Source organism: Ruegeria sp. CH11, from assembly GCF_056537105.1.
The window spans coordinates 1-82214 of record NZ_JBQFQX010000017.1 but is presented as its reverse complement, the minus strand read 5'-3'; the positions used below and the strand labels follow the sequence as shown (position 1 = coordinate 82214).

66 protein-coding genes and 2 pseudogenes are annotated in these 82214 nt (G+C 57.8%); 40 read left to right on the top strand and 28 right to left on the bottom strand.

Going from position 1 to position 82214, the window contains the following annotated elements; all coding sequences use genetic code 11:
- The 3 genes and pseudogenes from ACR0LX_RS19450 to iolB form a co-directional block, all read left to right on the top strand.
- Nucleotides 1-674: pseudogene (locus ACR0LX_RS19450) on the top strand (glycine dehydrogenase (aminomethyl-transferring)); the annotation flags it as partial.
- A 99-nt stretch (nucleotides 675-773) separates the two neighbouring features.
- Nucleotides 774-1766, top strand: coding sequence for a helix-turn-helix domain-containing protein (locus tag ACR0LX_RS19445; protein WP_480785143.1), 993 nt, complete (start codon nucleotides 774-776; stop codon nucleotides 1764-1766).
- 214 nt (nucleotides 1767-1980) lie between these two features.
- Nucleotides 1981-2787 carry a 5-deoxy-glucuronate isomerase gene (gene iolB / locus ACR0LX_RS19440; protein WP_480785142.1) on the top strand — a complete coding sequence of 269 codons (807 nt, stop codon included), beginning with the start codon at nucleotides 1981-1983 and terminating at the stop codon, nucleotides 2785-2787.
- 38 nt (nucleotides 2788-2825) lie between these two features.
- On the opposite strand, the gene ACR0LX_RS19435 is transcribed toward iolB, so the two are convergent.
- Entirely contained in the window at nucleotides 2826-4199 is a 1374-nt protein-coding gene (locus tag ACR0LX_RS19435) for a S8 family serine peptidase (RefSeq protein ID WP_480573380.1), read from the bottom strand.
- Between the two features lie 191 nt (nucleotides 4200-4390).
- Here ACR0LX_RS19435 and ACR0LX_RS19430 point away from each other — a divergent pair, with 191 nt between their 5' ends.
- A complete protein-coding gene (locus ACR0LX_RS19430; protein WP_480785141.1) occupies nucleotides 4391-6280 on the top strand; it encodes a tetratricopeptide repeat protein in 1890 nt (629 codons plus the stop codon).
- A gap of 22 nt (nucleotides 6281-6302) precedes the next feature.
- The gene (locus ACR0LX_RS19425; RefSeq protein WP_480785140.1) at nucleotides 6303-7421 is read left to right on the top strand and encodes a phosphatase PAP2 family protein; all 1119 of its coding nucleotides are present in this window, start codon (nucleotides 6303-6305) and stop codon (nucleotides 7419-7421) included.
- 273 nt (nucleotides 7422-7694) lie between these two features.
- On the opposite strand, the gene ACR0LX_RS19420 is transcribed toward ACR0LX_RS19425, so the two are convergent.
- Nucleotides 7695-8672, bottom strand: a complete 978-nt coding sequence (locus ACR0LX_RS19420) for a homocysteine S-methyltransferase family protein (RefSeq protein WP_480785139.1) — start codon at nucleotides 8670-8672, stop codon at nucleotides 7695-7697.
- A gap of 147 nt (nucleotides 8673-8819) precedes the next feature.
- On the opposite strand from ACR0LX_RS19420, the gene ACR0LX_RS19415 reads away from it, so the two are divergent.
- From ACR0LX_RS19415 to ACR0LX_RS19405, 3 genes are all read left to right on the top strand, one after another.
- Nucleotides 8820-10379: a winged helix-turn-helix domain-containing tetratricopeptide repeat protein gene (locus ACR0LX_RS19415; protein ID WP_480785138.1), complete on the top strand. Its 1560-nt coding sequence runs from the start codon at nucleotides 8820-8822 to the stop codon at nucleotides 10377-10379.
- A gap of 106 nt (nucleotides 10380-10485) precedes the next feature.
- On the top strand, nucleotides 10486-12855 hold the full coding sequence (locus tag ACR0LX_RS19410; RefSeq protein ID WP_480785137.1) for a hypothetical protein: 2370 nt from the start codon (nucleotides 10486-10488) through the stop codon (nucleotides 12853-12855).
- Entirely contained in the window at nucleotides 12852-13874 is a 1023-nt protein-coding gene (locus tag ACR0LX_RS19405) for an NAD(P)/FAD-dependent oxidoreductase (RefSeq protein ID WP_480785136.1), read from the top strand. Before ACR0LX_RS19410 ends, ACR0LX_RS19405 begins: the two co-directional genes overlap by 4 nt.
- Here the strand turns inward: ACR0LX_RS19405 and ACR0LX_RS19400 are convergent.
- The 6 genes from ACR0LX_RS19400 to ACR0LX_RS19375 all read right to left on the bottom strand — a co-directional run bounded on the left by ACR0LX_RS19400 (nucleotide 13859) and on the right by ACR0LX_RS19375 (nucleotide 19516).
- Nucleotides 13859-15121 (bottom strand): TRAP transporter large permease, encoded by a 1263-nt coding sequence (locus ACR0LX_RS19400; RefSeq protein WP_480785135.1) that lies wholly within the window; start codon nucleotides 15119-15121, stop codon nucleotides 13859-13861. The genes ACR0LX_RS19405 and ACR0LX_RS19400 overlap by 16 nt on opposite strands.
- Nucleotides 15118-15642 (bottom strand): TRAP transporter small permease, encoded by a 525-nt coding sequence (locus ACR0LX_RS19395; protein WP_480785134.1) that lies wholly within the window; start codon nucleotides 15640-15642, stop codon nucleotides 15118-15120. Before ACR0LX_RS19395 ends, ACR0LX_RS19400 begins: the two co-directional genes overlap by 4 nt.
- 7 nt (nucleotides 15643-15649) lie before the next feature.
- The gene (locus tag ACR0LX_RS19390; RefSeq protein ID WP_480785133.1) at nucleotides 15650-16837 is read right to left on the bottom strand and encodes a cytochrome P450; all 1188 of its coding nucleotides are present in this window, start codon (nucleotides 16835-16837) and stop codon (nucleotides 15650-15652) included.
- Nucleotides 16838-16918: 81 nt separating this feature from the next.
- Entirely contained in the window at nucleotides 16919-17896 is a 978-nt protein-coding gene (locus ACR0LX_RS19385; RefSeq protein ID WP_480785132.1) for a TRAP transporter substrate-binding protein, read from the bottom strand.
- A gap of 27 nt (nucleotides 17897-17923) precedes the next feature.
- Complete coding sequence (locus tag ACR0LX_RS19380) at nucleotides 17924-18466, bottom strand: 3-hydroxyanthranilate 3,4-dioxygenase (RefSeq protein ID WP_480785131.1); 543 nt, start codon at nucleotides 18464-18466, stop codon at nucleotides 17924-17926.
- A 96-nt stretch (nucleotides 18467-18562) separates the two neighbouring features.
- Nucleotides 18563-19516 (bottom strand): dihydrodipicolinate synthase family protein, encoded by a 954-nt coding sequence (locus ACR0LX_RS19375; RefSeq protein WP_480785130.1) that lies wholly within the window; start codon nucleotides 19514-19516, stop codon nucleotides 18563-18565.
- 149 nt (nucleotides 19517-19665) lie between these two features.
- Here ACR0LX_RS19375 and ACR0LX_RS19370 point away from each other — a divergent pair, with 149 nt between their 5' ends.
- From ACR0LX_RS19370 to ACR0LX_RS19325, 10 genes are all read left to right on the top strand, one after another.
- Nucleotides 19666-20439: an aspartate dehydrogenase gene (locus ACR0LX_RS19370; RefSeq protein WP_480785129.1), complete on the top strand. Its 774-nt coding sequence runs from the start codon at nucleotides 19666-19668 to the stop codon at nucleotides 20437-20439.
- Nucleotides 20436-21392, top strand: a complete 957-nt coding sequence (locus ACR0LX_RS19365; RefSeq protein WP_480785128.1) for a LysR substrate-binding domain-containing protein — start codon at nucleotides 20436-20438, stop codon at nucleotides 21390-21392. The genes ACR0LX_RS19370 and ACR0LX_RS19365 overlap by 4 nt, the downstream gene beginning before the upstream one ends.
- An 82-nt stretch (nucleotides 21393-21474) precedes the next feature.
- Nucleotides 21475-22905: an NAD-dependent succinate-semialdehyde dehydrogenase gene (locus tag ACR0LX_RS19360; RefSeq protein ID WP_480785127.1), complete on the top strand. Its 1431-nt coding sequence runs from the start codon at nucleotides 21475-21477 to the stop codon at nucleotides 22903-22905.
- Between the two features lie 65 nt (nucleotides 22906-22970).
- Entirely contained in the window at nucleotides 22971-23387 is a 417-nt protein-coding gene (locus ACR0LX_RS19355) for an antitoxin Xre-like helix-turn-helix domain-containing protein (protein ID WP_480785126.1), read from the top strand.
- Nucleotides 23384-24088, top strand: coding sequence for an RES family NAD+ phosphorylase (locus tag ACR0LX_RS19350; RefSeq protein WP_480785125.1), 705 nt, complete (start codon nucleotides 23384-23386; stop codon nucleotides 24086-24088). The genes ACR0LX_RS19355 and ACR0LX_RS19350 overlap by 4 nt, the downstream gene beginning before the upstream one ends.
- Nucleotides 24089-24230: 142 nt before the next feature.
- A complete protein-coding gene (locus ACR0LX_RS19345; protein WP_480785124.1) occupies nucleotides 24231-24944 on the top strand; it encodes a sugar phosphate isomerase/epimerase family protein in 714 nt (237 codons plus the stop codon).
- Nucleotides 24944-25990: a LacI family DNA-binding transcriptional regulator gene (locus ACR0LX_RS19340; protein WP_480785123.1), complete on the top strand. Its 1047-nt coding sequence runs from the start codon at nucleotides 24944-24946 to the stop codon at nucleotides 25988-25990. Before ACR0LX_RS19345 ends, ACR0LX_RS19340 begins: the two co-directional genes overlap by 1 nt.
- A gap of 23 nt (nucleotides 25991-26013) precedes the next feature.
- Nucleotides 26014-26763: a basic amino acid ABC transporter substrate-binding protein gene (locus ACR0LX_RS19335; RefSeq protein ID WP_480573439.1), complete on the top strand. Its 750-nt coding sequence runs from the start codon at nucleotides 26014-26016 to the stop codon at nucleotides 26761-26763.
- A gap of 64 nt (nucleotides 26764-26827) precedes the next feature.
- On the top strand, nucleotides 26828-28474 hold the full coding sequence (locus ACR0LX_RS19330) for an amino acid ABC transporter permease (protein ID WP_480785122.1): 1647 nt from the start codon (nucleotides 26828-26830) through the stop codon (nucleotides 28472-28474).
- A complete protein-coding gene (locus ACR0LX_RS19325; RefSeq protein ID WP_480785121.1) occupies nucleotides 28471-30438 on the top strand; it encodes a beta-galactosidase in 1968 nt (655 codons plus the stop codon). Before ACR0LX_RS19330 ends, ACR0LX_RS19325 begins: the two co-directional genes overlap by 4 nt.
- On the opposite strand, the gene dld is transcribed toward ACR0LX_RS19325, so the two are convergent.
- The 4 genes from dld to ACR0LX_RS19305 all read right to left on the bottom strand — a co-directional run bounded on the left by dld (nucleotide 30435) and on the right by ACR0LX_RS19305 (nucleotide 36536).
- Nucleotides 30435-32144, bottom strand: coding sequence for a D-lactate dehydrogenase (dld, locus tag ACR0LX_RS19320; protein WP_480785120.1), 1710 nt, complete (start codon nucleotides 32142-32144; stop codon nucleotides 30435-30437). The genes ACR0LX_RS19325 and dld overlap by 4 nt on opposite strands.
- Nucleotides 32141-33295 carry an alpha-hydroxy acid oxidase gene (locus ACR0LX_RS19315; RefSeq protein WP_480785119.1) on the bottom strand — a complete coding sequence of 385 codons (1155 nt, stop codon included), beginning with the start codon at nucleotides 33293-33295 and terminating at the stop codon, nucleotides 32141-32143. The genes dld and ACR0LX_RS19315 overlap by 4 nt, the downstream gene beginning before the upstream one ends.
- A 12-nt stretch (nucleotides 33296-33307) precedes the next feature.
- Complete coding sequence (locus ACR0LX_RS19310; RefSeq protein ID WP_480785118.1) at nucleotides 33308-35371, bottom strand: TRAP transporter large permease subunit; 2064 nt, start codon at nucleotides 35369-35371, stop codon at nucleotides 33308-33310.
- Nucleotides 35372-35486: 115 nt separating this feature from the next.
- On the bottom strand, nucleotides 35487-36536 hold the full coding sequence (locus ACR0LX_RS19305) for a TRAP transporter substrate-binding protein (RefSeq protein WP_480573457.1): 1050 nt from the start codon (nucleotides 36534-36536) through the stop codon (nucleotides 35487-35489).
- Between the two features lie 324 nt (nucleotides 36537-36860).
- On the opposite strand from ACR0LX_RS19305, the gene ACR0LX_RS19300 reads away from it, so the two are divergent.
- Nucleotides 36861-37664: a FadR/GntR family transcriptional regulator gene (locus tag ACR0LX_RS19300; protein WP_480785117.1), complete on the top strand. Its 804-nt coding sequence runs from the start codon at nucleotides 36861-36863 to the stop codon at nucleotides 37662-37664.
- Here the strand turns inward: ACR0LX_RS19300 and ACR0LX_RS19295 are convergent.
- Nucleotides 37661-38407: a 4'-phosphopantetheinyl transferase family protein gene (locus tag ACR0LX_RS19295; protein ID WP_480785116.1), complete on the bottom strand. Its 747-nt coding sequence runs from the start codon at nucleotides 38405-38407 to the stop codon at nucleotides 37661-37663. The two genes, ACR0LX_RS19300 and ACR0LX_RS19295, sit on opposite strands and share 4 nt — an antisense overlap.
- A gap of 76 nt (nucleotides 38408-38483) precedes the next feature.
- On the bottom strand, nucleotides 38484-40919 hold the full coding sequence (locus tag ACR0LX_RS19290; RefSeq protein WP_480785115.1) for a GcvT family protein: 2436 nt from the start codon (nucleotides 40917-40919) through the stop codon (nucleotides 38484-38486).
- 189 nt (nucleotides 40920-41108) lie between these two features.
- On the opposite strand from ACR0LX_RS19290, the gene ACR0LX_RS19285 reads away from it, so the two are divergent.
- Nucleotides 41109-42632 carry a trimethylamine methyltransferase family protein gene (locus tag ACR0LX_RS19285; RefSeq protein WP_480785114.1) on the top strand — a complete coding sequence of 508 codons (1524 nt, stop codon included), beginning with the start codon at nucleotides 41109-41111 and terminating at the stop codon, nucleotides 42630-42632.
- Nucleotides 42633-42651: 19 nt separating this feature from the next.
- Here ACR0LX_RS19285 and ACR0LX_RS19280 read toward each other — a convergent pair whose 3' ends face one another.
- On the bottom strand, nucleotides 42652-43626 hold the full coding sequence (locus ACR0LX_RS19280; RefSeq protein WP_480785113.1) for a LysR family transcriptional regulator: 975 nt from the start codon (nucleotides 43624-43626) through the stop codon (nucleotides 42652-42654).
- A gap of 192 nt (nucleotides 43627-43818) precedes the next feature.
- Between ACR0LX_RS19280 and ACR0LX_RS19275 the strand changes: the two genes are divergently transcribed.
- From ACR0LX_RS19275 to ACR0LX_RS19255, 5 genes are all read left to right on the top strand, one after another.
- Nucleotides 43819-46365: a vWA domain-containing protein gene (locus ACR0LX_RS19275; protein ID WP_480785112.1), complete on the top strand. Its 2547-nt coding sequence runs from the start codon at nucleotides 43819-43821 to the stop codon at nucleotides 46363-46365.
- Between the two features lie 133 nt (nucleotides 46366-46498).
- Entirely contained in the window at nucleotides 46499-46783 is a 285-nt protein-coding gene (locus tag ACR0LX_RS19270; protein WP_480573477.1) for a hypothetical protein, read from the top strand.
- 97 nt (nucleotides 46784-46880) lie between these two features.
- Nucleotides 46881-47207, top strand: coding sequence for a hypothetical protein (locus tag ACR0LX_RS19265; protein WP_480785111.1), 327 nt, complete (start codon nucleotides 46881-46883; stop codon nucleotides 47205-47207).
- A gap of 260 nt (nucleotides 47208-47467) precedes the next feature.
- The gene (locus ACR0LX_RS19260) at nucleotides 47468-48532 is read left to right on the top strand and encodes a phosphatase PAP2 family protein (protein ID WP_480785110.1); all 1065 of its coding nucleotides are present in this window, start codon (nucleotides 47468-47470) and stop codon (nucleotides 48530-48532) included.
- A 77-nt stretch (nucleotides 48533-48609) separates the two neighbouring features.
- On the top strand, nucleotides 48610-50295 hold the full coding sequence (locus ACR0LX_RS19255; protein WP_480785109.1) for a hypothetical protein: 1686 nt from the start codon (nucleotides 48610-48612) through the stop codon (nucleotides 50293-50295).
- A 7-nt stretch (nucleotides 50296-50302) separates the two neighbouring features.
- On the opposite strand, the gene ACR0LX_RS19250 is transcribed toward ACR0LX_RS19255, so the two are convergent.
- A complete protein-coding gene (locus ACR0LX_RS19250) occupies nucleotides 50303-51913 on the bottom strand; it encodes a tetratricopeptide repeat protein (protein WP_480785108.1) in 1611 nt (536 codons plus the stop codon).
- Nucleotides 51914-52305: 392 nt separating this feature from the next.
- Between ACR0LX_RS19250 and ACR0LX_RS19245 the strand changes: the two genes are divergently transcribed.
- Nucleotides 52306-55098 (top strand): bifunctional aconitate hydratase 2/2-methylisocitrate dehydratase, encoded by a 2793-nt coding sequence (locus ACR0LX_RS19245; protein WP_480785107.1) that lies wholly within the window; start codon nucleotides 52306-52308, stop codon nucleotides 55096-55098.
- Between the two features lie 48 nt (nucleotides 55099-55146).
- Here ACR0LX_RS19245 and ACR0LX_RS19240 read toward each other — a convergent pair whose 3' ends face one another.
- From ACR0LX_RS19240 to cyoA, 5 genes are read right to left on the bottom strand one after another with little or no spacing between them, the layout of a single operon-like run.
- Nucleotides 55147-55857 (bottom strand): SURF1 family protein, encoded by a 711-nt coding sequence (locus tag ACR0LX_RS19240; RefSeq protein ID WP_480785106.1) that lies wholly within the window; start codon nucleotides 55855-55857, stop codon nucleotides 55147-55149.
- Nucleotides 55854-56210, bottom strand: a complete 357-nt coding sequence (cyoD, locus tag ACR0LX_RS19235) for a cytochrome o ubiquinol oxidase subunit IV (protein ID WP_480785105.1) — start codon at nucleotides 56208-56210, stop codon at nucleotides 55854-55856. The genes ACR0LX_RS19240 and cyoD overlap by 4 nt, the downstream gene beginning before the upstream one ends.
- A complete protein-coding gene (cyoC, locus tag ACR0LX_RS19230) occupies nucleotides 56207-56848 on the bottom strand; it encodes a cytochrome o ubiquinol oxidase subunit III (protein WP_480785104.1) in 642 nt (213 codons plus the stop codon). Before cyoC ends, cyoD begins: the two co-directional genes overlap by 4 nt.
- Nucleotides 56848-58881, bottom strand: coding sequence for a cytochrome o ubiquinol oxidase subunit I (gene cyoB / locus ACR0LX_RS19225; RefSeq protein ID WP_480785103.1), 2034 nt, complete (start codon nucleotides 58879-58881; stop codon nucleotides 56848-56850). Before cyoB ends, cyoC begins: the two co-directional genes overlap by 1 nt.
- Before the next feature lie 33 nt (nucleotides 58882-58914).
- Complete coding sequence (gene cyoA / locus ACR0LX_RS19220; RefSeq protein ID WP_480785102.1) at nucleotides 58915-59976, bottom strand: ubiquinol oxidase subunit II; 1062 nt, start codon at nucleotides 59974-59976, stop codon at nucleotides 58915-58917.
- Between the two features lie 186 nt (nucleotides 59977-60162).
- Here cyoA and ACR0LX_RS19215 point away from each other — a divergent pair, with 186 nt between their 5' ends.
- Nucleotides 60163-61431 (top strand): MFS transporter, encoded by a 1269-nt coding sequence (locus ACR0LX_RS19215; protein WP_480785101.1) that lies wholly within the window; start codon nucleotides 60163-60165, stop codon nucleotides 61429-61431.
- A 14-nt stretch (nucleotides 61432-61445) separates the two neighbouring features.
- Here ACR0LX_RS19215 and ACR0LX_RS19210 read toward each other — a convergent pair whose 3' ends face one another.
- The 7 genes from ACR0LX_RS19210 to ACR0LX_RS19180 form a co-directional block, all read right to left on the bottom strand.
- Nucleotides 61446-62435 (bottom strand): sterol desaturase family protein, encoded by a 990-nt coding sequence (locus tag ACR0LX_RS19210; RefSeq protein ID WP_480785100.1) that lies wholly within the window; start codon nucleotides 62433-62435, stop codon nucleotides 61446-61448.
- 66 nt (nucleotides 62436-62501) lie between these two features.
- A complete protein-coding gene (locus tag ACR0LX_RS19205) occupies nucleotides 62502-63902 on the bottom strand; it encodes a DUF4856 domain-containing protein (protein WP_480785099.1) in 1401 nt (466 codons plus the stop codon).
- A gap of 291 nt (nucleotides 63903-64193) precedes the next feature.
- Nucleotides 64194-65570: a DUF4384 domain-containing protein gene (locus ACR0LX_RS19200; RefSeq protein ID WP_480785098.1), complete on the bottom strand. Its 1377-nt coding sequence runs from the start codon at nucleotides 65568-65570 to the stop codon at nucleotides 64194-64196.
- Complete coding sequence (locus ACR0LX_RS19195) at nucleotides 65567-65977, bottom strand: ExbD/TolR family protein (RefSeq protein ID WP_480785097.1); 411 nt, start codon at nucleotides 65975-65977, stop codon at nucleotides 65567-65569. Before ACR0LX_RS19195 ends, ACR0LX_RS19200 begins: the two co-directional genes overlap by 4 nt.
- On the bottom strand, nucleotides 65974-66408 hold the full coding sequence (locus tag ACR0LX_RS19190) for an ExbD/TolR family protein (RefSeq protein WP_480785096.1): 435 nt from the start codon (nucleotides 66406-66408) through the stop codon (nucleotides 65974-65976). Before ACR0LX_RS19190 ends, ACR0LX_RS19195 begins: the two co-directional genes overlap by 4 nt.
- Nucleotides 66409-66418: 10 nt before the next feature.
- Nucleotides 66419-67039 (bottom strand): MotA/TolQ/ExbB proton channel family protein, encoded by a 621-nt coding sequence (locus ACR0LX_RS19185; RefSeq protein WP_480785095.1) that lies wholly within the window; start codon nucleotides 67037-67039, stop codon nucleotides 66419-66421.
- A gap of 3 nt (nucleotides 67040-67042) precedes the next feature.
- Nucleotides 67043-67459: a hypothetical protein gene (locus ACR0LX_RS19180; protein WP_480573530.1), complete on the bottom strand. Its 417-nt coding sequence runs from the start codon at nucleotides 67457-67459 to the stop codon at nucleotides 67043-67045.
- A gap of 70 nt (nucleotides 67460-67529) precedes the next feature.
- On the opposite strand from ACR0LX_RS19180, the gene ACR0LX_RS19175 reads away from it, so the two are divergent.
- From ACR0LX_RS19175 to tssB (ACR0LX_RS19115), 13 genes and pseudogenes are all read left to right on the top strand, one after another.
- Nucleotides 67530-67736, top strand: a complete 207-nt coding sequence (locus ACR0LX_RS19175; RefSeq protein WP_480573533.1) for a hypothetical protein — start codon at nucleotides 67530-67532, stop codon at nucleotides 67734-67736.
- 148 nt (nucleotides 67737-67884) lie between these two features.
- Nucleotides 67885-68919: a type VI secretion system protein TssA gene (tssA, locus tag ACR0LX_RS19170; protein WP_480785094.1), complete on the top strand. Its 1035-nt coding sequence runs from the start codon at nucleotides 67885-67887 to the stop codon at nucleotides 68917-68919.
- Nucleotides 68920-68986: 67 nt separating this feature from the next.
- On the top strand, nucleotides 68987-69502 hold the full coding sequence (gene tssB / locus ACR0LX_RS19165; RefSeq protein ID WP_039526464.1) for a type VI secretion system contractile sheath small subunit: 516 nt from the start codon (nucleotides 68987-68989) through the stop codon (nucleotides 69500-69502).
- A 3-nt stretch (nucleotides 69503-69505) separates the two neighbouring features.
- Nucleotides 69506-71002 (top strand): type VI secretion system contractile sheath large subunit, encoded by a 1497-nt coding sequence (gene tssC, locus ACR0LX_RS19160; RefSeq protein ID WP_480573539.1) that lies wholly within the window; start codon nucleotides 69506-69508, stop codon nucleotides 71000-71002.
- A gap of 92 nt (nucleotides 71003-71094) precedes the next feature.
- A complete protein-coding gene (locus ACR0LX_RS19155; protein ID WP_480573542.1) occupies nucleotides 71095-71589 on the top strand; it encodes an Hcp family type VI secretion system effector in 495 nt (164 codons plus the stop codon).
- Between the two features lie 82 nt (nucleotides 71590-71671).
- Entirely contained in the window at nucleotides 71672-72493 is an 822-nt protein-coding gene (locus tag ACR0LX_RS19150) for a type VI secretion system accessory protein TagJ (protein ID WP_480573545.1), read from the top strand.
- Nucleotides 72486-72980, top strand: coding sequence for a type VI secretion system baseplate subunit TssE (tssE, locus tag ACR0LX_RS19145; protein WP_480573548.1), 495 nt, complete (start codon nucleotides 72486-72488; stop codon nucleotides 72978-72980). Before ACR0LX_RS19150 ends, tssE begins: the two co-directional genes overlap by 8 nt.
- A gap of 5 nt (nucleotides 72981-72985) precedes the next feature.
- Nucleotides 72986-74863, top strand: coding sequence for a type VI secretion system baseplate subunit TssF (tssF, locus tag ACR0LX_RS19140; protein ID WP_480785093.1), 1878 nt, complete (start codon nucleotides 72986-72988; stop codon nucleotides 74861-74863).
- Entirely contained in the window at nucleotides 74827-75897 is a 1071-nt protein-coding gene (tssG, locus tag ACR0LX_RS19135) for a type VI secretion system baseplate subunit TssG (protein WP_480785092.1), read from the top strand. Before tssF ends, tssG begins: the two co-directional genes overlap by 37 nt.
- 2 nt (nucleotides 75898-75899) lie before the next feature.
- Nucleotides 75900-78617 carry a type VI secretion system ATPase TssH gene (gene tssH, locus ACR0LX_RS19130; RefSeq protein ID WP_480785091.1) on the top strand — a complete coding sequence of 906 codons (2718 nt, stop codon included), beginning with the start codon at nucleotides 75900-75902 and terminating at the stop codon, nucleotides 78615-78617.
- Between the two features lie 48 nt (nucleotides 78618-78665).
- Nucleotides 78666-79817 (top strand): hypothetical protein, encoded by a 1152-nt coding sequence (locus tag ACR0LX_RS19125; RefSeq protein ID WP_480573560.1) that lies wholly within the window; start codon nucleotides 78666-78668, stop codon nucleotides 79815-79817.
- A 68-nt stretch (nucleotides 79818-79885) separates the two neighbouring features.
- A complete protein-coding gene (locus ACR0LX_RS19120) occupies nucleotides 79886-80740 on the top strand; it encodes an ion transporter (protein WP_480573563.1) in 855 nt (284 codons plus the stop codon).
- Nucleotides 80733-81215: pseudogene (gene tssB / locus ACR0LX_RS19115) on the top strand (type VI secretion system contractile sheath small subunit); the annotation flags it as partial. The gene ACR0LX_RS19120 and the pseudogene tssB (ACR0LX_RS19115), both read left to right, overlap by 8 nt.
- Nucleotides 81216-82214: the final 999 nt, after the last annotated feature.

The following is an 82214-nucleotide window of genomic DNA, read 5'->3' as shown; positions in this document are numbered from 1 at the left end:
CCGGCCACCCGGAATACGGCACTGCCGTGGGTCCGGTCTCGGCGGCACCCTTCGGCTCGCCGTCGATCCTGCCGGTCTCATGGGCCTATGTGCTGCTGATGGGCGGCGCGGGTCTGACGCAGGCCACGAAAGTGGCGATACTGAACGCCAACTACATCGCGGCGCGTCTGAGCGAGGCCTATCCGATCCTCTACACCTCGGAAACGGGTCGGGTGGCGCATGAATGCATCCTCGACACCCGCCCGCTGGACGAGGCGGCACATGTCAGTGTCGACGACATCGCAAAACGCCTGGTCGATAGCGGCTTCCACGCGCCCACCATGTCCTGGCCGGTGGCCGGCACCCTGATGGTCGAGCCCACGGAATCGGAACCCATGGCCGAGCTCGACCGCTTCTGCGAGGCCATGCTCTCGATCCGCTCGGAGGCGCAGGACATCATCGACAGCAGGATTGATGCGGAAAACAACCCGCTGAAAAACGCCCCCCACACGGTGCGCGACCTCGTCGGCGACTGGGATCGACCCTACACCCGCGAACAGGCCTGCTTCCCCCCGGGCTCCATGGGCGTCGACAAATACTGGTCCCCCGTCAACCGCGTCGACAACGCATACGGAGACCGAAACCTCATCTGCACATGCCCACCAATGTCAGATTACGAAGACGCAGCAGAATAAAACACAACCAACATAACCCCGCCAAACTATCGGCGGGGTTCAACTGAAAACGGTCGGCCCCTCTCTGGGGTCGATCAAACCCAGCCCGACCAAGGTGCCATGAAACACTACGTCGTCAGCAAAGATCACGCGCATTGCGCAAAACCCACGAGCCTTGCTTCGGAACGCGTGCAGCAGATTGATGTCATTCTGCGATGCGAGGCTGACAGAGCGTCGGCGGAACCAATTGTGGAATTCTACCGCGCACTCAACGCGCTGGTCGACACCCACAACTATGTCGTCAATTTACGTGTGTTGTGCGAGGAGCCCGTGGGCGGTCCGCTCTACTGGGCCGGGCGTACAGCACTCTTTTGGGGCGATTTCGAGTTCGCCTGGGCGCCAGTTGGCGCAGAGAGATCCTGGGTGGCGCAGGTGTTGAACCTGGCACCCAGATCGCTTCTTGTTGGCGGGGCTGTAATGCTGTTGGCGCAAATCGGCGGATCGGGTCGAATGGTCGCTGCGATCCATCCCAGTTTTGACGCTGCGGCGCGTGAAAGCGGAATAACCAATAGCGGGACCGCGACCCATTTGTCAGCGGAAGGACGCACGCATAGTGCCAACACGCGTCTGAGTGCGCTGCGGCTGATGGCGAACTTGGTGTCATTGGATCATGGCGAGCATCTCGCCGATACGTTGCGCAGATATGTGGGGCTGGCAGAGCCAGATCGAAAGATCGAAAGTCAGGTCGCAAACCAGCTTATCCGCCGCGCCAGCGCGGATAAGTTGGTTGTGCAGACAATGGACATAATGCTGGAGAACATCGAAGATCCGCTGCGGATTTCCGAGCTGTCCGATCTGGTTGGCACATCCGTGCGTCAGCTTCAACGACGGTTCCTGCTAAAAACAGGTGCGAAACTGCTCGCGACCTATCAGGCGCTGCGATTGGAGCGTGCGGGTGGCCTGCTGGCCTATTCGGACATGCAATTGATTGAAATTGCATCCGCGACAGGGTTTTCGTCTCGATCCGCGATGTCGCGCGCGTTTGTGAGACACTATGGCTTGCGGCCGGAACGCGTTAGAGAACAAAGGTTTCTTGGAAAGGCACCTGTTTAAGAAGCGTCGGAAGTGATCGTCAAACTTCAACGCGTCGCCGACCTGTGGCCGACCAAAACAGCAACAGCCACCTGATCGCAAAAGTGCCCGATCGGGCACCGGCTCGCCCTGATAAACTTTGCCCGTTGATTATGCGGTGTTATTGCCTGATTTTCGAGATTTGCAGCGAGCCCTGAAATCGGATTAAAACAGCACAGAAACCCGGAGCATCAATATGTCAGACCTTCTCAGAAAACCTGTCGGCACAGATGGAAAAGTGCATGATATCACTCCGGATAGCGCCGGGTGGCAGTATGTCGGGTTTGGTCTGTATCATCTGCGGGCTGGTCAACGGGTGGCCGAAGAGACTGGCACGACCGAAGTGATCCTGGTCATGGTTGAAGGCAAGGCAAAGATTACCGGCGCGGGGCAAGATTGGGGCGTGCTGGGTGACCGAATGAACGTGTTTGAAAAAACACCTCCGCATTGCCTCTATCTGCCTGACGGAAGTGACTGGGTTGCTGTGGCCGAAACCGATTGCGTGATAGCGATCTGTTCCGCGCCCGGCAAAGGCGGCCACGAGGCGCGTCGTATTGGGCCAGAAGGTATTACCCTGACTGAACGCGGCAAGGGTGCAAATACCCGGTACATCAATAATATCGCGATGGAGGCGGAAGACTATTGCGACAGCCTTCTGGTCACCGAGGTTTTCACGCCCGCAGGCCATTGGTCATCCTTTCCAAGCCATCGTCATGACGAGAACGACTATCCCCGGATCACCTATCTGGAAGAAACCTATTACCACCGTCTGAACCCCGCCAACGGGTTCGGTATTCAGCGGGTCTATACGGATGACGGCGAGATGGACGAAACCATGGCTGTCTCGGACGGCGATGTTGTTTTGGTCCCGCGCGGGCACCATCCCTGTGGCGCCCCCTATGGGTTCGAGATGTATTATTTGAATGTCATGGCGGGTCCGCTGCGAAAATGGCGGTTTGTTCCGGCGCCCGAGGTAGAATGGATTCTGGAACGCGACGGCTGAGGCGCGCCTATCTGGACGCAAGCCGGGGATTATGCAGATCAGGTCAGAATGGGCGGGCCGTGTCGCTCTGTCAGTAGCTCTATGGCGGCTTCGAGATCAAGGATTCCGGCGCCGGTTCTGGCATTCCATGCGCCTTTGTCCACTTTGCGCGCGCTGTCCGTCAGCGCCACGCGCATCTCGTTGGGCGAGACCTTGTTGGGCTTCCAGCCATGGCGCAATGCCGCGATCGCCCCGGCAACAACCGCCGAGGCCGCCGATGTGCCGCCGCTGCGCAACGAAGCATCATGTGGCTCAGCAAACCAACTAGGGGCGCACAGATCAGGCTTGTGGTCACGCGCGTCACCAAAATCGAAGATTCCGGGCCCTTGTGAGGACATGCCAACCCACTGCCCGTCCGGGCGTACCGCCCCGACCGAGGTCACGTCTGGCAAAGAGTTGGCCCCGAAAATTGACTGCCCCGGCATCCGGTCATATCCCGGCGCGCGCGGGTCTGCGCAGAACTGCCCGTTGTTGCCTGCGGCAAATACGATGTCGCCGTCTTTCCCCAGATCGGAAACGATCTTATTCAACGGATGCGAGGGGTTGCTGGTATAGTCCCCGCGGATCGACTCGCCAAACCGGTTGACAATTCCCCAGGCGTTAAGAAACACCCAGGCCTCGCCCGGTTTTATGTACTTGTTCTTGAACGCGAACTTGGCGGATGACGCATAGCTGGCAAACTTCAACACATCATCGATGCGCTTGGGCAATAGCGGCAGGTCGAAAACCTTGGCTTCGGGGGCTGCATTGACGATCGAGCGCAACAGCATCGAACCGTGCCGTTTGCGCAGGTTTACGTAAGGGTGTTTGCCTTCACCCGGGAGTTTGGTCTGGCCGTCCGCGTCGGCTTGCATGCCGCCACCATAAGTACCGCCAATCGACGTCACATAGTCTTCGTTTATTCCCTGATCGACCACAACAATATTGACCCCGCGCCCAGTAAGGCCCGCGTCTTTGAGGGCAGAAAGGTTGATCAGAGCCTCGGCCTGATCCCTGGTGCTGAACTGATAGCCTTTGCCGGTACCGCCGCACCAATGTTGCCCTCTGAGCGCAAGATCCAGCCTGCTGGGAAATATCTCAATTCCGATGGTCTCGGGCGCCATCAGGGCCGGAGCGCGCAGCTTTTCGAACACCTCCTGATTCAAAGATTTGTCCAGGCCGCGTAGAGAAACGCTGTACCCGTTGTCCCCTTCCGGATCAGGGTCGGGAAATGCCTTGCCGTTCTCGTCGACCAGCGTCCAGGGGTTGTTGCTTTGCTCTGGATCAATCAATTCCCGTTCAGTCAGGATTTGCAGCGGGTCGATCTCGGCGCGAATTAGAAGCTGAACGAGCGCGTTCTTGTTCGGGGCAAAAAGAAACAGATCAAGGTCCATGCGCAAACTCCGATTTGTGTCCGAAGGGTCTGGGGCACGCGCCCAGACAATCCGTTCGAATACCAAAATTGCGTCTGATGCGGGTTTGAAAATATTGGCCCGTATTTGGAAATAATGCAGACGCAGCCTACCATATGCTTAGACTTTATCGCGAATCGACGCATAATGCACCTTTTGAGGTGGTTGGTTTAATGAGTCATTGGGGGACTGCCGACATTTCAATCGGCCCGGCCGACACGGCGATGGGGCAGGAGACAGGTTTGAGTGCTGTATTGTTTCACTCACCTGAACAATCCATTTCCGCCCCGGGAGCGCGTGGACCCATCGGTGTTCAGGGCGCACAGGTCGACAAGACTGAACGGCGTATGCTGTGCGTGTCATTCATCGACGTCGTTGGTTTCTCGGCCCAAATGCGTGCGGATGAAGTTGGAACATTTCACCGCTGGGTCGATATGCGTGACGATGTGGTTCTGCCGTTGCTACAGCAATTCAGCGGCCAATTGGTCAAACTGACCGGTGACGGGATCATGGCGACGTTCGACAACGCCGTTTCCGCCGTCAAATGGAGCGCCGAGCTACAGATGAAGGCACGGCAACGTCGACAAGGGCTGTCGTTGAGGGTGTCGCTGCATTATTGCTCGGTCCTGCGCGACGGGGATGACCTGTTGGGTGACGGCATCAACGTTGCGGCCCGGTTGCAGGAACATGCGCCGGTCGGAGGTGTCATCCTGACCGACGCGGTGGCCGAACAACTCTCGGGTCTGCCGGAATTGGCGACGCGGCCGATTGGTATGCTGAATCTTCGTAAGATGCAGGGCCGCGTCGGCGCGCATGAGTTGATCACCGATGGGCGGCCATCTTCGGACATTCAGAAGATCGAACAGGCGTTGCCGACCATCGCGGTGATCCCGCTGGCCAATATCGGCGGCAAAGAGGAAGACGGTTACCTGTGTGCCGGCATTGTCGAGGACATCGTGGTCTCACTTTCCGGTCAGCGCGACCTGATGGTCATTTCGCGGTCATCGACGCTGTCTTTGGCGCGGCAGGCGGTCGACCCGCGCGTGGTTGGTCAGGTACTTGGCGTCCGCTATGTGATCACTGGTACTCTGCGCCGATCCGGTGATCGAATTCGCATTTCGACCGAGCTGCTGGATACGGCATCGGGACAGCAACTGGCTAGCCTGCGCAGGGATTTTGACTCGGTCGACGTTTTTGCCGTTCAGGACGAGATTGTGGAATCGACGCTTGTGCATCTTCTGCCCGGGATGCACTCGGCCGAGCGTCGCAGGACACTGCGCAAATGGCCGGGATCGTATACGGCGTATGACGACTATCTCAAAGCGCTGGATCAGATCGGCAGTCTTGAACGCCAGCCTTTCGACGAAGCGCGTATCCATCTGTCGCGTGCGATGTTGGGCGATCCCGGGTTTTCGTCCGCTTTCGCGTGGGCGGCGCGCTGGCACAGCCTTCGGGTCGGGCAGGGGTGGTCCGATGATCCGCAACGCGACGCCAACGAAGCGCTGAACCTTGCCCAACAGGCGATTGGTCTGGACGAACAGAACGCGCTGGCACTGGCAACTTACGGCCATGTTCAAGGGTATATGTTTGGGGATTACGAAACCGCGATCATCTATCTTGACCGGGCGCGTGAAACCAACCCCAACAGTTCGATTGCGTGGCTTTTGTCCAGCGTGACCCTGTCGAGCCTGGGCCGTACCGATGAGGCGATACAGGCTGCCGAACGTGCATTGCGCCTGTCCCCGCTCGATCAGCGCCTTTTCATCTATTACGTTTTCCTGGGCATCGCCTGTTATGACGCGGGGGATTTTGACCGCGCTGTCATGTGGCTGTCGCGTGGGTTGGCGGAAAACCCACGCTATACTTCGGCCTTACGGACGCTTGCAGTGTCCCATGTAGCTCTTGGCCAAATCAGCGAGGCCCGCAATGCGGTCGCGCGCTTGATGGAGCTCGAGCCCGGTTTTCGCATGTCGAGCTTCAAAGGCACCCGTCGATTGTACAGCGACCCAGCACGCGCCGATCTTTTTCGCGCCCGTCTGACGGAGGCGGGCGCACCGGAATGATATTGAGTGAAAGGAGATTGTTATGACCGGATCATCAGGATCATTTGGACCATTTGACGCCCGCGATGCGCGAGACGCCCGCGACGCGAGAGATGCGCGGGATGCCCGCGACGCCCGCGGCTCGGCGGGATATGGCGGCAGTCCCAGCTACCTTAGCCTGGGTATTTCGCCACATACCGAGGCGCAGGGCGGTTCGGCGGTGGAAGACCAATGGTGGCCCGGCAACCAATGGCCACCAACCCATCCTGTCGGATACGACAGCGGGGGCGAGCCGGTGCCTTTACACGCCATCTACGACTCATTTGTTAAGGACAGATTTTGGAACTGGTCCCCCGGCAACCACGCGATCGCCTTTCTTTCGGAATTTGCGGCATTTTCCAGCGCGGCCGACAAAATACCCGACTGGACCAAGATCGTCCTGCCGGTTCCGGCGGTAAAACAAGTGTTCCCCGGAGGTTTCAACGAAGAAGGTACCAGGTTTACCCAAGTTGCCTCACCTCCAGGATTAGAGACAATGCCCAGGGCCAACTTCAAGCTTGCGGATGAGTTGAAGGAACTGATCGGTCTGATCGAATACCGAGACGGTGCCATGGCCGAAGCGGTTCAGCAGCGCGGTACGATCATCGGCTATTTTCAGGGTATTGTGCCATTTACCTATCTCTCACACCGCTACACCGTACGACTGTGCCATATGGCGCTTGTCGTGGCTCAGTTTCTTGCCTTCAGGTACAAAAAAAGCTTTGACCGTCCGCGCCCGTCCCAGCTGCATCCTGGCCTGGCACCGCCCATCGATGTGCCTCAGCATGCGTCTTATCCCAGCGCCCATGCGACAGAGGCGTGGTGTGTCGCCTATTGCCTCAACGAAGTGATGGTGGACAAAGACGGGAAAAAGTTAATGGAGACCAAGCACAAGAAAGCGCCGACTGGTAACCAAGAAGTTGTACGAAACCCGCTCTACGACATGGCGACACGAATATCGCGCAATCGCGAGGTTCTGGGCGTGCACTACCCCTCGGACAGTGAAGCCGGGAGGAGGCTGGCCAATTTCGCCGTCCCAATCATGAAGCAATGCCAGACGATTGGACACCCAGACGAAGGGCTGCTGGCCCGAGCCAAAAACGAATGGAAGGAACTGGCCTGATGGCCAGCCCTTTCAAATCTTCAAGCTCAGAAGCAGGGACGCGCGGGACTTTGGCGGGAGACCCAGATCAAGCCTGTCTCGGTCTCTGAGCTTGGATACGTCCGTCAGGCGAAGTGGCGGTCCTGTGCCTATCAGGCGGCGCCAGAATGAGGCGCAAAGGTTGGTCATAATACTCTCCGTAAAATCTATCTGTAGTATTGTATCTGGTCAGCCACCCCGCAAATTTCTAGGCAGGGTGGCATGTAGTTTTTTGCAAGGCTCTGAAATACCTCATTATTGTGCGGCGACGGCGCGCGCGTGCGCGCAAGCGTGACCCATTTCATCGATATGGCGGTGATCGGTGCCGCAGCATCCTCCGACGACACGCAGGTTCGGCAACAGGGTCATGAGCCTGCGATAGTCTTCGCCCAGTTCCGCCGGGTTGCCATCATCCAGAACCTCGCTCTCGTCCAGTTCCGCATGCGACATGCGCGATGCGTTGGCACGGATGCCGCCAATGCGGCTTATCCAGCTGTCGTCCTTGCGCAGCACGTGTTCAAAGTGATCGGGATGCGCGCAGTTGATCATGTAGTAGCTTGGGTAGCCGTTGCTGATCTCATCGACCTCGCGGATCGCGTCGGACAGAGCCTGTCCGGTTGCAAGCTTGCCGTCGGTTTCGACGGTGAACGCGATTATCGCCGGGACGGATTGCGCCTTTGCAGCAAGGGCAATTCCCGACGCCTCGGGCGAATTGTTCATCGTGATCGCAGTGACCATGTCAGCGCCGGCCTTGGTCATCGCGGCGACCTGCGGCGCGTGATAGTCCCGGGCCTGAGATGCGGTCATGAGTTCACCGGGGACGTAACCGTCACCGCGGGGACCGACACAGCCACTGATGACCAATGGCGATACGCTGTCCTTGTGCAAATTGCGCAGGGTGCGCATCAGATAGATCGCCTCGGCGTTGATCCGATTAAGGTCGCGGTCGCTGTAGCCAAGTTTGTGACCCCAATCACGGCTTGACCTCCAGGTCGGGCTTTCCAGTACGAAACCAAGGCCATGCGCCCGGGCCACGGCGATGTGACGTTCGAAATACCGCGTCAATGCAGCGCGACCTTCTTCCGTCTCAAGCAGAACAAACGCCGCGAACTGCGGCAGTTCGAGCCCGTCGTGAAAGATCAGCGTCGTTTCGATGCCGCCATCGGTCAGATAAAAGCCATCGCCCGGCAACGGATGAGCGGGTTGGCGCGAGGTTGTTTCGGAAATGGGCATATCCGCCTCCTTCAGTGTTTCAATGCAATTTTTCTAGTCCAGAGGTGCCGTCCTTGCTGGGAGATTGCTGGGAGATTTGCGGGATATTGCGGGGAATCCTGATCTGACTATGCTGAATGCAGGGTTTTCGGAAAGTGGACTGCCGAGGTGATTTATTCGTTCGAACCCTTTCGGCTGGACGGCGAATGCCGCGAACTCAGCCGCGACGGACAGCCGGTGCATTTGCAACCGCAGGTCTTTGATCTGCTGTGTCTGCTTGTCGAAAATGCGCATCGCGTGGTCAGCCGCGACGAGATTGTCGAAAAAGTCTGGCAGGGGCGGATTGTGTCCGAAGACGCGATCTCAAGCCGTGTTCGGGATCTGAGGCGGGTGTTGGCGGCGTCGGGACAGGACGCGGGGCTTGTTCATACAGTGCGCGGTCATGGGTTCCGTTTCACGGGGCAGGTCACGCTGCGCGCCCAGGCCGGTGCTGGTGCTGACTTGCAAATGTCGCGGGACGTCGATCTGACCCAAGCGTTTGGCCAGCAGCCTTCGATCGCGGTTTTGCCGTTTCAAAGAAACGGTGAGATGGACAAGTTCGAGGCTCTGGAGGAGGCGATTCCACGCGAGTTGATCATGACATTGGCCAGTCTGCGGTGGATCAGGGTGGTCTCGCATGGGTCGGCGTTCAAATTTCGCGGACATCAGATCGATCTGAATCAGGTCCGTCAAATCCTGAAGGCGCGGTATTGCCTGACCGGTGTTGTGGATCTGACCGGCAACAGGGTGACCATCGATACCGAATTGTCGGATACCCGAAGCTCACAGGTTGTCTGGGCCTTGCGAAAGACGGCGAATATTGACGACATTCACGCCTTGCGTGCCGAAATTGCCGCCAACGTCATCATGGTCGCCGAGCTTGAAATCCCACAGCACGAAAGCGCAACGCTGGGACCGGTTGACGCGGAAAATCTGGACGCCTGGTCTGCCATGCATCTGGGGTTCAATCACATGAGCCAGTTCAGCCGCTCCGGTAACGACAATGCCCGGCAGATGTTTGAGCGGGCGATAGACCTGGACCCGACACTGGCCCGCGCACATGCAGGGATGGCATTTGTCCGGTTTCAAAACGCCTTCATGCGGTATGCGCCGGACATCGCGACCGAAGCAGATCACGCGCGTCGTTTCGCTGAACAGAGCTTGTCGCTGCAGCCACGCGATCCGTTTGCGAACTTCATGATGGGCCGGTGCCATTGGCTCGACCACGATCCCGAAGGCAGTAAACCGTGGTTCTCTCAGGCGACGATGGCCTGCCCAAACTATACTTGGGGCTACTACGGCGCCAGTTGGGCGGATGTCTTTACGGGTGATTTCGACACCGCATTCGACAATGCAAATCGCGCCATAGACCTGAGCCCGATCGACCCGTTTCGCCCCGGCATGACGGGTAACAAAATGTGGGTTCATATCGCGCGTCAGGATTATGCCTCGGCGGTGAAATGGGCCGAGATCGCGGCAAAAACGCCGTGGTCGCACGCAGGAATGGCCTTTTTTGCCGGGATGAGCCAATGGCTGAACGACAACCCGGAACGGGCGCGGTGGTGGGTCGCAGAGGCGCGCCGCCGCAACCCTAACCTTGGCAAAGACCACGTTTTGGCCCTGGTACCGGCATCAAGTACCCGATTCAGGCAGCTGTTATCCGAGGCGGCCAACGCGCTGGAGCTGTAAAGGCTTCGACCGGGAACGAACCCCACGGCCTTGGCATTCTCAAATCCAGTGTTTTCTGGCATATTGTACAAGCATTTTTCTGTTCAATTTTTGGAGGGTTTTTGTTGTGGCGGTTCTTGATGATCTGAAATCCGTTTTGGCTCGGTTGGCCGGTGGTGGCTGGACCCCCTTATTCGATCTAATGGGCGTGAGCCCGACAGATTCGGGTTTGCAAACGGCCCTGACATCTCCGGCCCCCAATCTTTCGGCATTGCGCGCTGTTGCAGGGTTCGAAGAGGTGTCCAGCGCAGCGATCCGGCCAATTGACCCCGGTCGCCCTGCGCAAAGCCTGCTGTTTCACGCCTTGTCCTCGCCAGCTGTTCAGGCTGCGCCCGATGGTACGGCGCTGCAGCGCTTTCCAACCCCGGCGGAACTGGAAGCAGTAGAGAATTTTGTCTATGCCAGCACATCGCGGGCTCTGAACGATCTGCGTGCCCAATTTCCGAACGAGAATATGGCGGTTGGTGTATTTGCTCGTGAATACCGCCAGACCAGAGGAACCGTGCATGGCGCGCATGCGGATATGGTTTACGCGCGGACGGGCGTGGCGCGGGTCGGAACCGAAGCCACCTTGTGGGATGGCGCGTCCCGGTCTTACCTGCCGCGCGGAACTCAGGACAATCCGCATGTGTTCCGGGCAATGCCGTGCAGATACGCGGTTTACATCGCTGTGCAACGCCGGGGAAACACCAACGATTTCGGGCCGTTCCGCGCCAACCGCAGTCTGCGGGCGCAGCAGCAGTTCAACGTAACACCGCAATCCGACAGGCTGGACCAGAATCGGGATTTCTGGGTACCGGTCCACAAGCTGTTTTCAGGCGATGAATGCCTTCGGGGCAGGGTCCTTTCCGTCGATTTCGACGCTCGGCACGTAAATGAAAAGCTGCGGCGCGTTCATTTGTCGAATATGGGCGTTCGCCCCAACCTGTTGACCGGAAACTCGTTCGACTCGGGTTTTGGATTGCCCGAGGTCGATCAGCCACCCTTTACCGTCACAAGCGGGCTGGCTGAGATGTTGCCCGAAGATGACCATGGCCCCGGTGCTGTATGCCCTGTGGTGCGTCCGAGACTGATTGAGCCAACAACGATCAACGGTCGCCGAATTGGAACAAAAGTGCCGGACCAAAGTTCCAACTGGGGCAGTTTCAACATCAGCGTGCAGCGGAACAACGCGCATAAAGCACCCGAGTGGATGCATGTACGATCGCGCCTTAAACCCGATAACGAGGTGCAGTCGCTCAACACATTCGAAGATGTTGCCGATATTGTCTTCGAAGCGCGGGTCGGCAACGTCAGCCCTTACGAGGCGCTGCACTATACCGATTTCACCGGAGACGGGTGGGTAGCGCCCGTAGTCTCGGGCCTGTCTGCCGTGATCAGCCGGCGCATTCCGTCCTACTCGATTCTGGCAGCTCCGGATTTCTATCCCTACGTCAGTCAATCTGCGTTGATGGATTGGTGGTTGAATGATCTGCCATCCTCTCTGGGCAGGGGCATCTGGCGGGTTCCGCCGCTGACATTGTGCGATCAACGAACGGCCCCAAATCTCGACCTGCGCCGTCACGGCGCTCCGTTTGTGCCCGAAGATGAAACCGTATCAGCCATCGTTGGCTCCGCCAGATCGGTTGGCAGTAGTGCGACAGGATCATCCGCGCCCGTCAACTGCACCTCCTATCTGCCCGACAATGCCGCCGGGTTCTATGCGCCAGGATGGGATACCAGCATTGATTTCGACGATGTCGCCGGTGTCAATTTCCTAGCGGCGCATGGATTAGGCAGCCCATTTCCCGAGGACGCCAAGCTGTGTGCTGCGATCTCGGCCTTTTGGCCGTCGGTTGCGCCGGACACTTCGCGCTCGTACGGGCAGCACCCGCAAACGAATTGGCGGCTTGTGGCCCCGATGACAGACAGCGAGGTTGGGCTGGAGGGTCCGCCTGCTTGGGATGGCGTGCCCGGCCCGCGCGAGGTTCTCGTCAATGGTCGTCCGCATATCGAAGATGACGATTTTGCGCATGTGGACTACATAAATACGGCACTGAACAACCAGTTCTCGATGGCCGAAACCATGAAAGTGGATCAAGAGGAGTATCAGGCGCGGATCGTGGCCGTGCGGCGGATGTTGAACGCGACGGTTGAAGGGGGCGGGGCGCAGGGTCTGAGGACACACCGCATGCTGTCGTTCCGCGCGGTTGCTGCCAACGACGCGGATGTGACCGCTGCGGCAGCGGCGACGGGTCTGAGTTTTGCTGGGCTCCTTTATCGGTTCGTGATGGTTGAAACCGGGGCCAGCCGCCGTTTGGCCCGGCATCCGACAAATCCCGAACGGTGGCTCAGGCGCAAGCAGATAACGGCCAGGCTGACCCTGATTGTGGATGAGGTCGGGCGGATCGCGTTCTCGGCCGATCAGGGGCCCTGGAAAGCAGCGAGCGGCGTTTGAGCGCGCGCGCGGAAATAGTTGTCATTGGTGCGGGCGTGGCCGGATTGGCCGCAGCCATAGCCGCCCGGATGGCAGGTCTGAGCGTCACGGTGATCGAACGAGAGACCGCCCCTCCTGTCCGCCCCGGTGAAACCCTGCACCCGGGTGCAGGTCCCGTTTTCGAACGTCTGGGGCTGCTGACAGATATCGAGGGGATAGCGACCTCGCGCCCGCTTGGTATTGAAGTCGTGGGGCCGAGTGTCACGCGCTTGCCTTTCGGCGGGCCTGTAGATGGACCTTGGACGGGCTACCAGATCAGCCGCGAGCGTTTGAGTCAGGCAATGGTCAAACGCGCTCGGGCTTTGGGCGCTCGGTTCCGGTTTGGTAGCGCGGTGCGAGGTGTCCATTTTCAAAGCGACCAAGTAACGATCGACCTGCCCGAAAGGTCAGCCACGGCCGACTGGTGTTTCGACGCCACCGGTTTTGCCAATCTGAGCCATCGCAAATTGTCGGGCCGAATGCAGCAATTGGGTCCACAGATGACCGTCAGGTATCGCTATCGGTGCGATGGGTCGGTCAGCGAGAATTGGCCTCGTATCACGTTGCGGCCAGATGGATGGCGCTGGTTGGCCCGGTTGACACCGGATCGGATTGCCGAGGTTGAATTGATACGTGGCCGTCGGTTCGAAACGGTCCAGCAGGATGCTGGGTGGGCGTATGCCGATGGAACCTGGAGGGTCAGCGAAAGCCCGGCTCAGCACCGATTGTTTCGCATCGGCGATGCGGGCGGGCGCCTCGATCCAGCGGCAGGAAAAGGCGTTTTACGCGCCGCCATGTCGGCAATGATGGCGGTACACCTTGTCGCGGGTGTCCAAAACCGACGCGTCAGCGCCGCCGAGGTGAGCACCTATTATTCCCGCTGGTTCAGCGAGTGGGTGGTTCAGGATTGCCAGGAACTTGCGCCGTTGGTTTCAGGTCCGGGAAGCCGGCACCCAGAAGCCCAACCCGGCAGGTCGTCGGCGCGTTACTCAATCAGGTAGGTGGACAGGATCGGTGCATAGCTGAGCAGAACGAGCACGGCTGCCACGGCAATCAGAAACGGCCAGAGTGATCTGAGGATGGATCCAGGGGTTGCACCGCTCATCGACGACGCAATGTATAGCCCGATCCCGACCGGTGGGGTCAGCAGGCCCAGAACGAGGTTCAAGCAGGCCACGACGCCGAACTGATAGGGGCTGATGTCGTAGGATCCGGTGGCAATAGGCAGCAATATCGGCGTGATCAAAATGATTGCGGCGATACCGTCGATGATCGTGCCGACCAGTAACAGCGCCGCATTGACGATCAGCAGGAACAGGAAGGGGTCTGACGTTACGGTCGTAATCAGCCCTGCGAGTTTCTGCGGCAGTTCTTCGTAAATAATGACCCAGCCGAACACGCTGGCCGCCGCGATCATGAACAAGATCATCGAAGCGTTTGCAGCTGTTCGTCGGAACATCTGACCCAAATGGCGCGGGTCGAGCTCACCATAGATCAGCCAACCCACGATGAACGCGACGAAGGAGGCAACCGCTGCGGACTCGGTTGGTGTTGCGATGCCGAACAGGATACCGCCGATGATGGCAACCGGAATGAGCATGGCCGGGACCGCCGCTGCAAAGGCACGCAGCGCCTCTTGCCGTGTCATCCATTTGCCTTTGGGAAATTGCTGTTTCCAACCGATCATTGCAATCACCAGGGCAAAGCCCGCTGCAAGAAGCAATCCGGGTAAGATGCCAGCAATGAACATCTCGCCAATCGGGATTTGGGCCAGCACCCCAAAGATCACAAACATCATGGATGGCGGGATTACCGGGGCCAGCAACCCTCCGGCGGCAGTGGTGGCGGTTGCAAAGCCCTTTTCATATCCTTCTTCCTCCATCGCGGGGACCATGGCACGCGACATGACCGCTATCTGGGCGGTGGCCGAGCCGATAATGGCGGCCATGAACATATTGGCCAGAAGGTTGATATAGGCCAGCCCACCCCGGAACCCGCCGACGAATACCCGCGCAAGCGCGATCAGGCGGCGGGTCATTCCGCCTTCGTTCATCAATTCACCGGTGAGCATGAATAGCGGGATGGCCAACAGGCCATAGTTCTCAAGCCCGCCAAACATCTTCTGGGCGAAGCTGTCGAACAAAACCGTATTGCCACTTTGCCAAATGTACCAGATCGCGGTTACCGCCAGAACGATGGCCACAGGCACCGACAGTAGCAATGTGACAATAAAGACGGCCGCGCTCATATCTGAGGTTCCGGCGTAAACAGGTGCATTGCGGAATGCAGGGTCGCCCCGAGCGAAAACAGCCACAACACCCCCCAGAAGAGAAACTTTGGCACACCTAACGTGGTCGTCGGTTCCGCGTAGATAAAGTTGAACGTGGCCCCCTGAAATGCCTGCGCGTCAAAGCCCGCCCGCGCGATGTCGAGCGGAAGGAACCAACGCCAGCAGAACCAGACCATCGACAGCGCAAAGCAAAATACGATGACATCAACGCATTTCAACAGCACGCGCCTGACTTGCTTTGGCACCGCGTCTGTCACGAGCGTGATTGATATTGCGCTTCGGTGGTGGAGGGCCGCTGACGCCCCCAGAAACGTCATCCAGACCATAGTGTATATCGCAAGCTCATCGACCCAGAACAACGCAGCGCCAAAATAGCGGGTCACGATGTTCAGAAGGATAAGCAATGTGACGCAAACGGCCAGCAGCGCAGCCAGCCAGAGCTCGAACCAAGCCAGTCGGGCGGAAAGACGTCTTAGCATTGTGTGATCACGCGGCGAACACCCTCATGGGCAAAGTATCAAAACCCCGGAGGGTGTTGTTCATGGTAACGGTAGGCGTGTCGGTTTCAAAGTAGTCAATCTTGTCCAGCATCGCTTCGAGCAACGCGGTCATTTCCAACCGTGCAAGATGCATACCACCGCAAGTATGCAAGCCATAACCAAAGGCCAGTTGGTCGCGGTTGTTCCGGGTAACGTCAAAGCGGTCCGGCTCATCGTAATGCCGCTCATCCCGGTTGGCGGACCCATAGAGCACAATCAAGCGTTCATTTGCGTTCAGTCGCACATCGCCCAGCATCGTCTCTTCGCGTACCAGCCGGGTGAAAGATCGGATCGGCGCATCCATGCGCAAAGCTTCGTTTATCGCATTTGGCACCAGCGCGCGGTCGGCCTTGAGCATGTCCCACTGGTTTCGATCCAACGACAGGTAGCGAAGCAGGTGGCCGATGCCAAATATCGTCGTATCAAGCGCCGGACCTATGTATTCGCGCATCATGCCGGGGCACTGGCTGCGCTCGACCTTGCCTTCGTCTGCCGCCTGATAAAGCCTGTCGGCCCAGCCATCCGGCTTCAGTTTCGGTGGCACGGCTTCATTGATGCAGTACTGGTGCAATTCTTGAATGTTCGGAATCGCCGCTTTGCCCAGTTCGTTCATCGGGCCCATTGCGTCGAACGTCGCGGCGGCCCATTTCAACATGTTTTCTTTGCCGGTTGCAGGCAGTCCTACAAATTCCCTCACAAGGTTCATTGGCAGAACCTGCGCGACATCTTCCATGCCATCGACATCCTTGCGGGCACAGATGTCATCCACAAGCGCACGGGCGGCATCGGCAACTTGGTCTTGGATTTCGCGCAGGCCGCGTGGCCGCAAGGGAACGCCCGTTACATTGCGAATTTCGTCATGCAGCGGCGGGTCGCTTGTCAAAGAGTTTGCCCGGCCCGGGCCCGAGGTGGCGACGTTTACCTGATCATCCATCGCGACGCCATGTGCGGTCGTATAGACTTCCCAATTCCCTAGCACCGCCTTGACGTCCTCATACCGCGCTACGGCCCACATATCGTAACGGGTCATCCAGACCGCAGGCGCGATATCCCGGAGCTCTTTCCAGACGGCATAAGGCGTTTGGATGGCTTCATCCGAAAACAGGTCGAGGTCAGAGCTTGGGCGGTCCGTCATGGCAAAAGTTACCTTCGGAATCATTGCAAAAGCAAGAACGGGCAGTCCATTTCCGGTCTGCCCGCAATGGTTTAGGTCCGATCACTGGGCAGTCTGGGCTGCAACCTCACGAAGGCCTTCGAGCGCGGCAGATTTGTCAGACCATTTTGCATTCCAGGTGTCGGCCACATCCCCAAAGAAGCTGGGATCGACCTTGATGTACGTCTTGCCAGTACCCTTGATCTGATCAATCCATGCTGGTTCTTTCTCGACATACGATGCGACTACCGTGCCCAGGTGCTTGTTCATCAAATCCGAAATCATGGCACGATCCTCTTCGGAAAGCCCAGCCCAAACCTTGGCGGATACCAGCCCCACCATCGGGAACATCATGTGATTGGATTCGATGATGGTGTCGGCGTGCTCATAGTACTTCAGCACCCAGATCAACTCTCCGTCCATGTCAATCGCGTCGACCTGCCCATTGGCAAGCGCTTCGTACACGGCAGGCAGCGGCATGGGTGTCGGGGCAGCGCCCAGAGCGGAGTAGAAGTCGAGGATCGGTTCAAACGGGGTGATGCGCAGCTTTTTCCCCGCCAGATCGTCAGCCGAGGAGACATCCCCGCGCGCAACGATCTGCCGCAGGCCCGCCATGCCGTAGCCAAGGCCGACAACGCCCACTTTGCCCGGCAGCTGATCCAGCATTTCACGCGCATAATCGGATTGGATAATGCGCGCTGCGTGGCCAATGTCATTGGCGAGGAATGGTGCATAGAAGGCGCCAAAATCAGGTGCACGGTTCGAGACTTCGGCGACGGTCATGAAGGCCATGTCCAAAGCACCGGTCTGCAATTGCTGCAACATCTCGGCTTCGTTGCCCAACTGCCGTGCAGGAAAAACCGACACGCTGTGCGCGCCGTCACTTGCTTCGGAGAGTTCAGACCCAAAGGCTTCGGCAGCTTTGGTCCAGATATGTGGCGGTGGCGTGATTAGGCCCAGCCGAAATTCTTCGGCCTGAGCGGCAACAGCCGTCACGGTCAGAACGGCGGCGGTCGCGATCATTTTCTTGAAATGTTTCATGGCTTTCCCTGTTGTTATTTTGTTTGCCTACAGTTGAACCCAACCCTCGGGTGGTTCTTTTCCGGGATGAACAGCGTTGCAGTTCGGACAGGTGCGGGCTTTTTCCGAGGCATAGAATTTCTCGTACACCGGGGGCAGGTCGTCAACGATGGACTTGAGCTGCATTTCGGCCCGGTGCACCCGCGTTCCGCATTCGAAACAATACCATTCGATGGCGTCCAGCTGACCTTCCTGTCGTTTGGGTTCGATCACGAGGCCGACAGAACCCTCTTGCGGGCGCTGCGGCGAGTGACGGACATGCGGCGGCAGCAGAAAGATTTCGCCCTCGCGAATGGGGACGTCGTAGAACTGCTGCCCGTCAAACAGCTTGAGCAGCATGTCGCCTTCCAACTGGTAAAAGAACTCTTCCACCGGATCGTCGTGATAGTCAGTCCGCTTGTTCGGCCCGCCGACAACGGTGACCATCAGATCCGAGTCCTCGAACACCATCTTGTTTCCCACCGGAGGCTTCAGCAGATGACGATGCTCGTCAATCCAGGCTTTGAAGTTGAACGCTCTTAGCTTCGACATGCGCATCTCCCCTCTGAGAAAATTGTTGGCGACATTGCCCATTACGGCAAAGAATTTGTCCGCATGTAGATATCGGAATAAGTTATATCACAAGGCTCAGAGTTTCAGGCCGCATTCATCAAAAGCCTTGCGAATGATCTCTTTTTCCGGCTGGGTCAGTTCCAGCATTGGCGCGCGAACACGGCCGCCGGTCTGGCCCAGCAGTTCTTGCCAGTACTTTCCGAAAGCGGTCGGTTTGCCTGCGGGTTTTGTCCGTTTCATGGCGTCACGCACGGGGTTCAGGCTATCGAACACCCGACGCGCCTCATCCGCCTTTCCGGCAAAAGCCAGACGGGTGTATTCGTTCATCCGTTGATCCTTGGCCGTCTGCAATTGGTAGGGTGGCGACGAGCAGAGGTAGAGTTTCCAGTCCAACTCCAGGATATTGTCCAGCCATTCATGCTCGGCTGAGGTCGAGACATGGATCCTGTCGCCAACCATGTGCGTAAGCCTCACATACATTTCGCGAGGGACCGAATATTTGATCGCTACGATATTTGGCAGATCTGCGATACGTGCGCATTCCTCGGGTTGCATCAGGTAACCGCTGTCCGGGTGGCTCCACATGGCGATGCCGATATCAAGCTCATCGCAAAAGCGTTTGTAATACTGATAGAGCAGTTCGCCCCGGTCCTGACAGAAGCTGAGCATTGGGGCATGCACCACCACATAGTCCGCGCCACAGTTCTGCGCATGACGCCCCAGTTCAAGTGCGGTGTCCATATTCTGATCCGAGATCGACATGATTGTCCCGGCCTTGCCAGCGCATTCCTCGACGGCGATGGTCATGTTGCGCTTGCGTTCCTCAAGCGACATCGCCCAGAACTCGCCCTGTTTGCCGGCGATGAACAGGCCCTGAATGCCCAGATCGTCAATCCAGTGTCGTATGTTGGCGCGCAGCCCGGCTTCGTTCAGTGACAGATCGTCATCGAACGGGTTCAACGCCGCAGCCCAGATGCCCGTCATGTTCTCGCGGGCATAGGCCTTGGCGTCATGCTTTGCATATTCCATCCGACAGGGGCCTTTCATTTGAGATGCAGCCAGAAAAGCTTAGATCGGGTAACATGGCCAAGGTGAAAGCCTGTAATTGGATATCAGAAAATCCGATAGCAGGTGCTTTCCAATTCAGTTTCTCGCAGATCTGGCATAGCTTTGAGCTTATGAAACTTGCAATGATCGGGAAAGGCGCCATCGCGCGCTATGTTGCGTCGGGCCTTGCTGCGCGCGGATACGCGCTGGAGGCCGTATTGGTCAGATCGGGCGGGGCCGCCCCCAGTGCGTTGGCGGCCAACTCGGCCGAAGACCTGCCCGAGGGCATCGAACTGGTTATCGATTGTGCGGGGCATCAGGCCCTCGCTGATCACGGCCCCGCCATTCTGGCGCGTGGCACCGACATCGTCACGGTTTCCATCGGGGCCCTGGCGAATCCGCATACGTCCCAAGCACTGGAAGATGCTGCCAAGGCGGGCGGGTCAAAGCTGCATCTTGCCAGCGGGGCAATCGGCGCTTTGGACTGCCTGGCAGCCGCGCGGGCGGGACGATTGACCTCGGTCACCTATACCGGGCGCAAACCGCCGCAGGGCTGGAAGGGGTCGCCTGCGGAACAGAAACTGGATCTGGACAATATGAGCGGCGGTGCCGAAACGCACTTCGAAGGTACTGCGCGGGCGGCGGCGCTTGACTATCCCAAGAACGCCAATGTGTCGGCAGCGGTCGCTTTGGCGGGGCTGGGCTTTGACGATACGCGCGTTCGGCTGATTGCGGATACGACCATCGCTCAAAATGTTCACGAGGTTGTCGCATCAGGTGAGTTCGGTGAGTTTCACTTTCAGATCTGCGGCAACGCTTTGCCGGACAATCCACGCTCGTCTGCACTGGCAGCCATGAGCATTCTTGCCAAACTGGACCAGATCGCAGCACGGGTGTCGCTGTGACCGGTCGGCATTCTCGCATCGTCGATCGGGCGCTGACCCGGCTAAAACTGCGGCAGTTGCGGCTTTTGGTGGCGGTCGGGGCGCATGGTAACATCCAGAACGCCGCCCGCGCGCTTGGCATTTCGCAACCTGCGGCCACCAAGATGATCCAGGACCTTGAACTGGATTTCGAGGTCAAGCTGTTCAATCGCACCAATCGCGGCGTCGTGCCCACCGTGTTCGGAGAGACACTGATCCGCCACGGCAAATTGATTTTCACGCAGGTCTCGAACGCGGCGCAAGAGCTGGACGATCTGAATGAGGGCAACGCGGGCCGGGTTGTTGTCGGTACGCTGCTGGCTGCCTCAACCAGCCTGTTGCCCACGGCAATCGAGATTCTGCTGGCCGACCGACCGAATGTGGCGGTCAAAATCACCGAAGGTACCAACGAAGTTTTGATGCCGGGGCTTCTTTCTGGCGAGATTGACATGGTTGTCGGGCGGCTTCCTGCGCACCGTCATCGTGACAAAATTAAGCAGGAAAAACTGTTCGAGGACCGGATCGTCGCCGTCGTCGGTGCGCAGCATCCGCTGGCGGGATTACAGGATCTTTCTTTTGCTCAGACCAAACCTTTCGGCTGGATTCTGCCGCCATTGGAAACCACCCTGCGCAGGCAGGCAGACCACTTCTTTGTCGGGCAACAGCAATATGTTCCGCCGGTGACGATTGAAAGCGTATCCTACCTGGCCAATCGCGCCTTGCTGCAAACGCGCGACCTGATCGGCCTCATGCCCGCCGAGGTCGTCTCGCAGGACATCCGGAACGGGCATCTGTCGAAATTGGATTGGGCGGTGCCTTTTGGCACGGGGCCAGTTGGGATATCGCTGCGCGCCGATGATGATCTTTCGCCCGCTGGTCGTGCGTTCAAGGGCGCGTTGCATCGGGCGGCGCAGGATAGGTATTCGCCAAACTGATATCAGTATTCCGTCAATTCACTTGAAGTGATGGCGGCGGATGCCTGATCTGAAATGGCATTAATTCGGAGGCGTCCAAGTCATGTACCCAGAGCTTAAACTCTTTATCGGGGGTCAATGGCGTAAGACCGGTGCAGACATGCCCGTGGTCAACCCGGCCACCGAGGAAGAAATCGGTCGGTTGCCCAAAGCCACGGCCCGCGATCTGGATGACGCGCTCGAGGCGGCAGATCAGGGGTTCCGTATCTGGAGGCGCACCGCACCGCGCGAGCGCGCTGATATCATCCTGCGCGCGGCAGCGTTGATGCGCAAAAGACAGGACGAGATCGCGCAGGCGATCACTCTGGAACACGGCAAGCCGCTTGCCCAAGCCCGGCTAGAGGTCATACGCGGGGCCGAGTTCTTTGAATGGGACGCAGGCGAAGCGATGCGGACCTATGGCCGCGTCATTCCGGCGGCGCAGGGGCACAAGTTCACAGTCCATCACCAGCCGGTCGGCATCGTCGCGGCCTTTTCGCCCTGGAATTTTCCGATGAGCCAGCCGGCCCGCAAAATCGCCGGAGCGTTGGCCTCGGGCTGCTCGGTGATCCTCAAGGCGGCTGAGGAAACCCCGGCTGGCGCGTTCCACATCGCACGCGCCTTTGAAGATGCGGGCCTGCCCGCAGGCGTTCTGAACCTTGTATTTGGCGTTCCAGCCGAAATTTCGGGGCATCTGATCCCTCAGCCTGAGGTGCGGCTAGTGGCTTTTACCGGGTCAACCACGGTCGGGCGGCAGCTGACCACGCTTGCGGCGCAGCACGATACGCGGGTGTTGATGGAACTCGGCGGCCATGCTCCGGTCATCGTTTGCGAAGACACCGACTTGCGTGCAGCGGCAGTTTCCGGCGCGGTGCGCAAAATGCGCAACGCAGGGCAGGTCTGCACGTCACCAACGCGGTTCTTTGTCCACGAAACTGTGTTCACGGACTATGCGGCCCAGTTTGTTGATCGGGCGCGGGCGACGGTTGTGGGCAATGGTATGGATTCAGGTGTCGAAATGGGGCCGACCGCCAATGCCCGTCGCATACCCGCGTTGACGGCGCTGGTCGACGATGCCGTCGCCAAAGGCGCAACACTGGCGACCGGAGGCGCACGGTCAGGGGACAGGGGGTACTTTTTTCAACCAACCGTGCTTTTGAACGTGCCCGAGACTGCGCGGATCATGCAGGAAGAACCATTTGGTCCGGTTGCCGTTATCAACCCTGTGCAATCGCTGGATCACGCCATCACCTGTGCAAATTCGGTGCCCTATGGCCTTGCGGGCTATGCCTTCACCAATCGAGCGGATTATGTCGACCGTTTGGTTGACGAAGTAGAAGTCGGCAACCTGTCCATCAACACATTGGAGGCATCCATGCCCGAAACTCCCTTTGGTGGCGTAAAATCAAGCGGTTACGGGCGCGAGGGCGGCACCGAAGGGCTGGACAATTACATGACTGTCAAGAATGTCTGGCACGCGGCTCATATTCATTGAACATCTATCCAACTTGACAAAGCTGCATCATATGATCATATAAATCTCATCATATGGAGAGTCTTATGTTCGAGCCAGCCCAACTCACATCTGAACGCGGTGTCGTGCATTCTGTGGCCGAGGCAGAGAAAATCGCCGCGATTGTCAAAGCCGTTGTTCGGGCCACTGATGCCTGGCAGTTGTCAAACGCCGAAGCGGCCGCTCTGTTTGACGTGCCAAGCGCGACCTGGAGTCGGATGAAAGCAGGCACATACAAGGGCGTTCTGGATCAGGACAAAGTCACCCGTGCGAGTCTGCTGATCGGCCTTTTCAAAGGGCTTCGGCTGCTCTTCAATGGTCCGCTGACCTATGGCTGGCCCAAAGCCGCGAATGTAGGTCCCGGGTTCTACGGTAAAACTCCGGTTCAAGTCATGTGCGATGGCGGGATTCCGGCCATGATGAAAGTTCGACAGCACATTGACGCCCTGAGGGGCGGCGTGTGATCCGCGCATCGGACCTTGATGAGGTAGACTTTACAGACCCCAAGACAGTTCGTCTGATCTCGGCGGCTTACATCGAGGAACCGGCGATGGCTCCGCTGGCCGATGATGAGGATGACCTGGCGATTCTTGAAGAGATCGAGGGGCTTACATCCGCACGGCGTTCGGCCAGCTTTCCGATCCCAGGTGGGTTGAACCCCGCAGAACTGATGACCGAGGCGGCAGGGTATGGCTGGACCTACGTCAACGCCGCGTTTTGCTACACGAGGACAACTGGAAACCGCTTCAACGGGGCAGAACGCGGGGCCTGGTATGCCTGCCACGGCGCAAATGCCGTGGACGCGGCGCAGGCAGAAGTCGCCTGGCATCTTACGCGCGAACTGGAGGCAACCGGCATCTACGAGAACATCACCGCCTATCGCGAGTTATTGGCCGGCTTCACAACACGTCTTCACGATCTTTGCGACAGAGCGGATGCAGATGTTCTGGATCAAGACCCCACCGTGGCGTACCCAGTCGGGCAGGCGTTAGCGCGCGATGTGTTCGCGGTGGGTGGAAACGGATTGCTGTACCCGTCTGTGCGCCACCCCGTGGGGCAATGCCTGGTCGCATTGCGCCCGCACATGGTCCAGAACGTTCGTCAGGGTGATGGCTGGGTTTTCGAATGGGCGGGAACGCCGAACCCGAGCATTTCACGCGCTTGAAAGTAAAAACCTCGCAGTTCGTACAAAATTCAGCCTGACCGCGCCCTGCTTGACAAGGACCACACCCCTGAGTCACCGTAACTGAAACGTTTCAAAATGGTGTCTGATGCGAGTCGCAGCGCAGCTCTACACGGCTAGACATATGAGCCATCTGCCAGAAATTCTGCAGATGGTGACGGCCTGCGGGTACAGCGATGTCGAAACCGTCGGCTTCCATGGGCTTAGCCCGGCAGAGCTGGCCGCCGACCTAAAGCAAGCAGGTGTTCGCGTCAGATCTGCCCATTTCGACTGGGACGAATTCGAGACGCGCTTTGATGACATTCTGTCAGCGTTGAATGCCATGGAGTGCCCCCTGGCCGTCATGCCCTGGCTCGAGCCAAGAGACCGGCCAAATGACCTTGCAGGCTGGATTGGTGTTGCCGAACGTCTGCACGAATGGGCGCAGATTCTGGATCAGAATGGCAAACGTCTGGCCTATCACAACCATGATTTTGATCTGGTTGAGGTTCAGGGGCGCATTCCGTTGGATCTGATCCTAGAGCGCGAAGTCCATTGGCAACCCGATATTGGCTGGCTGGTTGCGTCTGTTCCAAACCCGGTCGAAACCTTGCAACGCTGGCAAGGCAAGATCGTTTCGGCTCATGTCAAGGACGTCGACCCGGTGGCAGGTCAGGGTGATGACCGTTGGCGGGATCTGGGGCAGGGGGTCGTCGATTGGGCCTCTGTTCTGGAGGTTTTGCAAGCCAGCCCGTGTTCGGATCTGTTTGTGGAACATGACGATCCGCCAGACGCGCGCGCGACGTTGGAAACCGGATTTCGATTCCTGCGCAACCACACCCTCGTCGGAGCATCATGATGGCGCGGCCGACGATCAAATCCATCGCAAAGCGTACCGGCCTATCTGTCGGCACCGTGTCCAACGCGTTGCGGGGTTCAGAGTCGGTCAAAGCCAAAACCCGGCAAAAGGTTCAGGCCGCCGCGGACGAGCTTGGGTACCGGGTGAATTTGGATGGTTTGAAACTGAAGACGCGAAAATCGTTTCAGATCGCGGTGTTGGTTAATATGTCGGCGAACCAGCCGGAAGAGTGGGAAGGCGTTGAATTTACCCGCATTCTTGCCGGTATCTCTGCCGCTTTGGACGGCTCGCCTTATCGGCTGAATGTTGTGACCGTCCGGGACATGGCGGATGCCCTGCGTGCACTGCAACAAATGATAATGGACAACGCGGCGGATGGGGTCATCCTGTCCGGCACCTGCTTGTCCGATCCGCGCATTGCTTTCTTGCAGGACAACAATATCCCCTTTGTCACCTATGGTATGAGCGACAGCAAGCGCCCTCACGCTTATGTTGATTTCGACAGTCAGACGGCGGCTTTTGATGCCACAAAACGACTGATCGATCTTGGGCACCAGCGCATCGCGTTGGTGAACCCCCCGCAAGAGCTGATTTACGCCAGGCAACGTGTGCAGGGGCTGACTCAAGCATTGCAACAAGCCGGGTTGCCAGCTGACCCGGCCTTGGTTTTCAGCGGGCCAACAACTGCAAAGACCGGGTCCGATGCGTTTGCGAAAATGTGGTCGCTGCCGAACAGACCCAGCGCCTGCATTTGCGCCAACGAGGCGATGACTTTGGGCGTTCTGTCGGCTGCCGCACAAGCCGGTGCGTGCGTGGGGCAGGACTTCGTCGTCATTTCGACCGATGATCTGCAACTCAGCCGGTATTTTGTGCCTCCACCCAGCGCCTATTACGTTCCTATCGAAGAAACCAGCAAGCTGTTGGGCGAATTTATCCTCAAGCGTCTGGAAGGGGCCGATTTGGCCGAGACTCAAAAAAAGATCAGGGCCACCTTTATCGAGCGGCAACCTGACACCATTCCGCCAACCTTGGCGGGCGCCACTTGATCCAACATAAGGGAGAAAACAACATGTTCAGAAAATCTTTGTTCGCCGCGGCTGCGGTTGCGATATCAGCAACGGCTCTTTCTGCAGCCGATCTGGAGGGCCGCGTTCTGAAGATCGGGACCGACGCAACCTATCCACCAATGGAAACCGTCGACGAGGCAACCGGCAATATTGTTGGCTTCGACGTGGATGTCATGAACGCCATTTGTGAAAAGGTGAACTGTGTTACGAATTTTGTGAACACCGCCTGGGACGGGATTTTCGCCGCGTTGCAACAAGGAGAGTTCGATCTGGTGATCTCGGGTGTCTCAATCACGGATGAGCGCGAGGAAACCATGGATTTCTCAGAGCCCTATATTGTGGTCAGCCAGGCCATCCTGCTGCGCGTGAACGATTCCGATATCACGCTTGATGATTTCAAGGCTGGCGGCAAAAAGTTGTCGGCGCAAACCGGAACGACGAACGCACAACTGGCCGAAGACCTTGTCGGGCGCGAGAATACTCAGCTTTATGACAACTTCTCGGCGGCGATCCTTGCGCTGCAAAACGCGGATGTGGATGGAGTTATCATTGATGGAACTTCGGCCACCGCATACGAGCAGGAATTCGCGGGCGAACTGACCGTTGGCATAACGGGATTGCAAACCGACCCGTTGGGTATCGTCTTCCAAGAGGGCGACGGAACCGTGGACGCCATCAACGAAGGTCTTGCCGCAATCAAAAAAGACGGCACGATGGAAGCGTTGATCAACAAATATTGGGGCACCGAATAAACCCGACCCTCATCCGGCCCGGCAAGACAACTTGCCGGGCCCTTTTCCAAGAGCAGAGGCCCGGATGTCCTATCTGAAGTCCATTCGCCCCAGCAATCTGGTTCTGTTCGCTGCGGCACCGTTCATCATCTACCTTTTCGCAAGCTCTCCGAAATACTACCGCTCGCTAACGGCGATACTTGGCATCGGCCAGAACGCGACACTGATATTCCAGGGGTTTCTGATCCTGCTGCTGGTGGCGGCTCTTGGGTATCTCAGCGCCCGTTACGCCCGTTTCCAGTCGACGGCCCCAGGCTGGCTGCGGACCAGCGCCTATGCGGCTCTGCCGGTTGCGGCTTTGGTGACGATGTTGGCCTTTGTTGCGCCGCAACTTCTGATGCCGTTTGCGCAATCGGTGTTTTTCAACGCATTGAGTGAAAACACCTCGGATTTGATCGACCGTTCGGCGCAGAACTGGGTTTTGTTCCCGTGGGTGATCGAACGGGCGCAGGTGGCCCTGCAAATTTCGCTCGTTGTCTACAGCGTTGCACTGGTTCTGGTGCTGTTGCTTTCACGCCGTGAAGTGCGGAACCAAGGTTATTTGCTGATCGGGCTCGAGGTCCTGACAGGTGCGGTTCTGTTCTATCTGATGTTCGTGGCCCACTGGGAATTCGCAACCGGAGTTGCGATCACCTTTCGGGCCGCCATTTTCGCCTATGTTCTGTCCGCTATTCTGGGATTGGTCTGGGTCGGCCTTCAGTCCCTGAACCCCAAGCAGATGACAACGACGATTTACGGGGCCATCAGCCTGACCGCGATTGCGATTGCGGCCTATTTCTTCATGCAGCCCAAGGAAAACTATGCACTTGTGGGGGGTATCGAGGGACGCATTGCCATTGTGCAAGGAACGCCGCAGGATCAGGCCGACATCATCCGATATGGTGAGTTCGATGGTGGCGAGGGGCAGAGGTTCAGAATCCGCAGCGCCCCTGATGTCGCCACGGCGCTGGATCAGATCGAAAGCATCGACAGCGTCTCGGGCGCGTACATTCCGGTTGAGGCGAACACGCAAGGCTACAAGGTTATCTGGCAGAACAGTTTCCTGCCGAACCGGTACCGGACACCTGCACTGACCTTTTCGGTCCTTGGCTTTCTTCTGCTGACGCTGACGGTTGCCGGGGCGCAGCACAAGCTGCACCCGCTGGCCGTCGGGGCCGAGTTCTTTGTCGATACGATCCGCGGCATTCCCATGCTGGTGATCATTCTCTATATCGGTCTGCCGCTTGCTGGCGCGGTCAAAGACGCCACGGGTGGCGGCATCGATATGACCAACATGACACGCGGTATCATTGCAATCTCGGTCGGCTATTCCGCTTACATGGCCGAGATTTTCCGATCCGGCATCGAGGCCATTCCAAAGGGGCAGATCGAGGCCGGAGGATCGCTTGGCCTGTCGCGCTGGCAGACGGCACGGTTGATCGTTCTGCCACAGGCCCTGCGCATTGTGACACCGCCTTTGGGCAACGAATTCATCGCGATGATCAAGGATACGTCGCTACTGTCGATCCTGTCGGTGCGCGACATGACCCAGCGGATGCGCGAGTTTCAGGCGGCGAGTTTTCTGCCCTTCGCCCCGTTCAACACCGCCGCGATCCTTTATGTGGTCATTACGTTGTGCTGTGCCAGCTTCCTGAAATGGGTCGAAAGACGAACCGCCAGGGAAAACAGATGAGCAAGCTGGAACTTGGGGTTTGCTATTACCCGGAACAATGGGACCCAGAACTTTGGCGCGACGATGCCGCCCGGATGGTCGAGATGGGTCTCGACTGGGTTCGCATCGCGGAATTTACCTGGGGGATCGTGGAACCTGAACCCGGCCGATTTGAATGGGGCTGGCTAGACGATGTGATTGGCATTCTTGGGCAGGCGGGCCTGAAGGTGATGATGTGCACGCCGACCGCCGCGCCGCCGAAATGGCTGGTTGATGCGCATCCTGAGATACTGCCCGTTGGACCAGATGGGCGGGTGCGCGGTTTTGGCTCGCGGCGGCATTATTGCTTTTCCAGCGAGGTTTATCTGGTCGAAGCACGCAGGATCGCACGGGAATACGCAAGCAGATACGGACAGAACCCGCATGTCCACGCCTGGCAGATCGACAACGAATACAATGACCATGATACGGTGCTCAGCTATTCCGATGCGGCGCGCGATGGCTATCGCAAATGGTTGCAGGCCCGCTATGGCGACATCGAAGCGCTGAACCGTATCTGGGGCACCGCGTTCTGGGGCGCGATCTATTCCGACTTTGATCAGATCGAATTGCCAACAGGTCTGGTCGCTGCGCCAAACCCGACGCAGGCCCTTGATTTCGCGCGCTACTCTTCGGACCGGGTGCAGATTTTCAATCGGGTTCAGGTGGAAATTCTGCGCGAACTCTCGCCGGGGCGGGACGTGACCCATAACTTTATGGCCGGCAGTTTCGAGTTTGACCATCACGCGGTGGCGCGCGATCTGGATGTGGTGGGTTTCGACAGCTATCCGCTGGGAAACCTTCTGGGCTCGTTTCTGCCTGAGGCGGAAAAGCGACGCTATTTGCGTACGGGTGAGCCGGACTATCAGGGTTTTCACTGCGATCTCTACCGGTCGCAGGGCCGGGGCCGCATGTGGGTGCTGGAACAGCAACCGGGGCCTGTGGATTGGGCCGACAAGAATCCGGCCCCCGCTGACGGGATGGTGCGGTTGTGGACCTGGGCCGCATATGCCCATGGGGCGCAGGCGGTCATGTTCTTTCGCTGGCGTCAGTCGGACAAAGCACAGGAACAGGACCACACCGGCTTGTTCCGACCAGATGGCAGCCCGGATCAGGCTGCTATCGAATTGGCCGAGATCGCCCGCGACAGACAGGCCCTGCCTCCGGCAACCCGTCAGCGGGCCAAGGTGGCGATGCTGCTCGACTACCCCTCGATCTGGGCGGGGCAGATATTGCCGAACGACAAGGACTATCGAAACGACTGGATCATCCGCGAATGGTATGCCGGGCTAAGGTCCTTGGGGATCGATATAGATTTCATCGGCCCGGAGTCTGATCTTGACGGCTATCGGCTGATTGTCCTGCCGCAGGCGATGATCGTGACGCGTGAATTGGAACAAAGGCTTGAGGCATCCGATGCGAAACTGCTGATCGGTGCCCGCGCGGGTAGCCGAACGGCAGACATGCACAGCCCGCCCAACCTCGCTCCGGGTGCCCTTGCAGGAATGTCCGGCGTGCAGGTTACGCGCGTTGAATCGCTGCCGGATTATGCCCCGCAATCCATCCGGTTCAGCGATGGCACCGCGTTCGGGGTCATCGGCTGGCGCGAAGATATCGAGACAACCGAAGCGGTGCTTGCCACATTCGAAGAAGAGCATCACAGGGGTAGCCCTGCGATCACCCGATCCGAAAAGGCGACTTACCTGGCGATGTCACCAACCGGAGAGGCCCTGAGAAAGATCCTGCGTGATACGCTCGGTTGGGCGGGGCTTGACCATCTCGACTGCCCGCACGACCTGCGCCTGACCCGGCGAGGAGATTTGAGGTTCGCGTTCAATTTTGCGGATCGCCCCGTGCCAATTCCGTGCTCTGGACCAAAGCGTTTCCTGGTCGGTAACGAATTGGTCGCGCCTCATGGCGTGTCCATCTGGCACGATCCTGACTAGCTGTTGCTCAACCTCTTTGCGTCCTGCGCAGCATAGTTGCGCAGCCGGGACATTTTCCCGATCCCCGGATTGAAACTGTTGGTTGGATCGCAGCACTGGTAATGCGCCGCCAGATCGGGTTTCGCCTTGTAGAGATGCCCGACATTGTGCTCGGCCGGGTATTCCGCGCCGCGTTCGTCAAAAAGCCGCAGCATCGCGGCTTTCAACGCTTTTGGGTCCGCGCCTTTTCGCACGACGTAATCCTGATGCATGACGTGGCACATGAAGTGGCCGTAATAGAGCTTGTGGACCAGTTGGTCATCAATCTCGGGCGGTAGCGTCTCAAGCCAGGTTCGGTCGTTGCGGCGCAGGGCGACGTCCAGCGCGATGATATCCTCGACCTCGTTGGCGTGGATCGCCATATACCGCACGGCGGCCCCGGCTGCAGCGAAACGATGCAGCCCCGCAATTTTTGCCTCGCGCGGGGTGCACTCGAAAAATCCCGCGTCGCGCCCGTTCAGAAATCCGGGCAGCCAATCGCGGATTTCTTCTATGCCCGCATCCTTCATTTTCAGGATCAGGTGGTGTTCATAGGCGTTCCGGAATTCGATCATCCGTTTGGGTAGGATTTGCGGCAGAACGCGCACCGCCATCTGCATGAAACGGTCGGTAAAGTTGCGTAAGAAGGGGATACGACGCAGCCGCGCGTCCACCGCACCTTTCAGCGCAAAGAACATCGGAAGACGGTCGGTGCCCAGCTTGTCGATCATCCAGACAGTGTCTTTGCCATATATCCGGGAAATGTCGAAAACCTCACGCTGCATATATTCGGCGGAAACCGGCAAGGACGAGAATTGGGATAGGATATGTCGGCGCAGATCGGTCAGGTCATCCGGGTTGTTGGTGCCGATGTAAAAGACCTGCTCGGCCTTGTTTTTCGCGAATGTGTCCAGTCGCACTGCGAAGACGGCCATTTTTCCCGCAGATCCCGCGGACTCGTACAGCTTTGTCTTGTCAGCGTTGAACCGTGCGGGTGTTTTTGCGTCCACATCGCGCACGATCTGCGCATAGTCGCTGGCCGACGCCCGCTTGTTGGTGGGGTCTGGGTTCCGGTCGAAAGTCCCCGAGTCGAGATTGGCCAGGATCTTTTCGGGCGTTTCGCCCAGATCAATACCCAGGTGATTGACCAACTCGAGCCCGCCATCTTCGCCGATGCGGGCATAGACCGAGAGTTCGGTGTAAACCGGGCCGCGTTCCACCAAAGACCCACCAGAATTGTTGCAGACCCCGCCAATGATCGAAGCGCCGATGCAGGACGAACCAATGACCGAATGGGGCTCGCGTTCGATGGGTTCCAGCAGCTTTTCTAGCGCGAACAGCGTCGCCCCGGGAAAGCTGATGATCTGTTCGCCGCCATTCAGTGAAATCAGGGTATCCATCCGGCGCGTGTTGATCAGCACAACGTCGCGATCATAGGTGCCCGAAGGGGTCGAGCCTTCGGTCAGGCCGGTATTGGCCGCTTGCATGATGACGATCTTGTCCGCCGCGACGCAGGCTTGCAGCACTTTCCATTGTTCAAGCAAAGTGCCGGGTTGAACCACGCACAGTGCCTCGCCCTCACCAGATCGGAACCCTCGGCGAAAGCGTTCGGTTGCACGTGCGCCCGTTCGTACGTGGCGTGATCCGACTATTGCGCGGAAGGTGGATATGAGCGCGACATTGGTCATGCCGCATCGCGAAAGCGCACGTTCTCGGGTTTCAATTGGTCCACCCGAGTGACGCCCATCAGCTTCATGTCCCGCTCGATCTCGGCCCGCATCAGCCCAAGCGCACGTTCGACGCCCGCCTGACCGGCTGCGGCCAGCGGATACAGATAGTGCCGTCCAACTCCCACCGCCTTTGCGCCCAGCGACAGCGCCTTGAGGACATGCGTGCCGCGTTGGATGCCGCTGTCCATCATTACGTCCACACGGTCACCAACCGCTTCGACGATCTCGGCTAACTGGTCAAACGGCGTGCGCGACCCATCAAGTTGGCGACCACCATGGTTGGACAGCACGATGCCGGTGCATCCGATTTCGGCAGCGCGACGAGCATCTTCTACGGTCATGATGCCTTTGAGACAGAACTGCCCGTCCCAATCGCGAACCATCTGCGCCACGTCATCCCAGTTCATGGAAGGATCCAGCATTTCGGTAAAATATCCGCCGATCGAACTTGCGCCGCCACCCATATCGACATGGTCTTCCAACTGCGGCAGGCGGAACCTTTCGTGGGTGACATAGTTGATGCCCCACATCGGTTTGATCGCAAACTGGATCATCCCGCCAAGAGTCAGCCGGAAGGGGATCGAAAATCCGGTTCGCAAATCGCGCTCGCGGTTGCCGCCGGTGATGCTGTCGACAGTCAGCATCATCACCTCGACCCCGGCCTCTTTGGCACGCTGCATCATGGCAGTGTTCAGGCCGCGATCCTTGTGAAAGTAGAACTGATAGACCTGCGGGTTCTTGTGCTTGGCCCGTAAATCCTCGATCGACACGGTTCCAAGGGACGAAACCCCGAACATGGTACCGTATTTTTCCGCCGCCGCCGCGACGGCGCGTTCACCCTGATGGTGAAACAGTCGCTGCAGCGCGGTTGGCGAGCAATAGACCGGCATCTCCAGCTTTTGCCCCATGACGGTGACCGACATGTCCACATCCGACACCCCGCGCAAGACCGAGGGCAACAGATCGCAGCGGTCGAACGCATGGGTATTCTCCCGGTACGTCACCTCGTCATCTGCACCACCATCGATGTAGTTGAAGATCGGTCCCGGCAGGCGACGTTTTGCCAGCAGGCGAAAGTCGTGGAAGTTATGGCATTGGTTCAGACGCATGGCGAGACCTCCTCAATAGGCAACCGAGGGCAGCCAGGTGGCGAGGGTGGGCCAAAGGAAGACCAACGCGAGACCCGTCAGTTGCAGCAGCACGAAGGGGATAATGCCCTTGTAGATGTGCATCAGCTTGATCTCGGGCGGGCAGACGCCTTTCAGATAGAACAGGGCGAAGCCCACAGGCGGTGTCAGGAAGCTGGTTTGCAGCGTCACCGCGACCAGAATCACGAACCAGACCAGAGCGGGCTCATCCAGTACGCCAAAGCCGGGAATGTCGATGCCCAGCCCGTTCACGATGGGGCGCATCAGGGGAAGCACGATCAGCGTGATCTCGATCCAGTCCAACACGAAACCCAGCAGGAAGACGATGAACAGGATGAACAGGACTGTCCCGTTGGCTCCGAGCCCGGTGGACTGCACAACATGTTCGATCAGTTCATCGCCGCCAAGCTCGCGCAGAACATAGGAAAACACGGTTGCACCCAGGAAGATCGCGAAAATATAGGCGGTCGTGTTGAAGGTTGAAACCAGAACGTTCCACAATTTCGCGAAGGTCAGCTTGCGATACCCCAGGGCCAGAAGCGTTGCCCCCAATGCACCGATGCCCGAGGCTTCGGTCGGCGTGGTCAGACCCGCAAAGATCGAACCCAGCACCGCAAGGATCAGCATCAGCGTCGGGATAACGGCAATCAGCACGTCCTTGACGGCGGCCCAGTCGGGGGCTTTCGCACCCTCAGGGACAGGGGCAGCATCGCGTTTCACCAGCGCAAGGATGAAGATGTAGGTCAGGTACAGGCCGCCAATGATCACGCCCGGGAACACCGCGGCCATGAACAGGTCACCGACTGACAGCGCCATCTGGTCGGCCATGATCACGAGCATGATCGAGGGTGGGATCAGGATGCCCAGTGTGCCCGAGGCCGAAACGACTCCTGCGGCCAGTGTCGGCTGATACTTCTGTTGCATCATCGAGGGCAGCGACAGCACGCCCAGCAATACGACCGAGGCTCCGATAATCCCGGTAGAGGCGGCGAGGATGATGCCGATCAGGGTCACGGTGATCGCCAGACCGCCCCGCACTGTGCCGAACAGGCGCTGCATTGAGCTCATCAGACGTTCGGCAACACCGGATTCGTCCAGCATCAGGCCCATGAAGATGAACATCGGCAGGGCGACCAGAACCGCGTTCGACATGGTGGCGTAGACCCGGTTCACAACGGCGCCCAACGTCAGATAATCAAGTCCGGTAAAGGTGCTTTCCAACCCGGTCCACAACATCAGGTCGTTGTCGAACAGATAGGCCAGCCCGCAATAAGCTACGCCGACACCTGCCAGAACCCAGGCCACCGGATAGCCGGTGAAAAGCAGCGCGATGAAGGTCAGGAACATCGCAATGACCAGTTTCTCTTCGGTGGTTTCGACCAGGAAGGTCAGGCCAACACAAACCGCCGCAAAGACCGCCAAGACCAGCAGAATGCGGCGCAGGGGGGCGCCTTCACGCTCGGAGGCTGGGCCAAACATCAGCGCGTGACCATCATGGATCAGGCGCGCCAATGCGGCCAACCCAAGCAATACAAAGCTGATCGGGATGACGGCTTTGAAGGCCCAACGCGCAGGCAGGCCAGTGGGGCTGTCCGAACGTTCGTTGACGCGGAAACTTTCGTAGAAATAATCATAACCCTGATCGACCATCAGATAGATGAACGGGGTCAACAGGGTAAGGATTCCGATCACCTCGATGACCCGTTGCGCGCGGCGCGAAAGTTGCATGTGCAGAACATCGACGCGCACATGGCTGTCGGTGATCAGCGCATAGGAAATGCCGATCATCGTGACGATGCCGTAGAAATGCCACTGGATCTCGTCCAGCTTGGGATAGTTCTGGCTGAACAGGTAGCGCAACGAAACCTGCGAGAAGATCGCTGCCATCAGCAGGACATTTGCCCACATCACCACATGACCGATTGCTTTGACGCCCGTGTCGATAGCTACGGCGATTTGCTGACGGTCGGTTTCGGGATGTTCCAGGATGCCCTCATAGGCTTCGACCGGATCGTTGAGTTTCTTTTGGGTAGCCATGTTCAGTCCTCGCTCAGCAGCCCGGAGCGCGGGCAATCAAGGTGTTGAATCTGGGTAATCAGAGAAATGTGCCAGGGGCGACACGTCGGGCCGCCCCGGCAACGTCAGCTTTCAGTTACTGACGTGGGAGGAACGCGTTGGTCTTCCACAGGTCATAACCTTCGCGGAACTCGGTCATGTCGGACAGAACTTTGGCGAAGAAAGCGTCATTTGCGGCTTCTTCGGCAGCAACTTCTTCCCAGGTTGTGCGGAAGGTATCCAGCATCTCGGGTGTCCACTGTTTGATGGTCACGCCGTTGTTTTCGACATTGTCGATCAGGGCAGCGTGCTGAATGGCCTCGCCTTCAGCAAAGCTGTCAGCCATCGACGCCTTGCAAGCGCTTTCGATGATCGCCTTGTGCTGCTCGCTGGTTTCTGCCCAGACATCCTTGTTGATCATCAGTTCAAAAACGGTTGCCTGCTGGTGCCAGCCGGGGAAGTAGTTGAACTTGACCAGCTTATGAAAGCCAAGGCGCGAGTCGATGGCGGGCATCGAGAACTCGGTCGCGTCGATGGCGCCTTTTTCCAGCGCGGGGAAGATTTCGCCGCCCGGTAGCAGCGACGTCGCAACGCCCAGCTTTTGCATCACCTTGCCGCCCAAGCCGAAGAAACGCATCTTCAGGCCGTCAAGGTCTTCGGGCGAATTGATTTCCGAGGCAAACCAACCAGAGGTCTCCGGTGCGATAATCGCGCAGGGCAGGACCTTCACGTTGTACCCGGCCTGATCGTACATTTCCTGATACAAGCTCAGGCCGTTTCCATAATAGAGCCACGCCATGTATTCGCCGGCCTCGGGTCCGAACGGAACGGCTGAAAACAGCGGCGCTGCAGGGATCTTGCCCGCCCAGTAACCGGCAGTGGTGTAGCCCGAGTTGATCTTTCCCGTGGATACAGCATCCAGAATTTCGAAGGGCGGAACCAATTTGCCTGGTTCGTAGACCTTCATTTTCAATGTACCGCCCGACATCAACTCAAGCTGTTCGGCAACGCGCGGGATGGGTGAGCCCAGGCCTGGCAATTCGGTCGAAAACGCGATTGGGGTTTTCAGCAGCAACTTGTCTGCGGCGACCGCAGGTGCGGCCAGAAGGCTCGCTGCTACGGCAACACTGGTCAGAGTCTTTTTCATCAATTCTCCTCCGGGGTTTGTCGGGCTTTGGCCCAAACATCGGCGCGGGATAATCCAACGCCATTCTGGTGGCAAACTAAATTTACCACTGCGGATCAGTCAACAACTTTATTTACCACTGGTCCGGAATCGTGTTTGATCTATAGCTGCGGTAGCTACGATCTTTGTGCTTACTTCTTTAATATCGATTTTGGTAAAATAGAATAAAACCAATGTTGTAAGTGATATTCGGCGATCTAATGCCACATCTTGAGTTTTTCACAGAAATGGTTATTATTATTTACCAGTATTGCGAAAATCCGATATCAGACAGGGCGGCACTTCATGAGCACCACGGCGATTTTTGAACCTGTTGGACACGAATCGCTGTCCGAGGCGGTGGTCGCGCAGATCGAGGATCTGATCGCGTCGGGCATTCTGAAACAGGGCCGTAAGCTGCCCTCGGAACGTGATCTTGCCGAAATGCTGCGCGTGTCGCGCCCCAAATTGCGTGAGGCGCTTTCCGTTCTGGAAGAACGCGGGTTGGTTACGACGCAACATGGCGAAGGCACTTTTGTCGCGGCGCTAACCGGTCAGGCCATGATGCCTGCGCTTCTGGCGCTTTATGAACGGCACGAGCCCGCGTTTTTTGATTATCTGGAATACCGCCGCGAGCAGGAGGGCTTCGCCGCGCGGCTTGCCGCACGCCGGGCGACAACCGCCGACAAGGAACGCATCGCGGAAATCCTGTCGGAAAATGAACGCGCATGGGAAGAGAATGACGTCGCCGCCTCGCAAGAGGCGGATTTTGCGCTGCATTCGGCAATTGTTGACGCCAGCCAGAACGCCACGCTGATCCATATCATGGCATCAATCTATGACCTGACGCGACGGGGTGTTTTCTACAATCGGGACTTTCTGAAAACCATCGACGGAACCGGAGAGGCTCTGTTACAGCAACATCTGGAACTTGGGCGCGCCGTAGTTGAAGGCGATGAAGAGCGTGCCGAGAATGCAGCAACGGATCATATCGACTTTGTCGAAAAATCTTTCAGGCTTGGGCTTGAGCGCAGGCGCCGGGAATCGATGGCGCAAAAGCGCCGGATCTTGTCAGACCAATACGGCACCAAGTTGCAAAAACCGCGCTAGCGGACAGGGTCCGGCAAAACCAGCCATGTAAGGACGGTGCCCCCGGCAAGCTCAAAGGCGATGTCGAAACAATCACCTGCGGGAAATGTGGCACTCAGAGTCTTCACCAGGCGCAACCGCAGCACATTGTTTTTCGGCGTGGCCGCAAGCTCTGCATGGTTAAAGCCAAAGAACTTGCGAACGTTTGCAAACAGCGCCTTATACAACGTTTCTTTGGCTGAAAACACCAGCGTGGCCAGAGTTTCCGGTGGCATACTCTCTTGTTTACGGACCATTGCAGCCTCTTGTGGCAGCAAAGCGACATGAAAAATCGACTCCAGTGCTGATCCGCTGGCAACGTCTTCGGTGTCGATGCCGATCAGCAGCGACGGGTTGTCGGACAGAGCCACGGCGCAATGGCCCTTGGAATGGGTGATTGATCCTACAACGCCCTGCGGCCAGACGGGCTCGCGGTTTGGCCCGGTCAGAACCGGTTCGGGCTGTCGCCCAAGAACTGAAAGCGCTGTCTGCGCCAGCACCCGCCCCGCCAGATATTCGGCGCGTCTTTTTGTGACTGCTGAATCAAGCCGTTCGGGCCTGTGGATGCCGAGCGCGGCGAACAGCGCGTCATCATAACGTTGCATGTCATATTTGCCGATCAAAGCGGCGGTTGCGGGCGCGCCGATCTGCAGCGTACGCGTATCGCGCAGGAACCCACGGGATTGCGACTGGGAAAAGCGGAGTATCTGGTCAACGGGCTTCATTCTGCGTTCGGAATCCCGCGTCCTGCGCTTGCCGTCAATCCCGTTTTTGCAGACTTCGGGCAAAACCCGGCAGTCGTCAGCTCCGCATGCGTTGGTGTTGCGGGTCATAAGGTGAGGATGCAATGACCTCGGCCCCGACCAGTTCGCCACACATATCCAGATGCATTTTGCTTCCGATTGCTGCCAGATTGGGTTCGATAAAGGCATAGGCCAAATTCATATTTGTGCGATGGCCCCAATCACCCGAGGTCACAGTGCCAACGACCGCATCGCCCTTCATCAGCGATGCCCCGCCATGGGCCGGCGCGTGAGTCGCATCAATCTTGAGCGTCACCAGTTGTTTTCGCACACCGTCAGCCTGACGCTTTACCAGCGCCTGTTTGCCAGCAAAGTCTTCTTTGCCGAGGTTCACAAATCGACCAAGCCCGGTTTCAAATGGGTCGAATTCGGTGAGGATGTCCGCCTTCCAGTGCAAGAAACCCTTTTCCATGCGCATCGACTCGACGGCGCGGGCACCGAACAGACGCAGCCCGTGCACCTCACCTGCCTTTCGCAACGCCAGATACGCGGCATATAGCGACGCGTTGGGTACGTGGATTTCATAGGCCAGTTCGCCCGAAAAGCTGACACCCATCACGGTGGCGGGTGCAAAGCCGACAAAGCATTCACGGACCGACAGCCATGGGAAGGCCTCTTTCGACCAGTCGCCGCGCGCGCAGTCCGACAAGACATCGCGCGCCTTCGGTCCGGCAAGAACCAGGATGGTCTGATCGTTGGTCAGACTGCGGATCTGCACATCCTCATCGTCGCGGATATGCAGGGACAGCCAGTCCATGTCGTGGTACTCGCTGGCGGCAGCCGACCCATACCAGATGCGGTCCGGTCCACGGTCCGAAGCGGGCAGGTTTGCCACGGTCGCCTCGGCCTTGATCATGCCGTGATGGTTCAGCAGATAGCCCAACCCAAGCCGACCGTCGCGTTTGGTGACTGTGCCGCAGAACATCCGGTCAAGAAAGCTGTAGCGGTCAGAGCCGGTGATCTCGAAGCGGTTGAACCCGTTGACTTCGCAAAGGCCGACGTTTTCCTGCACATTTTTTACATCGGCAGCGATGACGTCCAACGCTTCGTCGAAGTTGAAGCTGAGCGTGGGATGGAAATCGGGCGAGGGCTTGATGTAATCCATCCGCTCCCATCCATTGACCACAGTGAACTCAGCGCCTTCGGCGGCCAGGATTGGAGTCAAAGGTGTAGTCTTGGCCGGACGGCCAGCGGGTCGGTGTTCATGGGGAAAATGAAACCGGAACTCGTTCTGATAGTCCTCGATCGCTTTCAGCGAGGTCAGTTCCACATTCGTGTGTCCGGTGAACCGGCGCGGGTCCAGACACCAGGTGTCATAGCAGGCCTCGCCATGGACGATTTGTTGCGCCAACAACCAGCCATGACCGCCACCCTCGCCAAGTCCCGCACGCAGGCCGATGATGCAGAACGCATTGCGCTTGCCCGGGATTGGGCCGACCAAAGGCGCGCCGTCGATCGTATAGGTGATCGGGCCATTCACGATGGACCGGATACCGGTCTCTTCCAGTGCAGGCATCCGTTCGAAAGCCCCGGCCAAAACACCCATGACTCGGTCCAGATCGTCGGGGCACAGCGCGTTGACAAAGTCCGGGTCAATCCCATCCATGCCCCAGGGTTTGCAGTCTTGTTCATAGAACCCGACCAACAACCCGCCCTTTTCCTGTCGACTGTAATAGTCACTGATCGGGCAGCGCAGCAGGGGCATTCGGTGACCGGCCTCGGCAATGCCCGGAATATCCTCGGTCAGAAAATACTGATGCTCCATCGAGGCGACCGGATGGTGGACGCCCATCATCGCGCCGACTTCGTTCACCCGGTAGCCGCAAGCATTGACGACAATGTCGCAGTCGATATCGCCATGTTCGGTGTGAACTGTCCACGTTTCGTCCTTGTGTTGGGTCAAAGCCGTGACAGGTGTGTTCCGATAGACCTCGGCCCCAGCCTTGCGCGCGTGATAGGCCAGCGCTTGACAAAGCTGCGCCGGGTCGATGTCGCCGTCCAGCGGGTCCCACAGCCCGCCAAGCAGGTTTGTCGTCGAAATCAGGGGGTGACGTCGGGCGCATTCCTCGGCATCGATGACTTCGAACTCGACCCCCATACCGCGCGCCATCGCGGCGAAATGGCGGTAGCCCTGCATCTGCTGTTCGGTATTGGCCAAACGAATACCGCCATCTGCATGGTGGTAGTTTATCGGGTATTCCGGGTTTTCGGACAGAGTCTTGTACAAGTTGATCGAATGGGTTTTCAGCCCGACCATGGTTTGGTTCATGCCGAAATTCGTCACCTGCGCGGCCGAGTGCCATGTGGTGCCACTGGTCAACTCATTGCGTTCGACAAGAACCACATCGCTCCAGCCTTCCTGGGTCAGGTGGTAGAGTGTCGAGCAACCGGCGATGCCGCCGCCGATAACAACCACTTTGGTGCGGGTTTTCATGACAAGCGCCCTTTGGAGATCGTTTTCCGAGAAAGGTTCGCAAATTTGGTTTCGCCGCAAGTGAACGGAGAATAATCCGATAGAATAAGAATAGATATTCGAGAAAATGAGAATATAGAAGCAATGCTTGCGTTTGAAGGGGTTGGCCCGCTTGATTTTCCTACAGATCAAGGTTGCAAAAGGGCCAAAATGGCGGGACAGCGTGGAAAACGAGGCGGGCGCAAGGAGCGGTTGGCACAGCGCGCGGCGAAGCCGGTCATAGACCCTTGCCCACCAGGCCAGATTGGTGGGGCGTACACACCTCTCAGCGAACATGATCTGAGGCGCATCTACGACACCGCGCTGGATCTGCTTGAAAAACTTGGTGTCGGAGATGTGCCGGATCGGCTGCTTGCAGATTTGCTGGCGATTGGCGCAACGGACAACGGGCAGGGGCGCGTTCTGTTTCCTCCGGCGTTGGTGGAACAGGCCATCGATCAGGCCGCCAGGACATTCACTTTGCATGGTCGTGATCCGGAACGCTCAATCGAAGTGGGTGGAAACACGGTGCATTTCGGGACCGGTGGCGCTGCAGTGCAGACGCTGGACATGGACAGCGCGCTTTATCGACCGTCAACTTTGCACGACCTGCATGATTTCACCCGGCTTCAGGATACGCTGGCCAATGTCAGTTGGTTCACGCGCTGTTGCGTCGCCACGGACGTTCCCGACAATTTCGACCTGGACGTGAACACGGTTTTCGCCCTGTTGAAAAACACCACAAAGCCGACGGCGACGTCGTTCACTCTGGCCGAACATGTCGCTCCGATCGTCGAGATGCTGGACATTGCGGCGGGTGGTCCGGGCGCGTTTTCCAAACGTCCATTCATGAAGGCCCATATAAGCCCCATGATATCGCCGATGCGCTACGGCGAAGATGCGGTCGATGTGGTTTACGAATGCATCAGACACAACATCCCGATTTCGTGCATCACGGCGGCGCAGGCCGGGGCAACGGCCCCAGCAACGCTTGCAGGATTTCTGGCGCAATCGCTGGCAGAAACGCTGGCCAGTCTTTTGATGATGCACGCCATCCAACCCGGATTTCCCATGGTCTTCTCGAACTGGCCATTGGTGATTGACCTGCGGACCGGTGCATTTTCCGGCGGCAGCGGTGAAACGGCTGTGTTGAACGCGGCATCGGCACAGCTGTCGAACTGGCTGAGTCTGCCCTCGGGCGTGGCGTGTTCAATGACCGATGCCAAAGCAATCGACGCTCAATACGGAATGGAAAAGGGTATCACTTCGATGGCCGCAGCGCTGGCGGGTGGTAACCTGATCTACGAAAGTTCGGGCATGACCGCGTCTTTGCTTGGGGCCAGTTTTGAAGCCTTCGTGTTGGATGATGAGATGCATTCCAACACCTATCGCGCCTTGCGCGGCATCGAAGTGACCGAGGAAAACCTGGGCTTTCAGGCCATTTGTGATGCGGTTTTGGGGGATGGTCATTTCCTGGGCGGGCAACATACCTATTCCGCGATGGAACGGGACTATTTCTATCCTACCCTTGCGGATCGTGATGAGCCGCGCACATGGGCGGAAAACGGGGCCAAAGACGCTTGGTCACGTGCCCGAGAGAGGGCCCGCGAGGTTCTGCGCAATCACAACCCGGCCTATCTGACCCCCGAGCAGGAAACACAGATACGGTCTCGTTTCAACATTCTGCACCCCTAATCCGAAGCTGCGGCGAGATTCAGTCTGCAAGCCGAAAACTGTCTGCCAACCACGGATAAGCCTTATGCTGTGACGACAGGGCGTGATCTTTGATCAAGGCTCGCATTTTGCCATCGACCAGATCCAGCAGCGATCTGGAGCAATCCGGCGTCGCGACGATGGCTAGCGTGCGCGCAAAGCTCTTGCCGGGAAAGCGATGCATGCGCAGCCTGGGTTGAAACCGCTTTGCCCGAGCAAACAGCAGCGGCGTGGTAATCGTCCACCCGGCACCGGCGGCGACCATGGCCATCAGCGTCTGATTGTTGCTGCATTCGAAATTCGAGGACGGCGTTAGCCCGAGGCGACGCATCTGCGACTCAATTTGCCGGGCAATAATCAGGGAACTGGAAAACCGCAGAAAGGGCAGCTTGCTGCGTCCTTCAACAACATCTGACAGCGATTGTTCGTTCATGTCGGGCAGAACCATGACAAATGGATCGCGCAGCAAAGGTCGGTCAATAAGGTCGCGCATGGTGTTCTCGGGCGTCGTGGTGATGGCCAGATCCAGATGCCGGTTACGCAGCATCTCTAATATCGCGTGACTGGAGTCCGTGTGGTACATGAAATTACAAGAGGGCATGTTTTTGGACAGATACACCGCCAGTTCCGGGATGATGTCACTGTCGAAATCCTCAATACTGCCGATCCTGAGGTAGCTGGCATCGGCGATTGAGCCGGCCGAGGCTTCGGCCTTGGCTTTGCGAATGGCGTATAGCGCATCGTCGATATTGCGAAGAAAGGCGCGTCCTTTTGGGGTCAGCACCATGGGACGGCGCGCATGGTTGAACAGCTCGACCCCAAGGTGATCTTCTAGGTTGCGCAGATGATGTGACACCGTGCTGATCGTCAATCCGGTTTCTTCGGACGCCGCCTGAAGCGAGCCGTTATGGGCGCAGATCTGGAACAGTTCGAGCCATTTGAGGCTCAGGTCTTTTGGGGCCGAGTTGCGCGACATCAATCGATATTCCCTGCATATAAATTAGAATTTCTAGGAAAAAGAATAACAGGATTTCGGAAAACTTGCAGTTTCTTGTCCACTGAATTGCTATCAATTGGATCCAAGCACGCCTGCGGTCCGGATATTGGCGCAACGTCATTTGTGTGTTTCAATTCGCTCGATTGATCAAAAGAGTTTCAGGAGTCTCCCATGCGCCGCAGGGTCTATTGCAGCATCGCGCTGACCACCGCATTACTGACTGCCTCGGCAAGTGCCGCAGATGAAAACGTGATGGTGGTGTTTGACGGATCAAATTCGATGTGGGGCCAGATTGACGGGGTCGCCAAGGTCGAGATTGCGCGCGGCGTCATGGAGAACCTGCTGGGTGACTGGGCCGAAAGCCGCAATGTCGGGCTTATGGCCTATGGCCACCGTCGCCGGGGCGATTGTGGGGACATCGAGGTTCTGGTGCCCCCAGGTCAACAGTCGCGGCAGGCTATTCTGGACAGGATCAACGCGATCACACCAACCGGAAAGACCCCGCTGACCGACGCGGTCGAGGCGGCTGCAAAAGCACTGTCCTACACAGACCAGCCTGCGACTGTGGTGCTGATTTCCGATGGTCTGGAAAGCTGTGAGCGCGATCCCTGCGCGCTGGCGCAGGCATTGGAAAAAGGTGGCGTCGGGTTCACCGCGCATGTGGTGGGCTTTGGTTTGGGCGCGGACGAAGACGCAAGCTCGTTGGCGTGTATCGCCGAGAACACCGGCGGTGAATACATCACCGCCAGCAGCGCCGAGGAACTGGGCGCCGCGTTCAGCACCGTCGCAAGCGCAGTGGCGCAGCCTTTACCCGAACCTGAGCCCGAGCCTGAACCAGAGCCTGCAACGCAGCAGGTGAACGTCGACGGCCCCGATACGGCCGTCGGGGGTGCGGATATTCAGGTCACATGGGATCCGACGATTGCGGAAGGCGATTACATCAACATTGTTCCCGTCGGCACCGATCCTGGAACCTTCGGAAATTATGTTCGCGTTGGTAAGGCCACCGAGGTCAGATTGCCCGCCCCCGGCAGCGAAGGGCTTTATGAAATCCAGTATCTCAACAATCAAAGCAAGGACGTTCTGGGCACAGAAACGCTCGAGGTGCTCAAACCTGTTGTCGAGTTGACGGCGGATGACACTGTGGCAACCGGTGCCCGCTTTGCGGTTGCATGGTCACCAACGATCAACAAGCGCGACTATGTGGCGATTGTCCCAGCGGGTTCGGATCCCGGAACGTTTGGTAACTATCAGGCGGTCGGCAGCAACACCAAAACATCGCTGGTCGCGCCAGCCGATCCCGGGCTTTACGAGCTGCGTTATATCCTGAACGTCGACAAACGCACTGTTGCGACGCACCCGATTGAGGTTGCGTCGGCAACAGTGGTTTTGCAAGTGCCGCAGGCCGCCGTGACCGGGGCTGCGTTCGATGTCGGTTGGTCGGCGGCTGTCAGTTCTCAGGACTATATCAACATAGTCCCGGTCGGTACTGATGAAGGCAAGTTCGGCAACTACATTACCGTGCGAGATACGACCAAGGGCACATTGAAAGCCCCTGCGGAACCCGGCATGTATGAGGTCCGCTATGTTTTGCGCGAAGGCAACCGCACGCTGGCTGCAGAAATGATCGAGATTACAGCGCCGCAGGTGACCGTATCCGGTCCTGATCAGGTTGTGACAGGCGCCAAGTTTGAGGTGAGCTGGACGGGTGGCGTGCATGTTCAGGATTATGTCGCCATCGTTCCGGCGGATTCGGATGAAGGGGTCTATGGCAATTATTCCGTTGTGCGCGACGGCAGCAGCGCGGTGCTGACCGCACCTGCCGATCCGGGCCTCTATGAGTTGCGCTATATCCTGCGCGAAGGCGCTAAAACGCTGGCTTCGGCACCGATTGAGGTCACTGTGCCCGAGGTGACCATAACCGCGCCGGAAAAGGTTCTGGCGGGCGGAAAATTCGAGGTTTCCTGGACGGGTACCGTGAGCGCTCAGGACTATATCAACATCGTGCCGGTCGGGACAGATGAAGGCGTATTCGGAAATTACATCACCGTTCGCAATGCCAATCAGGGCGATCTGCAGGCCCCCTCCGAAACAGGCCTGTACGAAATCCGATACGTTCTGCGTGAAGGGTCGAAGACCATCGCATCCATCATGACCGAAATTGTCGAACCAGAGGTGACGATCAAGGCACCGTTGGAAGTGCGTGCAGGCGACAAACTGCGGGTGTCTTGGACCGGAACAGTTAGCACCAGTGACTACATCAATCTGGTGCCAATGGGCACGGAGGATGGCGACTTCGGAACCTATTCTCAGGTCAGAAACAACACGGAACTTGACCTGAATGCGCCTGTGGAAACAGGTCTTTACGAGCTGCGGTATCAATTGCGGGAAGGCAACCGGGTAATGGCGCGACAGCCAGTTGAGGTTCTTAGTGCGGACGCCGCACTGGATACAGGCGCAACCCTTGATGCGCCGGATACAGCCGCGCCCGGTGCCAGCATTTCGGTTGGCTGGAAAACCGATAGTCAGAGCGCCGACCAGCGCATCACGCTGGCGCGGGGCGAACAGCCGATCTTTACCTGGATTTCCGCAGAGAAGATCAAAGGTGACGCGCCGCTGGAGCTGACCTTGCCCGACGAACCCGGTGTGTACGAGATCAGATTACTGGATCTTACCAACAAACAGGTTCTGTCGCGAAAGGTGATCAAGGTCGAATAGGCCTTTGATCTTTTGAAAACCAAGGGCGCGGCGGGCTTCCTGACCGTGCCCGATCCCTTCCGATCACGCAAAAATCACGCTGGCTTGTTACCTGATACCAAGCGGAATTTGGCTTGGAGGAAGGATAGCAGCCATGGGCAGCCAAAGTTACAACGCAATCAAAGCCGCGTTGTTTGATCATCTGGAGCAGGCCAGCGGGAAAAGGGTCGTCGACAACCACAAAGTGGAAACGCATATCGGCGCGGATGCGGTCGATCTCGACGCGTTTCTGAACGACATCAACAACCTGCCGCGTTACCGGTCAGATGGTTTGTTTCTGACCTCGGCCAAAGTGCCCCCCGCAGCCAATGTAGATCAGCTTTTGACCGCCGTGGTGCAGAACTACCGTGACCGCGGCTGGTTGGTCACTCTGCCCTGAGCGCGCCCGATGACCTTTGCTTCCGACATATCCCCCGAATTGAACCGCGCATTTGAACCCCGTTCTTGCGCGTCAGAGAAATGAAAAGGAGAAGACGATGTTCAACCCTCCAAAATTGCGATCCTTCGTCAGCTGGATCAATCTTGAAAACCCCGGGCAATCCAAACTGATTGTCAGCGGAGAAGGCGAAATGCCCAGCGATACCGAGCGTCCGCATCTGTGCGTCAACATGGATCCGCGTACGCCACCGTCAACGTTGGAACTGGATCTGACAATCCGGAACAAGGGCGGTGCCGGCAATGCCAAGGACGAATATCAGCGCGTGCGGTTTGAAGCCCCGGCAGAGCAGGGGCAGTACGACAAGGTGCTGATCCTTTGGCAAAGTTCGGTCCTGCTGGATCTGGATGTGCGTGAGACGCACTGAACTGTTTAAAGCCATGTTCGGGGTTCAACGAGTAAACAAACCAGTCTGACAACTGTTGTTTGCTGAACAAATCCCGGGCAATCTTTCGATACCGGCCACCAGGGCTCGGAAAAAAAACAAGTACCGATTAACCAGTAACGAGTTTTCATGTCATTCAACGCCAGTCCCATGCACGTCGCCACGGACCGGCTTGTTGAGCACCAGCAAAACTCCCGCAAGCAATACACCTTTGTCTCGAACCTGCCAAAACGGAGAGTCCCATGCCCTTTGCTCAGTCTCAACAGTCCCAGCAATCCCAGCAGTCGCAACAATCCCAACAGTCTCAGCAGTCGCAACAATCCCAATCGGTTCCGTCGCTGAACCACGCAGGTGGGGCAAGCTCATCGCATCTGAGCCATGCTTTGAACTCGGTGGGGCAAACGCTGCCGGTTGATCGCCCGGGTGATATGTCGTCTTCGGCATTGGACGCAGACAAGGAAAGCCTTCGTCGGCTGCAACCCATGCACCGACATATCCTGTTGACCTCTGCTTTGTCTCGCGGACTTGGAATTGACGAAGCAAGAACCGCGTCGGATGGCGTGATGGTTCAGCTTGATGGCCAGAACATTGGACCGGATGCCCTGACCAGACCGGATCTTACGGCCTCGGTTCTGGACGCAATCAACAATCGCCGCTGGCTTAGGGCGGAACGTATCGGCGAGATAATCGAACAGCAGACAGATATTCTGAGCTTTCTGGCGCTGGCCTATCCAATGACCCGCGACACGCACCCGTTCACCATGGCGCTGCTTGATGCGGTGCTTGCTTCGGCGGGCAAGGTCGTGGTTCAGGCCAAATACAAGCTGAATGTTCCCCGTCCCGCGGACTGGTCGGCGGGCATGTCTCCGGTCATTCGTACGCCAGCCCATGGTGCCACACCCAGCGGCCACGCGACTGAATCCTGGGCTATGGCATACGCCATGGAGTCGCTGATTTTTGGGTGCGCCTCGCAAGAGTTGCGGTTGATTGCAGCCCGGATCGAGGAAAACCGTATTGTGGCTGGGGTGCATTATGAACATGACGGCTATATGGGGCGGCGTCTGGCCACCTATCTCGCCAAGATTTTTGCGGACCGGCTTGGTGTTTCGAATGCCGAACTGGACGAAACCCGTGACCCGGTATGGTCCGAGGCAGGGCAGGCGGGTCTGCTGGCCCAACCTGCGCGCCAGGTCGGGGCGCCGCATGCACAACCCAATGCGCCCGCATTTACCAACCCGGGCGGCGTGCTTGGGGCCGCGATGGAACTGTCGCGCACCGAACTTGGCTTTCTTACAAGTCAGGAGTAAGCCCGGTGCTGCATTTTGAACCACTGAAAACGCCCGATCCCGCCCCTCGTAATCTATTGCCAGCCGGGTTGCCGTGCATGATTCCGGGGCTCGCCAAACCTGATACCGTCTCAAGCGTGTTTTTTCGCACCAAGTCAGGCGAATTGTTTATCGAAGAGTTTGATCCGCACCCATCGGGAATGGACCCGTTTTGTGATTTGTGGCCCAGCATCGATGCTGCCCATGGCCAAGCGGACCGCAATGCGCCCATATCTCTTGGACCACGGGTGCCGCGGTGCGCGGGCAGTGGGCAAGCTCTGACTGCCGATGCTCTGACCAAAGCCGACCCGCCGGAGTCGGATGATGTCGAGATCGGAATCATCGATGCTGGGATCGCGTTTTGGAACCCGGCATTCAGGGCCGAGGGTTCGGATGGCTCCTGCCGGTTCGCTTCGTATGGGGCATTGAAGCTGAAGGATAAGCAATTCGTCGGCGCAGCGCTTTCTTCGGCGGAGATTCAGCAATTCTGCGCGCGTGCCGACACCGCCAACCGCGCGGCGCTGGCGGTGAAATACCCCGAAAGCGTGTTCGGGGACACCGCGCGCTGGCCGCTGGTACGTCCGCAGGGACTGGCGCATGGCACTGCGATGACCGAAATGGTCCTGTCGACCGCGCCAAAAACCGCGCATCTGCATGGGCTTGAACTTCCGGTGTCGGTTCTGCGCGATCTGACCGGCGGCCAGATGATTGCGTTGATGGAGATCGCCGTCCAGGCGCTTGCCGAGCAGGTTCGAAACGCCAGAAGACAAAGCGGTATACCGGACAAAAAAGGGTGCCGACTGGTCGTCCTGATGGCCTTTGGCTTCATGGGCGGGCCGTTGGACGGTACAGCCTGGGGTCTCAAGGGGTTGGAAAAGGTCGTATCGCGATACAACGACTATGGTTTTCAGCTCGAACTGGTTTTGCCGATTGGCAACCAACTTCAGGACCAGCTGCACGCGCGATTGTCCAAGGGCGAAACCGTTGGCTGGCGCGTATTGCCGGACGATCATTCCGCCAATACGGTTGAGATCATTCGCGCCAAAGGTCCCGCAAATATGCGGATCTCGCCTCCGGGCGGAGTTTTTGTTGATATCCCGGACATGCGGGGCCTGTGCCGGATCGTGGTGAACGGTTTGCCCGTCGGTGGCGCATGGACCGAGGACATTGACGGGGGCCGTGTTCGCACGCGAATTGCTCTGGTTCCGACGGCGTCGAGATACCCGCAGGTTCCGATCACGCCATTTGGAAAGTGGCAACTTGCCTGCGACGACGCAAAGGCCGATTTGTGGATTCTGCGCGACGAAACCGGGTTCGAGGCGGATCCTTTTCAGCCGTCGCGTCCTTCGTGGTTCGAAGATCAGCGATACAACCGGTTCGACAAATACGGCATGCCTGCCCTGACGGATGCTTCCCACCGACCCGGAGATCCGCTGTCTGTGGTTCGTCGTGACGGCAGCGCATCTCTGCTTGCGTCTTCCTCGCATGACCGGATTTCCGTCGTCACAGCGCTGCTGGGGGATGGGACATCTGCGCCCTATGCGAGCGTGTTGCCCGCAGGCGGATCTGCTGATCATAGTATGTCGCTTGCGGATACGGCACCGGCTGGGATGGATTACGATCTGCAACCGATTGGTCCATTCCTGGGCCGGGCCGTGCTGGGCAATGGCGGCAAAGACAGGTTTCGTGCGGCAGGGACATCTCTGGCTTCAGCGCGGATGGCGGGAAAGATTGCCGGGACGTAGTCCCGGTTCAGTTTTCTTCCAAGGCGTCAATCAGACCGAGATTGCGAAGGGTCATGACCGGATAATCGGGCTTGCTGAGGTCTGATAGCTCAAAGCCCGGCTCAAGCGCCGCCAATTTGGCGGCGGCCTTTTCGGCAACGGCCATATCTTTCATCAACAGACTGGTCGCGATCAGGTATCTGAGCGATGCGCGATGCTGCGGGTTGTTGCTGTGCGCTTGGCGCACGGCCTCTTGAGCGGCAGCAAAATCACCTTGCGCAAGCGCGGTCAAACACAGTTCGAAGTCCCAGGCAAAAACATGGGACAACCCCTCGGCCGCCAACCGCGCGCGGCTGGTCAACGCTTGCGCGTCCTCGATCCGGCCCTGCAATAACGAGATGCGTGCCGCAGCTTGCAGGGCATAAGGGTTGCCGTCGTCGTTGTTCATGGCGTCGCGTGCCAGAGACTCTGCCCGGTCAAAATCACCGGTCACATCCATGGCGACGCGCGCGGCCAAGGCCGAGATCAACGCATTTCCGGGTCTTCGTGACAGGGCCTCTTGCACCAGAACCTGAGCTTCTTTGGCCGCCTCCTGATCTCCGAATTCCAGCACGCGGGCGAGTTTGGCAAAGCCCAGCCATGCCAGAGCCACTGGCGCGCCTTCGCCGTCGACAAGACCCTTCAGATCGCGTTCTGCAGCGTGCACACGTTCGATGCTGGGATCATATAGCCGGGCCGAGGCACGGGACATGATCATCAAGGGCGAGTGGCTTATCTTGCGAAAAGACTGATATCGCAGAAGAATTTGCGCGATCGCGCGCGTCGCAAACGCGTCCAGTTCCACCCCGGCGGTAAATTCTCCGGCTTCGATCGGCAGTCTGATACGACCAGACCACAGAAAGCGCCGCTCCTTGTCCGCCAGCGCGCGCAGGTGAACCGCCCAATGACCAGCCTCGACCATCGAAACCAGTTCAATGTGAACGATTGTCGCCGCGCTTTCGATCCGTCCCGGCTCTGGCTCGACCTGAGTATAGATCTTCTCGGCACCTTCGGCCTCGAACCGCATCGATAGGGTATCCAGCAGAACCGTTTCAAAAAACCGCGCCATGCCGTCGGATTGATCCGCAGTGGCGCGGATTATGACAATGGTTCCTCCGGTTGCACCTGCGGGCTGCGTTGCAGTATCCGGGTTTTGCAACTCGCGCGCCCGTGCCGCGTCCTGCGCACGATAGTCCCGCAGCCAGTCCTCGAACGCGGGGTCGGGCGCGTTCACCAGTTCCAGAAGATTTTCTTTGCCCAGCATCGATGGCCTGTCGTCGATCTTTACCGCATCGCACAACCAAACTTCGTGCTTGTTCGACTCGATCACCGGCCCGTAATCGGCAAGCCGAGCGCGAATATTCGCGAGTGCCCGCCGCAAACTGCCGGATGCTTTGCTGGGCTCGCTTTCGGACCACAACATCGACTGCAGCCACTGCCGGGACCGGCGCTTGTCGCGGCTGACCGCAAGCAGAGCGATGACCGCACGTTCCTTGCGATTGGAGGGGGTCATGTCGCGATCGTGTGAACACAGGACCGTAAATCGACCACGTGTGACGATTGTCACAGGTGAAACCGTTTTCTCCGCGTCGTCGATCATTCACCTACCTCGTACCACAAGTTACCACAATTGCAGAATAATCGCGTCGAGAAAATCGAGCATACAGTCGCAATGAGGTCAGCAGTTGGCCGAGCGGTAACATTGTTGTGATGATAAGCACGTGACATTATCACAGGCAGTGTCAATTATGTCTGCATTCGACTTAGAGTAGAGCGGCCCGGCTGCCCTTCGAAAATGCCTGCTATGGCCCGATCTTGGCGCGCAAGCTGCAATTCGCTTGGAATCGGAAACTAGGACAAGTTGCCGCTCTTGCGCATATTGCATTCGCGGCACAAATGGTATACCGCCGCATACAAATGGTGTTTCAGGGTCTGTCATCGCGTCAGATCCGGCGCCCAAGCCCAATCTAACGCTGATACGTCGGGATAGCCATGAGCCTTTATCAAGATTACCTAACTGAGATCGAAACGCGCAAGGAACAGGGGCTGCACCCCAAGCCAATCGAAGATGGCGCGCTGACGCAGGAAATCATTGGTCAGATCAAGGATAGTGACAACCAGCATCGCGCAGAGTCGTTGAACTTCTTGATTTACAACACGCTGCCAGGCACCACCAGCGCTGCGGGGGCCAAAGCGGCCTTTCTGAAAGAGGTTATTCTGGGCGAAACGATTGTCGAAGAAATCTCGCCGACATTTGCATTTGAGCTGTTGTCGCATATGAAGGGTGGTCCTTCGGTTGAGGTGTTGCTTGATCTGGCTCTGGGTGATGATGGGGCCACCGCTGAGCAGGCGGCCGAAGTCCTCAAGACTCAAGTGTTTCTCTATGAGGCAGATACCGACCGGTTGAAGACAGCGTTTGCCGATGGAAACTCGATCGCGCGGGATATTCTGGAAAGCTATTCAAAGGCCGAGTTCTTTACCAACCTGCCGGAGATTGACGACGAGATCAAAGTTGTCACCTATATCGCGGCCGAAGGCGATATCTCGACCGACCTGCTGTCGCCAGGCAATCAGGCGCATTCCCGTTCCGACCGCGAATTGCACGGCAAATGCATGATTTCGCCGCAGGCGCAGGGTGAAATTCAGCAGTTGCAGCAGCAGCATCCTGATAAACGCGTGATGCTGATTGCGGAAAAAGGCACCATGGGCGTCGGATCATCGCGGATGTCGGGCGTCAACAACGTGGCTCTGTGGACCGGAAAACAGGCCAGCCCCTATGTGCCGTTCGTCAATATCGCGCCGGTTGTGGCCGGGACCAATGGTATTTCTCCGATCTTTCTGACGACTGTAGGCGTGACCGGCGGCATCGGGATCGATCTGAAGAACTGGGTCAAAAAGCTGGACGAGGACGGCAATCCTATCCTGAACAACGACGGCGAGCCGATCCTGGAGCAAGCGTTCTCGGTCGAAACCGGAACCGTTCTGACCATCAACTCCAAGGACAAAAAGCTGTACAATGATGCGGGCGACCAGGAGTTGGTCGATGTGTCGTCGTCCTTCACGCCGCAGAAGGTCGAGTTCATGAAGGCTGGCGGATCTTATGCTGTTGTTTTCGGAAAGAAACTCCAGACATTTGCCTCGGAAACACTTGGGATCGAGTTGAAATCAGCCTTCGCACCGTCCCGGGAAATCTCGCATGACGATCAGGGTCTGACGGCGGTCGAAAAGATTTTCAACAACAACGCCCGTGGCGTTGCCCCGGGTAAGGTTCTGCATGCGGGCTCGGATGTGCGGGTCAAGGTCAATATCGTTGGTTCGCAGGACACGACGGGCCTTATGACCTCGCAAGAGCTTGAGGCGATGGCGGCGACGATCATTTCACCTTCGGTCGATGGTGCGTATCAGTCGGGCTGTCACACCGCCTCGGTCTGGGACGCAAAAGCGCAGGCCAACATTCCGAAACTCATGAGCTTCATGAACAGGTTCGGCCTGATCACCGGGCGCGATCCGAAGGGCGAATATCACGCGATGACCGACGTGATCCACAAGGTGCTGAATGACATCACCGTCGATGACTGGGATATCATCATTGGTGGCGACAGCCATACCCGGATGTCCAAAGGCGTGGCCTTCGGTGCGGATTCGGGAACTGTTGCGCTGGCCCTGGCGACGGGTGAGGCGACCATGCCCATCCCTGAATCGGTGAAAGTGACCTTTAAGGGTACGATGGCCGATCACATGGATTTCCGCGATGTGGTCCATGCCACGCAGGCGCAGATGTTGAAACAGTTCGGCGACAACGTCTTTCAGGGGCGCGTCATCGAGGTTCATATCGGAACCCTGCTGGCGGATCAGGCGTTTACCTTCACCGACTGGACGGCCGAGATGAAGGCCAAGGCGTCGATCTGCATCTCGCAGGATGACACCTTGATCGGATCTCTGGAACTGGCCAAGGGTCGCATTCAGATCATGATCGACAAAGGCATGGATAACGCAGCGGGCACGCTGCAAGGCCTGATTGACAAAGCGGATGCGCGCATTGCCGAAATTCGATCGGGTGCAAAGCCCGCGCTGACGCCCGATGCCAACGCCGAGTATTTTGCCGAAGTCGTCGTCGATCTTGATGAAATCGTCGAGCCGATGATCGCGGACCCGGATGTGAACAACATCGACGTCTCCAAGCGCTATACCCACGACACGATCCGCCCGGTTTCCTATTATGGCGGCGACAAAAAGGTCGATCTGGGCTTTGTCGGGTCCTGCATGGTGCATAAGGGCGACATGAAGATCGTTGCCCAGATGCTCAGGAACCTTGAAAAGTCCTCGGGCAAGGTCGAATTCAACGCGCCACTGGTTGTGGCAGCGCCGACTTATAACATCGTCGATGAGTTGAAGGCGGAAGGCGATTGGGAAATCCTACAGCGCTATTCGGGCTTTGAGTTCGACGATCTGTTCCCCAAGAACGAGGCGCGTAAGGAATACGAAAACATCCTTTATCTTGAACGTCCCGGCTGCAACCTTTGCATGGGAAATCAGGAAAAGGCGGCAAAGGGTGATACGGTTCTGGCCACCTCAACGCGTCTGTTCCAGGGCCGCGTGGTCGAGGATTCAGAAGACAAGAAGGGTGAGTCTCTGCTGGCCTCAACCCCGGTTGTCGTCCTGTCCGCCATCCTTGGCCGCACTCCAAGCGTCGAGGAATACAAAGCTGCGGTTGACGGTATCGACCTGACCAAGTTTGCGCCTCCGATCGAAAAACCGGCTGGAGCCAGATCGGTTCACTTCTAGGTCTCTACTCCCGTCCGTTCCTTTGGGTCGGACGGGAGCCTGCGGGTCTCAGGACCTTTCGCGCCGAACGGTGCGAATGACATACACCAGCGCGGCTGCGAACAGCGCGGCCATGGCGTACCAGGTCAAAGCATAGGACAGGTGCGGGTTGCTGAACTGGATGACGGTCAGCCCGCCGCGCGGCCAGGATTGCGTCACGCCTTGGTGATCAGCGTCCAGAAAAAAGGGTAGGGTCGCGCCCAGTTTCTGGGTTTCGGACATCGCCTGAGTGTCGCGCGATACCCAGCGGTTTGAATTTGGGTCATTCCGCTCGAGCAATGTACCGCCAGCAACAGAAGGGCGTAGCAGTCCTGTGACAGGTGTTGTTGGTGCGCTCCACTGGTCGGGTTTCTTCTGGTCCGGGGGGACAAACCCGCGATTGATCCAGAGAATGCCGCGATCCGTTTGCAGCGGCATCATCACCCAGTAGCCCGCGCCGATCTCGGTCACGGCCTTGACCAGAATAGTGGCTTCGGTTTTGAAACGCCCATCGACCGAGACGCGCTGATAGGCGTGTTGCTCTGGGTCGAACCGCGCAGGCAGGCTGGCCGGATCCGCAAACGCGCGCGTGTCAACGGCTTCGATCAAATCCAGCTTCCAGGCCAAACGGCGCATCTGCCAGTTGCCCAACAGGATGAACACGCCGATCATCACCACCGACAGCCCCAGCAACAGCGCCGTAACCCATCCGGGCCGTCGGACGGTGGATCGGTTGGTCATGGCAGGTTGCGCACCCGCTCGATCTGCTCATGGGCGGGCATCATGTTTTCATCGAGGTTAAACATGACCCAGATCGAGCCTGCCATCACGATGACCAACAACAAGACCGTCAGCCCTAGCGACATGGCCTGCCAGCCCGCCTCGACCTTTAGCGAAACATGCAAGAAGTAGTGGATATGCACCAGCATCTGCGTGGCGCCCATAGTGAAGATGACTGCGATCGCCCAGCCGGTGCTATCCATGACATCGCCCAGCACCACCCAGAACGGGATCAGCGTCAGAACGACGGACAACGCAAAGCCGATCATGTATGATTTAAAGGTGCCGTGGCCCCCGTTTGCCTGATCGCTCATAGCAGGACCCCCGTGAGGTAGACCAAGGAAAAGACGCCGATCCAGATCAGATCAAGGAAGTGCCAGAACAGGCTCAGGCACATGACGCGGCGCTTGTTTTCATGGGTCAGACCGTGCTGCCCCAGTTGGATCAACAGGACGATCAACCAGATGCTGCCCCCCAGAACGTGCAGACCGTGGGTGCCGACCAGCACAAAGAAGGACGACAGGAATGCGCTGGCCTGCGGTGTTGCTCCGATATGGATCAGGTGGCTGAATTCTTTGAGCTCCAGATACAGAAAACACGCACCAAAGAAACCGGTGACGATCAGCCAAAGGACCGTTCCGCGCAGATCATCCATGTCCATCCTCAGCACTGCGAACCCGTAGGTGATCGAGGAAAACAGCAGCGCAAAAGTGGCGACCAGGATCATCTCGATCTCGAACAGATCCACGGGGGCGGGACCGGCGGCATAGTTCTGACCCAGCACCGCGTAGGTCGCGAAGAGGATGCCAAAGATCAGGCAATCGCTCATCAGGTAAATCCAGAACCCCAGCATGGTTCCGGTTTCGTGGCGATGTTCGCCGTGATCATCCGCGTGGTGCGGGTCTTCCATCACGAAGAACTCTTTTGGCGTGTCGGTCGATGTGTCCGTCATTACTCCGCAGCTCCCGCCAGCTGTTGTGTCCGCTGGTTTTCGATATCGCGCACCTCATCCGCTGGGACGTAATAGTCGCGGTTATAGTTAAAGGTGTGCCCGATGCCGTAAAGCAGGGTGGCCGCAAAGCCGAGCACGGCCAGCCACCACATATGCCAGACCAGGGCAAAGCCCATGACCGTCAAGAACCCGGCCATGACGATGCCTGTCGCAGTATATCGCGGCATGTGGATCGGCAGGAAACCGTCGGTTGGACGCACGAAACCTTCTCGCTTCATCTGGGCGAAAGCGTCCAGTTCGTGGACACGCGGCGAAAAGGCAAAATTGTAGTATGGCGGCGGCGAAGAGGTCGACCATTCAAGCGTCCGCCCGTTCCACGGATCGCCCGTGGTATCGCGTAACTCGTCACGTTTCAGGATAGAGACGATGATCTGGACGATGAAAGCGCCGATCCCGGCGGCTATGAACAACGCGCCCACAAGGGCAACGATGAAGTAAATGGAATAGAACGTATCTTCGAATTGGCTAAGGCGGCGGGTAACACCCATCAGGCCAAGCACATAAAGCGGCATGAAGGCCAGGTAGAACCCGATCAGCCAGCACCAGAAGCTGACCTTGCCCCAAAACGGCGCAAGCTGAAAACCGAAGGCTTTGGGCCACCAATAGATGATGCCCGCGAAAATACCGAATACCACCCCTCCGATGATCACGTTGTGGAAATGCGCGATCAGGAACAGTGAGTTGTGCAGGACGTAATCCGCAGGCGGTACGGCCAGCAGAACTCCGGTCATACCTCCGATCACGAAGGTTAGCATGAACCCCATGACCCACAGCATCGGCGTTTCGAACCGGATGCGGCCCTTGTACATCGTGAACAGCCAGTTGAAAATCTTGGCCCCGGTCGGGATCGAGATGATCATGGTGGTAATGCCAAAGAAGGCGTTCACGTTCGCGCCCGCGCCCATGGTGAAGAAATGGTGCAGCCAGACCAGATAGCTGAGGATCATGATCACGCAAGTCGCATAGACCATTGAAGTATAACCAAACAGGCGTTTGCCGGTGAAGGTCGGAACGATCTCGGAAAAGATGCCAAAGATCGGCAGGATCAGAATGTACACCTCGGGGTGACCCCAGATCCAGATGAGGTTCACATACATCATCGGATTGCCGCCCAGATCGTTGGTGAAGAAATGCGTGCCCAGGTACCGGTCAGCAGTCAACAGGGCCAGCGTGGCAGCCAGAACCGGGAAGGTCACGACGATCAGGATATTGGTACACAGCGTCGTCCAGACGAAAACCGGCATCTTCATGAATGTCATGCCCGGCGCGCGCATCTTTACGATGGTCACCACCAGATTGATGCCGGACAATGTTGTCCCGATCCCGGCGATGTTCAGAGACCACAGATAATAATCCATTCCCACGCTCGGGCTGTATTCCAACCCCGAAAACGGTGCATAGGCCAGCCAACCAGCAGTCGAGAACTCTCCGACAAACAGGGAAATCATGATCAGGACCGCGCCGGATACGGTCAGCCAAAAGCTCAGATTGTTCAGGAAGGGGAAGGCCACGTCCCGCGCCCCGATCTGCAGAGGCATGACATAGTTCATGAACCCGGTGACAAAGGGCATCGCCACGAAGAAGATCATGATCACGCCGTGTGCGGTGAAAATCTGGTCATAGTGATGGGCGTTCAGGTACCCTTCGCCGCCACTGGCCGCGAGGGCCTGTTGCAATCGCATGAGCAGCGCATCGGCAAAGCCGCGCAGCAGCATGACCAGCCCCAGAACCATATACATGATGCCGATTTTCTTGTGGTCGATACTGGTGAACCATTCTTTCCACAAATATCCCCAGAGGCGGAAATAGGTCAGAGCACCTACAACGGCCACGCCGCCCAGCGCGACGACGATGAAGGTGTATAGGATTACCGGCTCATAGAAGGGGAAAACGCCCCATGACAGTTTGCCCCAGAACGGATCAACCCCGGAAACATGGGCGATGCTGTCAGCGGCTCCGTGAGATAGCGACATTGCGTTATCTTTCCGTTTCTTATTCGTTACAGGTCAGTCAGCGGCCGCCGGAGGAACCAGCGTCATCGCAGTAGTGATTTCGTCCTCGCGGATACGCATGTCCGGCCGGATCATCGCCATCAGCGCACCCGAATTGTCGGCCGAGCAGATGCCGCGGAACATTTCGCGGTTCCAAAGCCCTTCAAGCCCGCCGCCGCCCAAGGCATCAACCATCATCATGTCGTTCAGACACAGGGCGTCGTCGTAGATGCAGAGATTGACGATCTTGTCCCACAATCCATCCTCGACCGAGTCGTAGTAGGTCACCGGGTGCGAAATGCTGGGCTGGTTCAGCTGCGCAATCGTCTCACGATCCAACGCAGAGCCTTGCGCGCGCACCTGTTCCACCCAGGCATCGAAATCGGCCTGATCCTTGCCGTGGAACTTGAACCGCATTTGCGAAAAGCCTTCGCCGCTATAATTGGCCGAGAACCCGTCATAGACGCCCGGCTTGTTGATCACGGCGTTCAGCTCGGTCTGCATGCCCGACATGGCATAGATTTGACCGGCCAGTGCCGGTACGAAGAACGAATTCATCACTGTGGTCGACGTTATCTCGAACTTAATCGGTCGATCCACGATGGCGGCAACCTCGTTTACGGTCGCGATCCCCTCTTCGGGGTAGATGAACAGCCATTTCCAGTCCATCGCCGAGACCTGAATCACCATCGGATCAATATTCGGGTCAATCTCTTGCCCGTCGGAAAGACGTGTCAGCGGTTGATACGGGTCCAGCCGGTGCGTTGCCACATAGGTTAGACCGGCAAGGCAGATGATGATCGCAAGCGGCACCGACCAGATGATGATCTCGAGGCTGGTGGAATGATCCCAGTCGGGCTCATACGTGGCTTTCTTGTTCGAGGCGCGGTATTTCCAGGCAAAGAATACTGTCAAAGCCATGACAGGTACGATGATGATCAGCATCAGGACTGTCGAATACAATATCAGATCGGCCTGCTGCATCGCCACGTCACCCGAGGGGTTCAGAACAACCATATCGCACCCTGCCAGAGTGATGATCGTTAGAAGGAGTGCGACGGAAACTGCGCGCTTCATTTCTTTCGACTCATGGATCGGTTTTGGGATGAGGAATTGCTAAGCTGGCGAGACATTTGACGAACCTCTGCTTGCGTTACCTCTTGTGCAAGTTTTGCAGTCATGCTGCAATGCGACAAAAGATGACCCGCACAATTACCTTTGGCGTGACGCTCCGGAAACTTTGGGTCTGTACGGGAGTATAGCATGACCAGCGTTGACAACACAAAACGTTACACAGCCACAATCGACGAGGTGATCACCACCGTTGTCATGGCGCGTGTCACTGATTTCTTTGGGTTTTTTGTCTACGCCATCGCGTCGGCCCTGGTTTTCCCCAGGCTGTTTTTCCCCATGCTCGACCCTCTGGCGGGTACGCTGGCGTCATTTGCTATCTTCTCGCTTGCATTTCTGGCGCGACCCATTGCCAGCCTCGCGGGACGCACGCTGCAATATAAGATCGGGCGAGTCGGGAAGGTCACGCTGGCCCTGTTTTTGCTGGGAACGTCGACGGTCGCCATCGGTTTGTTGCCCGGATACGAGAAAATCGGCTGGCTTGCGCCGGTTTTTCTGGCTGTTTTGCGGATTTTGCAGGGGCTGGGACTTGGCGGCGCCTGGGACGGGTTAACCTTGCAATTGCAAAATGCCGCACCCGCCCATCGCAAGGGTGTCTATGCGATGGTTCCGCAACTGGGCGGACCAATTGGTTTTGTTGTCGCCGCGTCGATCTTTTATGTGCTCCACGGCTTTCTGACCGAGGAGGAGTTCCTCAAATGGGGCTGGCGCTTTGCGTTCTTTGCTGTGATGGCGGTCAACGTGGTCTCGTTATATGCCCGCGTTCGGCTGCTGAATTCGGATTTGGGTGTCGAGCCCGAGGTCACTGAGTCAGCTCCGTTGAAGGAACTGGTTCAGAACCAAGGCCGGACGATATTGCTGTCTGCGTTCCTGCCGCTCGCCAGCTATGCCCTGTTCCACATGGTCACCGTTTTCCCACTGGCGTTTGCCGCGATTTACGAGCGGTTTGAAATCACCGAAGTCCTGACCGTGCAGTTGATCGGTGGAGCGCTGGCGATCCTGACAGTGATCGCATCCGGATTGTTGGCGGATCGGTACGACCGGCATTTTGTGATCAAACTCAGCTCGATCCTGATTGTTGTGCTCAGCCTGATGATCGGCACCCTGGCACATTATCCCTATGCCTATATCATCTTCGGTTTTCTGGTCCTGGGCTTGGCCTATGGTCAGGCAAGCGCGATCGTGCCCAAGCAGTTTCCGAGGCGTTACCGGTATTCAGGTTCTGCCATGGCGACGAACCTGTCCTGGATATTCGGAGCCGCCTTCGCCCCGCTGATCGGGATCGGACTGACGGCGGCGTTTGGTCTTTGGGCGGCAGGCCTTTATCTGCTATCAGGCGCGGTTGTCACATTTATGGCGCTGCATCTCATGAACAAGCGCGGCGTGCCCGAGGGCGACTGACGCTATTTTCGATCTCAGCGGCTGCGAATGAACTGTCGTTTCCGACGGTCGCGCAACCTGTCGTATCGACGGTGCAAAATCTGTGCGATATCGGCGAAGGGGCGCAGATAGATATCCAACACGCGGGACGGGTGCGCCTCTGACGCGTGCAGGCCAAACTTCAGATCAGTGTCCGGTTCGGACAGGTGCAGCGAGCCGAACAGCCAGTCCCAAACCGCAAAAGCGACGCCAAAGTTCTTGTCGTGGTGCTTTCGGGCAATCGAATGATGCACTTGATGTTGCGCTGGAGAGATCAGGATGTGCTCCAGCCAGGGCCAATAGTGGATCGAAACATGCGAATGCCGCAGGTTTGACCCGGTTACATGAAATACGAATGACAGCGCGTTGACCCCCAACACAGTATAAAGGTCTACCGCGCTGCCGAAGAAGAATAGGAACAGCGCCATCGTTGTCCCCTGAGCAACCGCGCTGCGCAACGCATAGAGGATGCCTTCAAGCGGGTGGGTCCGATAGACTGTGATAGGCGTTAAGGTTTCGGCGGAATGATGGGTCTTATGAATCGCCCAAAGCACTGGCCAATGGTGCATCCAGCGATGCACCAGATATTTGGTGAAATCGTCGACGATAAAGATTGTCGCCGTAAACAGGGCCACGATCAGCGCGGCTGGGGTTTCGGACAACACCCCGCGTTGCAGAAAGGGAACGTCGTGCAGCGCGTAATATAGCAGGGTCCCGATTGCCAGCTGCGACACCAGCAACGGCGATACGAACATCATGAAAACGCGATTGATGACGAAGATCTTGTAGTCTGCTCTGGCCGAGGGGGAAAACAGGATCTTGCGGTCGAAAACCTGCTGTAATGCGCGCTTGACGGATGACCGGCGGGCTGCGACCAGCCACAGAACTGCGATCAACACCGTCAAAAACAGGTACCCGAAAAAGACGCGCTTCTTCGGGTTCGAAAAATCGGCAAGGACCGAGGTTATGGGCTCGAAAATATCCAATACACGCGTCTCGGCTGTAACCCCGGCGGCGATTACAAACCGCCGCCGGGTTGGGTCAAGTCACCCTTAGTCGTTCTCGGCCGAGACGTTTTCACCCAGCTTTTCAGCCAACGCAGCCAGATCAGCTGTCGCATCATTGGCGCGGCTTTCGATCCCGAAAGTATCGATAAGCAGTTTCTGAACTTTCAGCATGTTGACCTGATAATCCTCCAGCGTCATCTCGCGGCCACGGACAAAATTGCCCTCTGCGTCGATGTCCGAGACCATCAGACCATCCGGCATCGCCGGACCAAAGCCGATCAGCCAGTTCAGGTCGATCGCAGTTGCGCCGAGATTGTTCTTGCCTGATTGCAGCGCCATCGAGAAGCCCTTCAGCTCACCCCAGTGCTTGGCATAGTCGCGCAGCGCCTTGTCAGTGTCCTCACCGGATTTGATCTTGTCGATATCCTGGTAGACCGAACCGGCGTATTTGAACGTGGCCTCGGCCAGTGTCTTTTCCCAGTTGGTTTCGATGATGTCAGCATAGTTCTTCAACTGCGCGCGTTGCTCATCGGTCAGGGCCTCACCATTTGCCGAAGCGATCAGAGCACGGCCATCGCGGAAGGCGTTGAAGATAGTGGTCATGTACTGGGTGTTCTTGTTGCCACCTTTGTCAGCACCTGCGGCGTAATAGGCCGGACCAAATACCATCTCGGTCTTCAGGTCGATAACGCCATCGCCATTGGCATCCGCAGCGGCCAGGTCTTTCTGCTTGGAAACGCCATAGTTCTGCTCGGGCGATAGGGTCACCGAATGCGCTGCGGCACCAAAGTAACCGAATGCTTCGTCCCAGCTGTGCTCTTTGCCTGTGTAATGCGCGCCCTCTGAATAGGGCTCGTTGTTGGGCTTGTTGTCGGCTTCCAGTTTTTCGTCGAGATAGTTGTCGACCGCCTGGTTATAGGCCATTGCGCCCAGCGTGAATTTCGAGATCAGCTGACCCCAATCCATGCCGTTGACCGGGTCATAACCCTGTTCGGACGCGGCGGCCATCTTGATCATCTGTAACGCCACATCGACGCCGGACTGGTTGCCTGGCCATGCTGGCATCGCGCCCTTGTAGAACTTGCCCGAGATGTTCTTGCCTTTGGAAATTTCATTCACGGTCGACTGCTTGACCGGGAAGCCGTCCTTGGACACCGGTGCGATGATCGCCAGATCTTCGTCGGATCCGTTGAAATAGGCCAGCATCAGGGCCTCGACTTCGGCCGCGTTGTTGCCGCCATCACCTTTGGCCGCTGCCTTCTTCAGGCTGTCATGCAGCACGTGGCGCGCGATCTGACCAGAATAGGACACCGAGTCGGTCTTGTCGCCCTCATAGCCTTTCACGGTCACAGGAAACGGGCCATAGGCTTGATCCGCCAGCGCCGCTCCGCCAATCAGCGTTGCAGCAACAAGCGCCGACGTAAGTTTCAGGTTTGATTTGAACATAGGGGTCCCTCAGTATTGTCCGACAAAAGGAGTCGGAAATTAATCTTGATTGTTTTAGTCAATCAATTGGGTGCAATGTCAAGGTAATTTCGAGTGAATGCGGAACATCGTTCTGAAAACACCCAATCGGCGCGCACTACAAACCAGGGATATGTGAACAACGGAGCCGCTTGAGAACTTTTCTCAAGGGTCAATGTCAGTGCTGAATAAGAATTCAAAAATAATTTAAATTCAGTATGCTACACCGATCACTTAAAGTCGTTTTTCTTAGACCGATTGTAGCCCCGGAAGCTACTGCGCTGACGTTGTAATGAAAAAATAAACCCATTCGCCTTTGAAATCCGGATGCCGGGCTCGGGCAGCAGACACGCGCTCTCTGAGAAACTCCAGATAGGCGTCGGCAGGCTCGATCAGCGGCCGGTCGGTGTCATAAAGTGGCTGCGACGCGGCAAAAGCTACGGCAATCTCTTGCCCGTAAGGTGGCCCGATCGTGATGAAAAGCCCCGGGTCGCCCTGATTTTGCGCGCCGATTTGCAAGGCAGATTTGGCCTGTGTCAATTGCAGCGGCGACGCGTCGTTCGGGCTGAGGTGGATGACCTGACCGTCCGCGTCGAAATAGTCGACATAGATGTAGGCGTCATAATCGGCACCTGTCAGGTCGAGGACCAGTTGCTGGCCTTCGGTATAGCGGAAGGCGCGTGCATGCACGTCTTCTCCCACCAGCAGCGGATTGGTGATCTGGTCGGTGGATTGCGGCAGGCCGACATCGGCGATCCCGCTCAGCGCGCCACATTGCGGGCGCGGCAAGACCAGCAGGTTGTCTGCAACCCGGATGTTCTCTCCCATCTGTGTCTGAAGCGCAGCCAACACGGGATTGCGCAGACCGTCTTCGGGAATATGGCCGATCAACTCAAGCGTATTGCTCTCGGGTTGGAACTGAACCTGCAGCCGGGAACATGGGACCTGAGACAGCAGACCGTCGATGCCGTCACGCACATCCTGCGCCTGCTGGCCTGCATCCCCGGGTTGCATGAAGCTTTGGAAGGCCGCAAGCGAGACAGGATCAATCGGCCCGTCACCGGTCGACGAAAACACATCCGAGGCCTTGGCTCGTTGTATGTCCGGTTTTGTTTGCGTTAGCGCGACGGGCTGGGCCTGAACCGCCTGTGCAGCCTGTGCGGCCGGTGCTGCCAACGCAACGGCCTGTGCCGGCACAATCTGGGGAGCAATTGCGCTCAAAGGCAGGTCTGCAGCGGAAACACTGGCCGGTGTTACGCTGGCGGCCTGAGCAGGGCGCGGAGTTTCGGTGATTTCGGGCAAAATAACCGGGGCTGCATCCAGCGTTTCGACGCTTTCCCCGATCCGCTCCAACGCCGGCAGAGCGCTGATCTCAGGTGCGGCGGCAGTCGCGGCGCTCTGGCGTATCACACCCTGTGCCAATCTTGGGCCCGACGCGTCGCCTGCCTGCGCGACATCTGCCTGCGGCCGTGTCTCGATGGCTTCGCTTTGTTTGACCCTATGGGCTGACAATTGCATCCGGGTTTCGGGTACGGGTTGTTCCGCGACAGGGTCGGGATCGATTGACCACAGCAGCACCCCAGCCCCCACGAGATGGAGCGCAATCGACCCGACCAGCCCAGCGCCCCATATGATTGGGGTGCGGATCACCGAACCGGACCCGGCGGCGTCACGACCAGCACAACGTCGCGTGCGCCCAGTGCCTCGAACTGAGCAATCAGAGGCAGCACGTCGCGCAAGGTGGCGTCTCGGTGGGCATTGATGCGGATCAGCGTCTCGGGCTGATCCGACAGCGCCAATTGCACGCGCGACACAACCTCGTCGCTTTGCACTTCCGTTCCGTCCAACGCCAAAACGCCGTCGGCGCTGACGGACAGAGTCAAACCCCCGGCGGGCATATCGGCACCGGTTTGGGCGACAGGTGGTGCCACGTCGAAAGGCGCCGTCGCATCCATTCGGCCAATCAACATGAAAAACACCAGCAGAAAGAAAACCACGTCGATCAATGCTATGATCGTTTCGGGGTGATGGCGGGGTGCTGGTCTGGTGATCCTCATGGGCGCGCCTCCAGCCGGACCACGCGCATATTGGTCACGCCAGCGGTCGTGACGACATCCATAACCGACACCAATGCCTGCATTCTGGCGCTGCCGGTCGGCAGGATTATCACCTGTGTGGCCGGTTCGATGAGAAGTTGATCGCTTAGCAAGGCAGAAAGGTCATCCAACTGATAGGGGCGCCCCCGAAAATAGGCTGTACCATCCGCGCCAACCCGGATCAGCATCGCGCCCTGGGCTTGCCCGCTTGCCTCGCTCTGCGATTGGGCAGGGCGGTCTTGCTGTGACAGCGCCGGGATCATATCGAGGTTCAGATAGGTGGACGTGACCATGAAGAACACGAGCAGGATCAGCATTACGTCGATCATCGGAACAAGCGAAATCAGCGGCCGTGTCAGCCTACGCCTGTTGAGGATGATCTCTTCGCTCATTGCCACCCCTTCAATCCACGCCGCGTTCCTCGATCACCATCAGACGACCGACCGCGTTTTCGATGGCCTGCGCCCCGGCTTCGGCGCGACCCGACAACAGCGACGCACCGACAGCCGCAGGGATCGCCACCAGAAGCCCGGCCGCTGTGGTCAGCAGCGCCTGCCAGATACCACCGGCCAGAACCGAGGCATTCGCCGCCCCTTGAGCCAGTTCAAGCTCTTGAAATGACTGAATCATGCCGGTCACGGTTCCCAACAACCCGAGGAGCGGCGAGATCATGGCGATGAGTTCCAGAACTCTGATCCACGTGGTCATTGACGCAAATTCCAGATTGCCGCGTCGGGTCAGTTCTGCCGTCAACGCTGGGCCTTTGAACCCCTCGATCAGCGCTTGCATCGCATAGGCGCAGACACGATCCGCAGGTGATTTGCCCGAGGCAACAGCCGCTTGGGCGCCCGCGCGATCGCCTTTCGACCACTCGACCAGAGCGCTGTCGCGTGACGCGCCGCCCGAGCGCACAGGGGCGAGTTGAATGGCCTTGACGACGATCAGGGTCAGCGACAGCAGAGACAGCAGCCCAAGCACAATCAGGATCGGCCCGCCGGTTCCAAGGTTCTCGAATCCCAACATGACTTATTGCGCCAGACTGGCCGAGGTCTTGCTGCCCAGCGACAGCAACGGAAAACAGTCCACGGGATCGGCGTTTTGTGGTTTGCAGGCGGGCAGATCGTGCAGCAGAATTTCCGAGATATTGGCGCAGTCGATTTCGGGGATCTCGAACAGCTTCAGGACGGTGCGCTGAACGGGCAGGGGGGAGGCGTCGATCGACAGCAGCCGGTCGATCACGCCGTTGCCGTCGAGAATGGCAAGCGACATCTCAAACTCTTCAAAACTGTTGTCGGTCTGGTTGCGAAACAAAAAGAACGCTCGGCACCCGCCGCTTTCACCGGCTTCGAACTTGTTCAATTCGATTGACAGCTTGCCCTCGTCGGCCGAAGCAGAAGATGCGGCCAGAGCCAGTGCGATTGCGCCAAAGATGCCAGGTCTCATGCTAATTTCCCCTTGTTCCCTTACGTCAACTTTTCCATTATCCGACTGAGTCCAATTTCTGGCCGGTTCGATGTTCGACGCAGCCCCGGTGGTCAAAGAACGCGATAATCGTGCTGTTGGCACGATCATTGCAGTATCAAGGGCCAACCGAAAAGAAGAAATATTGCGCGTGAGCGACAAGGAGCGATGGCTGTGCCTTGCGGGCGTTGCAGGGATCAAGCGCGGGCCACGACAGGCGCGCATATTGGATTTGACTTTATCGGGGGGATGCGGCTGATTTACCACAGGGTTAGCTGTTCAACCGCCGGGAAATTGCGAGTTGTCCAGTCATGTGAACTAATTCATACACGCAGCAGTCAAAGCTGCGGTAAGCGACGAAAAAAGCGACAACAAGCTGCCAAGGCACAAGACGGTTCGGGGAGAACATGGATCTATCATCTTATTTGGAACCAAGGGACGACGAGTCGCCAAGCGGCGAGAATCTGGAATATGATCCGGCGTTCACCGACCTTGAGATCGCGGCCCAACCGGGCGAAGAGCGTCAGATGGGTGACGAGGTTGTCGCCGCCGAAGAGCAGGATTGGGGCGACGTGGAATCCAAGGCGCTGGCCGTCATGGACAAAAGCCACGACCTGCGCGCCGCTGTTTATCTGGCCGAGGCCGTGCTTCACACCAAGGGCCTGCCTGCTTTTGCTGCGTCGATCGGCTATGTGAAGTCTTTGTTGGAAGACAGCTGGGATACCTGTCACCCCGAATTGGACGAAGATGACGGCGACGCCACGATGCGGATCAACGCCGTGCGCGGGATCGCATCTTCTGACCGTATGGTGCGGGCTCTGCGCCGCACCGGTCTGACCGATAGCCGCATGTTCGGACAGATGACCCTTCGGCATCTGGACGTCGTCGATGGCCGCATCAACATGCCTGCCGATCTTGACGACATACCGGATGAGAACTCGGTTGCGGCAGCGTTCAAGGATACCGACGACGAGGTCCTGTCGGCCAATGCCGAAGCGGCTGCGTCCGCTTTGGATGATGTTACGGCCATCGATGCGATCTTTAGCGACAAGACGCCGGGCGAAGGCCCGGACCTTGATCCGCTGTCCGAGGCACTGAAAAGCATCAAGCAAGCGTTGGCGCGGTATGCCGATGTCGGGGAAATTGCCGACGCGGACAGCGGCGATGACGAGGCCCCGGCGGCCGCCGCACCCGGCGCACCGGCGCGGGGTCCTTCCGGTGGCGGGGCGATCAACTCGCCCGACGATGTCACGATGATGTTGGACCGCATCATGGATTATTACGCGCGCTGCGAACCCTCCAGCCCGCTGCCAGTTCTGCTGGAACGGGCAAAGCGCCTTGTTAATGCCGATTTTCTGACGATTATCGAAGACATGGCGAAAGAGGGTCTGGACGAGGTTCGTCAGATTGGCGGCCTGAAGGAAGATGATGACGATTATTGATCCTCGCCGATCATGCGGCGGTAACGGATTGAAAAGAAACACTGATGGATGAATCGAGGAGCACCAGATGGCCGATAGTTCACAAAAATTCATAGCCCGGAACAGGGCTCCGAGGGTTCAGATCGAATATGATGTGGAGCTGTACGGAGCTGAAAAGAAAGTTCAGTTGCCCTTCGTCATGGGCGTCATGAGCGATCTGGCCGGAAAATCCGAGGTTGAGCAGCCCGCAGTTGCGGACCGCAAGTTCCTTGAGATCGATGTCGACAATTTCGATGATCGGATGAAGTCGATGGCCCCTCGCGCAGCGTTCACCGTGCCGAACACGCTGACTGGCGAAGGCAACCTGGCTGTCGATATTACGTTCGAGAGCATGGACGATTTCAGCCCGGCCGCGATTGCCGCCAAGGTCGAGCCGCTCAAGGAACTTCTGGATGCGCGCACCCAGTTGTCCAACCTGATGACATATATGGACGGCAAGACCGGTGCCGAAGATCTGATTTCCAAGATCATGCAGGACCCAAGCTTGCTGAAGACACTGGCAGCCCAGCCCAAACCGGGCGGCGACGCCGCCGAGGAGGAATAAAAGATGGCCGAAGAAGAAGCCAAGGTAGAAGCCGCCGAAGGCGCAACAGCATTTGGATCCTCGGAATTCGAGGCTTTGCTGACCAAAGAATTCCGTCCGAAATCCGATCAGGCAAAAACCGCCGTTGAAAGCGCGGTCAAAACGCTGGCCGAACAGGCGCTGGCCAACACAGGTCTGATCTCGGACGATGCGCTGCGCTCGATCGAAGGCATCATTGCCGAGATCGACAAGAAGCTGACCGAACAGGTCAACCTGATCCTGCACCACGCAGATTTCCAGCAGATGGAAAGCGCATGGCGTGGTCTGCATTATCTGGTGAACAACACCGAAACCGACGAGATGTTGAAAATCCGCGTGATGAACATCTCGAAGAAAGACATGCACAAGACCCTGCGCAAGTTCAAAGGGACCGCATGGGATCAGTCGCCGATCTTCAAAAAGCTTTATGAAGAAGAATTCGGCCAGTTTGGTGGCGAACCCTATGGCTCGCTGGTTGCGGACTATCACTTCGACCACAGCCCGCAGGATATCGAGCTGCTGGGCGAGATGTCCAAGATCGCCGCTGCCGCTCACGCGCCGCTGATCACGGGGGCCAAACCCAGCCTGTTCCAGATGGACAGCTGGTCGGAACTGGCCAATCCGCGCGACCTGACCAAGATCTTCCAAACCCCGGAATATGCCGCATGGCGGTCCCTGCGGGAGAGCGAAGATTCCAAATATGTGGGTCTGGCAATGCCGCGTTTCCTGGGCCGTCTGCCCTATGGCTCCAAGACCGAACCGGTCGAGGAGTTCGCGTTCGAAGAAGACACCACAGGTGCCAACAGTGAAAACTACAGCTGGGTCAACGCGGCCTATGGCATGGCGGTGAACATCAACCGGTCGTTCAAGGAATACGGCTGGTGTTCGCGCATCCGGGGTGTGGAAAGCGGCGGTACGGTCGAAGGCCTGCCGGCGCATACTTTCCCGACCGACGATGGCGGCGTGGACATGAAATGCCCGACCGAGATTGCCATTTCGGACCGGCGCGAGGCGGAACTGGCCAAGAACGGCATGATGCCCCTGATCCACCGCAAGAACAGCGATTCGGCGACCTTCATCGGCGCACAATCGCTGCACAAGCCTGCGGAATATGATGATCCGGACGCAACCGCGAACGCCAATCTGGCTGCACGCTTGCCCTACCTGTTCGCGACCTGCCGTTTTGCGCACTACCTGAAATGTATGGTGCGCGACAAAGTCGGCTCGTTCAAAAGCCGTCAGGATATGGAATCCTGGCTGCAGGAATGGATCAACCAATACGTTGATTTCAACGCCGATATTTCTGCCGAAGCGGAAAAGGCGCGCAAGCCGCTGGCCTCGGCCGAGGTCGTGGTCGAGGACGTAGAAGGGAACCCGGGCTATTATACGTCCAAGTTCTTCCTGCGCCCCCATTATCAGCTCGAAGGGCTGTCGGTTTCACTGCGGCTTGTCTCAAAACTTCCGTCCGAAAAAGCTGGGTAAATGACAAAAAAGTTGGCGGCATGTGATGTGTTTCACTGCCGCCGCTTTGGCTCTCCAGTATTTCAAAGACATCAACCTTAGAGGAAGGCAAAATGGAAAACGTATTCATCAAAATGGACTTCCCTGGCGAGGCCCGGGAAAAAGGACACACCGACTGGATCGCTTGTAAAGAGATCACCTGGAACGTCGAACGGACACTGGACATGGCCGACATGGGTACCACCCAGCGTGGCTACGCGAACGCGAATTTCGGCAAAGTCGAGTTGAACACGGAACTGAGCAAAGCTTCGGCAAAACTCATGACCTACGTTGCCTCGGGCAAATCCAACGCCGAGATGACGATCCACCTGTGCCGGTCGGGCGATGATGAAAAGAAAGGCATGGAGCCTTATCTGATCCTCACGCTGCGTGACGCCATCGTTGACAGCTACTCGGTGTCCGGCGGTGAAGAATCGATCCCGACCGAAAGCTGGACCGTCGCGTATCGCGGTATCTCGGTCAAATACAAGATTGCCGACTTCAAGACCGGCAAACTCAGCGACTGCAACGAGTTCAAGTGGAACCTGGAAACCGGCGACGTCAGCTGATTTTCCGAAACGATCCGGCTCTGGCGGTATACCATCGCCAGAGCTTTTCGCATTTTCTTCATCCTGACTGCGCGAGGGTTTCATGACGCCGGAAGAGCATCTTAAATCAGGCGATCTGGCGGCCACGCTGGCAACGCTGCAAGACAACATTCGCGCCAATCCCGCAGACGCCAAGCTGCGGATTTTTCTGTTTCAGCTGCTATGTGTCATGGGCGACTGGAAGCGCGCGATTACCCAGCTCAAGCTGAGCGCGGAAATGGACGAAGCGGCCACGATGATGGCCAAAACCTATCGCGAGGCAATCATTTGCGAGGTCTACCGCGAAAAGGTTTTTGCGGGCGAAAAAACCCCGATGATTTTTGGCGAGCCCGAAGAGTGGCTGGCCCATCTGATTGAAGCACAAAAATTGACAGCGGGCGGTCACTTCGATCAGGCTGCCGAATTGCGCGGGCGCGCATTCGATGCTGCCCCGGCGACCTCTGGAACCGTCAATGGCGAGGCTTTTGAGTGGATCGCGGATGCGGACATGCGTCTAGGTCCCGTGCTTGAGGTCATCGTGAACGGTCGCTATTTCTGGCTGCCTTTTGCGCAGATCGTGCGTTTGGATATCGAAGCCCCCAGTGACCTGCGAGATGCGGTTTGGACAGCCTGCACCCTGACGGTTGCCAGCGGAGGCGAAGTCGCGGCGCTTATCCCGACGCGCTATGCCGGTACAACAGATCAGGGCGACGACGCCGACCGGTTGGCAAGGGCGACAAACTGGGTCGATGCCGGGGCCGAGACCTTTGTCGGGCTGGGCCAGCGGTTGCTGACAACAGACAAATCCGACGTCGCGCTGCTGGATGTCCGCGAACTTGTACTGGATGTGGCCACAGAGGCCGGGGAAACGGCGGGAGATGGCTGAGAAGACACTTGCGGAACGACTGCAACCTTCACTTCTCGACCGGCTGACGGACAACGCACCGGATGAAAGGAAAGAGGGGCGCGACGCGCGTGTGATCGACGTTGGCCGCCTTCGGGAAATCATCCAGCGTGATCTATCGATGCTGTTGAACACCACCGATCAATCGGACCTGATCGACGAAGATGTCTATCCGCATGCAGCAAAGTCGGTGCTGAACTACGGAATTCGCGAAACCTCGGGGTCATTCTCGACCTTGCGGCAGGCGCAGCGCATCCAGAAATCCATTGCCGATTCGATCGAGGTGTTTGAACCTCGGATCGTGAAGGGCTCGGTCGCGGTTGACTTACGGTCCGAGAACAAAGCAGGCGACATGCATGTCGAGTTCGACATTCGCGCCGTGATGTGGGCGCAGCCGATGCCGCTGGAACTGTATCTGCGCAGCCGGGTCGATGTGACGACAGGCGAAGTCGCGATCGAGAGGAGCTAGGCGAAATGGACACACGGCTTCTCAAGCACTACGAAACCGAACTTGCCTTTCTGCGCGAAATGGGTGCGGAATTTGCCAATGCCTATCCAAAAATCGCTTCGCGTTTGGGGATGGAGGGGATCGAGGTCGTCGATCCCTATGTGGAACGCCTGCTGGAAGGCAGTGCCTTCCTGGCCGCGCGTGTACAGCTTGAACTGGATATGCAGTTCCCGACCTTCACGTCGAACCTGCTCGAAATCGTCTACCCGCATTATCTGGCGCCGACGCCGTCGATGATGATCGCGCAGCTTGAGCCCGATGTGGGCAATGCTGCGTTGAAAGAAGGGTATCCCATCGCGCGTGGCACGACGCTGCGCGCACGTCTGGCTGAGGGCGAACAGACGGCTTGCGAATTTGCCACGTCCTCGGATCTGACATTATGGCCGATCGAAATTACCGAAGCAGAGTATATCGACGGACGGGGCGAGCTTGTTGCTGCCGGGGTGGCCAAGGAAACCGACGCACGCGCCGGTATCAGGCTGCGCCTGAACCGGACCGATGGTGAGCCGATGGCGGATCTGGAGATGGACAGCCTTGTGCTGCATCTGAATACGCAAAGTGGCAAACCCTGGGCGCTGCATGAGTTGCTCAGCACGCAATGTGTTGGTCTGACCGGGCGATCCACCGACCGGCGCGCGGACTGGACTGTGCGGCTGATGGAGGCAGATGTCGTTCCGAAAGGCTTCGAGAGCAATGAGGCCCTGCTGCCCACGCCGCGCCAGTCCTTTGACGGATACCGTCTGCTGCAGGAATATTTTGCAATGCCCGAACGGTTCCTGTTTGTGGAGCTGACCGGGTTGAAGGCAGCGCTGAAACAGTCGGCTGGCACGGATGTCGATATCTATATCCTGTTGCAAGAGGGTATGCGCGACGTCTCACCTGCGGTGACCCCTACCGCTTTTACCCTGAATGCGGTGCCTGCGGTTAACCTGTTTCACCGTCGCTGCGACAGGGTGCACATCACCCAGATGGACACCGAGCACCACATTGTTCCGAACCGCACGGCCGGTTTGGACTATGAGATTTTCTCGATCGATCGCGTGATCGGCATTCAGGCGGATGAAGAGGGCGATATTCCTTTCCGCCCCTTTTATAGCGACACGGACCTGACGGCTGCGGGTGACAATCATTCCGCCTATTACACAGTCAAGCGCAGAATGCGTCAGCGGAATGAAAAGGAACGACTGCGCGGGGTGCGGACCTCGTATCTCGGGTCCGAGGTGTACCTGACGCTAGTGGACCGTGCGCAGGCCCCGTATCCCGGAACGCTGGAACAATTGGCGGTTGAAGCACTGTGTTCGAACCGCGATCTGCCAATGTTGCTGGCTGCTGGCGGTGACGGTGTGTTCCACCTGCCGGACGGCGGACCGGTCAAATCAATTCGAACGCCTGTGACGCCGACCCGACCGCATGCCACGCTTGCGCAGGGCGATGCCGCCTGGAAGCTGATCAGCCACCTTAGCCTGAATTACCTGTCGATTGCCGGCGACGGCAAAGACGGCGGTGCAGGCGCTTTGCGCGAACTGCTGGGAATCTACGCGCCCTTGGGCAATCGCGTGACTGAAAAGCAGCTTGAGGGCGTTGTCTCGGTCGCGAGCCGCCCAATCGTGCGCCGGATGAGCGACGAGGTGCTCAGCACTGCGGTTCGCGGTCTAGAAATCACACTTGGGTTCGACGAAAGCTTTTATGAGGGCACAAGCGTCTATGTGCTCGGTGCTGTGCTGGAACGGTTCTTCCGAAAATACACTACGATCAACAGTTTCACGGAAACGGTGTTGAAAACCGAACGAAGGGGAGAGATTGCCAGATGGCGACCGGCAGCCGGCCTTGGCAGGATCATCTAAGCCTGATCGCCGCGCTGGCGGCGGAGCCTGAAAAGCATCACATCTTTCAGGCGTTGCGCGTGATCGAGGCGCATTACGCCGATGCACCGCGCCTGGGGGAATCCCGTCGTCCGCGTCAGGATCAGGTGCGCCTTGGTCAGGACGTGTCACTGGCCTTTCCACCGAACACACTGACACGGTTTGACCCGGCTTCGGGCAATCAACCCGGTAAATTGAGCAATCTGTTTTTTGGTTTTTTTGGCCCGCAAGGGCCGCTGCCGCTGCATCTGACAGAATTTGCCCGGGATCGGTTGCGCAACCACCGAGATCCGACATTTGTCGCCTTCGCGGATATGCTGACGCACCGTCTGATGAGCTTGCTTTATCGTGCATGGGCCGCAGCGGAACCCGCGCCCAGTTTTGACCGTGGCGATGATCCGTTCGAACAGCGCGTAGCTGCGCTGGCGGGGTTCAAGGGTGCAGAATACTCGGACCGGGACGCGATGCCCGACATGCTGCGCCGGTTTTTTGCGGGGCATCTGGGGTCGGGAACCAAGACGGTTGAGGGCCTGATCGCGATTCTGTCCGATTATTTCGGCGTCGAGGCACATGTTCAGCAATTCGTCGGAACCTGGCTCGAACTTGAGCCGGATGATACCTGGCAGCTTGGTGGCCCGGCCCGACTTGGGCAATCGACCAGTATTGGCAATCGCGTGTGGTCGCGGTCGGCCAAATTTCGCATTCGGATCGGTCCGCTTTCGCTGGTGGACTACAAGCGTCTGCTGCCCGGGGGGGTGTCGCAGGAACGGCTCGAGGCCATTCTGCGGACCTATGCCGGGGACACGCTGGATTGGGAAGTCAATCTGGTTTTGTCCGGCGACGAGGTTCCGCGCGCGTCGCTTGGTGGAACAACCCAGTTGGGCCATACCAGTTGGATTCGAACCCGCGACGACCCGGAACAGGACAGACCGGATGCGGACGATCTGATCCTTTATCCCGGATACATAAACCAAGAATTCGAGGCCGCAGAACAGGCCCACAACGAGAGGTATTGAAGATGACGGAAATCAGCCGTGTTTCGCTGTTCGGCAAGCTGAACAAGCTGGGCTATCAGGCCATCGAAGGGGCCACCGTGTTCTGCAAGATGCGGGGCAATCCTTACGTCGAAATCCAGCACTGGCTACATCAGATTCTGAACGGTCAGGACAGCGACATTCACCGCATCATCCAGCACTACGATCTGGACCCGGGAAAGATCGCGTCCGAACTGACGCGGTCGTTAGACCTGTTGCCGCGCGGGGCGTCCTCGATCTCGGACCTCAGCGATCACCTGATGGACGCGATGGAGCGCGGCTGGGTCTGGGGTTCTCTGCTGTATTCCGACAGCAAGGTGCGGACGGGGTATTTGATATTGGGCATGCTCAAGACGCCTGCGCTGCGTAATATTCTGGCCAGCATGTCGCCGGAACTTGCCAAGATCGGGGCTGATGATCTGGCCGACAACTTTGGCGAGGCCACAGATGGCTCGCCCGAGGATACGCTGGGCGCACAGGATGGGTCCAACGTCGGCGGTGGAGCCGAGCCCGGCGAGGCGAGCGGCGCGATGGCGCCCGGTGCAATGGGCAAGGGTGAGGCGCTGGAGCAGTTCTGCACCGATCTGACCGAGCAGGCCCGCAATGGCGAGATCGACCCGATTGTGGGTCGCGACGAGGAAATCCGTCAGATTGTAGACGTGCTAATGCGCCGTCGCCAGAACAACCCGATCCTGACTGGTGAGGCCGGGGTGGGTAAGACCGCGGTGGTCGAAGGCTTTGCCCTGCGCATCGCGCGCGGCGACGTGCCGCCCGCGCTGAAGGATGTGCGCCTGCTGGTGCTGGATGTGGGCCTGCTGCAAGCGGGCGCGTCCATGAAGGGCGAATTCGAAAACCGTCTGCGTCAAGTGATTGACGAAGTGCAGGCCAGCCCGACGCCGATTGTGATGTTTGTCGACGAAACGCATACTCTGGTAGGTGCAGGCGGCGCAGCGGGCACCGGCGATGCCGCCAACCTTCTGAAACCCGCGCTGGCGCGCGGTACGCTGCGCACTATCGGCGCGACCACTTGGGCCGAGTACAAGAAATACATCGAGAAAGATCCGGCCCTCACCCGCCGTTTCCAGGTGGTGCATGTGGAAGAGCCGGATATCCCCAAGGCGGTTCTGATGATGCGCGGCATCGCCTCGATGCTGGAAAAACACCACCGCGTGCAGGTGCTGGACGAGGGGATCGAGGCGGCGGTGACTTTGTCCGCGCGTTACATCCCCGCTCGGCAGTTGCCGGATAAATCGGTCAGCCTTATGGATACCGCCTGTGCCCGCGTTGCGGTGTCTCAGCACGCGGTTCCGGCGGAAGTGGATGACAGCCAGCGCCGGATCGAGGCACTGACAACCGAGTTGGAGATCATCGAACGGGATGAAACCGCAGGCTATGACGTTGCCGACCGCCGCGAGGCTGTGAACGCCGCGAAAGAGTCCGAAGAGGCGCGGCTGGCCGAACTCAACGGGCGTTGGGAGGCTGAGAAAAAGGTCGTTGAGGAAATCCTCGAACTGCGGGCCAAGCTGCGCGCAGGTGGGCAAGAGGTCGAAGGCACCGGCACGGCCGAAGGCGAAGCCGCAACCGAAGAAGCCCCGGAAGGGCAACCGATCGACCGCGAGGCTCTGCTGGCTGAACTAAAAGCCAAGAATGCCGAACTCGAGGAATTGCAAGGCGACAGCCCGCTGATCCTGCCCATAGTCGATCACCAGGCGGTTGCCAGCGTGGTCGGCGATTGGACCGGTATTCCTGTGGGCCGGATGGTTAAGGATGAGATCGAAACGATCCTGAACCTCGAAGACCGCCTGGCGCAGCGGGTGATCGGTCAGGACCATGCGATGAAGATGATCGCCAAGCGGGTTCAGACCAGCCGCGCGGGGCTCGACAACCCGAACAAACCCATTGGCGTATTCATGCTGGCGGGCACCAGCGGCGTGGGCAAGACCGAAACCGCGCTTGCGCTGGCCGAGGTGCTCTATGGTGGTGAACAGAACGTCATCACCATCAACATGTCTGAATATCAAGAGGCGCATACCGTTAGCAGCCTGAAAGGCGCGCCTCCGGGCTATGTCGGCTATGGCGAGGGCGGCGTGCTGACCGAAGCGGTGCGGCGTAAGCCGTACTCGGTTGTCCTGCTGGATGAGGTCGAAAAGGCCCACCCGGACGTGCACGAGATCTTTTTTCAGGTTTTCGACAAGGGCGTTATGGAGGATGGCGAAGGCCGCGTGATCGACTTCAAGAACACGCTGATCCTGCTGACCTCGAATGTGGGCACGGAAATGATCATGGATATGTGCGCCGACCCGGACCTGATGCCTGACCCGGAAGGTATGGCAAAGGCACTGCGGGATCCGATGCTCAAGGTTTTCCCACCTGCATTGTTGGGGCGTTTGGTGACGATCCCCTATTACCCGCTCAGCCCCGATATGCTGGGCGAGATCACCAAGCTGCAACTTGGTCGCATTCAGAAACGCGTTCAACAGGCACATGGTGTACCTTTCGAATACACCGATGCGGTGGTCGATGAGATCGTCAACCGGTGTCAGGAACTGGACAGCGGTGGTCGCATGATCGACGCGATCGTGACCAACACGATGCTGCCGGATATTTCGGCAGAATTCCTAAAAAGAATGATGGAGGGCGAAGAAGTTTCCAAAGTCGTGATCGACGTCACAGACGGCGACTTCACTTATGGGTTTGACTAAGGGCGATCAATCGACGGTCGAAGCACATAGCATATTAGGAGAGAGAGAATGGCTGCATTTAGTACAAGCGCAAAACTGAACATCGGATACAAGGGCAAAATGTTCAAGCAGCCCAAATGCGAGTTTACGGTGGCCCACGCCGTGCCCGAGGGCGAGGACGAAACGGAAACCAAACTGCTGCGCGCCGCCTATGCCAAACTGTGGGATAAGAACTTTACCAAGCTTGAGAAAAAGCGTTCGGCCGAGTTCAAGAAGGCAATGGACGGCACCGAAAAGGACATCGAGAAAAAGGACTATTCGGAAGCGCAGCTGAAGAAATTCATCGAAACGGCGAACCAGCTGATCAAGCAGGGTCTCAAGACCTTCCAGAACGAGGTTCAGTCGCTGGCGACGACCTGCATGGAGCAGGTCTATGACTATGTCGAGAAAAAGCTGAAAAAGAAAATGACCCGCAAGAAGATTAAGACGGGTCTGAAAATCACGGCTTTGGTTCTGATCACGCTGGCTGTGGCGGCTGCATCCATCGCAGCAACAGTTCTGACCGGTGGTGTAGCGGCTGTTGTCATCGCGGCAGCGATCGGTACCGGTGTTGGCGCGCTGATCACCAGCGGCAAGACGATCAAGAAGGAATATGACAGCTACAAGGGTTTCCTTGAGAAGATCGAAAAGGACATCGCGGCGATCACCAAGGCTGTCGAGTATCAGGAGAAGAAAAAGAAAGCTTCTGAATTCCGCAAGCTGGGGCCGAAAGAAAAGGTCAAGCTGCTGATGGCTGGCACTTCGGGCCACGTCAAATCGTTGAAAAAGCATCTCGATGACGGTGCCACGCGGATGCTGTTGATGCGTAAGCACATGAACGAGGCGCTTGTGAAGGCGAATGACGCCCGCGAAAACGCCGATAAGATGAAAAGCCACCCGGACAAAGCCATCTCGGCCGAAGCCGCCGAGGCGGAACGTCTGGCGAAAGAAATGGCCTACAAGCTCGAAAAATTCGAAGTCAAAAAGAAGAAATACGACGAGCTGAAGGCCGAGGCCGCAAAGGTCATCAAGGATCTTGAAACCAAGGGTATCTGGGATGGTGGAAAACTGTCCAAGGCGATCAAGTTCGCGGAAGACCACGAAGATACCGCAAACTTCATGATCAGCGCGGGCAAGGCTCTGGCAAAGTCCGGCGCCAAGATTGTCAAAGCGGTAAAGTAAGCTGACTATTGCGGGCAGGATCGGTGTGAGGTCCGATGCTGCCCGCTTTGCACCAAGGAGTGACTCAGTTGGACTCTCGAACGGCCCCAGATCCCACGCTTCGTGAACGTGCCCGCGAATTTGTCGAGCGCAGGGTCGTCACGAATACCATTCTGGGCGTGATCATTTTCAATGCCATCACGCTGGGGCTGTCTACGTCACCCGCAGTTCAGGCCAATGTCGGTCATTTGCTGGTAGCTTTCGACAAAATCGTTCTGGGCATTTTTGTCGCCGAGCTTTTGGTGAAATTTTATGCCTATCGGCTGTCTTTCTTCAAAAACGCATGGAATATCTTTGACCTAGTGGTCGTAACGCTGGGCCTGTTGCCCAACCGCGACGGCCTATCCGCGTTGCGCGGTCTGCGGGTTATCCGTGCGATGCGCTTGCTGTCGGTCATACCGCAAATGCGTGCGGTGGTGCAGGCGCTGCTGGATGCGCTGCCCGGAATGGGCGCCGTGATCATCATGATCTCAATCGTGTTCTATGTCTTTGCCGTGATGGCCACGCTGATGTACGGGCCGGATTTCCCGGAATGGTTCGGCTCGCTCGGGCGGTCGCTCTATTCACTGTTCCAGATCATGACGCTGGAAAGCTGGTCCATGGGCATCGTGCGACCGGTGATGGAAGTACACCCGACAGCCTGGATCTTCTTTGTTCCGTTCATCGTGATCACCGCCTTTTCGGTGCTGAACCTGTTTATCGGCCTGCTGGTCAACACCATGCAATCAGCTGTCGAAGATGAATCGGTCGAGGAATTCTCGCATCTGCGCGATCTTGTGCGCAGTGAGACAGACATCGTCGATGAGCACGTCATGGAACTGATGCAGGAAGTCAAAGCATTGCGCCGCGAGGTGGCGGAGCTGAAGGGGCAGACCAATGGCTGACAGTTCGCAGAAGTTCATCGCCCGCAACCGCGCACCCCGCGTTCAGATCGAATATGATGTCGAGCTATACGGTGCCCAGAAAAAAGTTCAGCTGCCATTTGTCATGGGTGTGCTGAGTGACTTGTCGGGCAAATCCAAGGCCGAAACACCCGCAGTCTCGGACCGTAAGTTTCTTGAGATCGATGTCGACAATTTCGATGACCGGATGAAGGCGATGGCGCCTCGGGTTGAGTTCTCGGTGCCGAATACTCTGACGGGAGAAGGCAATCTTGCGGTTGATCTGACGTTTGAAAAAATGGCCGATTTCAACCCGGCGCAGATTGCGGCCAAGATCGAACCTCTGCGCAAACTGCTCGACGCGCGCACGCAATTGTCCACGTTGATGGCCTATATGGATGGCAAAGCCGGGGCAGAAACGCTGATCGAAAAGATACTTGCCGATCCGGCGTTGCTAAGCAGTTTGGCCAGCAGCCCGGTCGAGGTACAGGATCAACAAGCTGCGCTGGATGCGCTGCGCGACGCAGCGCCCGAGGTTGCGCCGCAGGATCATTCGGTCGAGGACGCATTGGCCTCATTGCCCGAAGCGCCATCAGAGGAACGCAGCGATACCTCGGCGGACGTGCTTTCAGATTTGGCCGCGACCGCACCCGAGGACGCGCCAGCGGATACATCGCTTGATGACGCGCTCGCTTCGTTGCCCGATGCCGCCGAGCCGTCGCAGGTCCAAGATGACGCCAGCGATGTTTTGTCAGATCTGGCGGCTACCGCGCCTGAAGACGCGGTTGAAGATACTTCGGTACAGGATGCGTTATCGTCGATTCCCGACGCCGTCCCAGATGAGGCCATTGACGAAACCGGCACTGTTCTGTCCGATCTGGCCGACATGGCCCCTGAAGACGTGGCGCTGGACAACGGCGTGGACGATGCCTTGGCATCGGTACCCGAATTGGAGGTCGATGAGGGTGAGGACGGAACCAGTGACATCCTGTCCGACCTCGCTGACACCGCTCAGGTAGACGAAGAGGAAGACACGGGTATTGAGGACGCCTTGTCTTCGCTGCCCGACGCCCCCGAGCCGGTTGAGGACGACCAATCGGATGTGCTGGGCGAATTGGCGGATGCGGCACCGGAAGACGAAGTTTCAGAAGACAGCGATCTGGATGATCTTCTGGGTGATCTGGCTGAAATGGCCACTGACGAGGCCGCCGAAGAGGACGAAACCGGCGACATATTGGCTGCGATGCCCGAAATCGAGGACATCGAAGAGACTGACGAAGCAGAAGATATTCTCGGGGATTTGGCAAATGCTGCACCCGAAGAGGAAACCGAAGACGATCTAGATGATCTTCTGGGCGATCTGGCCGACATGGCTCCGGACGAGGTCGCCGAAGAGGATGATACCGACGACATTCTGACTGCGATGCCCGAAGTCGAGGAGATCGAAGAGACTGACGAAGCAGAAGATATTCTCGGG

Excerpts from the sequence above, each read along its gene's own strand:
- ACR0LX_RS19445 (WP_480785143.1), top strand. The coding sequence starts at position 774 with ATGAAACACTACGTCGTCAGCAAAGATCACGCGCATTGCGCAAAACCC.
- iolB (WP_480785142.1), top strand. The coding sequence starts at position 1,981 with ATGTCAGACCTTCTCAGAAAACCTGTCGGCACAGATGGAAAAGTGCAT.
- ACR0LX_RS19435 (WP_480573380.1), bottom strand. The coding sequence starts at position 4,199 with ATGGACCTTGATCTGTTTCTTTTTGCCCCGAACAAGAACGCGCTCGTT.
- ACR0LX_RS19430 (WP_480785141.1), top strand. The coding sequence starts at position 4,391 with ATGAGTCATTGGGGGACTGCCGACATTTCAATCGGCCCGGCCGACACG.
- ACR0LX_RS19425 (WP_480785140.1), top strand. The coding sequence starts at position 6,303 with ATGACCGGATCATCAGGATCATTTGGACCATTTGACGCCCGCGATGCG.
- ACR0LX_RS19420 (WP_480785139.1), bottom strand. The coding sequence starts at position 8,672 with ATGCCCATTTCCGAAACAACCTCGCGCCAACCCGCTCATCCGTTGCCG.
- ACR0LX_RS19400 (WP_480785135.1), bottom strand. The coding sequence starts at position 15,121 with ATGAGCGCGGCCGTCTTTATTGTCACATTGCTACTGTCGGTGCCTGTG.
- ACR0LX_RS19395 (WP_480785134.1), bottom strand. The coding sequence starts at position 15,642 with ATGCTAAGACGTCTTTCCGCCCGACTGGCTTGGTTCGAGCTCTGGCTG.
- ACR0LX_RS19390 (WP_480785133.1), bottom strand. The coding sequence starts at position 16,837 with ATGACGGACCGCCCAAGCTCTGACCTCGACCTGTTTTCGGATGAAGCC.
- ACR0LX_RS19385 (WP_480785132.1), bottom strand. The coding sequence starts at position 17,896 with ATGAAACATTTCAAGAAAATGATCGCGACCGCCGCCGTTCTGACCGTG.
- ACR0LX_RS19380 (WP_480785131.1), bottom strand. The coding sequence starts at position 18,466 with ATGTCGAAGCTAAGAGCGTTCAACTTCAAAGCCTGGATTGACGAGCAT.
- ACR0LX_RS19375 (WP_480785130.1), bottom strand. The coding sequence starts at position 19,516 with ATGGAATATGCAAAGCATGACGCCAAGGCCTATGCCCGCGAGAACATG.
- ACR0LX_RS19370 (WP_480785129.1), top strand. The coding sequence starts at position 19,666 with ATGAAACTTGCAATGATCGGGAAAGGCGCCATCGCGCGCTATGTTGCG.
- ACR0LX_RS19360 (WP_480785127.1), top strand. The coding sequence starts at position 21,475 with ATGTACCCAGAGCTTAAACTCTTTATCGGGGGTCAATGGCGTAAGACC.
- ACR0LX_RS19355 (WP_480785126.1), top strand. The coding sequence starts at position 22,971 with ATGTTCGAGCCAGCCCAACTCACATCTGAACGCGGTGTCGTGCATTCT.
- ACR0LX_RS19345 (WP_480785124.1), top strand. The coding sequence starts at position 24,231 with ATGAGCCATCTGCCAGAAATTCTGCAGATGGTGACGGCCTGCGGGTAC.
- ACR0LX_RS19340 (WP_480785123.1), top strand. The coding sequence starts at position 24,944 with ATGGCGCGGCCGACGATCAAATCCATCGCAAAGCGTACCGGCCTATCT.
- ACR0LX_RS19335 (WP_480573439.1), top strand. The coding sequence starts at position 26,014 with ATGTTCAGAAAATCTTTGTTCGCCGCGGCTGCGGTTGCGATATCAGCA.
- ACR0LX_RS19330 (WP_480785122.1), top strand. The coding sequence starts at position 26,828 with ATGTCCTATCTGAAGTCCATTCGCCCCAGCAATCTGGTTCTGTTCGCT.
- ACR0LX_RS19325 (WP_480785121.1), top strand. The coding sequence starts at position 28,471 with ATGAGCAAGCTGGAACTTGGGGTTTGCTATTACCCGGAACAATGGGAC.
- dld (WP_480785120.1), bottom strand. The coding sequence starts at position 32,144 with ATGACCAATGTCGCGCTCATATCCACCTTCCGCGCAATAGTCGGATCA.
- ACR0LX_RS19315 (WP_480785119.1), bottom strand. The coding sequence starts at position 33,295 with ATGCGTCTGAACCAATGCCATAACTTCCACGACTTTCGCCTGCTGGCA.
- ACR0LX_RS19310 (WP_480785118.1), bottom strand. The coding sequence starts at position 35,371 with ATGGCTACCCAAAAGAAACTCAACGATCCGGTCGAAGCCTATGAGGGC.
- ACR0LX_RS19305 (WP_480573457.1), bottom strand. The coding sequence starts at position 36,536 with ATGAAAAAGACTCTGACCAGTGTTGCCGTAGCAGCGAGCCTTCTGGCC.
- ACR0LX_RS19300 (WP_480785117.1), top strand. The coding sequence starts at position 36,861 with ATGAGCACCACGGCGATTTTTGAACCTGTTGGACACGAATCGCTGTCC.
- ACR0LX_RS19295 (WP_480785116.1), bottom strand. The coding sequence starts at position 38,407 with ATGAAGCCCGTTGACCAGATACTCCGCTTTTCCCAGTCGCAATCCCGT.
- ACR0LX_RS19290 (WP_480785115.1), bottom strand. The coding sequence starts at position 40,919 with ATGAAAACCCGCACCAAAGTGGTTGTTATCGGCGGCGGCATCGCCGGT.
- ACR0LX_RS19285 (WP_480785114.1), top strand. The coding sequence starts at position 41,109 with ATGGCGGGACAGCGTGGAAAACGAGGCGGGCGCAAGGAGCGGTTGGCA.
- ACR0LX_RS19280 (WP_480785113.1), bottom strand. The coding sequence starts at position 43,626 with ATGTCGCGCAACTCGGCCCCAAAAGACCTGAGCCTCAAATGGCTCGAA.
- ACR0LX_RS19275 (WP_480785112.1), top strand. The coding sequence starts at position 43,819 with ATGCGCCGCAGGGTCTATTGCAGCATCGCGCTGACCACCGCATTACTG.
- ACR0LX_RS19270 (WP_480573477.1), top strand. The coding sequence starts at position 46,499 with ATGGGCAGCCAAAGTTACAACGCAATCAAAGCCGCGTTGTTTGATCAT.
- ACR0LX_RS19265 (WP_480785111.1), top strand. The coding sequence starts at position 46,881 with ATGTTCAACCCTCCAAAATTGCGATCCTTCGTCAGCTGGATCAATCTT.
- ACR0LX_RS19260 (WP_480785110.1), top strand. The coding sequence starts at position 47,468 with ATGCCCTTTGCTCAGTCTCAACAGTCCCAGCAATCCCAGCAGTCGCAA.
- ACR0LX_RS19255 (WP_480785109.1), top strand. The coding sequence starts at position 48,610 with ATGATTCCGGGGCTCGCCAAACCTGATACCGTCTCAAGCGTGTTTTTT.
- ACR0LX_RS19250 (WP_480785108.1), bottom strand. The coding sequence starts at position 51,913 with ATGATCGACGACGCGGAGAAAACGGTTTCACCTGTGACAATCGTCACA.
- ACR0LX_RS19245 (WP_480785107.1), top strand. The coding sequence starts at position 52,306 with ATGAGCCTTTATCAAGATTACCTAACTGAGATCGAAACGCGCAAGGAA.
- ACR0LX_RS19240 (WP_480785106.1), bottom strand. The coding sequence starts at position 55,857 with ATGACCAACCGATCCACCGTCCGACGGCCCGGATGGGTTACGGCGCTG.
- cyoD (WP_480785105.1), bottom strand. The coding sequence starts at position 56,210 with ATGAGCGATCAGGCAAACGGGGGCCACGGCACCTTTAAATCATACATG.
- cyoC (WP_480785104.1), bottom strand. The coding sequence starts at position 56,848 with ATGACGGACACATCGACCGACACGCCAAAAGAGTTCTTCGTGATGGAA.
- cyoB (WP_480785103.1), bottom strand. The coding sequence starts at position 58,881 with ATGTCGCTATCTCACGGAGCCGCTGACAGCATCGCCCATGTTTCCGGG.
- cyoA (WP_480785102.1), bottom strand. The coding sequence starts at position 59,976 with ATGAAGCGCGCAGTTTCCGTCGCACTCCTTCTAACGATCATCACTCTG.
- ACR0LX_RS19215 (WP_480785101.1), top strand. The coding sequence starts at position 60,163 with ATGACCAGCGTTGACAACACAAAACGTTACACAGCCACAATCGACGAG.
- ACR0LX_RS19205 (WP_480785099.1), bottom strand. The coding sequence starts at position 63,902 with ATGTTCAAATCAAACCTGAAACTTACGTCGGCGCTTGTTGCTGCAACG.
- ACR0LX_RS19195 (WP_480785097.1), bottom strand. The coding sequence starts at position 65,977 with ATGAGGATCACCAGACCAGCACCCCGCCATCACCCCGAAACGATCATA.
- ACR0LX_RS19190 (WP_480785096.1), bottom strand. The coding sequence starts at position 66,408 with ATGAGCGAAGAGATCATCCTCAACAGGCGTAGGCTGACACGGCCGCTG.
- ACR0LX_RS19185 (WP_480785095.1), bottom strand. The coding sequence starts at position 67,039 with ATGTTGGGATTCGAGAACCTTGGAACCGGCGGGCCGATCCTGATTGTG.
- ACR0LX_RS19180 (WP_480573530.1), bottom strand. The coding sequence starts at position 67,459 with ATGAGACCTGGCATCTTTGGCGCAATCGCACTGGCTCTGGCCGCATCT.
- ACR0LX_RS19175 (WP_480573533.1), top strand. The coding sequence starts at position 67,530 with ATGTTCGACGCAGCCCCGGTGGTCAAAGAACGCGATAATCGTGCTGTT.
- tssA (WP_480785094.1), top strand. The coding sequence starts at position 67,885 with ATGGATCTATCATCTTATTTGGAACCAAGGGACGACGAGTCGCCAAGC.
- tssB (WP_039526464.1), top strand. The coding sequence starts at position 68,987 with ATGGCCGATAGTTCACAAAAATTCATAGCCCGGAACAGGGCTCCGAGG.
- tssC (WP_480573539.1), top strand. The coding sequence starts at position 69,506 with ATGGCCGAAGAAGAAGCCAAGGTAGAAGCCGCCGAAGGCGCAACAGCA.
- ACR0LX_RS19155 (WP_480573542.1), top strand. The coding sequence starts at position 71,095 with ATGGAAAACGTATTCATCAAAATGGACTTCCCTGGCGAGGCCCGGGAA.
- ACR0LX_RS19150 (WP_480573545.1), top strand. The coding sequence starts at position 71,672 with ATGACGCCGGAAGAGCATCTTAAATCAGGCGATCTGGCGGCCACGCTG.
- tssE (WP_480573548.1), top strand. The coding sequence starts at position 72,486 with ATGGCTGAGAAGACACTTGCGGAACGACTGCAACCTTCACTTCTCGAC.
- tssF (WP_480785093.1), top strand. The coding sequence starts at position 72,986 with ATGGACACACGGCTTCTCAAGCACTACGAAACCGAACTTGCCTTTCTG.
- tssG (WP_480785092.1), top strand. The coding sequence starts at position 74,827 with ATGGCGACCGGCAGCCGGCCTTGGCAGGATCATCTAAGCCTGATCGCC.
- tssH (WP_480785091.1), top strand. The coding sequence starts at position 75,900 with ATGACGGAAATCAGCCGTGTTTCGCTGTTCGGCAAGCTGAACAAGCTG.
- ACR0LX_RS19125 (WP_480573560.1), top strand. The coding sequence starts at position 78,666 with ATGGCTGCATTTAGTACAAGCGCAAAACTGAACATCGGATACAAGGGC.